The following is a 115,343-nucleotide window of genomic DNA, read 5'->3' on the forward strand; positions in this document are numbered from 1 at the left end:
ACTGCCATAACGACCTCGGCATGGCGGTCGCGAACTCGCTCGCCGGTATCGCCGGCGGCGCGCGGCAGATCGAATGCACCGTCAACGGCATCGGCGAGCGGGCCGGCAATGCGGCGCTGGAAGAAGTCGTGATGGCGATCAATGTGCGCAACGACAAGTTTCCGTGGTGGAACAAGATCGACACCACGCAGCTCACCCGCGCCTCGAAAGTGGTGTCGGCCGCGACCTCGTTCCCGGTGCAGTACAACAAGGCCATCGTCGGGCGAAACGCGTTCGCGCATGAAAGCGGCATCCATCAGGACGGCGTGCTGAAGGACGCCTCGACCTACGAGATCATGCGGCCCGAAATGGTCGGCGTGAAGCAGTCGTCGCTGGTGCTCGGCAAGCATTCCGGCCGCCACGCCTTCATCCACAGGCTGGAGGAGATGGGCTACAAGCTCGGTCCGAACCAGCTGGAAGATGCGTTCACGCGGATGAAGGCGCTCGCCGACCGCAAGAAGGACATCTACGACGAGGACATCGAGGCGCTGGTCGACGAGGAGATGGCTGCTTCCCACGATCGCATCAAGCTGACCTCGCTGACCGTGATCGCCGGCACCCATGGCCCGCAGCGCGCGACCATGAAGCTCGACGTCGACGGCCAGATCAAGATCGAGGAGGCCGAGGGCAACGGACCTGTCGATGCTGTCTTCAATTGCATCAAGCGGCTGGTGCCGCACGAGGCCAAGCTCGAGCTGTACCAGGTCCACGCGGTGACCGAGGGTACCGACGCGCAGGCGGAAGTCTCGGTGCGGCTGTCGCATGAGGGACGTGCGATGACGGCGCGCGCGGCGGATCCGGACACGCTGGTGGCGTCCGCAAAAGCCTATCTCGGCGCACTCAACAAGATCGTCATGAAGCGCCAGCGCGACACGGTGACGACGGCGGCGGCGAGCTGACGTTGACTTCGCCTCTCCCGCAAGCGGGAGAGGCGGCGTAGCGGCGTTCATGATGAATAGCTGCCCTGCTAACGGCCAATAGCGGCTTAACGCGCGAGCAGCTATTGATGCTCCCGGCGTAAGGATCGGCCGCCCGCGCGCCGGGTGGCCCAAATAACAACAGGGAGAGATTATGCGCACCTTCGCGATCGCGGCGTCCGTCGCGGTACTGGGACTTGGTCTGAACTTTGGCTTGACCATGCCGGCCTCGGCCCAGTCGCCTGTTATCATCAAGTTCAGCCACGTCGTCGCCACCGACACGCCGAAGGGCAAGGCATCCGAGAAGTTCAAGGAACTCGCCGAGAAGTACACCGGCGGCAAGGTCAAGATCGAGGTCTATCCGAACTCGACGCTCTACAAGGACAAGGAAGAGCTCGAGGCGCTCCAGCTCGGCAGCGTGCAGATGCTGGCGCCGTCCAACTCGAAATTCGGCCCGCTCGGCATCCGCGAATTCGAGGTGTTCGATCTGCCCTACATCCTTCCCGACCTGAAGACGTTGCGGAAAGTTACGGAAGGACCGCTCGGGATCCGGCTGCTCAAGCTGCTGGACTCCAAGGGCATCACCGGTCTCGCTTATTGGGACAACGGCTTCAAGCAGATGAGCGCCAACAAGAAGCTCATCACGCCGGCCGACTATCAGGGCGTAAAATTCCGCATCCAGTCCTCGCGCGTGCTCCAGGCCCAGTTCAAATCGCTCGGCTCGCTGCCGCAGGTGATGGCGTTCTCGGAAGTCTACCAGGCGCTGCAGACCGGCGTGGTCGACGGGCAGGAGAACACCTGGTCGAACATCTATACGCAGAAGATGCACGAGGTGCAGAAGTACATCACCGAGACCAATCACGGCTACATCGGCTACGTCGTGATCGTGAACAAGAAGTTCTGGGACGATCTGCCGGCCGACATCCGCGACCAGCTGTCGAAGGCGATGAAGGAAGCGACCGATTTCAACAACGCGCAGTCGCAGAAGGAAAACGACGACGCGCTCGCCGAGATCAAGAAGGGCGGCAAGAGCGAGATCATCAAGCTCACGGCCGAGCAGGACGAGGCGATGCGCAAGGCGATGGAGCCGGTCTACAAGGACGCCGCAAGCCGCGTCGGCCAGCCGCTGATCGACGAGTTCCAGAAGGAAGCCAAGGGCACGACTAACTAAGGGCACGACGAACTAAGAGCACGGCGAACGAACTCACGTCGCGCATGGAAAAATAATGCATGAACAAAGGGCTTCTGTGCCGGCACGGAAGCCCTTTGTGTTGCAAATCGTTTCAGTGTGCATCTGAACAGGCATTCACGGCAGTTACATCTCTGTAAGAACGGCTTCCTGTCCAAGTTGTAAGTTGCGTGTAAGCCGCTTGGCGCTCATCTTCACGCCATCCTTCCAGAGGAGGCACTTATGAGGAAGTTCACTATCGCCGCCATCGCCGTGCTCAGCATCGCCGGCTCGGGCGCGGTCTATGCCCAATATCATCGCCCGTGGATGGAGCACTTCCACCACATCCGCATGAACCCGGAAGATCGTGCCGCGTTCGTCGATGCGCGGATCGCCGCCGTCCATGCCGGGCTCAAGCTCAATGCCGACCAGGAGAAGCTGTGGCCGCCGGTCGAGGCCGCCGTGCGCGACTTCGCCAAGCTGCGCATCGACCGCGCCAATGCGCGGATGAATGCCGGCCCCGGCGACGCCGGCAAGAACGCGGACAAGCCGGAGGATCCGGTCGCCCGCCTGCGCGAGCGCGCCGACGACATGGGGGCCACTTCCGCGGCCCTGAAGAAGATCGCCGATGCCGCCGATCCGCTCTACAAGACCCTGGACGAGGGCCAGAAGCGGCGCCTTGCCGCGCTGACCCGCCACCGCGGCCCGTTCGGCGGCGGCGAGGACGGCCCGCCCCGGCACTTCATGGAACGCGGCATGGACCGCATGATGGAGCGCGGCATGGACCGCTTCCATGGCGAACGTTTCGACCGCGATGGCGGCCCGGACCGGGATCGCGAGGGCCGGCTCTGAGCGATCAGGGATTTTGCGGGAAATAGCCCCGAGATTAACCTTGGCGAAGCCGCTGGAATCCAGCGGCTTTTCGCTTTTTGGGGATGGTGGAAAAACCTTCATCGCATCGCTTGCCATCCCCGGATCGCTTTGCTAAACGACCGGCCTCGCAAGGCATTGACCGCCTTTCGGGCGCATAGCTCAGTTGGTAGAGCAGCTGACTCTTAATCAGCGGGTCCCAGGTTCGAGCCCTGGTGCGCCCACCATTCCAAGGTCCTGTTTTGCTTCTGTATCTTCACCCCATTCGATACAGCGAGCTGATCCGATGACAAATGTCGAATGCATATTTGTCGCAGAATAGGATACTAGGGCGGGCAAAACGGACAATCTGTCGTGCTCGTCGACACCGGGTACCGCTTGCTGCAGAGTCAGAACTGGATTGGTCGGGTTGGTGTGGCTAGTCCGCCTCCCGCTACAGTTGGCGCCCACCTTGGGCAAACATTTACAATCCTCCGCGATATCGCACGCTTAAAGATAGCGTGAGGCGAACGCTAGCTTGCATCGGTCCTCCGATTTTCGTCGGCTATCGGGCCGGTGAATTCTGGGGACTCCCTTCGGGGACGATCGTGCGGACGATACTCTGGTCAAGCGCCTCATAGTCGGAGTAGCCGATCGTCTGGTAAAGCTCCGCGCGCGTCTGCATCTGGTCGAGCATGCCATGCGTGCTGCGGTCACGCTTCAGAGCGGCGTAAAGCGTTTCCTGCGCGCGTGCGGCAACCCGCAGCGACGAAACCGGCCAGATCACCATCTTGTAGCCCATCGCCTCGAACTCGCCGGCGGTGAAGAACGGCGTTCGGCCGAACTCCGTCATATTGGCCAGCAATGGGACGCCGGGCATGCGCCGCGAAAATTCCTTGAACATCTCGGAGTTGATCAGCGCCTCGGGGAAAATGGCGTCGGCTCCGGCCTCGATATACAGCCGCGCGCGGGCGACGGCGCCTTCGATGCCTTCTTCCGCCGCAGCGTCCGTGCGCGCCACGATGTAGAGGTGGTGCCGGGCCTTGGCGGCCGCGGCAATCTTCGTGGCGAAATCGCGCGGATCCGCCAGTTTCTTGTCGTTCAGATGCCCACATTTTTTGGGGAGCAATTGATCTTCCAGCTGCACCGCGGCCGCGCCCGCATCTTCGAAGGCGCGCACCATGTGCATCACGTTGAGCACTTCGCCATAGCCGGTGTCGCCGTCCGCCAGGATCGGAAGATCGGCTGCGCGCTTGAGCTGACGGATGAAGAACGCGACTTCATCCACGGTGATGATCCCGAGATCCGGAATCCCCATCGACGCCGTCATCGCCGCGCCCGACAGATACAGCGCAGCGAAACCCGCCTGCCTGGCCTGGAGCGCCGCCATTCCATTGTGAGCGCCGGGCATTTCCAGAATGCCGGGACGAGCAAGAAGGTCACGAAACCGAAGGCCGGGGGCGCGTGTGTTGGTATCGCTTGCAGTCAGATAAGTCATCGTCAACGGCTCCGGGATCGTTACGCTCTGCGCTTTGCGAGCGCTTGAGTTTGGGCGGCTCTGTAAAAGACGTTTCCTTCGAACAGCCGCCTGCTGGTGCGGTAGACCGCGCCATGAATGGCCCGCGCCTTTGCAGGATCGTCAGCGTGTTCGACGGCTGCATCGACCACGGTCGTGCCGGAGGGGTGGGCGATGGTGATAGGGCCATCGCCGGCGCTGGCCATCCGGTTCGGCAGTGTGCCCGCGATGCGCACCGCGATGGCGAGACAGGTGGCACCGGTGATCGGGACCGCCCGGTGCGGCTGGCCGATCGAAATCATCCGGATACCCAAGCTCATGTCCGAAGGCTCGAGCTGCCTGCCCGACAACGTCGTCATCCGGCGCGGCGACACGATCATTGCGACCTTGGGCACACTTGGAATCTTCGCGGCCTCGGCGATATCAGGTGCAAGGCCCATTGCCACGGAGGCCGCGCAACGGATCGCCTCCATCCGTTCGAGAAAGACCGGATCGCTCTCGAGCGCCTCCGGCATCTCGCTGCCATCCTTGCCCAACGAGGCGGCTGCAACAAAGACGCAAGGGTTGGCGGCATCGATGAGCGAGGCCTCAATGGAGCCGAGGCCGGGGATATCGAAATGATCGCAAGGCAGTCCAGTCGGCAGCAGGCGTCCGGTTCGGGTGCCGCCGGGATCGATGAATTCAAGCCGAACGGGCGCTCCCTCGCCGCCGACGCCGTCGATCTTCATGTCGCCCTCGGTCTCGACCTCCCCGTCATTCATCGGGAAGCGGGCGATGATGATCTTGCCGGTATTGGTGTTGTGAATGCGCACGACGGCTTCGCCGTTCGCGGGCGCTATCACCAGCCCTTCGTTGACCGCGAACGGCCCCATCGCCGAAGACATGTTGCCGCAATTTGCGCTGTAATCGACCGCGGCGCTCTTCACCGAGATCTGCGCGAAGGTATAGTCGATGTCGGCATCCGGCCGGGTCGGCGCGCCGACGACGCAGACTTTGGAAAGCGACGACAGCCCGCCGCCCATTCCGTCCAGCTGGCGTCCATTGGGATCGGGCGAGCCCATCACGGACAGGAAGATCGGATCCCATTGTGCGGGATCCGCCGGCAGGTCCTGTCTGCTGAACACGACGGCTTTCGATGTGCCGCCGCGCATGAAAGTCGCCTTGAGTTTGCTCTGGGGCATTGCGCGAGCCTTTGCATACCGTTGTATACTTTGGATACCACTGTATACATTTAGATGGCGGGCTGCTACCCTTATTCTATTCGGTGGACGCTGATGGCCTCGTGCCAGACAGGCGGCGCGACGCCGAATATCTTGCGTCGTTGGCGTGCCGTCGTTGGCCTGCCTTCGTTAACGTGACTTTTTTAGCGTGACTTGCACGGTCAGACGGATCAGACGCAGATCAATGAGATCGGGATGACTTTATGAACGACGCGATGGTATTGCCGGACCGCACGAAGTTCGCATCCGCCGCCGACTATGCCTACGCTGCTCTGCGGCGTGAGATCATCGAAGGGCGCTTCGCTCCGGGGCGGCGCATGCGCGAAATCGAATTGGCGGAACACCTCGGCATCAGCCGGACGCCAACCCGTCAGGCGCTGACGCGGCTTGAGCTCGAGGGCCTGCTGGATCTTCGTCCGCGAACCGGGCTCGTCGTGTCCGTCCTCGACATGGATGCGGTCGACGAGCTCTACGAGATGCGCGCGGCGCTCGAAGGCACCGCGGCCGCGATGGCCGCAAAACATGCAAGTCCAAAAGATCTTGCCGCACTGGCGAGGCTTATTGCCGAAGGCGAAAAGCTCGAGCGCGAGCCTTTCAACCTTTATCGCCACAACAGGGAACTGCACGACGCGATTCAAGTCGCCGCTCACAATCGCTATCTCGAAAAGAGCTTGTCCGCTCTTCAGGATGCGATCGCTCTTCTGGGGCCGACAACATTGGCCGAGAAGGGCCGTTTCGCGGTGGCTCAGGCGGAGCATGCTGCGATCGTGCAGGCCATTTCGCAAAGAGAAGGCGAGAAGGCCGACCGCCTGGCGCGTACGCATGTCCTGAGCGCGCTCGAGACCCGTCGCGCAATCCTGGCGAAAGAGCGTGATCTGGAGTCGCGCCGCGAACGCGACGGCGCCTGATCCGAGGTGCGAGCGCACCGAATTTGCTGTTTGCAGATCTGCCTTGATCCTCGGTCCTGCACCCGGGATTTTCCCTAACCCCATCTTTTTAAGAAGCTTTCTGCCGCAGACGGCCTCGCGCGAGTTCGACTTGCATTCTTATGTATACATTGGTATCCATCAGAATACAGAAGCCCAGAAGACGCAGGCTCGGCGGGAAGGAACGGAAATGCACGAAGAGTTCGACGTGATCGTCGTTGGCGCGGGAAATGCGGCTTTGGCTGCGGCAGTCTCGGCGAAAGAAAACGGCGCGGATCGTGTCGTCGTTCTCGAAAAAGCTCCCCGCGAAATGCGCGGCGGAAACACGCACTGGAGCGGCGGCGTTCTGCGCTTCGCCTATGATGAGCCGCGCGAGATCGGCGCTCTGCTGCCCGGCGTCGAAGACGACTTCGAAAACTTCTACGACGGCATCTCGCCCTACACGCAGGAAGACTTTCACGGCGATCTGATGCGCGTCACCAACGGCCGTACGGACCCGATCCTGTCCCGCCTTCTGGTGTCGAGCTCGCAAGCGACCGTTCGCTGGATGAAGGACACCGGCGCCATCAAGATGGAGCCGGCGATCAGCCTTTCGGCCGTCAAGAAAGACAACGTCATGGTCTGGGCGCGCGGCCTCGTCGTCCGCGCCGCGCACGAAGGCGTCGGTCTTTCGCGCAGCTGGTTCGCGACCTGCGAGCGGATGGGAATCGAGGTGCGATACGGCAACGCCGTCTCGGAGCTGCTCGTCGATGACAACGGCCATGTTGTCGGCGTCAAGACCAAGGACGACGAAGGCGTTCGATCGCTCGGTGCGAAAGCCGTCGTGCTCGGCTGCGGCGGGTTTGAAGCAAACGTCCAGATGCGCACGCAGCACATCGGCCCGTTGGTCGGCGCCGCAAAGGTTCGCGGCACGCCTCACAACCAGGGCGACGGCCTGCGGATGGCCCTGGCCATCGGCGCCATGCCGTGGGGACAATGGAGCGGCTGCCATGCAACGCCGATTAGCGCGGATTGGGGCGATTTCGCGCCGCGCGAGATGACCGACCGAAGCAACCGCCTGTCCTACGTCTATTCGGTGATGATCAATCGCAAGGGCAAGCGCTTCGTCGATGAAGGCGAAGACGGTGCGCTGTTTACGTATGCCAAGTTCGGCCGCGCCATTCTCGCCGAGCCGGGCGCCAAGGCGTACCAGCTGTTCGACAGCAAGGTGATGCACCTGCTTGAGCCGCGCTATTCGACCAGCGATCCGATCAAGGCCAACTCCCTCGCCGATCTGATCGCGCAACTTGATATCGACGACAAGGAGCAGGCGCTCAAGACCGTCCAGCAGTTCAACGATCACGCGCGCTCAACGGACGAAGGCTTCGATCCGACGAAAAAGGATGGCCTTTCGACCAAGGGCCTCGATCTTGAAAAGACCAACTGGGCGCTTCGGCTCGACAAGCCTCCCTACTATGCCTACAGCGCGACAGGCGGCATCACCTTCACGTTCGGCGGCTTGAAAATCAACGAAAACGCCGAGGTGATCGGCACGGATTGGCGTCCGATCAAGGGATTGTACTGCTGCGGCGAGCTCGTTGGCGGCCTGTTCTACGACAACTATCCCGCGGGAACGGGTCTGGTCTCGGGCGCAACATTCGGCAGAATCGCGGGCCGAAACGCTGCGAGCCAGCAGAGCGTCGCGCCGGCCCAAGCGGTAGCAGCGCAATGAGTGTTGGCGTATCAGCCGAAGGCATCGCCGAGCAAATCGGGGCCTGCAATCCAAAGCAGCGGGATGCAAAGGCTGTCGGGCGAGCCAAGTCGGCGGTCATTCTGGCGTTCGGCCGGACGCTATCCGGCGCGCCGGCCGCGATCACGAGAGCCTTGCTGGGTATCCCTGGCATAGCGCCGGCCGCAGGCCCGTCGCTGGTCTTCGGGACCGAACGGCGTACGAGCGCGGTCGATGCGGCGTTGACCAACGCTGCGGCGGCAGCGGCCGGATCCGAAGTGTCTATCGATGCTGCGAATGCGGCCTTTATCGTTTCGCTGTTTGGGCTTTGCGAGGAGAGGCAGAAGACTGGGCAGGCGTTCCTCGACGCGCTGATGTTCGGCGCGGAGATGTCTGCGTCGCTGGCGCCGACAACATTGCCGCCGGCGGCCGGCCGGTTCGGCTCCGCCTTGCTTGGTAGCGTCGTGGCCGCGATGCGCGTGCTCGAATTGAGCCCGCCAAGGATCGCGGCCGCGCTTGTTATGGCGGGCATCGCAATCCCTGACCATGCGCCGGACGGTCAGAGCGGGCTGTCGTCGCTCACGATCGGTCTGAGCCTAAGAAACGGATTGCTGGCCGCATTCCTCGCAGAAGCGATGGACGAAGCATCTTGCGCCGCGATGTCCAGGAGCGAGCGCAGCACGATCTCATCTCATGCGGCTCCGTCCTCAACTCCGGCAATGACGGACAACGGCGCGTCAAAGGGAGCCGCTCTCGATCTTCTTGCGGTTCATTCGCCGCCAGGAGCTGATCTGTGGGAGCAATTCGAGCGGCAGGCGAGCGCTGTCTTGCCACGCGATCATATCGCTCCGCTGTTCGAGCGGCTCGAGACAATCGACAAAGTGACGGACCTCGCGACGGTTTCGCGTCTGTTGCAAGGACGCGGCACTCAAGCGGCCCCCAAGAAGGTTGTTTTCGCTCCGCGGGGAACGCACGAGCCGGAGGAGACGAACTGGGTTCCGTGATCTGCGAGCGACGACAAGCCTTCTGAAAACGAAAAAGAGCAAGGCAGACAAGAGTAACATCTGGGGAGAGATCGGAATGAAACGTCTTGAGTTGGTTGCTGTCCTGGCCGCGTCGGTCGCGTGTTCTGCGGCCCGGGCCGAAGACAGTGTTACGATCGGGGTGCACGCCAGCTTTTCCGGCGCCGGCGCGGCGTTTGCGCAAGGCATGCTCGCCGCCACCGACTTCGCTGCCGAAGATGCCAACAAAGATGGCGGCCTCGATGTTGCAGGCAAACGCTACAAGATCCTGATCAAGCAATATGACGACCGCTATCGCGCCCAGGATGCAGTCACGGCCATGGATCGCCTCATGATCCAGGATGGAATTCATTTTGTGGTCGGACCGATGGGCTCGGCAGCGGCGGTGGCGACAAAGGATCAGTCCACCTCCGGAAAAATCATCACCATGACGCTGGCCTTCACGCCGCGGGCGCTTGGCGCCGACGCGCCGTTTGCCTATCGGCCGGTCATCACCACCGGCGAATTTTCCGATCCGCAGGTGGCATGGCTGATGAAGAACACCCCGTCCAAGCAGGTCGTATCGCTGCTTCCCAACGACGAAACCGGACAGCAGATCGGCGTAGCGAACTTCAACTCATACACCAAGGCCGGAGCCAAGCTGCAGGTCGAGTATTTTGAACGCGAGCGTGTCGACTTCGTGCCAATTCTCACCCGTATCCTGATGAAGGCCGATGGACTTGAGCTTGGCGGCAACTCTCCGACCACCGCCGGGCTCATTCTAAAGCAGGCGCGCGAGTTGGGTTACCGCGGCCCGGTGTTCGTCACGGGCGGCGACGTCGCCGCCGAAATGCTCAAGGTCGCGGGCAAGGATGCGGCCGAAGGCACCTACGTCCATCTGCCCATCGATACGAGCCTGCCTGATACGGCGGCCTACGTTGCGCGCTTCAAGGCCAAGTATGGGCCGAACATGAACGGGTTCAGCCCGTTCTTCTACGCCGGTCTGCAGATGCTATTCACGGCGATGAAGAAGGCCGGGACCGTAGACGACACGACGAAGATTGCGACGACGCTCGATGGATTGTCCGACGTTCCCACGGCGATGGGCAAGGCGGGCTGGACCGGCGAGCAGAAGTACGGAATCAAGCACCAGATCGACCTTCCGTTTTACGTGGGTCAGTTCAAGGACGGCGTGGTCGTGAAAGTGGCGACTTGCGACGTCAACGCGTGCCGATAAGCGACCGCTGGAACCGGCGAGGCGCTCTGCGCCTCGTCAATGCGATTGGAGTTGTCGTCCCGTGAGTATGGAAACCATTCTGGTCCAGACGGTCGTGAACGGCCTCATGGTGGGTATGATCTATGTGCTGATGGCCATCGGCTTCACCATGGTGTTCGGCATCATGCGCATTGTGAATTTCGCGCATGGCGAGTTCTATATGATCGGCGCGTTTTTGTTCGCCATCCTCTACGGCAGTAACGAGCTGCCGTTCGTCGTCAGCCTGGTGCTCTCTGTCGCCGCCACGGCCTTGCTCGGCTTGTTGATGGAGCGGATCGTCTTCCGCCGGTTTCGCGGCAATGAGCTCAATGGCATGATCGCCTCCGTTGGCGTCGCTTTGATCTTGCAGAACAGTGCGCTTCTGCTCTGGGGATCGTCGTCACGCACCGTGCCGTCTGTCGTCTCCGGGGTTCTGTCCGTCGGCGGCATCGTCTTTCCATGGTCGCGGCTGGTCGTCATCATCGGCGCGATCATCGCCGTCGTGTCGCTCAATTTTCTGATCACCCACACCCGAATTGGTCGCGCCATGCGCGCTGTGGCGCAGGACGCCGAGATTGCTCAGGTCCAGGGCATCCGCGTCGACATCATATTTCCGGTTGCATTCGTCCTGGGCGTAAGCCTCGCGGCGTTTGCCGGCGTCCTCATGGCGCCGGTTCTGTCGGTCTCGCCGTTCATTGGTCTCGCGCCGACGCTGAAGGCCTTTGTGATCGTCGTCATCGGAGGGCTCGGTAGCGTTCCCGGCGCCGTGGCAGGCGGATTGCTCATTGGCTTGATCGAAAGCTTCGCCGGCACGTTTGTCAGCGCTTCGCTGTCTGAAATTCTTCAGTTCCTGGTGGTGATCGGCGTCGTGCTGCTGCGCCCGCAGGGCTTGTTGGGCCGAAAGGAGCGCGAGGCGTGACGTTCCGCACCACCGAATTCAGGCCGATGCAATATGCTGGAATTGCTGGAGCAGTTGCTCTTGCAGCGCTGCTGCCGTGGCTTGCGCCGAACCTGTTCTACATCCACCTGGCGACACTCGGTTGCATCAATCTCATGCTCGTACTGGGCCTCGCCATTATTGCCCGGGCCGGGCAGCTATCCATGGGCCACGGCGGCTTTGCGCTGGTCGGCGGGTACGTCTCGGCTCTGTTGTCAATGCGAGGGTGGTCTCCGCTGCTGAGTCTGTTTATCGCAGGGTTCGTCGCAGCTGCCATCGCTGCTGCGCTGGGCTGGATCATTCTGCGCTTGCGCGGTGTGTATTTCGTGCTGGTGGCTTTCGCGTTCAGCCAAATTGCGGTGCTGCTTGCACTCGACATGAGCTCCCTCACGGGCGGGGCAAATGGCCTCGTCGGTGTTCCCCCCATTTCGATTTTCGGGCACGCCCTTCTCGCCAAGCCGCAATTCTATCCCTTCGCGCTGGCTTGTGCGTTGGTAACGCTAGGTCTGACCTGGGTGCTCTACCGGTCGCCGCTGGGTACGATGATGGCAGCCACCGCCGAGAATCAGCGCCTGACCGAATCGAGCGGCATCGATACGCATCGGGTCCAGGTGATCGCGTTTACGATCGGATCGGGTATCGCCGGCTTCGCAGGTGCCTTGTCGACGCACTATCTCCGATTTATTTCGCCGGATTCGTATACGTTCTGGGAGTCCGTGTCCTACCTGACCATGCTCGTCGTTGGCGGACGGGACGGTGTGCTCGGACCGGTCGTCGGTGTCCTCGTCCTGACGCCCCTGCCGGAATTGCTTCGAGCCACGGAAGGGCTTCAACACATCATCTACGGGGCCATGCTGGTGCTCTGCCTGATGTTCGTGCCGAACGGCCTGGCGAGCCTGGTTCAGACCTGGCGTTCGCGCCAACGGGTTGTACGACCCAGCGCAGCGGTCGTGGCCGAGGAGGCGCCATGAGCATGCTCGAGGTCGATAGCTTGAAGCGTTCCTTCGGCGGGCTTGTCGCCGTTCGAGACGTTTCCTTCCGTGTCAACGAGGGCGACTTTCTCGGCCTCATCGGCCCGAACGGCGCAGGCAAGACCACGCTGTTCAACGTGATCTCGGGCGTCCTGAGACCGTCGGCGGGAATGGTTCGGTTTCTGGACCGGGATATCTCGGGGCAGCCGGCCAATCAAACCGTTCGCCAGGGGCTCTCGCGGACTTTCCAGGCCGCGACCATCTATCCGGACGCCACCGTCATCGAAAACGCGGCGCGCGGCACTTTGGCTGCAAGCCTGACCGGCTTGTGGGGAGGGTTCTTCTCGAACAAATGGCGGATCGCGGCGGAAGAGAAGGCGTTTCATCTGCTCGACCTGTTCGGGCTGACGCGCCGTGCGCACTTGAAGGCGCGCGAGCTTTCTTATGGTGAGCAGCGTCGCCTGGGCGTCGCAATAGCACTGGCCTGCGATCCGAAGCTCTTGATGCTGGATGAGCCGGTGGCCGGGCTCAATCCGGAGGAAGCGGCCGAGCTCGCCTCGGTGCTGCGGCGGGTGAAGTCGGAGCGCGGCGTGACTATGGTGATGGTTGAGCATCACATGCGGACTGTCATGGGGCTCTGCAATCGCGTCGTGGTGTTGGATCATGGCACGCTGATCGCGGAAGGAACGCCCACGGAAGTCGTCTCGAACCCGCTCGTGATCGAGGCGTATCTCGGCAAGGAAGCGGTCCATGCTTGAAGTTCGCGGGATTAGCGTCTCCTACGGTGCCCTCACGGCGATCCGCAATCTGAGCCTCTCCGTTGCCGATGGCGCTATCGTCTCCCTTATCGGTTCGAACGGCGCGGGCAAGACCACAACGATGAAAGCCATTATCGGCCTCAAGCCCGTCAGTTCCGGAGAGATCCATTTCGATGGCAAGCGCATCGATGGCGCATCGGCTCCTCAGCGCGTGGCGCGCGGTATCGCGCTTTCACCTGAAGGGCGGCGCGTTTTCCCGCAGATGAGCGTGCTCGATAATCTCCTGGTCGGCGGCTACGCGCAGCGCGACAAGGCTCACCAGAAAAAGACGCTGGATCAGATCTACGGATACTTTCCCCGCCTGGTGGAGCGAAGAAGCCAGATGGCTGGTTCGTTGTCGGGCGGCGAGCAGCAGATGGTTGCCATTGGCCGTGCTCTCATGGCCAAGCCACGCCTGTTGCTCCTGGATGAACCTTCGCTCGGACTGGCGCCGATCATCGTCGAAGAGATCGCGCGCATCATCGTTGAGATCAACCGGGATATCGGCATGTCGATCGTCCTGGTCGAGCAGAATGCAAAGCTTGCGCTGAACCTCTGCAACGAGGCTTTTGTGCTGGAAACCGGCGCGGTCGCGCTGAGCGGGAAGGGCAAAGACCTCTTGGCCAGCGACTACGTGCGGCGGGCTTATCTCGGTATCTGAATGTTTCTCTGTCTGGAAATTCCGGAGTTTTGACATGACTGGCTCTTCGACCTTCGGCTTCATCGGCTTGGGCGTCATGGGGGAACCCATGTGTCGGCACCTCGTGCAGAAGACGAAGCAGACGGTATTGATTCACGACATCAACGCCGAGCCCGTCGCGCGTCTGGCTCACGCCGGCGCCGTCGATGTCGGTTCGATTGCGGGGTTGGCCAAAGCCGATGTTGTCTTCATTTCCATGCCCAGCGGCGAGCATCTCAGGAAAATATGCGAGATGCCCGGAGGGCTTCTGGAGTTCGCACGCGCCGGCCAAACCATCGTCGATCTCTCGACGAGCCCGTTGAAATTGACGCGCGAACTGGCCGGCACGTTCGCCGCAAAGGGCGCCGACTATGCGGACGCCCCGGTTGCTCGCACCCGCGCGGCGGCCGAGGCGGGGACGCTCGCAATTTCCGTCGGCGCGACCGCAGACGTGTTTGCCCGTATCGAACCGCTATTGCGCTGCTTTGCTTCGGAAGTGACCCATTGCGGCGATGTCGGGTCCGGCCAGGTCGTGAAGATCCTCAACAACATGGTCGTGGTCGGGACTGTGACGGCGCTGTGCGAAGCCGCTGCGATCGCGAATTCGGCGGGCGTGTCGACCGAAACGCTGTTCGACGCCTTCTCCAAGGGCTCTGCCGACAGCTTTGCCCTGCGCAATCACGGCTACAAGGCCGTTGCCGCGCGGGAATTTCCCGAACGGGTGTTTTCGACCGACTACATGCACAAGGACGTCTCCTACGCGCTCGATATGGCGAAGGACGCAGGCATCGAGGCGAAGGAAGCCGCACTCGGCGCCAGTCTTCTGACCGAAGCCTCTCGAGCCGGCTTTGGTGCGAATTACTGGCCGGTCATCGTGAAGATCATCGAACGCGCTTCAAGGAAATCATGATCACGCGTGAGGGCGGCCGACCGCCACGTCTAAGGTTCAAGTGATAACGACTGATAATCAGGGGGAGGGTTCTGTGCGGGGGGTATTGCTGGCGATCACGTTGCTCGTTTCATGCTGGAACCAGGCAATGGCTGCGGAAAGCTATCCGTCACAGCGAATTACGGTGATCGCGCCGTTTGCACCGGGCAGCGGGACCGATGGCGTAGCGCGCATCGTGTTTCAGCGGCTGTCGGAGCTGCTGAAAACGACGATCATCATCGATAACCGCGTCGGGGCGAATGGAGCGCTGGGTGCGACCGCGGCCGCGCGATCGGCGCCCGACGGGTACACGTTGCTCGTCGGCGGAACGTCGACACACGCGGCCAACCCCAGCCTGCTGAAATCGATCCAATACGATCCCATCGCCGATTTCGTTCCCATTTCGCAATTCGGCTTGTTTCCCTACTTTCTGATCGTCGACCCCGGGCTGCCCGTCAAGAACGTGGCCGATCTCGTGGCGCTGGCGAGGAGCAAGCCGGGTACGTTGACATTCGGCTACGCCAACGCGCTTGGGCAATTGTCCGGCGAGGCGTTCAAGCGGCGGGCGGGCATCGATATTGCCGCCGTGCCCTATCGAAACAGTCCGCAGGTCGTGACCGACATCATCGCCCAGCGCGTCTCCATGACGTTCATGGATATGGCGCCCGCGGTCTCCCAGGTGGAGGCTGGCCTGGCACGCGCGCTTGCAACCACAAATCCGGACCGCAGTTCGCGCTTCCCTGAGATCCCGACCATGAAGGAGGGAGGTCTCGCGTTCATCAATATTTCCGCGTGGACAGGACTGTTCGCTCCCAGGGATACGCCACCCGAGGTCGTCGCAAAGCTCTCTGAAGGGATACGCGCGGTGCTGGGCGAGGCCGAGATCCGCAGCCGTCTCGCCGATATCGGCTTCGAGACGCAATGGGTTGGTCCGGTGGATTTCGCCAAGCACGTCAAGGGCGACATGGAGTTATGGGCCACGACAACGAGGGAAGCTGGCATCGAACGCCAGTGAACGACGAAATGTCCGAATATGAAATTTATGCGATCCGGTACGCCAGGAAGGATGACCGCCGTTCATCGGAAAACTTCATCGAGAACGATGCGGCGGATGTCCAGATGCCGATGGACTTCTTCGTCTGGGCGCTGGTCGGCCGAGATCGTACGGTGATCGTCGATACCGGCTTCGATGAGGAGGCCGGAAAGGCGCGCAACTATGAGGTCACGCGACCGGTCGCCGAAGGCCTGAGGCAGATCGATATCGATCCCGACAGCGTCAAGGACGTCATCTTGACCCACATGCACTGGGACCATGCCGGTAACCACGACCTGTTCCCGCAGGCCCGGTACCACGTGCAGGAGCGTGAAATGCATTTCTGTACCGGCCGATGCATGTGCGATGCCCAGCAGAAGAGGGCTTATAATGCGGAGGACGTCAGCCATATTGTCAGGCGGAATTTTGAGGGGAGGGTCGCTCTTCACGATCCAAATTCCGATTTCGCCGACGGAATTTCCTTGCATTGGTTGGGCGGCCATACCGCAGGGCTGCAAGTCGTAAGGGTCAGGACACGACGCGGCTACGTGGTGCTGGCTTCGGACGCATCGCATTATTACGCCAACATTCTGCGGCGCCGCCCATTTCCGGTGCTGTTCGATGTGGACCAGATGCTGAATGGCTTCGCGGTCATTCAGAAACTGGCCGATAGCCCATCGCACATCATTCCGGGGCACGACCGCCAGGTTCTGTCGCTGTTTCCTGCCGCTCGAGATGGGCTCGATGGCATCGCGCGGCTCGACGCCGATCCCTGCGGAAAGCCGGTCTGAGTCCTGACCGCCCCACAATGACGGACGCTGAGAGCGGATATGCCGGCTTCAGCAGAACAATCAGGAATCGTCCGACGTGAAGGCAAGCGCCGAACGCGCAGCCGGGCCGTTGGAACAACGGTTCGCCAATTGCGGAGATAAAGATCATGCCGAAGAAGTATGGACTTGCCATTGCCAACGAAACGGTCAGTGCACCGAACCAGGAATGGTTTGCCGCCATAAACCCCTATAGCCGCGAGGAATGGGCGTTGGTGCCGCAGGCGACTCCGGCGCAGGTGGCCGATGCGATAGCTGTTGCCAGAAAGGCCTACGACTCCGTCTGGAGCAAAACGACCGGGCTCGCGCGCGCAACGCTGCTGAACAGGCTGGCTGATTTGCTCGATGCTCAGGCCGAACGCATGGCCATCATGGAGAGCACCGACAACGGAAAAATCATCCGGGAGACCCACGGACAGATGCATTTTGCCGCGCGCGCCTATCGGTTCTTCGCGGGCTGCGCCGACAAGATATTCGGTGATACGATTCCGCTGGATCAGCGCGACGTGTTCGACTTCACGCGCCGGGAGCCGATCGGCGTGGCGGCTCTCATCACCGCCTGGAATTCGCCGATGGGCTTGCTTGCCAACAAGCTCGCTCCGGCGCTTGCGGCGGGCAATTGCGTCGTCATCAAGCCTTCCGAGCATGCATCCGTGACGACGCTGGAATTCGCCGAGCTGATCCGGGAGGCGGGGTTTCCTGCGGGTGTCGTCAATGTCGTGACCGGCGACTACAGGACGGGGCAGGCGCTGCTTACGAGCGGCCGAATTGATCGTGTCAGCTTCACGGGGAGCCCGAATGTCGGGCGCCAGATTGCAGCGGAAGCCGGGCGTTCTCTCGTTCCGGTGACCTTGGAGCTGGGCGGCAAGTCTCCCAACATCATCTTCGAAGACGCGGATCTCGACAAGGCGACTGTCGGAGCTCTTGCCGGCATTTTCGGCGCAACCGGGCAAACGTGCATCGCAGGCTCGCGGCTCCTTGTTCAGCGTTCAATTCATGATGAAATCGCAAAGCGGCTCGTCGCCCGGGCCGAGAAGATCAGGCTGGGCAATCCACTGGAGAAGACGACCGAAATGGGAACGGTGGCGAACGCGCCGCAGTTCGATCGTATCCTCAAATGCATCGGTGATGCCCAAAGGGAGGGGGCGGTTCTCGCTTGCGGCGGAAAGCCTGCGGCAGGCGATGGTTTGGGGAACGGCCTTTTCATCGAGCCAACCATCTTCACCGGCGTTGAGAACAAGATGGCGATTGCCCAGGACGAGGTGTTTGGGCCTGTGTTGTCGATTATTCCCTTCGATACGGAGGAGCAGGCGATCAGCATCGCCAACGACACGAAGTATGGCCTGGCTTCCGGAATCTGGACGACAAACTTGTCGCGGGCATTGCGTGTTTCGCGGGCCGTTCACGCGGGAACGGTTTGGGTCAACACCTATCGCGCCTCCAGCGCGATGGCGCCGTTCGGCGGCTTCAAGGAGTCGGGATTTGGCAAGGAACGCGGGGTGGCGGCATTGGATGAATTCTTGCAGACCAAAAACGTCATGATCGATTTTTCGAACGAAGAGCGTGATCCGTTTGCCCTTAAATTGTAAGAGACGACGGAGTGGCGCCAATCCGCCGCTCCCTGCGCCTCGAAGATCGCCGCGGCCAAATGGCTGGCGTTCAAGGCCGGCGGCGAGAGTGCCACGCATACTGACGTCGTCACCGCGCTTGCCTATGCTCAGACGATGGTCGACCCCATCGTCTACGATCCGCACCAGTTTCTTGGTGCCATGGGGCTGACGCTATTTTTGCGGCCTCTCTTTAGACGTTAGCCGATTTGGCTGGATATGATCGTGCGACGAATGCCCGGTAGTGGCCGGGTAAGGCCGGAGGTGCGATTGGTAGGTCATTGACTATATTTAAGCGGCAGCTGACTCTTAATCAGCGGGTCCCAGGTTCGAGCCCTGGTGCGCCTGCCATATAAGTCAAACGCTTGGTGGTTTGAGCAAACGGCAGAACCAGTGCCGTTTACACCACCATTTACGGTTCTGTTCTCGCTTCGAGCTTCAGCGCCGCGGCTTCTGCGAGCTGGATGTCGTTCGCATCGAGAATAGCCTCCACGTCCTTCAACGAGTGACCTGTGACGGCTGCGGAACGCTGGCGCCCGCAATGGCTATTCCATCATGATCGACGGCAGTCTGGCGTTCGAGGCACCGATGCATTCGCAGTTTGGTGCCACCACGCCTCTTGCGGCCTTCAAAAGACTTCGACTCCGGAATCCTTGATGAGCTTGCCCCAGCGGCCGTAGTCGGCCTTGATGATGTCCAGGAAACCCTCTGGCGTAGAGGTGGTAACAAGCAGTCCCTGAGCCTCCAGGCGAGCTCGAACATCGGGTTGGGCTCCGATGCGGACGATCTCGGCATTCAAGCGCTCGATGATGTCAGCCGGAGTACCTGCGGGCGCGACCAGGCCGAACCAGGAATCGACGACGAAGTCCGACACGCCGGCTTCGGCAGCGGTTGGGACGTCGGGAAGCTGCGGCGACCGTTCGCGGCTGGTGACGAGGAGGCCTTTGACCTTGCCGTCGCGGATCTGCGGCGCGAGCACCGTGAGTGTATCGAACGACAGATTGACGACGTTGCCCAAGAGGGCGTTCACCGCCGGCGCACTGCCCTTGAACGGCACGTGCAGCAGCTTCGTTCCGGTCTGGCTTTGGAACAGCTCGCCGCTCAAATGGCAGAGCGTTCCGGGACCGCAGGACGAATAGGTCAGCTTGCCGGGATCCTTGTTCGCTGCGGCGACGAGCTCCTTGGCGGTCGAGACCGGCGTGTCCGGGCTGGCTGCCAGCACGTAGGGCACCGTCGCCAGGTTCGAAACCGGCGCGAAGCTGGTGAAGGGATTGTACCTGATCTCCTTGTTGATGTGCGGCAGGATGGTGAGCTGGCCGGCGGGAGCCAGGGACAACGTATAGCCATCGGGATCCGCGCCGGCGACGGCTTCGGCGGCAATTGCTGTGCCTGCGCCGGCCTTGTTCTCGATCACGACGGGCTGCTTGAGCGTTTCGCTCAGCTTGTCGGCGTAAACGCGGGCGACGGTATCCGCGGCCCCGCCAGGAGGAAACGGCACGACCAGCTTGATGGTGCGGTTCGGCCAAGCACCGGCGATCGCGCCGCTCGAGCTGATCAGCATCGAAGCGGTCACAATGGATGCGGCGAGGAAGCGAAGAGATCGGACGAAGCGCACAGCAGGAATCCTCAGTGATATCGGGCAAATCGGCCGGATGTCCCTTTCGCCGGAACGTCACTGGCAACGATTCGCCACGGAAAGCACCCCATAAATGCTATTCGGCCGAACTCGGGGCAATGGAACCGCGTTGCGAATGCGCGTCGGTCGCTGGAGGATTGCTTCTGTCCGATACGTGATCGCGAGAAAAAACATCCAAGGGAGCCCTGACGAGCTCCCGGCCCACATCGGGCGACGGGGCAAGTCACCACCATGCCGCATCTTTAAACGAGCCTGTGAAGCCGCCACTGAAGCTATTCGAGTCGAGATCGTGCCGGGCTTTGTGTAAGAAGGCGGTACCAGTCTGTTGTGGAGAGGACCGATTCCCCAAATCATATTCGGCCTGATTTATCTGCTGATCCTGACCCGCTTCTTATGGCCGATAGATTTGTCGCTCTGGGTCAAGATCGTGGCGGCAGTGCTTGCATTGGCCGCATTGCAGTTTCACCGGTGGAGCGAGCTCTCGTCGGGCTCGGTGTTTTCTCCCGAGTTTCCACGTCCGGTGGTCGCCCTCTTCAACTGGGCGTTCGGCGCGATCGTCCTGCTGGCGTTGTTGCTACTGGCGCTCGATGTGGGGCTTCTGCTCGCAATCCCCTTCAATGGTGGCGTCGTGAGCGCGCCCGACCAAGTCCGCTACGGACTGGCTGCGTTAGCCGCCGTCGCGGCCGCGATCGGCGTCCATCAGGCCATGCGAATTCCGCCGCTGAAAGACCTCGAAATCGGCATCCACGGGCTTCCGCCGCAATTTGACGGCTACACCATTTTGCAACTGACCGATCTTCACATCAGCCGGTTGTTTCCCGCTTCCTGGGCGCGCGTTGTCGTCGAGCGATCGAACAAGCTCGGTGCTGACCTGATCGCGATCACGGGCGATCTGATCGACGGCACGCTCGATGCGCGACGCACTGACATCGAGCCGTTACGGGATTTGAAGGCGACCGATGGCGTCTACGTGATCTCGGGCAATCACGAATACATCTTTGGCTACGACGGGTGGATGGCCCACTTCGCAGCGCTCGGTCTGTTATCGCTCGAAAACAGGCATGTTGTCATCGAGCGGGAGAGTGGCAAGCTGGTCCTCGCGGGCATCACCGACCGGGCCTCGCGCCGCGGGGGGCGTCCCGTGCGCGACCTTGACGCGATCCTGCAAGGCATTCCCAACGACGCCCCTGTCATCCTGCTCGACCACCAGCCGAGCGACGCGCGGCATGCCGCCAAACTCGGCGTAGCTCTGCAACTGTCGGGGCATACGCACGGAGGGCTGATTTGGGGCATCGATCGATTGGCCGCACCCGCAAACGCCGGCTTCGTCTCGGGTCGCTACAATGTCGACGGGATGACGCTCTACGTGAACAATGGCACTGCGCTGTGGCCAGGATTTGCGATACGGCTGGGGCGTCCATCCGAGTTGACGCGGATCACGTTACGTCAGGCGGGAGCCGGCTGACCGCGTGAAAACCAGCGATGGCCGCGCCGGTGCTCAGGAGAATATCGAAAGCGCGATCAGGGGATGTGACCAGACGTGATTGAACAGGAATATGATACGATCATCATCGGCGGCGGGTCTGCCGGAGCGACGCTGGCGGCACGCCTGAGCGAAGAGCCCGCGCATCGTGTGCTGCTGCTCGAGGCCGGGCAAGATCTCCGCACCGCGACCACACCGGAACACATCCGCATTCCGAATCCGATGCGCGCCATCGGTGATGACGATTTCCGCTGGCCAAAACTGTTGGCGCGACGCACCGAGCGGCAGCAGCCGCTGCTGCTCTGGCGTGGCCGCGCCATGGGCGGCAGCTCGACCATCAATGGCCAGATCGCGATCCGCGCCGTTCCCGACGACATCGACCGCTGGGCGGCTGCGGGCTGCGCCGGCTGGTCATGGGACGAACTGCTGCCCTATTTCCGTAAGCTGGAAACGGACAAGAATTTCCCCGACGCACCCTATCATGGTGATCGCGGTCCGATCCCGGTGTATCGCGCTCCGATCCCGGACTGGGGAAATGTCGACCGGGCGCTGCGCGCGTCGGCGCTCGGCCTCGGTTATGGCTGGTGTGAGGATCACAACGCGCCTGGTGGCACCGGCGTCTCGCCCTATGCCATCAACAGCGAGTCTGGCTTACGGATCTCCACCAATGACGGCTATCTGGAGCCGGCGCGCGGTCGCGCCAACCTCGACATCGTCGGTCATGCTCTGGCCGATACCATCACCTTCGAAGGTAACCGACTGCACGCCAGCGGCGTCCGGGTCCGCGTCAACGGCCAATCCTTCACGCCCCGCGCGACGCGTGAGGTGATCCTCTGCGCCGGCGCCATCCATTCGCCGGCCATCCTGCAGCGCTCCGGCATTGGGCCCGCCGCCCTGTTGGAGAATCTCGGCATCCCCATCCGCGCGGACTTGCCGGTGGGCGAGAATTTGCTGGACCATCCGATCGTCAACGCGCTGCTGCATTTGCGCGAAGGCAGCCAGGTCAGCACCCTGATGCACCGGCACACCAATTGCTGCCTGCGCTACTCGTCCGGCCTCGCAGATTCCGGCGACAACGACATGATCATGATCGCGGGAAATCTCGCCCGCTCACAGCAATCGATGGCTGAAGTCTCGCTGGGACGCATCGCCGTGTCTGTCTATCAGGCCTTCAGCCAGGGCCACGTCCGCATCGTGACTGTTGACCCCGAGGTCGATCCTGAAGTCGAGGAGCGCATGCTGTCCGACCCTCGCGATCTCTTGCGCATGCGCGACGGCGTCCGCCGGCTGCGTGATATCTGTCTGCAGCCTGCGGTGACCGATATCGCTGACCGCGTCGACTATGGCGCCAGCGGACGCTCCATGGACGAGCCGTTCAGCGACGCAGAGCTGGATGACTGGCTGTTTGCCGAGTGTAGCGACGCGCAGCACGCCAGCGGCACCTGCCGGATGGGCGCGCCGGATGATGCGCGCTCGGTCGTCGATCGCGAATGCCGGGTGATCGGATGCACGGGGTTGCGCGTGATCGATGCCTCGATCATGCCGGAGGTCCCGCGCGCCAACACCCATCTGACGACGGTCGCGATCGCGGAGCGCATGGCGGACCGGTTGAAGGGTGCAAGGTAACAGGCGGTGCGCAGCCGCACGCCAACTTGGAAGTCGATCTGAAAGCGCATATGACCGCGAAATGCACGTTGGACGCTTCCGGGAAGATTGCGTCGGCGCCCGCCTCGACGTAGAGCTTTGCGCGGGCGACCGCACCGTCGAGGCCTTCGCTTGCGGCAGTGTAGGTCCCCTCGTCAGCCAACGCGAAAGCCAGTTGGCCGATCCATAGCTTCCGCGAAGCCTCTCTCAACAACCCCAGACGTCGAGGACCGTCCATCGCGGACGGAGCGTTTTCAGTTGTGGCGGGAGGGCGCCGGGCCGCGGCTTCTAAAGGGGGCAAGTGGCGTAGTTCACTGGCCAGAAAATGCATTATTCTCCAGGGCTGCATCGCTTGACCAGCAAGGGCTGGTCAAAACTCTCCAATATTCAACCCTCTGCCACCGGGAACGTGGAAAATTTCCACCTCGAAGCGTTGACGGGCGTCAAATAGAATGCATTATGCATTCATGCTAATCACCGAAGCCCAGGGCAAGGCGCTGCTGCGCGCCGCGGCCGTCACCACACCTTCAAGCCACGAACTGCGATCGCTGGACGAGGTCCGCGGTTGCCGGGTCGATTTCCCGGTTGCGGTCAAGGCGCAAGTCGCAGCCGGAGGGCGAGGCAAGGCCGGCGGGATCCGGAAGGCGAATTCTTCGTCGGAGCTGGCAAGCGCATTCGATGCGATCATGGCGATGCGCTTCGCAGGCGAGGCGCCGTCCTCCGTGCTGGTCGAGAGCTGGCTCGACATCGAGCGCGAGCTTTATCTCGCCGTGGCGATCGACAGCCGGGTCGGCGGCTTCAACGTGCTCTATTCGCCACGCGGCGGGGTCAACATCGAGGATGGGCCGCCGCCGCTGAGCTATCCGGTCGGGCTCGTCCGCAATTTTCGTGCTCACGCTTTTCGCGCTCTGCTCGAGCCGGTCGAGAGCGACACCAAGGTGCGCGAGCGCGTCATCTCCATTGCGCGCCGCTTGCTCGAGATCGCGCAGGCCAACGAATGCACCACGGTTGAGATCAATCCGCTGGTCGTAGCCAAAGGTGGCTCGCTCATCGCCGCGGACGCCAAGATCGTCCTGGACGAGGCCGCAGCCTTCCGCAAGGCCGCTACCGCGTCCGCCATTGCGGCGTCGCGCGACAAGGCGGAGCGCGACATCCGGTCGTGCGAAGAGGCCAATCTGATGCTGGTCTGGCTCGATGGCGAGATCGGGCTGATCTCCGGCGGTGCCGGCATGACGATGGCCGCGATGGATGCGATCGACGGCGCCGGCGCGCAGCCGGCCTGTTTTCTCGACGTCAGCGGAAATCCGACGCCCGCGGGGTTCGGACTTGCCTTCGACCTGCTCGATCGCGCGCCCAACGTGAAGGGCATTCTGGTCAGCATGTTCGGCGGCGGGCTGCACACCGACCGTGTGGCCAAAACACTGGTTGAGCTTTTGGCAAAGCGAACCTCCTCGAAGCCGGTGACACTGCGCCTGAACGGTACGCGCAGCGATCTTGCAACGACCATCCTCCGCGAGGCCGGCCGCCAGAACCATGCGACGCTGGAGGCGGCCGTCCTCGACATCGTCAGATGCGTTGCGGGAGCGCGGTCATGAGCATTCTTCTCGATGCCGATGCGCGCGTGCTGATCGTCGGCATCACCGGAAAATTCGGAACGTTCTCCGTCAAAGACCTCCAGCAGAGCCACACCAGGGTTGTTGCCGGCGTGGCACCGGGGCGCGGCGGCCAGACCATCGAAGGCGTTCCGGTGTTCTCCAGCGTCGCGGCAGCGATGAAGGAAACCCACGCCAATGCCGCGCTGGTCTATGTGCCGGCTGTCGTCGCGCTCGATGCGGTGCTGGAGACGATCGAAGCCGGCTGTCCGCTGATCGCCTATCCCGGCGACGGTCTGCCGGTGCTGGACGCGATGGAAATGCGCGCGGCGGCGCTCGATCACGGGGCGCATCTGGTCGGACCGAACTCGCCCGGCCTTATCTCGCCCGGCAAGGCCAAGCTCGGCTTCATGCCGTCCTTCTGCTACGCGCCCGGGCCGATCGGCGTGATCTCCCGCAGCGGCTCGCTGTCCTATGAGGCTTGCTTTCGCCTGTCATCGGCTGGTCTCGGTCAGACCAGCGTCATCGGCATCGGCGGTGATCCCGTGCGCGGCGTCAACGCGGCAGAGGCGATCGGGCTGTTCCACGATGATCCGGAGACGCGCGCCATCGTCTATCTCGGTGAGATCGGCGGCTCGGAAGAATATGCGCTCGCCGAATACGCGAAACGACCGGATGCGAAACCGTCGGCGGCCCTTCTGGTCGGCCGCACCGCCCCGGCCGGCAAGAAGATGGGACATGCCGCCGCGATGATCGGTTCCTATGCCGAGAGCTGGGTCGCCAAGGTCGAGGCACTCGATCGCGCCGGCGTCGTCATCGCGCGCGATCTCGACGGTCTTGCCTCCGCCGGAGCGTCGGCGCTGGCCCGCGCGATGAAACCTGCCGTTTAGAAAAGCTCAACTCAAACAGGGATTGGAGACGAAGATGTCGGACGTCATGGAAAGAGAAAAAGAGGTTGGCCACGCCCCGGCGGAAGGAAAAATCACTGACGAGGCGATCGCGCAGGCGCGCGGCATGATCGGGCTTCAGCTTCGCCCGGAGGGGCCGTACCTCCAGGACGCCACCGAAGACACGATCCGCAATTTCTGCAACGGCATCGGTGACCTCAATCCGCTCTATCGCGATGCCGAGCACGGGCGCCAGAGCCGTCACGGTAGCAACGTCGCCCATCCGATGTTCCCGATGGCGTTTGGCTGGATCGGCCGCACCCGCTGGGGTCTTCCGGGCGTGCACGGCTTCTACGCCGGCAATGACTGGGAGCTGTTCCGCCACATCCGTCCCGGCGACCGCATCACCGCGATCGAGCGCGTCGTCGGCATCGAGGAGAAGGAAAGCAAGTTCTCCGGCCGTCTCGTGTTGCAATATGTCGAGGCCACCTATTCCAACCAGCGCGGCGAGATGGTCGCCCGCGCACTTGGCACCTGCACGCGCCACGAGCGCAAGGCCGCGCGCGACGCCGGCAAGTACAGGGACGTCAAGCCTTACGAATACACGGCTGACGAATTTGCCGCGCTCGACGAAGCCATCCTGAAGGAGGACGAGCAGATCCGCGGCGGAACGATGCGCTACTTCGAGGACGTCAATGAGGGCGACGAGCTGCCGCCGATCGTGCGCGGCCCGCTCTCGCTGATGGATACGATGGGCTTCCTGGTCGGTTGCGGCCGCGGTCACACCCACGGCATCGTGCTGAAATCTGCGGTCAAGCATCCCGGCCATTTCTTTCGCAACCCGGAAGCCGGCGGCGGCATCGAATATACCGGCATCGGGCATCACCGTGAGTCCGTGGCCAAGGAGGTCGGCGTGCCCGGCACCTATGATTACGGCCCGCAGCGCTCGTCCTGGCTCGCCAGCCTCGTCAGCAACTGGATGGGTGATGCCGCTTTCCTGAAGCGCGTGCGGACCGAGATGCGGCGCTTCAACACCATGGGCGATTCCACCTGGTGCAAGGGCAAGATCAGCAAGAAGTACGTCAAGGACGGCTTTGCTCTCGTCGATCTCGAGATCTGGGGCGAGAACCAGCGCGGCGAACTGACCACGCCGGGCCTCGCAACCGTGATGCTGCCGTCGCGCGACGTGAAGAACCGTGTGTTCTTCGACGGAGCGGGGCTCGAGCTCGAACTGTCGACGATCCGCTGAAGCCCGCCGGGCCAAGCTCGACAACAACCGAAGCGTGGTTGACATCACGCTTCGGGCCCAACCAAGAATAACAAGAGGAAGCGTTGCCATGATGGACGGGGCCGTTGCGCCGCTGCTTGCGGGAGTGATCGTCGTCGAAATCTCGCGCGGCGTTGCGGCGAGCCATGCCGGCCGGCTTCTCTCCACCCTCGGCGCCGAGACGGTTCTCGTGGAGCCGCCCGAAGGCAATCCTCTCCGCCGTGAGCCGCCGTTTCTTCCGCCGGCCAACGAGGCCAGCGCGCTGTTCGCGTTTCTGGCGGCGGGCAAGAAGAGCATCACAAGCGATCTCAACACGCCGGCCGGGCGGGCAGGGTTGTCCGCGCTACTGTCGACCGCCGATGTCCTTGTCCATGATCTTCGCCCCGACGAGCGTGCGCGCCTGGACCTCGAGGAGCAGACCCTCAGGACCCGCTATCCGAAGCTGATCGACGTGTCGGTGTTGCCGTTCGGCGCGGTCGGGCCGAAGGCGGACTGGCAGGCCGAAGAGATCAACCTGATCCACGCCTCAGGTGAGGGATTCCTGCTTCCCAACGGCCTTGCCGCTGAACTCTTTCCCGAACGCCCGCCGCTGAAGGTCTACGGTCATTTCGCCGAGTATCAGGGCGGCGTGGTCGCCGCACTCGGTGCGCTGTCGGCGCTGGTCGGCCGTGACCAGGACGGCGCGGAAGCCGTCGATGTCTCTGTGCAGGATGCGACACTCGCGGTTGGCGCATTTGCGCTTCAGCGTTTCGGCGACGGCTCACTGGAGCACCGCAGCACGCGCTCCTTCAAATATGGCGGCGTGCTCGAATGTGCCGATGGCTATGTCGAGCTGCTCACGCTCGAGGAGCGGCAGTGGCGCGGCCTGATCGAATTGATGGGGCGGCCCGACTGGATGCTCGACCCCGCGCTTTCGGACTCGCTGGAGCGCAGCCGCCGTGGCGCCGAGATCAACCGGGTCGTTCGTGCCTGGGCGCGCGAGCTGCGGACCGCCGATATCGTCGCGCGGGCGCAAGCGCTTGGCGTGCCCATGGCGAAATATGCCAGCCCGGCCGAGGTCCTGTCGGGTCCGCATGAGCGCGCGCGTGACTTGTTTCAGCCCGTCGAGATTCCAGGCGCCGGTCGTCTGCCGGTGCTGTCGGCACCCTTTCATGTCGACGGTGCGGCGTTGCCCTTGAGCGCTGGGCCGCCCCGGCTCGGCGAACATCAGCACCTGCTCACGGCCAGGCGCCATCGCGAACGGCCGGCTGCTGTCGCGGAGGTTTCATGAAGCCGCTTTCCGGAGTCCGCATCGCCGATTTCACGCTGCACGCCGCTGGGCCGTTCTGCACCCACATCCTGTCGCAGCTTGGCGCGGAGTGCATCAAGATCGAGAGTGCGGCCAGGCCGGACATCTTCCGCAAACCGCACCCGGTCTATGGCCGGATGGGGCCTGCGAGCTTCGACCAGGTTGCGTCCAACAAGCTTTCCGTGCGCATCAATCTGAAGGATGCCAAGGGCATCGCGCTTGCCAAAAAGCTGGTCGCAGCGAGCGATCTCGTTTGCGAGAGTTTTCGGCCCGGCGTGATGCAGCGGCTTGGCCTCGGCTATGCGGCGCTGGCCGCGCTGAAGCCGTCCGTCGTGATGGTGTCGGTGTCGTCGTCGGGCCAGAGCGGGCCGGACTCGCATTTCGCTGGCTACGCGCCGCTGTTCGGCGCCTGGGGCGCGCTCGGCTATCTCACCGGCTACGCGGACGGGCCGCCGGTCGAGATGCGGCACGTGATGGATCACAGCGTCGGCATGAACGCGGCGATGGCCGCGGTGGCAGCCGTCTATCGGCTGCGCCGAACCGGGCAAGGCGGTCATGTCGATGTCAGCGCGCGCGAGGTGGCCTGCTCGCTGGTCGGGGAGGCGCTGCTGTTCGCCGCCGCGGGAGGAAACCCGGCGCGGATCGGCAACGACCATCTGCGTATGGCGCCCCACGGTGTGTTTCGGACCCGCGAGGAGGATCGCTGGCTGACCATCGCGGTTCGTACCGACGACGAGTGGCGGAGCCTCGTCAAGTTGATCGATGCGCCGCCTCTCTTGTCCGATCCGCGGTTTCAGACCGCCGCGAGCCGGCACACGCATCGCCAGGTGCTGCATGGCGAGATCGAGCATTGGACGATGACGCGCGAAGCGGGCGAGGCCGAGCGGCGGCTCCAGGCCGCCGGCATTGCCGCGCATGTCTCCTGCAACATGGAGGACATCGCCCATGACCGGCACCTGCGCGAGCGCGGGACCGTCGTTGATGTCGAGGATACGACCGGGCGCCAGCGCGCTGCGCTGAAGGCTCCGATCCGGTTCTCGAAGTCGGACGTCGGCATGACGCGCGGCACGCCGCGCCTTGGCGAAGACGAAGACTATGTATTCGGCGAACTGCTCGGCCTCAGTCGCGAGGACCGCCAGAGCCTGATGGATCAGCAGGTCATTTATTGATCGCTTGAAGTGGAGTTGCCGTGATGAGCGAGAGTGCAGCACTGATTGATGAGGACTGGCAGGCCTGGGTCGGGCGCAAGGAGACGATCCGTGAGCGGATCGCGCCGGATCGTGTCGCCGCGCTGGCCGCCACGCTCGGAGTGCAAGGGCAGCACGCGACAGGAGCCGCGCTGCCGCCCGGGTGGCACTGGATCTTCTTCAACCGCTTCATGCCGCGGCTGGAGCTGGGAACGGACGGACATCCGAAGCGCGGCGGATTCCTACCGCCAGTGTCGCTGCCGCGCCGCATGTGGGCCGGCGGGCGGCTCACCTACCACAGGCCGCTGACGATCGGCGGAGAGGGCGTGCGTGAGAGCACCATCTTGAAGGTCGAGGCCAAGTCTGGACGGGCCGGAAAGCTGGTGTTTGTCACCGTCAGCCATAGCATTGTCTGCGATGGCACAGCATGCATCACCGAAGAGCAGGACATCGTCTATCGCGAGGCCGCAGCGCCTGGATCGCCTGCGCCTGCGGCCACTTCCGCTCCGCAGGACGGCGCATGGTCCGAAGTGTTTCAGCCCGACACCGTGCTCCTGTTCCGCTATTCGTCGCTGACCTCGAACGGCCATCGCATCCACTACGACCAGGCCTACGCGCAATCGGAGGAGAATTATCCCGATCTCGTTGTGCATGGACCTCTGACAGCAACATTGTTGCAAGGCTTTGCGGAGAGGCGGGCCGGCAAGCCGCTCAAGTCGTTCGAGTTCAGGGGCGTCTCGCCGCTGTTCGTGACATCTCCGTTCAAGCTCGAAGGGAAGGGGGATGGGCGCATGCTCGACCTCTGGGCCAGCGGGCAAAGCGGCGCGCTCGCGATGCGCGCCGCCGCAGAAGTCTGAGGCCATCGGGACGGGAACAAGAACAAGAAAAGTACAGGGGAGGCGAAGGCGATGAGATCGGCACACCTGTCTGTTGTCCCTGCGCAAGATGGCGAAGTGCCGTGCGCTTCTGCGGTGGAATTGCGTGGGGTCGGCAAGACCTTTAATTCGCGCAGCGGCCAGGTCGAAGTGCTGAGTGGATTGAATTTTTCGCTTCAGAGTGGCGAGTTTCTCGCCATCGTCGGCCCCAGCGGCTCGGGCAAGTCGACGGTGCTGAACCTGCTTGCCGGCCTCGATCGGCCGACCGCAGGCTCGGTGTTGTGTCAGGGCGAGCCGGTCGCGGCGGTCAATACCGGGATCGGCTATCTCACGCAGCATGACAGCCTGCTGCCGTGGCGGACGGTGGAGCAGAACGTTGCGGTGCCGCTCGAGCTGCGCAATATCGATCGCGCCGAGATCTCCGCGCGCGTCCGCGATCTCATCGGGCAGGTCGGCCTCGATGGCTTCGAGCGCCACTATCCGAGCCAGCTATCCGGCGGTATGCGCAAGCGCGCGATGCTGGCCCGCACGCTGATCTACGACCCGCCGGTGCTGCTGATGGACGAGCCGTTCGGGCCGCTCGATGCCCAGCTCAAGCTGGTGCTCCAGGCCGAGCTCCTGAAGCTGTGGTCGGCGCGGCGCAAGACCGTGGTGTTCGTGACCCACGACATCGTCGAAGCGATCACGCTCGCCGACCGCGTGCTGGTGTTCTCGCCGCGTCCCTGCCGGATCAGGATCGATGAGCCCATCACCATTCCGCGGCCGCGCCAGGTGCACGAAGTGCGCTTCCATCCCGCGTTCGAGGAGCATTATCGGCGGCTCTGGGCGGCCCTCGAAGCACCGGCAAGGCGGTCGTCATGAGCACACAGGTGTTGTCCGAAACGCAAGCCGAACCGCTGATCGGACTCTCCAGTCGCGTGTGGCTCTATCGCACGATCTTCGTGGTTGCGATGCTGGGCGCCTGGCAGGCCGCATCCGGCACGCTGCTCGATCCGTTTTGGGTCAGCAGCCCAGCGGCCGTGTTCAAAACACTGGTGGCGTGGATTGCCGACGGTCAGCTCGCCTATCATTTGCTCATTACTTTCAAGGAAACTCTTGCCGGCTTCGTGCTCGGTGCGACCGCCGGCGTTCTGCTTGCGCTGCTGGTCGGCGCGAACGACACCCTGCACCGCACCGTAGATCCCTTCGTCACGGCGATCTACGGCGTACCCAAGGTCGCACTCGCGCCGCTGTTCATCATGTGGTTCGGCATCGGGCTTGCGCCCAAGATCGTGCTCGCCGCGATCAGCGTCTTCTTCCTGGTGTTCTTCTCGACCTTGCGCGGTGTGCGCGAGGTGGACCTGAAGATGGTCGATGCCCTGCGGACCATGGGTGCGGGCAAGCTCGCGGTCCAGCGCATCGTGGTCTTCCCGTCTGCGCTGCCATGGCTGTTCACGGGATTGAAGCTCGGTCTGCCCTATGGCTTCGTCGGCGCGGTCGCGGCCGAGATGATGGCCTCCAACGCCGGAATTGGCTATCTCACGCAGAATTCGGCGGGGCAACTCGACACTGCCGGCGTGTTTGCCGCGCTGTTCGCGCTGATGGTCGTCACCACCCTCCTGAACGAAGCGCTCGGACGATTGGAAGGCTGGATCTTCCGCTGGCGGTGAGCGGATTTTGCCGAAACAAGAATAAAGGGAGGATATCATGATCACGCGTCGGACATTGTTGAGCGGTCTGGCCGCGGGGGCGTTGGCGGGTTCGGTCACGCCTGGCTGGTCGCAAGCGGCGGGAAGGCCGGTCACGATCGCGATCGGCGGCTACACATTCGCCTATCTGCCGCTGCTGGTGGCAACTGCGGCAGGCTTCATGAAGGAGGCAGGCCTCGATGTCTCCCTGATCGACACCGGCAGCGGCACCAACAGCATGGCGGCGATCCTCGGCGGCAGCGTCGACGTTGCCGGTCTTGTGATGAGCGACGTGATCCTCGCAGTCGCCAAGGGCCAGAAGATCAACGCTTTTGCTCCGCTGATGTCGCAATATGCGAGCGACGCCGTGATCAGCAAGAAGACGGCCGACAAGATCGGCCTTGCCGCGGACATGCCGCTGAAGGAGCGCATGGCCCGCATGAAGGGATTGACGCTCGCGATCTCCGGCCGTGGCAGCGGCACCGACAAGATCTGGCGCTATCTGCTTTCGCTCGGCGGGCTCGATCCGGAGAAGGACGTGAGCCTCACGGTGGTCAAGCTCGACAAGATGTACCTGGCGCTACGCTCCGGCCAGATCGATGGTTTCAACACGACTGCGCCCGCAAACAACCAGGCGGTCGAGGAGGGGCTTGCGGTCTGGGCCGCGCGCCCCTCACACGGCGAAGTGCCGGGGATCGAGAACTTCCTCTATACCGTGCTGTGCGGCCGGCCGGATTTCCTCGACAAGAACCCGGAAGTCGCCGCTTCGCTTGTTCGCGGCATGACAAAGGCATCGGAGCTGATCCGCAACGATCCCGGTGCGGCCGGGCAAATTCTGCAAGAACGGTACTTCCTTCAGACGGCTCTCGAGCTGGTCAAGCATACCGTGTCGGATCAGCGCATGACTGTTGCGGTGCCTCCGAGGCTGTCCGAGCAGCAGTTCGCCCACAATATGGAGTTCGAGCTGAAGTTCAGCGATGCCGTGCGCGGCGTCACCTACCAACAGGCGATCAATCCGCGCTGGCTGGGGGCGTAGGCTAAATCGCCGCGGCATGCACGGTGCGCCCTCTCCCCTTGTGGGAGAGGGTGGCTCGCCGCGGAGCGGCGAGACGGGTGAGGGGTCTCTATCCGCGCGTGACCTTCTTAATTGTGCACGCGGATTGAGACCCCTCATCCGGCGCTTCGCGCCACCTTCTCCCACAAGGGGAGAAGGAAGAAGAGCGCTCAAGCGAAACTCACATCCGCGCTGTTCTTGATCGCGGCAAAGCGGCCGAGGCAACGCAGTGCGCTGTCGTGCTCGTCGGTGGTGCCGCCGGCGCAGCAATCTTCCAGCACCGTGCAGGCATAGTCGCGGTCGTGGGCCTCGCGGGCGCCCGTGTGCACCACGCCGTTGGTCGAGACACCGGACAGGAACAGATCGGTCACGCCATGGGCGCGCAGGATCGGCTCCAGCGACGTGCCGTAGAACGGACTGACCCGGTGCTTGATGATGTCGAATTCACCCGCCGCCGGCGCGAGATCGGGATGCACTTCCGTGCCCCAGGTGCCGAGCTTGAACATGCCGGCGCCCTTGGCGCGGGAGAAGATCGGCGAGTTGGGCGGGCATTCGCGGTAGTCGGGCGAAAATCCGACGCGGACATAGCCGATCAGCACGCCGGCCGCGCGCGCCTTTGCGATCACTGCCCGGGTGCGGCCAAGCACGTCGCGCTCTTTCATCAGCGGCACGTAGCTCTTGGCGCCGCCGCCGTTCTCGTGAACGAGGTCGTTCAGCATGTCCATGACGAGCAGCATCGGCTTCATAGCGTCTCCTTCTCAGAGCTCTTCGACTTGACGGGACCTTCCGACCTTGCGGGCATGCTGTTGCGCAACTCGGTCCAGCCCGTCTCGATATGCTGTCGCATCGTCAGTGTCGCGCTGGCGACGTCGCCCTCGATCACATTCTTCAGGAGCTCGTTGTGCTCCCTGGCCGCTCGGACCGCTCGGCCGCCGATGCGGTTGATGACGTCGAACGGATATTGCGCCCACAGCACCTGCACGAAGTGCAGGGTCTTCGGCAGGCGCGCGAAATCGTACATGCGCCGATGGAAACGGTAGTTGATGCCGCGTGCGGCGGTGCTGTCATCGGCAAGCGCCGCAGCCTCGAACTGCCGCGCCAGCTCGCGCAGCTCCACGATCTCTTCGGCGGTAATGTTGCGCACGGCGCTTTCCACCAATTGGGTCTCGAGCGTGATGCGCAGCTTCAGAATCTCGGTGGACGCTTCGACGTCGAATGGTGCGACCGTGGCGCCGCGATAGGAGTCGCTCGACAGATAGCCCTCGGCCGCGAGCAGCTTCAGGGCTTCGCGGACCGGCGTGATGCTGATCTTCAGCTCCTGCGCGATCTCCGTCTGCTTCAGCCGGACGCCGCGCGGCAGCCGCCCCGAGATGATACCCTCGCGGAGATAATCTGCGACCTGCTCCTCTTTCGTCCGATATTCCATCGAATGCCCGCCGCCCGTGATCGATTTGCCCGCGACTACCATAGACGCGCCCCATCGCGGAGGGTAGAAGTACAAACGATAATGCATAATGCATAATCGAGGTTGACGATCGATGTCCAGCTCTTTATCCCGCTCTTTCCTGTTTGTCCCTGCCAGCCGGCCCGAGCGTTTTGACAAGGCGGCTGCGTCCGGCGCCCATCAGGTCATCCTCGATCTCGAGGACGCGGTGGCTCCCGCCGACAAGGAAACCGCGCGCGGCTTCATCGCGCAATGGATGGGACGGGCGGACGCGATCGTGCGTGTCAACGGCGCGGACAGTCCGTTCTTCATCGCTGATATGGAGATGATCCGCCGCGCTGGCGTGACCAAGCTGATGTTGCCGAAGGCCGAGCCGGGCGCTCTCAATCGTCTTGTGGGTTTGCTGGAGGGTCAATGCGACATCATCGCGCTGATCGAAACTGTCAGGGGATATGCCGAGCTGCGCAGCATCGGCAAAAGCGGCCTGGTTTCGCAGCTTGCCTTCGGCAATCTTGATTTCGGTATCGATGCCGGGGTGACGGAGACGGCGCAGGAGCTCGATCCGGTCCGGCTGCAAATCGTTTTGGAGTCGCGGCTCGCCGGACTGGCGCCGCCGATCGACGGGGTGACGACGTCGTGGACGGATCCCGCGGCCTTCGGCGCGGCGGTCGGCCGCACAAAGGCGCTCGGCTTCGGCGCCAAGCTCTGCATCCACCCGGCCCAGGTCAAGCTGGTCAACGAGGCCTTCCTTCCAACAGCCGATGAGCTCGATTGGGCACGCCGGGTGATCCAGGCCGCCAAAGACGGGCAGGGTGCCGCAGTGGCGCTGGACGGCAAGATGATCGATGCTCCGGTCATCCGTCGCGCCGAGCTGATCCTGGCTGGAGCGTCGGGAAGCGCGACATAATGCATAATGCATTTTATGTTGACCAGCCGAACTCCTCTCGCTAAAGATCCTCGGACAAGAAAAACAGATCTCGGGGAGGGCCTATGAAGAGGCGTGACTTTCTCAAGCTATCTGGCGCTGCCGCGCTTGCGTCGGCCTATCCCGGCACTTCGCTCCTCGCCGACGAGATCGGCGTCGATGCCGCCGCCAAGACCATCACCATCGGCGGGTTCACCCCAATCACGGGACCTGTCCCGTTCTACGCGATCCTCACCCACGCAGCCGACGCCTACTTCAAGAGCGTCAATGAAGCCGGCGGCATCAAGGGTTGGAAAATCAACTATGTGACGCTCGACGACGGCTACGATCCCGCCCGCAGCGTCGCCGCGGTCCGGCGCCTCGTCGAGGACAACCACATCTTCGCGCTGGTGGCCGCGGTGGGAACGGCGACCAACGTTGCCGTCATTCCCTATGCGAAGGAAGTCGGTCTTGCGATGATCGGGCCGATCGGCGGCGCCAGTGCCTTCTTTGCCGAGCCCAACATCTTTCCGCTCTTGCCTGACTACGGCTGGTCCGCGGCGTCGAATGCCGAGTTCGCCGTCAACGATCTGAAGCTCAAGAAGATCGCGCTGTTATGGGAGAACGACGAGCTTGGCCGCTCCGCCAAACGCGGCTTCGACCTTTTCATGGAGGCGAACAAGCTCACGCCGGCGGAGTCGGTCCCGTTCGAGGTGAAGACCACGGATTTCACGCCGCACATCCGCCGCGTGGCAAATGCAGAGGCCGACGCTGCGATCCTGTTCGGCTCCAATGCCAACCTCGCGGCGGCGCTGAAGGCGGCCGACCGCCAGGGCGTCAAGCTCACCTGGTTCGCGCCGTTCTTCACCGCCGATCCCGCGACCTACAAGCTGACCGGCGATCTGCTCAACGGCGTCTACTTCTCCTCGTGGCTGCTTCCGGTCGACAGTGCAGAGCCGGAGATCAAGGCCTATCGCGCGGCCGTGACGAAATACTATCCGAACGATCCGGTCGGCGTGTTCGGCCTCAACGGCTGGAGCAATGCTGCGCTGTTCGGCAGCATCTTCGGTGCGCTGGTCGACAGCGGCAAGCCGATCACGCGCGCCAATCTGATCGAGGCGGGCAACAGCTTGAACAATGCCTCGGTCGGCGGTGCGCGCCAGGTGACCTTCACCGGATCCGACCATCGCGGCACACGTCAGGAAGCAATCCTGCAAGCGCAGGGCTCCTTCGCCATGGTGCGCGACTTCAAGCCCTATCCGGCGGTGGCTTTCGACGCCAAGCCCGCCTGAACCGATCTCGTCAGCGGGTGATCGCAAGACATGATCACCCGCTGATCGCGTTAACTGCCAAGAAGCCTGCAAAGAAGAACAAGGAAAGTACGACATGGCTGGAGCGCCCTTGAGCGGCCCCTCGCGTCTCGACGGACAAACTGCCCTCATCACGGGAGCTGCCGGCGGCATCGGTCGTGCCGTGGTTGCGGCCTTCTGCGAAGCCGGTGCCGATGTCATCGCCACCGATATCGTCGCTGATGGCGGCAAGTTTCCCGCAAAAGCGAGCTATCGCCGCTGCGACGTGACGGATCGGGCGGCCGTCGAGAAGCTGATCGACGAGGAGCTGAAGGCACGCAGCAAGATCGACATCCTCGTGCTCTGTGCCGGCACGATCGCCAACACGCCATTGCCGCAGTCGACCGACGAGGAGTGGGAGAAGATACTTGCCGTCAACCTGATGGGCACGGTCAATCCCGTTCGCAAGCTCTATCCGGTCATGGCCGAGCGCGGCTTCGGCAAGATCGTGGCGCTCGGCTCGATCGCTGCCAAGATCGGCGGCGTCGCGTCGGGGCCCGCCTATGTCGCGGCGAAATCCGCCGTGCACGGCCTGATGAAATGGGTCGCCAAGAATGGTGCCGGCAAGGGCGTCTATGCCAACATCATCGCGCCCGGTCCGGTCGAGACGCCGATGTGGGCAACCGTCACCGATCGCGCGGCGCCGTCTGCGAACGGCAACGTGCCGCTGGGCCGGTTCGGCCAGCCCGAGGATATCGCGCAAAGCATTCTCTTCCTCTGCTCGCCGGCGTCGAACTGGATCACCGGAACGGTGCTCGACGTCAACGGCGGCATGTTGATGGATTGATGTCATGAGCGCACTCGAAACCATCGGCTTCATCGGCCTCGGCGTCATGGGCGGTCCGATGTGCCGGAACGTCGCGAAGAAGCATGCCGGCCGCGTGCTGATGCTGGACCGCGACACCGCGGCCGTTGCGGCGCTGTCCGAGACCAAGGCGGAAGCAGCAAGCTCGCTCGAGGCACTCGCTGCCGCCGCCGACGTGATCTTCCTGTCATTGCCCGGCGGTCCCCAGGTGGAAGCGGTCTCGACCGGGATCGCGAAGGCGGCGCGGCCGGGAACGACGATCGTCGATCTCAGCACCACCCCGGTCGCGCTCGCGCGCAGCGTGTCCGACCGGCTGAAAGCCAGTGGCCATTTATTCGCGGATGCGCCGGTAGCACGCACGCGGGAGGCCGCGCAGCGCGGCGAGCTCAGCATCATGGTCGGCGCCGAAGCCGCCGTGTTCGCGCGGATCAAGCCGCTGCTCGACTACATGGGGTCCGACGTCACCCATTGCGGCGAGGTCGGCTGCGGCCAGGTCGTCAAGCTGATCAACAACGCGCTGGTGTTCGAGAACACGCTGGCGCTTGCCGAGATGATGGTCGTGGGCGAGCGCGCCGGCGTGAAGCCCGAGACGCTGCTCGGCGCCGTGTCGAAAGGCTCCGGCGACAGCTTCGTGCTGCGCAATCACGGCACCAAGGCGATGCTGCCGCGCAATTTTCCGGAAAAGGCCTTTCCGCCGGAATATGTGCTGAAGGATCTCGACTATGTGCTTCAGCTCGCGGCCGATACCGGCATCCGTCCCGGTGTCGCCGAGCTCGCGCGCCGCTATTACGACGCCGCATGCCGTCAGGGTCTCTCGGGCCGCTATTTCCCCGGCGTGATCGAGTTCATCGAGAAGGGCGGCGTGCCCGGCGAAGGGCAGGAGTGAGCGTGCCGGGATTTTTCAGGGATATCCTGCCGCTGCTGTGGTCCGGCATCATCTCCGGCTGTCTCTATGGCGTCGGCGCCCTCGGCCTCGTCATGGTATTCAAGAGTTCGCGCGTGGTGAATTTCTCGCACGGCAATCTCGCCTGTCTCGGAGCCTTCGTGGTCTACGGCTTCTCCAGCGGCAGCCTGCTCAGCTTGTCCTGGGGCAGTGCGGTGGCGCTGGCGCTCGGCATTGCGTGTGCGGTCGCCGTCATGAGCTATGTCCTGATCGCGCCGATCGTGTTCAGGTCCGATCTCGCCTCCACCATCGCAACCCTCGGCATCGGGCTGATCTTGCAAGGCGCCGTGCAGCTCGTGTTCGGCGCCGACATCGTCAACCTCGACCTGCCTGTGCCGCGCTTTAACTTCAGCCTGGGCGCAATCCGCGTCTCTTCCTACGATCTCACCGTCCTCGCCGTGACGCTCGCGATCGTCGGCGGCCTGTTCGCCATCATCGAGCGCACCAAGCTCGGCGTCGCGTTTCGCGCGGTCTCGACCAATCCGTTCGCCTGTGAGGTCTGCGGGCTGAACCTGCGTTCGGTGCACCTGTTTTCCTGGCTCGCCGGCGCCGTCCTTGGCCTTGTCGCCGCACTGCTGATCGTGCCGACGACGTTCCTCAGCTCCACCACCGTTCCGTCCTTCATGCTGCAGGCATTCACGGCGGCCGTGGTCGGCGGCTTCTCGAGCCTGCCGGGCGCTGCCGTCGGTGGCATCCTGGTCGGCATCATCATGAACTTTTTCTCCTTCTATGTCTCGCCGGAGTTCATGAACACCTTTCTGCTCGGTGTGATCCTGCTGACGTTGAATTTCTTTCCCAACGGGCTTCTGGAAAGGGCGATCGGTGGCCGTGTCTGATCTTGCGCAGGCTTCTACGGCCAGATCGTCCGCTGGCGGTGGTCGTGTCGAAATTGCGCGCTTCACCGTGCTTGCGTTGGTTGCAGTCCTGTCGCTGCTGCCGCTCCTTGCCGGCGGCTTCCTGCTCTACAGCCTGTCGCTATGCTTTGCGAATGCGCTGGCCGTTCTATCCGTCAGCATGCTCGTGCGTTACGGCGGCGAGGTGTCGATCGGTCACAGCTTCTTCGTCGCGCTCGGCGCCTATGCGGTCGCGATCGTCGAGCACCGGCTTGGTCTCTCGATCGTCGTGAGCCTGCCGCTTGCTGTCCTGCTCGGTGCCGGCGCCGGCTTCGTCTTTGCATTCCCCTCGCGGCGCCTGTCTGGAATCTATCTTGCGGTCGCGACAATGGCGCTCGCGCTGGCGCTACCGGAAATCCTGATCGGCTTCGAGAAATTGACCGGTGGGTTCGAAGGGCTCTATATCGCGCAGGACTTGATCCCCGGCGTTGCCAAGTCATTGCAACACTATTACGTCGCGCTCCTTGTGCTCGTGCTCGTTTGCCTCGCGCTGGCGCATTTCCGCAAATCGGCGCAAGGCCTGGCGCTGCTGATGGCGCAGGCGCAACCTCGCGCGGCCGAAGCCATGGGGATCACGCGGAGCTGGGCGCGTATCTCGATCTTCACCCTGAGCGCCGCACTCGCCTCGCTTGCCGGCGCGCTGACGGGTTTTGCGTCCTCGACCGTCTCGCCCAATAGCTTCACCTTTTTCAGCGGCGTCTTCCTGCTGGTCGGCTCTGTCGTCAGCCTCAATCGTTTGTCCCTGCCGGCCGCGCTGGTCGGCGGCGCCTTCATCACGTTGGTGCCGACTTATCTCGCCCAGGCCGGCGACTGGGTTCCGATCCTTTACGGTGTCGCGCTCGTCGTGGTGACGCTGGGGGCGAATGCAGGCGATCTGCGCCGCTTTCTGCCGCGCGGGAGCGGGCGATGATGGAAGCCTCTGCCGGCAACGGGCTCGTCGTCGAAGGAATCTCGCTCGGTTTCGGTGGGCTACAGGTGCTGAGCGACGTCTCGATGTCGTTGCGGCCCGGGGTGATTACCGGTCTGATCGGACCGAACGGTGCAGGCAAGACCAGCCTGTTCAACTGCCTGACCGGGCTCTACCACGGCCAGCGCGGCCGCAGCAGCTTTGCCGGCACCGCACTCAACGGTCTCGGTCCCGCCCAGCGGGCCGCGTGCGGTATCACGCGCAGTTTCCAGAACCTGGCGATGTGCCCGGATCTGTCGCTGCTGGAAAACGTCCTTGTCGGCCTCACCTTGAAGCGGCGGTCCGGATGGTTCAGCGCCTTCGTGCCGACGCCCGCGCAGCGGGTGGAGCAGCAGGAGGCGGAGCGTCGCGCCATCGCGGCCCTGAACGAACTCGGCATCGGCGCCTTCGCTCACGACAAGCCGTCCGACCTGCCCCCGGGAACGTTGCGCCTCGCCGAAATCGCGCGCGCCATCGCGTGCGATCCCCGGGCGATCCTGCTCGACGAGCCGGCCGCGGGGCTGAATGCGGTCGAGACGCGCGACTTGATGCGTGCATTGAGACGCCTGATGCGGCCCGATCTCGTACTTCTCGTCGTCGAGCACGACATGGACCTGATCATGGAGCTGTGCGAGCAGATCTACGTGCTGAACTTCGGAAAAATGATCGCGAGCGGCACGCCGGCCGAAATCCGCGCGCAGCCGGACGTGATCCGCGTCTATCTCGGAGACGACGCCGATGACTGAGCTGCTCTCCGCGCGCGGCCTCTCGGTCCGCTACGGTGCGGCACGCGCCGTCGAAAACGTCGATCTCTCCGTGCCGGAGAAGGGCGTGGTGGCGCTGCTCGGTGCCAACGGCGCGGGCAAGTCGTCGGTGCTCAAGGCCATTGCGGGCCTGGTGCCGGCCGAAGGCGAAATGCGCTTCGCCGGCGAGGACATCGGCGCGCTGGCGGCGCGCCATCGTGTCCGGCGTGGCATCGTCTATGTCCCCGAAGGCCGCCAGATCGTCGGCTCGCTCACGGTTGCCGAAAATCTCCTGCTCGGGGGCTTCTTCCTCGATGCGCGCACGCAGCGCCAGCGGCGCGATCTCATGCTGGAGCTGTTTCCGGAAATCGCGAACCGCCTGAAATCACCGGCCTGGATGCTGAGCGGCGGCGAGCAGCAGATGCTCGCAATCGGGCGCGGGTTGATGAGTGCGCCGCGGCTCCTGCTTCTGGACGAGCCGTCGCTCGGACTGGCACCGCTTTTGATCCGGCGCGTGTTCGAGCGTCTTGTCACGATCAAGCAGGACACCGGCCTTGCCATCATGCTGGTCGAGCAGAATTTCCGCATGACGATGAAGGTGGCCGACGAGCTGTATTTCGTTCGCAACGGTACAATCGTCGGCCATCATAGCGCCGCGGATCTTGTGACCCCGGCAAACCGCGCCGCGGTCGTGGAAGCCTATCTCGGCGCGGGGCAGCCCGCGCCAGCGTGATGGAGTGACGGGATGCGCCTCGAAGCCAGAGAGATCACCAATGGACTGGCCTTTCCCGAAGGGCCGATCGCGCTCGCCGATGGCAGCGTCATCGTCGTCGAGATCGAGGGCGGCCGGCTGACGCGGGTGCTGCCATCGGGGCGGAAAGAGGTGATCGCCCATCTCGGCGGCGGTCCGAACGGCGCGGCGATCGGACCGGACGGCAAATGCTATGTCTGCAACAATGGCGGCTTCTCCTGGCACCGGGACAGCAGCAACTTTGCCCGCCCGACCGGCCGTGCCGGGGATTACACCAGCGGGCGTATCGAGCAGGTTGACCTCGACACCGGTGCCGTCAAAACGCTCTACGATAGTTGCGGCGGCGTCCATCTGAAGGGACCGAACGACATCGTGTTCGACACCAAAGGCGGCTTCTGGTTCACGGATCTCGGCAAGACCTATGGCCGGCTGATGGACCGCGGCGCTGTCTATTATGCGCGCACCGACGGCTCGATGATCCGCGAAGCCATCTATCCGATCATGACGCCGAACGGCATCGGGCTGTCGCCTGACGGACGTACCCTCTACGTCTCCGAGACCGAGACCAGCCGGATCTGGAGCTATCCGATCACCGGCGAGGGTGAGGTTGCCAAGCAGCCCTGGCCCTCGCCGAATGGCGGCAGGCTGCTGCATGGCCTGCCCGGCTACCAGCGCTTCGATTCGCTGGCGGTCGAGGCGGGCGGCAACATCTGCGTCGCCACATTGGTGCGCGGCGGGATCAGCGTGTTCTCGCCGCACGGCGATCTCGTGGAATTCCATGAAGCCGATGAGGTCTATTGCACCAACATCTGCTTCGGCGGCGCTGACATGTGCACCGCCTTCATCACGCTATCGGGCACCGGGCGACTGATCGCAGTGGAGTGGCCGAGGCCGGGTCTTGCCCTCAACGACCCCCGCACCGCCCGCTTGTAGCTCGACCCCACTGACAAACCTCCCACCCCCGTGTACCGTGACAGTGGATTCATCGCGGGCGAGGGGAATCGGCAGTTCGTGGCAGCCGGGAGCGGAACAGAGAAGGCGGCGCCGATCATCGGCTCCAAGGAGCGGCGCCGCAAGGAATCGGACCGGCGCATGCTGCGGGCGGCGGTGGCGCTGATCGGCCGACACGGCACGTCCGGCGCCAGCCTTGCCGATATCGGCATCGAGGCCGGCTACAGCCGCGGCCTCCCGGTGCAGCGCTTCGGCACCAAGCTCAATTTGCTGGAGAGCGTGATCGACACGATCCAGGACCGTTTCATGCGCCAGGTCGAGCGGCGGATCGGCGACCGCACCGGCTGCGAGGCGCTCGCCGAACGGATCCGGATCCAGATGGAGGCGGTGCGCGACATGCCGGACTCGGCGATCGCGCTCTACCATCTGATCGTGGACTCCACCGGCACCGTGCCGGAGCTGAAGCCGCGCATCGCCAAGCTGCATGCGCTCTATCGCGATAATCTGCGTGCCTATCTGTTGCAGGCGCGCAAGATGGGTGAGCTGCGCAAGGACGTCGATATCGAGCAGAATGTGCGCGCGATCTCCGGCGCGATCAGCGGCATCTGCATCCAGGCGCTGGTGTCAGGCGACACGCGGAAACTCGGCGAGGATGCCGAATTCGTCGCGGATCTCTTCATCGACCGGATGATGGAGCCCGCGACAGCCAAGGCAAAGGCGAGAGGCGGCGTCAAGGCCAGGTCCACGCCGCGGCGAGCCGTGCGCTAGCTCCCTCCGGCCGCAGCAGGCGGCCGTTGCATCAACTGTTTAGGGGTGGTGGAGGGCTCCTGCGACGCGGGGCCGCAAAGCCGTGCGCATGGAGGGGCAGGTTCGATTTCAATTACTTGCTAGTCAGCAAGCAACTAACATGATAGCTAACCCGCCAACAACCGAAACAGATGTTGTGCGGAGGGAAGGGTGGCGATCAGGACAGGCATCATCGTGGCCGGAGCGCTGTTGGCGTTCGGCCTTCAGGCGTCGGCTGCTGAGAAGAACTACGGTCCGGGTGTCACCGACACCGAGATCAAGATCGGCAACACCGCCGCCTATAGCGGGCCGGCCTCCGGTTTCGGCCTCATCGCCAAGACAGGCGAAGCCTATTTCCGCAAGATCAATGAGGAGGGCGGCATCAACGGCCGGAAGATCGTGTTCCTGTCGTATGACGATGCCTATTCGCCGCCGAAGACGGTCGAGCAGACGCGCAAGCTGGTCGAGAGCGACGAAGTGCTGTTCATGTTCAACGCGGTCGGCACGCCGACCAACTCTGCTGTGCAGAAATATTTGAACGCGAAGAAGGTGCCGCAGCTCTTCGTCTCCAGCGCGGCAGCGAAGTGGAACGACCCCAAGAACTTCCCCTGGAGCATGGGCTTTGCACCGTCGCTCGAAACCGAGGGGAAGGCTTACGCCAAATATGTCCTGAAGGAAAAGCCGGGCGCGAAGATCGCGATCTTCTACCAGAACGACGATTTCGGGAAAGACTACCTCAAGGGCATCAAGGCCGGCCTCGGCGACAAGGCCGCAGCGATGATCGTCGCCGAGGAATCCTTCGATGTTACCGAGCCGACCATCGATTCCCACATCGTCAAGCTGAAGGCGGTCGGCGCGGACGTTGTCTTCAACATGGCGACGCCGAAATTCGCAGCGCAGGCGATCAAGAAGATCAACGAGCTGAACTGGAAGCCGCTTCAGCTCCTCAGCTTCGCCTCGGCCTCGATCGGCAGCGTGATCAAGCCGGTCGGATTCGAGAACGCGCAAGGAATCGTCTCGGCAACCTATTTCAAGGACCCCAACGATGCCAGGTGGAAGGACGACGCGGATTTCAAGGCGTTGAACGCCTTCCTCGACAAATACATGCCCGAGGCCAACCACGCCGATACGCTGATCATCAACGGCTACAACCCGGCACTGTTGCTGGTGCAGGTGTTGAAGCAGTGCGGTGACGATCTGACGCGTGAGAACGTCATGAAACAGGCTGCCAGCCTCGGGGATGTCGAGGTCGGCACGCTGCTCCCCGGCATCAAGGTCTCGACGTCATCGACCGACTACGCGCCGATCAAGCAATGGCAATTGATGCGCTTCGAGGGGAGCAACTGGCAGCTGTTCGGCGATCTCGTCGGTCGTGATTGACTTGGCTCGCAACGATAAGGAACAAGCCATGTTCTCTCTGGCAGGGAAGGTCGCGGTGGTCACCGGCGGCGGACGCGGCATCGGCAAGGGCATCAGCCTTGCCCTGGCGCAGGCAGGCGCGACCGTGATCTGCACGGGACGTACTGCTGCGCCGTTGGAGGCAACTGTGGCGACGATCCGGGAGCAGGGCGGGCGCGCCCTGGTCCTTGGCAACGACATCGCGCAGCCGGGCGCAGCCCAGGCCATCGTCGACCGGGCGCTGTCGGAATTCGGCCGGCTCGACGTCTGGGTCAACAATGCAGGCAGCGCCGCGCGCGAGGACGTTGGTCCGTTGATTGAGCTCGACGAAGGTCAGTGGGACCGGGTTGTCGACCTGAACCTGAAGTGGACGTTCTTCGCCGCGCAGGCGGCCGCGCGCGCGATGAATGCCGGTGGCGCCATCATCAACATCACGTCGCGCTCGGGCTCGCAGCCCAACCCGATGACCGGACAATACGGGGCCGCCAAAGCCGGCGTCGACAATCTCACCGGGACCATGTCGGTCGAATGGGGCCATCTCGGCATCCGTGTCAATGCGATCGCGCCGGGGCTGGTGCTGACCGAGGACAATGCGGAGTTCATGTCCGGACCGCGGGCACAGAAGCAGATCGACGTCGTGCCGCTCGGCCGGCTCGGCACGCCCGACGATATCGGCCCGCTCTGCGTCTATCTTGCCTCGGATGAGGCCGCCTGGATTTCCGGCGTCGTCATCCAGGCCAACGGCGCAAGCCGGATTCCGTTCGGCTATCTCGCTTATCTGCACAAGGTCGCGAAAGCGAAGCAGGAGGCCTCGCCGTGATCGGACCGAACGCCTGAGAGGGAATCATGAATTTCGAATGGACCACGCGCGAACAGGCCTTTCGCGACGAGATCAGATCCTTTCTGGCGCGCGAGCTGCCGCCGGACTGGGAGACGATCGCGCGTCACGGGCCCGGCTCGAAGCAGCAGACCGAGTTTTCGCGGATCTTCTGCGCCAAGCTTGCGGAAGCCGGCCTGCTGGTGCCGCACTGGCCGAAGGAGCAGGGGGGCCGTGGCAGCTCGGTATGGGAGCATTTCATTCTCGGTGAAGAGATGTGGGCGGTCGGCGAGCCGCGCGGGCCGCAATATATGAACGTCAACTGGATCGGCCCGACCATCCTGCGTTTCGGCACGGACGAGCAGAAGGCACGCTACATTCCGGAGATCGCGGCCGGCAACGCGGTGTGGTGCCAGGGCTTTTCCGAACCCTCGGCCGGCTCCGATCTCGCTTCGCTCAGGACGCGCGCCGACCGCGACGGCGATGATTTCATCATCAGCGGCTCCAAGGTCTGGACCTCCTATGCCGGACTCGCCCAGCATTGCTTCCTGCTTGCGCGCACGAGCGGCAACCGCAAGGAGGGTATCTGCATTTTCCTGATCTCGATGCAGACGCCGGGCATCAATGTGCGGCCGATCCCGGCGCTCGTCGGCAATGGCGACCTGCACGAGGTGTTCTTCCAGGACGTCCGCGTTCCCGCATCCCACATGCTGGGCGAGGAGGGCAAGGCCTGGTCGCTGATCACCTACGCGCTCGCCAATGAGCGCATCGGCCTGCCGCGCTATCAGCTGTCGACCCGCGTGCTCGGCGAGGTGGTCGGGCAGCTGAAGGCGAACGGCTCCTGGAGCGACGATGTCATCAAGTTCAGGGCCGGACAGGCTCTCGCGGCGTGCGAGGCGGCGCGCATGCTGGTCTATCGCGTCGTCGATCAGCGCTCGCGCGGACTGCCGCCGAATGCGGAATCCTCGCTCGCGCGCGTCGCCATTGTTGAGGCCGACCACGCGGTCGCGAATTTCGCGCTCGACTTTCTCCCCGAGGCGTTTTCGAGCCACGTCCTGCCGCTGCTCAAGCCGCATCATGAGCGCGCCATCGCGGCCGGCATCGCGTCGGGTGCGGCCGAGATCCAGCTCGGCATCGTCGCCTCCGATTATCTGAACCTGCCGAGGAGCTAGGCTCATGTTTCTCGATATCAGCGACGACCAGGATGCGTTGCTCACGACTGTATCGGCCGTTCTCGCACGCGCCAGGAGCCGCCTGGTGCTCGGAGGCGGCAAGGCGTCCTTCGATCTCGAGCTCGATGGTGATCTTGAAAAGGGCGGCGTGCTCGACGCGGCATCCTATCCGGAATTCGGCGTATCGACGGCGGCTCTCGTCGTGCACGAAGTCTGCCGCAGCGCGTCGATCGCGGAAGTCGCAGCATCGGCCGTGATCCGTCCGCTGATCTGTCCCGAGGCTCCGCGGCCGCTCGCAGTGCTGACTGGAGATCCGACCCAGGCGATCCGCTTTCTGCCGGTTGCGCGTGCCGTGCTCGTCCTGTCCGAGGCGGGTGCGTCGTGGTTTCCAGTCACGGCGGATGATGTCGAGATGGTCGAGGCTTATTTTGCCTATCCCGTCGGCCGCCTGCGTGATCCCGACCGTTGCCTCTCGCGTGCGCTCACCGTCACCGATCCCGGGTTGGCGCGCCGTCTCGCCCAGCTCGCGGTGGCGGCCGAGATCACCGGCGTGCTCCAGGGCGGTCTCGATAGCGTCACCGCGCATGTCACCGACCGGCGCCAGTTTGGCCGGCCGCTCGGCACGTTCCAGTCGGTGCAACACCGGCTCGCCGCCTGCGCTTCGAAGATCGCTGCGGCCAAATGGCTCGCATTCAAGGCCGGTGGTGCCGGCGCGACGCACACGGATGTCGTGACCGCGCTCGCGAGTGCGCAGACCATCGTCGACGCGATTGTCTATGACCTGCACCAGTTCCTCGGCGCCATGGGGCTGACGCTCGAGCACCCGCTCTACCGCTGGACCTATCGCGCCAAGCTGCTCAAATCGGAATTCGGCGGAGCGTCGCGCAGCCATCGGGAACTGGCCGAGCTGACCTGGCCGTGAGCTGGCCGCGACCTGAGACGCGAGGCGCCTTGGTCATGGTCAGTGAAACCTCACGCCTACAGCTCCCGGCGACACGTCATCTGTCCAGCGAAGGAAATCTCATCGCGCTTTAGCGTCGGGGCCGTTCGGCCCATCGCATGGGCTGTCCGCCGTTTGCCGCGCTCTCCTGAGCAAGGATTGCGATGCGCGTGGCGCGCAGGGCCTCTGTTGCCGGAATTTGCAAGCTCTCGCCACGGACGAGATGATCAAAGGCGAAGCCGGCAGGCGAGGCGCCCGCGGGCAGATCGACTTCGCGCCGGGGTTTTGTCGCCGTCTCGACCAGCAGGCGATTTTCCGCGAAGAGAACGTCAGCACGTCCCTTTGTCCCGGAGATCCGCATGGCATAGTCGCCATGCCGTGGCGATGCTTCGGGCTGGATCCAGTCGACCTCAATCGCGCATTGCGGGCCGTCGTCGCAGGCGAGGATGGCACGCCCCAGTGCGGGGAAGTCCGTCGTGCCGGCAGCCGGGATCGGCGAGACCCAGCCGCTGACGGTGCCGCTGGTGTACCCCGTGAGCCAAAGCGCGAGATCGATGTCGTGGACTGTCAGGTCAGCGAGAATGCCGCCATAGGTCGACGGCTCGAACATCCACGCCGGACGGCGGCTTGGGACAAGCTTGTGCGGCCCGGTTGCGGTGATGGATACGATGTCTCCAAGCTCGCCACTGTCGATGATCGAACGGAGCGCGAGCGTAACAGGATAAAACCGCTTCTCGAGCAGAAGCGTCAGCAGATCGCGCCCGGCGAGCGCCTCCTCGATGAGCGCGAGCTGGTCCATGGTCACGGCCATGGGCTTGTCGGCGATCGCGAAGATGCCGCGGCGTAAGAGTTCGGCGATGATCGGAGCGCGAAGGCCGAATTCGGTGAAGACCGCAGCTGCTTGAATCTGATGCGCATCCAGAAGCGCGCTCATGTCGGCATAGCCGGGCGCCATCGTGCGTCGTTCGAGCTCAGCGCGTCGCGCCGCGTCACGATCGGCAACCGCCACGACCCTGACGTCGGTTCGGCCAGCAATCTCTGAAAGCACATATTCGACATGCGGGTGGGCTGCGCCAATGATGGCGATGTCGATGATCTGCGAGCTATCGGCCGGCATGAATGACCTCCGGCGCGACCTCGCTGGGGCTGATGGCCCGACCTTCCGCGGCCGAGCGATAGATGGCGTCAACCAGTCTGGCGGCTTCGAACCCATCCCTGAACGGGCTTGCAGGTGGCCGTCGCTCCCGGACGGCTCCAACAAAATCGCGCCATTGCGCGATATGTCCTTCGATCCCGATGGCCTTGGGATCGCTGGCCGCACTTCCTATGCTGGCTGCGCTCGGCGGCTCCGCAACGCCGGGAAAGTCCCAGCGCACGATGCTGTCGTTGGCAAGTTCGCAACTGCCGCTATCCGTGAACAGCCGCAGCATGGCCGGGCGTCCCGGAGGCAGCGCGGTGCTCGTCACGATCACACCGAGCGTGCCGGACGCGAAGGAGAGCAGCGCCGCCGTCGTGTCCTCGACGGCGTGCGCGTGTCCGAGTGTCGCCGTCTTGCCTTGAACACTCGCCACAGCCCCGAACAGCCAAAGCATCAGGTCGAGATTGTGAACGCCCTGATTGAACAACGAGCCTCCGCCGTGCTTCGTTTCGCTGCGCCACGGCTTCTCCGCATAGTATGCGTCGGAGCGATACCAATGAATCGCCGCTTCGATCAGGCGCGGCTGCCCGAGACGGCCGGTGTCGAGCAGGGTCTTGATCGCCTGGTGCTGCGGTTCGAGACGACGCTGCGAAACCACGCCGCATGTCAGCTGCGAGCGCTCGGCGGCGCGGACCAGGGATGCGGCCTCAGCCGGATCGACGCAGAGCGGCTTCTCGACCAGCACGTGGCGTCCTGCTTCGATCGCAGCAAGCGTTACGTCATGGTGGGCGCCGCTCGGGGTGCAGACCACGACCGCGTCGATGCCGCCATTGGCCAGCATCGCATCCGTGGTTGCGAATGTCGGAATCGGTTCGCCGTTCGTGCACGCTGCGATCTGTTCGGGCGTGCCGCCGGAAATCGCGGACAAGACGGTCTCGTCGAGTGCGCGGATTGCCCGCGCATGCGTCTCACCGATTGCCCCCGGACCGATCAACCCGATGCGAAGCCGGTTCATGTCTCAGTCCTCAGGGGTTGCACGGGTAAGGCCGGCCCGCGACATAAACCGTTTCGGGCGTGAGAGCCCCATCCTCGCCGAGACGGAAGCGCAGGAGATCGGCCGGTGCTCCGACCGCCAGCGCGGGGAGGTCGAACAACTTGCGCGGATTGATCGTTGCGAGCCTCAGCGCTTCGGCCAGGGTCAATCCGGCCATGCGTCTCGCCGTGGCTATTCCGAAGGTGAGGCTGACGGCTGCGCCCGCCAGAAAGGAGGTGCCGACGACTTCCAGCCGGCCGTTCGCTTTCAGCTCGACCTTGCCGCCGATCGGCGCGTCATAGATTCCAGGCGCGCAGCCTGCGAGCGCGGCGGCGTCCGATACCAGGATCGATCGCTCCAGCCCTTTTGCACGCAGCATGGCCTTGAAGGTCTCGGGGGGAAGGTGATGGCCATCGGCGATGAAGCTCGCCCACAGCCTGTCCTCGGCCAGTTGTGTCCAGATCGGGTTGGGATGCCGCGGCAGCGTGGCCGCGATGCCGTTGCCGAGGTGCGTCGACAGCGTTGCTCCGGCCGCAACGGCTGCGGCGATCTGATCCGGTGTCGCGCTGGTATGGCCGAGGGCAACACGAACGCCGCGCGCATGAAGGCCGCGCACATAGGTCTCCGTTTGCGGCCAATGCGGCGACAATGTCACGAGGCCGACGAGATTTCCGCAGGCCGCCTGCCATGCGTCGAACTCATCGAGGCTCGGCGGCCTGACATGCTCGGCCGGATGCGCGCCGCGCGGGCCGTCCTCCGGCGCGATATGCGGTCCTTCGACATGGACGAACGGCATCGCGTGCCTGACGAGCGGATCGCTATCGCGCGCCTGCGCAATGGCCCGCAACGCATCGATGATCGGATCGCGCGATGCGGTGATGAGCGTCGGGGCAAAACGCGATACGCCGCTGTTGTGGACGGCCGTGACGAGATCGCGGACCGTCTGGGGATCAGGCCGGGCATTGAGATCGTAGCCGCCAAAGCCGTTCAGTTGCAGATCGAACAGGCCGAGTGACAGCCAAAGTCCGTCATCATCACCGCCCGGAACGATGTCTGAAATCCGGCCATCCTGAATGACAATGGTGCGAGGCAGTCCGGTCTCGGGATCGCGGCCTGAGACGCGTGTCGCCGGATCCATCATGCGCGTGCCGGTTTTTGCGATGCGAGCCGCGGCGGCGTGGAATCCTGGTCGAGATACAGCGTGCATCGCGGATGCGTGCGGAGCGCGCTCGCGGGGCAGGCCGTCCCGATCGGACCGTACAGGGATTGCTCGACGGCGGCGCGTTTGGACGCGCCGGGCACGACGCAAAAAAGCTGGCCGGCGTCCAGCAGCCGGGGAATCGTCAGCGTGATCGCGTGGGTCGGGACGTCCGCAAGCGTCGGGAAGCACCCATCGTCAACCTGCTGTTGTCGGCAGACCTCGTCGAGTTCGACGACCTTGACCTGCTTCGTGTCGTGCAGGTCGGCGACCGGCGGGTCGTTGAAGGCGAGGTGACCGTTGACGCCGATTCCGAGGCAGACGATGTCGATCGGGGCCTGGGCGAGAAGGGCTGCATAGCGCGCCGCCTCCCGGTCCGGATCCGGCTCCTGTCCGATGACGTGAACGGCGCCGAAAGCGATGCGCGAGAACAAGTGACGCGTCAGCCAGGCGCCGAAACGCTGTGGCGCATCCGCGGCAAGTCCGAGATATTCGTCCATGTGGAAGGCTGTGACGCGCCGCCAGTCGATATCGCGCTCGCGTGCAAGGGCGTCCAGCAGCTCCGCCTGGCTCGGTGCCGCGGCGAAGATCATGCGCACCGTGCCCTGTCGCGCCAGGCGGTCGCGGAGCGCAACGCCGACGTCCGTGGCAGCCGCCCGGCCCATCGCATCTCGCGATTCAAATGTCGCGATTCCAGGAGGTACCGAAGCGGTCATGCTCATCCGTGGTTCTGCCGGGCCTGCCCGTCACCCCGGCGAAGAGAATGTAATGCAACCGGTTGCATGTCAAGCTTGCGCCCCGGAGCCGACCGGCGCATGTGTAGTCGAATGCGATGCAGAGGAGGCGGCCTGCGGTGAAGCGCGATTCCGATAGCGGCGGGAAGCAACGTCCATCGGTTGTGCCGACGATCAGTCAGGTGGCAAAGGCCTCCGGGGTTTCGCGCGCGACCGTATCGCGCGCCTTCTCGCGGCCTGAAATGCTGACCAAGGAGACCGTCCGGCGTGTCAAGGAGGTCGCCGACAAGCTCGGCTATGTGCCGAACCAGGTCGCCCGCGCATTGTCGACCGGGCGCCATGGCAATGTCGCGCTCATTGTCTCCGATGTCGCGAACCCATTCTTTCCGCCGCTGATCAGAGCCGCTCAACTGCGTGCCGACCAGGCGGGCTTGTGCGTCTTCCTCGGCAATTCGGACGAGGATCCTGCGCGCGAGGAATTGCTGGTGGGCCGCTTCATCGGCCAGGTGGAGGGACTTGTCCTGGCTTCGTCCCGTCTCGACGAAGAGCACATAAGGCGCCATGCGACGCGCCGGCCGTTGGTGCTCATCAATCGCGATATCGAAGGTATTACACGGGTCTTGATCGATACTGCGCCTGGTGTGGCAGCTGCCATCGCGCATCTTGCCGAGCTGGGGCACCGGCACATCGCCTATGTCAGCGGCCCGACGACGTCGTGGTCCAACCAGCAGCGGCGCAACGCGGTCCGGCGCGAGGCGGAGAAGCGCGGGCTCACGGTGATCGCCGTTCCGGCGCGCCCGCCATCCTACGACACCGGTCGGTTGGCGGCCACCCAGATTGTCGCCAGCGGCGTCACAGCGGCGATTGCGTTCGACGACCTTGTCGCTCAAGGCCTGATGGCTGGGCTCGCTGCGCTCGATGTCGAGGTGCCGAAATCGTTCAGCGTCGTCGGCTGTGACGATGTCCTCGGTGAAACCACCTACCCACCGCTCACCACCGTGTCCGCGCGCTGCGCCGATGCGGGCGACGTTGCGGTCGGCCTCCTGCTCAGCCAGATGAATGGCGGCGTGTCGGGCGAGATCCGCCACAAGCTGAACTCCCATCTCGTCATTCGCGCGAGCACCGGCCCGGCCCCGGTGAAGCGGAGAAGCCGCTGACGATTTAGTCAATGGCCTCGGAAAGCGGCATTGGATCGCAATTGACACGCAACCGGTTGCATGCGAGCTTTTTCGCAGAATTTGTCCCATTCCGGATGCGAGAGTGACCCCTCATGGTGAAACCCGTCGGCAGGTTCGGCTACGTCACGCGTCCCGAGGACAGCACTCGCCCGGCCAAGTCAGGTCGTCGGTCATGGCGGTCCGCAGCGCTGTCGCTGGCGCTGGCCGTCGCGGTGCCGGCGTTTGCTTCGCCTGCGTCGGCGGAGAAGCTGACCGTCTGGAGTGGGTGGCCTGACCTGGCGCCGTTTTACAAGCGCGTCGGCGACCAGTTGAAAAGCAAATATCCGGATCTCGACATCAGCGTCGAAGCCATTGCGCTCCGCGAGCACGAGAAGCGGCTGGCCCTGTCGCTTCCGTCAGGCGCTGCCGGAGACGTCATCGAGATGGAGGTCGAGGCGGCGCGGTATCTCGAGGCCGGCCTCATTCCGGAGCCGCCTGCGTCGATCGTCGCTTTCGTCAAAGCCAATTACGACATGACGCGTGTGAAGACCGCCATGTACGACGGCAAGATCTTCGGTGTGCCGTTGTTCCAGGGGCAGGGCGCGCTGTTCTACAACACCGAATTGCTCGCCAAGGCCGGCCTCGACGGCGCTCCCAAGACCATGGCTGACTACACGGCCTACGCTCAGAAGTTGGCACAGCGCGATGCGTCCGGCGTGCTGACGGTCAGCGGATGGAGCTTGCGCCTCAGCGGCGGCGGCTCGGGCATCGCGGAGAAGTACTGGACCATCCTCTATAATTACGGCGGGTCGCTGTTGGAGGAGAAGGGCGGAAAATGGCGTGCCGCCTATGCGAGCGAAGCCGGCCGCAACGCATTCAAGCAGTATCTCGACAACGTCGTGGTCTACCGGACGGTGACGCCCGAGATGAAGGCCGATGCGGAAGCCTTCGAGCTCGGCCAGACCGCGATGTTCATTCGGGAATCCTGGGTGATTGGTGACATCGCCAAGAAGGCGCCCAACCTCAAATACGCCACGGCGCCATTGCCCAAGGGGACGCTGATGGTCCCGGTTGATCTCTACGTGCCGAACAAGGGACCGAAGAGCCAGATCGCCTGGGATTTCGTTCAAAAGGCAAATGAGCCGGAAAATCTGCTCTGGCTGCTCGAGAACACGGCCTGGGTCCCCAACCGCAAGGGCCTCGACTACTCCGCGGTGCTCAAGAAAATCCCGCAGCTCGACGCCTTCGTCAACGTTCCCTCAGGCCACGTCTTCTTCACGGTGCCTGCGATCAGCCCGGCGAGCGAAATCCTCACCAGGCTTGCGGCGCGACTGGAGAAGGCATTCATCGACAAGTCGCTGGCAGGCAACGACGCCGCGATCGATGCTTTCCTGAAGTCTGCGGCCGAGGAAAGCGACAAGATTCTCGCCCGCGAAGACCTGCTGGCCAAACCCTAGACCGTCACAAACAGCGACCCACTCAATCCAGGCGCCGCCGCAGACCGGCGTTTGCCGGAGGATCCATGCGCACCACGCCGAAATGGCTGTTCCCGGTTCTGGCGCTGCTTCCGATCCTCGGGCTCTATGGCTGTATCCGCGTCTATCCGATCGTCGAGACGCTGCGGCTCAGCCTGTTCCAGTGGAATATCATCTCGCGGCGCAAGCCGTTCGTCGGCTTCGCCAACTTCATCGAGCTGGCGAGCGACCCGCTGTTTCTCGAAGCGATATTCAACACCACCATCATCGCCTTTGGCGTCGTGGCGATCACCATTCCCGTCGCGCTTGCGCTCGCCGCCCTGATCAACAGCCGACAGGGGCTGCGGCGCAGCGGCGTCTACGAAGCCTCGGTTTTCCTGCCGCACGTCGTCTCGCTGGTCCCCGCGGCGATGGCCTGGAAATGGATTTTCGACGCCCGGCTCGGACCGCTCAACGCCTTGATCGGATGGGTCGGGATCCCGGCCCAATCGTGGCTGTTCGACCCCGTGCTGTCGCTGGTGTGCCTGATCGTTCTCTGCTCCTGGCAGGCGATCGGCTATGCCGTCCTGATCTTCCTTGTCGGACTGAAGAACGTTCCGGATGCGCTCTACGAGGCCGCGCGCCTCGACGGCGCATCGTCGCTTCAGGCCTTCCGCTACATCGCGTTGCCGCTGTTGAAGCCCGTCATGCTCTACGTGTCGGTCATCACGCTGATCTCGTCCTACAACATCTATGCGCAGGCCTTCGTGCTGGCATCGGACGTGCAGGGTGCGCCGGGACATCTCGTCCGCGTCCTCGTCCTCGACATGCTCGAAAACAGCTTTCGCAATTACCGTGTCGGCTATGCGGCCGCTGAAGCCGTCGTGCTGCTCGTCATCGTCCTCGTTCTGACCGGCGCGCAGTTCAGGTTGTTCCGTGATCGGAGCCGGGCATGAGCGAGCACGAGCATCCGTCCGTCGTCGGTCAGAGCCGTGTCGTCGGCCTCGTGATCGACGCCGTTTTGTGCGCCGTCAGCCTGATGATGCTTCTGCCGCTGGTGTTCCTGATCAGCAATGCGTTCAAGACGCCGCCGGAACTGCTGGCGTGGCCGCCGACGGTGATCCCGCACCAGCCGACGCTGGACAACATCGTCAGCGTCTTGCGCGAAACACCGCTGTTTCGCTGGATCGGCAACTCGCTCATCTTCGCGACGCTCTCGACCGCGAGCATCGTCTCGACGTCGGCGATCGCAGGCTATGTGCTCGGCAAGTTCGATCTGCCGGGGATCCCGGTCATCTTCGGCATCATCATCGCGACGGCGGTGGTTCCCTTCGAAGTCTACATGATCCCGCTCTACCTCAACGTACAGTCTGCCGGGCTGTTGAACACCTGGCCCGGGCTTCTGGTCGGCTATCTCGTCATGAGCTTCGGCATCTTCCTGATCAGGCAATACGTGATGACCTCGATCCCCGACGAGCTCCTGGAGGCTGCGCGGGTGGATGGCGCGGGGGAAGGCTGGATCTTCCTGCGGATCGTGCTGCCGCTGATGCGCGGCCCATTGGGCGCGCTGGCCGTGCTCGCGTTTTTTCAGGCCTGGACCGCATTCGCGTGGCCACTCGTCGTCATGACCAACAAGGACACCTATACGCTCGAGGTTGGGCTCGCATTGTTTCAGACCGGTTTCACCGTGGATACCGGTCGTCTCAGCGCGGCCGCAGCGCTTGCGCTGGTTCCGAGCGCGCTGTTCTTCTCGCTGATGCGTCGAAATTTCGTGCGTGGCGTGGCCGCAAGCGGTCTGAAGGAGTGATGTCCGCCGCGCGGTAGGATTCAATCGAACGCCTCAAAACTCTTCTTTCCCGGCGATGATCGCGCCCGTCTCGGCCGCGCGCGCGAGCGCGGCAAATTCGGCGGCACCGATGGGGTGAAACCGCAGCAGATCGCCGGCGCGGAACAGGAAAGGCTCGTGCGTACGACGCGGATCGTAGGAGCGCACCGGCGTGCGCCCCAGCATGTGCCAGCCGCTTGGCGCGGCGAGCGGCGGCGCAACCGCTGCCTGCTGGCCTCCGACCGAAACACTGCATGGCGGCGTCACGAGCCTCGGCTCCGGGCGCCGGTCGACATGAAGTGCGGGGTCGAGCCCGCCGAGATAGGCAAATCCCGGTATGAAGCCGATCATGTAGACACGGTATTCGGCTGCGCTGTGCCGCGCCACGATCTCGTCCGTCGTCGTGTCGAGGCGTTGCGCGAGCCAGTCGAGGTCCATCCCGTTGTCGCCGCCATAGGCGACCGGAACGGTCCAGCGGCGGCGGACCTGCCCTTCCGGGGGACGTGGCGGCCACAGCGCCATGATCTCGGCTTCGATGTCGCGCCGTGATAGGAGGGTCGGATCAAAGCAGACCAGCAACGTGCGATAGGTCGGTACGATCTCCACGATGCCGGGCAGCGCACGCCTTGTCAGCGCATGGTCGAGATCGACGACGCGTGCGTTGACGTCGGCGTCGATGCCGTTTCCGACTTCGACCGTCAACGCAGCGTCGCCGGATTGGCGGAAGCGCGGCATCGCGTAGAGTGTATCGTTCACCATGCTCATTCATGCCGTCGCGAAGCTGTCAGACCCATGCATGCTCTTCGAAAAGCATCACTGTCCCATGCACGCGGCACGCCGAATTTGTCGTGACGCGCACCGCGCGTCATGCGTATATCGAACCAGCGCGACAAGCGAGGACGATGATGACTCTGATCGATATGAACTGCGATATGGGCGAAGGTTTCGGCGTCTATACGCTCGGCGACGATGCCGAGATGCTGCGCACCGTCACCTCCGCCAACATCGCTTGCGGCTTTCACGCCGGCGATCCGCTCGTCATGCATCGCACCTTGAGCGAGGCGAAGGCCAATGGCGTGCAGGCCGGCGCGCATCCCGGGTTCCTCGATCTCTGGGGCTTTGGCCGCAGGCCGATTCAGGGCGAGCGCCCTGCCGACATCGAGAAGATCGTGCTCTATCAGATCGGCGCGCTGATGGCGCTTGCATCCGACGCCGGCCACGTTGTCCGCCACGTCAAGACTCACGGCGCGCTCGGCAACATCGCCGCGGAGGATCGCGATCTCGCCGAAGCCGTGGCGCGCGCGATCCACACCATCGACCGTAATTTGATCTTCGTGGTGATGCCCGGCCAGGAGACCGAGCGGGCCGGCGAGAAATTCGGCCTGCCGCTGGTACGCGAGATCTATGCCGATCGCGCCTATGCCGACAATGGCAATCTGGTGTCGCGCCGCCTCGCCGGGTCCGTCATTCATGATGCCGAACTCGCGTCCGAGCGGGTCATTCGCATGATCGAGGACCGCGCGATCACGTGCCTGTCGGGAACGCAATTGCCGACCCGCATCGACAGTGTCTGCGTGCACGGCGATACGCCGGGTGCGGTTGCGATGGCGCAGCGCCTGAAGGCGCGCCTTGCGGCGGCAGGCGTCACGCTGGCGCCGATGGCGAAGGTTATCGGAGCCTGATCGCTTGCCGGCCGCTCGCTTACGGGAGAAGCCCGTCTCGCGATCAAGCTAGACGTGGATCGCGTGGCCGAGGGCCTTGAATGCGGCTTCCTGAATGGCCTCGCCGAGCGTCGGATGCGCGTGGATCGTGCCGGCGATGTCCTGCAAGACCGCACCCATCTCGATCGCGAGGCCGAACGCGGCAGACAGCTCCGAGATTCCCTGTCCAACCGCCTGGATGCCGATCACCTGCTGATTGTCGGCTCTCGCCACGATGCGCACGAAGCCAGCCTCGCCATGGCGCGTCATCGCGCGGCCATTGGCTGCAAAGGGAAACTGTCCAACCTTGACGTGGATGCTGGCCTCGCGCGCCTCGTCCGGTGACAGGCCGGCAGCGACGATCTCGGGATCGGTGAAGCAGATCGCGGGAATACAGCGCTTGTCCCACGCGCGTGGCAGGCCGGCGGCGATTTCCGCCACCATCTCGCCCTGTGCCATGGCGCGATGGGCCAGCATCGGCTCGCCCGTGACGTCGCCGATCGCATGGATGCCGCGCATCGAGGTTTCGCAATGCTGGCCGATGCGGATGAAGCGGCCGTCCATGTCGAGCACGAGTTGCTCCAGCCCCAATGCGGCGGTCACCGGCGTGCGCCCGACCGTGACGAGAATCTTGTCGGCCGTCAGGCTGCGTTCCTTGCCATCGGCGGTCTCGACGCGCAATCCGCCGCCCTGAGCGGTCACGCCGAGCGCCCGGGCACCGGTCATGACCTCGACGCCGAGCGCGCTCAGGCGTCTGGCGATCGGAGCCGTCAACTCGGCATCGTAGAGCGGCAGGATGCTGTCCTTTGCTTCGACCACGGACACCTTGCTCCCCAGCTTGGCGAAGGCGGTCCCGAGCTCAAGCCCGATATAACCGCCACCGACGACAACGAGGGATTTGGGCACCTCTGCGAGCGACAGCGCACCGGTCGAGGAGATGACCCTGCCGCCGAACGGCAGGGACGGCAACTCGATGGGAGCCGAGCCGGTCGCGATCACCACCGTCTCGGCCTTGATCGTCTTCGGACCGGTCTCGGTTTCGACGACGATCGTCTTGCCGTCGCGGAAGCGTCCATGGCCCTGGACAATCTTGACCTTTGCCTTGCGCAACAGCGCGGCAACGCCATTGTTCAGCCGATGAACGATACCGTCCTTCCAGGCGATTGCCTGTTTGAAGTCCAGCGCGGGCTCAGCCACCGTCAGGCCGAACGGCGTCTTGCCATCCGCGGCCTCGGTCAGCTTCTCGAATTCCTCGGCAACATGAATCATCGCCTTCGAGGGAATGCAGCCGACGTTCAGGCAGCTGCCTCCGAGCTTGCCGCGTTCGACGAGAACGGTGTCGAGGCCGAGCTGGCCGGCACGGATCGCGCACACATAGCCGCCGGGGCCGCCACCGATGACGACGAGCTGACAGGTAATTTCGGTCATGGCTTGTCCTGCCTCAGGGATCGACGAAGATCGTCGCCGGGTTCTCCAGCAGCTCCTTGAGCCTCTGCACGAAGATTGCGGCGTCCCATCCGTCGATGACGCGGTGATCGAAGCTGGAGGAGAGGTTCATCATCTTGCATGGCACGAACTGCGCGCCGTCCCAGAGCGGACGTACCGCGATCTTGTTGACGCCGACGATGGCGACCTCGGGATGGTTGATCACCGGCGTGGTGGCAAGGCCGCCGAGCGCGCCGAGCGAGGTGATGGTGATGGTCGAACCGGTCAATTCCTCGCGCGTCGCGGTGCCCTCGCGGGCGCGCTGGGCGAGACGGTTCAGCTCAAGGCTGCAATCGCGAAGGTCGCGCGCCTCCGCATGCTTCACCACGGGCACGACGAGGCCCGACGGGGTCTGGGTCGCGATGCCGATATGGATGCCGGCATGCTGATGGATGATGCCGGCCTCGTCGTCATAGAGCGCGTTGAGCGCAGGCTGCTCGACAAGCGCCTTGACCATGGCGCGCATCAGGAAAGGCAGCAGCGTCAGCTTGGGATGCTCCGGCGTGGGCTTCCTGTTCAGCGACGCGCGAAAATCCTCCAGCGGCGAGACGTTGACCTCCTCGATGATGGTGATGTGCGGGATGCGGGACTTCGACAGCGCCATCTTCTCGGCAATGCGGCGGCGCAAGCCCACCACCTTCACATCGGTCACGGCGGTCTTTTGGCTCATGCCGCGACCATGGAGCGGTGCCGGCCCGCGCGACAGGAAAGCGTCGATGTCCTCGTGGGTGATGCGTCCGGCGGGGCCGGTGCCGTGGACCTGGCGCAGATCGATGCCGGCTTCGCGCGCCTTGAGGCGAATGGCGGGCGAGGCCAGCGGCTTCTCGCCCGGCGCGCGGCGGACCGCAGACGTTGTTGCCGGCCGGGCTTCGATGGCCGTTGGGCGGATGCGGGCAGGGGGCGTTGCTTCGGCATCCGTGGTCTCGGCTTTCGTCATAGCCGATGGCGCTGCGACGTCCTCCGTCGGTGTCTCGTCTCTGGGCGCCGCTGCGTCGTCGCCGGCGACCTTGAGCTTCACGAGCGTCGAGCCGATCGCCACGGCGTCGCCGATTTTGGCGCCGATCCAGCTGACCTCGCCCGCGAACGGCGTGGGAATCTCGACCGAGGCCTTGTCGGTCATCACGGTGGCAAGCAAATCGTCCTCGCGAACGAGATCGCCCTCCTTGACATGCCATTCGACCAGCTCGGCTTCGGCAATGCCTTCGCCGATGTCCGGAAGCTTGACGCTGCGCTCGCCCATCAGCGTGTCTCCAGGATGTCGCGCAGCGCCTGCCCGAGCCTGGCGGGGCCGGGGAAATAGTCCCATTCCTGCGCATGCGGATAGGGCGTGTCCCAGCCGGTGACGCGCATCACCGGCGCTTCGAGATGATAGAAGCAGTGCTCCTGCACCAGCGCAGTCAGCTCCGCGCCGAAGCCGGAGGTCAAGGTTGCTTCGTGCACCACGATGCAACGGCCGGTCCTGGCGACGGACGCGACGATTGTATCGAGATCGAGCGGAAGCAGGGTGCGCAGGTCGATCACCTCGGCGTCGACACCGCTCTCCGCGACGGCTGCGAGGGCGACGTGAACCATGGTGCCATAGGTGAGGACGGTGACGCCCTCGCCGGCGCGCCGCGTCACCGCCTTGCCGAGCGGCGTGGTGTAGTATCCCTCCGGCACTTCGGCGAGTTCATGCTTGGCCCACGGCGTGACCGGGCGATCGTGATGACCGTCGAACGGGCCGTTGTAGAGCCGCTTCGGCTCCAGAAAGATGACGGGGTCCGGATCCTCGATGGCCGCGATCAGCAGGCCCTTCGCGTCATGAGGATTGGACGGCACCACGGTCTTCAGTCCCGCGACATGCGTGAACAGCGCCTCGGGGCTCTGGCTGTGCGTCTGTCCGCCGAAAATGCCGCCCCCGGTCGGCATGCGGATGACGAGGGGACAGGTGAAGTCGCCGGCCGAGCGATAACGCAGGCGAGCGGCCTCCGAGACGATCTGGTCGTAAGCCGGATACATGTAGTCGGCGAACTGAAGCTCGACGCAAGGGCGCAGTCCATAAGCGGCCATGCCGACCGCGGTGCCGACGATGCCGCACTCGCTGATCGGCGCATCGAAGCAGCGCGAGACGCCGTATTTCTGTTGCAGGCCCTGCGTGCAGCGGAACACGCCGCCGAAAAAGCCGACGTCCTCGCCATAGACCACGACGTCGTCGTTGCGAGCCATCGAGACGTCGAGCGCCGAGCGGATTGCCTCGATCATCGTCATGCGCGGCACGGCTCAAACTCCGATCTGCTGGCGCTGGCGCCGCAGATGCGGCGGCAGCTCGGCATAGACGTCCTCGAAGATGTCGCGGGCCGACGGCTTGCTGCCCGAGTGCAGCGTGCCAAAACTCTCGGCCTCCTTCTGCGCGGCGATGACTTCGGAGAGGATCTCGGCCTCGGCCTGCTTGTGGCGTTCTTCCGACCAGGCCCCGGCTGCGATGAGATGCTGCTTGAGCCGGATCACGGGATCGCCCAGCGGCCATTCCTCGGATTCGTGCTTCGGCCGGTAGGCGGACGGATCATCCGAGGTGGAATGCGCGCCGGCGCGGTAGGTGACGTATTCGATCAGCGTCGGCCCGAGGTTGAGCCGGGCCCGCTCGATGGCCCATTTCGCAACCGCATAGGTCGCAAGATAATCGTTGCCGTCGACCCTGAGCGCGGGGATGCCGAAGCCGAGGCCGCGCGCGGCGAAGGTGCCGGAGCCGCCACGCGCGATGCCCTGGAAGGTCGAGATCGCCCATTGATTGTTGACGACGTTGAGGACGACGGGCGCCTTGTAGGTCGAGGCGAAGACCAGGGCGGCATGGAAATCGGACTCGGCGGTCGAGCCGTCCCCGATCCAGGCGGCCGCGATGCGGCTGTCGCCCTTGATCGCCGAGGCCATCGCCCAGCCGACAGCCTGCACGAACTGGGTGGCGAGATTGCCGGAGATCGAGAAGAAGCCGTGCTTCCGCGACGAATAGAACACCGGCAACTGGCGTCCCTTCATCGGGTCGTTCGCGTTGGAATAGATCTGGCACATCATGTCGACGAGCGGATAGTCATGCGCGATCAGGAGGCCGGCCTGACGGTAGGTCGGGAAGTTCATGTCGTCGGGACCGAGCGCGATGCGGAAGGCGCAACTCACGGCTTCCTCGCCGGTGTGCTGCATGTAGAAGGACGTCTTGCCCTGGCGTTGCGCCATCTGCATGCGCGCGTCGAAAGTGCGCAGCGTCACCATGTGGCGGAGGCCCGCGACCAACTCGTCCCTGGAGAGGTCCGGCACCCATGGCCCGATCGGCTGCCCCTCGTGATCGAGCACGCGTATGATCGAGTAGGCGAGATCACGAATCTCCTCGGGCGCCACATCGACCGGCGGCCGCCGCACCGAGCCTGCCTTCGGAATCGAGACGCCGGAGAAATCCGGCTTTCCCCCGGGCCGGCTTGCGGGCTCCGGAACGTGAAAGCGAAGTGGCGTGAGGCTGGTCATGGAAGCATCCGCTCCTTTGCAGGTCCTGGAGGGACAACGCCCGGCCGATCGAAGTCCTCTGAGACCTCTGCGATGTGAAGGTCCGTGATCACCGGATGGCGTGACAGCCGTTCCGTGAGGTCGGCGCAATCCGCCGACGGCTGGACTTCAAGCACCATCCGTATCGTTCGGTTCCCATCGGATCGCGTCGTCATTGCGACCTGGTCGAGGCCGAAGCCGAAACGCGCGGCGTCGAGGACAAGCCGGACGATCCCGTCAAAGGGATCGGACGTGGTGGCCATCACGCTGACGCGCCGGCGCTGTTGAGGTTGCATGTCACGTTCTCTCGCGACACAATGATAATCTCCTGGGGCGAGGAAACTTCCCAAAATTAAGGCAAATTGGTCTGTTTTGCGGAATGTTTTCCCGTCAAACAGTAAAAATACAGAAGGATTGACCGATGCCCTCCAAGCGCAGCTCCGTCGGGGAGCTTGATCAACTGGATCGCCGAATTCTCTCGGCGCTTTGCGAGGACGGCCGCCTGACGACGAGTGCGCTGGCGGAGCAGGTCGGGCTGTCAAGCTCGCCGTGCTGGACCAGGGTGAAGCGCCTGGAGGAAAACGGCGCGATCGAGAAATATGTCGCGGTGCTCAATCACGCCAATCTCGGCTACAACAACATCGCCTTCGTCGAGATCACGCTGGACAAGCATGACGACAAGGTGCTCGATCGCTTCGGCGCCGCGCTGTCGCGAATTCCGGAGGTGATGGAAGCCTATCTGGTGACCGGCGATTACGACTATCTCATCAAGGTCGTCGTGCGGGACACCGATCACTATGAGCGCTTCCTGCGACAGGCGTTGTACAAGATACCGGGCATCCGCCAGTCGCGAACGACATTCGGCCTGCGGACGCTCAAGCGCCAGATCTCGATCGATCCTTCCAAGGCCGGTCCGCCGTGATCTCTCGCGTGGCCCGGGTGAGCGCAGCGATACCCGTGCCCCCCGATTGTCGGCTTCAGGCCTGGCGCGGTCGCGCAGCGATGGCGGTCATCTCGAGTTTGACGCCTGGCCCGAGATCAGCCACGCCGATTGCGGCGCGCGCCGGCAGGTGAGCTTCTGCAAAATGCGCCTTCCAGGCCGCATTGAACGCCGCCTTCTCCTTGAGGTCAGTCATGTAGATCGTCACTTGCAGGACGTTGGCCAAATCGGATTCGAGGGTCTTCAGCAGCTGCGCCAATTGCCTGAGGACGTCGTTTGCCTGGCCCGACATATCCAGGCTCGTGTCCTCGGGAACGATTCCACCGATGTAAAGCACGCCATCATGTTCGACCACTTCGTGGAGCAGACCTTCGTAGGGCAAAACGCGCTTGATCATGATGGGACCGATGTTGCTGTGGGGACGGGCGGCATATCGCACATTTCACTATCAGTGTCCTTGGCAGAGATTGCACACGAAGTCTCGCCGAAGGATGGACCGCGCTGTCGCGAATGCAGGTCGGTAAGATATTGAAAATAAAAGTATAAGTAGCTCGAAGAATCGCCCACGATCGTTTCCTCGAACGTTCACCAAGCTGTCCTTGCACAACGGACCGGCATTTCCGCCGGCCCTGATCCCGACGACATCGGGGAGCGGATCGGTATACTGGCACCCGAATTGACACGGGAGCGGCCGGGTCGACCCGGGCCACGACAAGGATCAGACGATGGACGATACGATTGGTTTCCCCGACCCCGGTCTCGACCTCTCGGACGGCTTCAAGCCCCACACCTCGCATTGGGGTGTGTTTTCCGCGCGTCAAGGCAAAGCCGGGTTAGAGGTGAGGGCCTATGCGGGCGATCCCAATCCGAACGGCATCATCGACAATTTCCCCGGCGCGCTCCGTCACCAAGCGCGTATCACTCAGCCGGCGATCCGCCGCGGCTGGCTCGAGCGCGGGCCCGGCCCGGACAATCGCCGCGGCCGCGACGAGTTCGTCTCGGTCAGCTGGGAGAAAGCGCTCGATCTTCTCGGCGACGAGCTCGGCCGCGTCCGCGACACAAGCGGTCCCGGCGCCGTGTTCGGCGGCTCCTATGGCTGGTCGAGCGCGGGCCGCCTTCACCATGCCCAGAGCCAAGTGCATCGCTTCCTCAACATCGCCTTGGGCGGCTATGTGCGTTCGGTGAACAGCTACTCTTCGGGCGCGTCTTCGGTGCTGCTGCCGCAGATTCTCTGCGGTTACGAGGACATCACCAAGCGCAACGTCACCTGGGAGCAGATCGCCGATAACACCGACATCGTGCTCGCGTTCGGCGGCATGGCGCTGAAGAACTCGATGGTGGCCGGTGGCTCGATCAGCAAGCATGTCGAGCGCGACGCCATGGCGGCGGCGCACCGGCGCGGCTGCGAGTTCATTCTCGTCAGCCCGCTACGTGAAGACCTGCCCGTCGAGGCCGGCGCCGAATGGATGACCTGCGTGCCCAGCACCGACACCGCGCTGATGCTCGGCATTGTTCATACGCTGGTCAGTGAGAACCTGCATGATCAAGCCTTCCTCGATCGCTACACCGAGGGCTGGCCGGTCTTCCTGCGCTATCTCACCGGCGAGAGTGATGGGCAGGCGAAGAGTGCCGAATGGGCCGCCGCGATCTCAGGTGTCGGTGCGAACACCATCCGCACGCTCGCCCGTCGTCTCGCTGGAAAGCGCGCGCTGATCACCGTCTCGCATTCGCTCCAGCGCGCCGAGCATGGCGAGCAGCCGGTGTGGATGGGCATGGTGCTCGCGGCCGCACTCGGCCAGATCGGCCTTCCCGGCGGCGGCTACGGCTATTCGCTGGGTGCGATCGGCTATTACGGCCGTCGCGTCAACGACGTGCCGGGGCCGACGTTGGGGCAAGGCCGCAACGGCGTGCGCGATTTCATTCCGGTCGCGCGCATTGCCGACATGCTGCTCAACCCCGGCAGCACCTATCGCTACAATGGCGAGACGCGCACCTATCCGGACATCCGCCTGGTCTACTGGGCCGGCGGCAATCCCTTCCATCACCACCAGGACATCAACCGCCTGCGCAAGGCCTTTGCGAAAGTCGACACGTTCGTCGTGCATGATCTCGGCTGGACTGCCACAGCGCGGCATGCCGACATCGTGCTGCCCGCGACGATGACGCTGGAGCGCGAGGACATCGGCTATTCCAGCAACGATCCTCTGATGGTCGCGATGCACCGGATCGCCGAGCCGTTTGGCCTTGCGCGCGACGATTACGAGATCTTTGCCGATCTCGCCGACCGCCTCGGCGCCCGCGAACCGTTTACGGAAGGCCGCACGTCGCGGGAGTGGCTGGAACATCTCTACGAGCCGACCCGCGCATCACTCGAAGCGCGTGGCCTGGAGGCCCCGAGCTTCGACGAGTTCTGGAAGCGCGGCAGCCTGGTCGTGCCGCAGCAGCCCGATGACGGCGGCCGGCTGCGCAGTTTTCGCGAGGATCCGGTCGCGCATCCGCTGCCGACACCGAGCGGACGCATCGAGATCTTTTCGCAGAAGATCGCGGGCCATGGCGATGCGGATTGCCCGGGACATCCGGTCTGGCTGGAGAAGACCGACATGCCGAAGCCCGGTGCGCCTTGCTTCCTCGTCGCCAACCAGCCGGTGACGCGCCTGCACAGCCAGCTCGATTTCGGCGGACATTCGCTTGCCGCAAAGCATCGCGGCCGCGAGGTCGCGCGCATGAACCCGGTTGATGCTGATGCGCGCGGCATCAAGGACGGCGACATCATCCGTCTGTTCAACGACCGCGGCGCTTGTCTTGCCGCAGTCCACGTCACCGGCGACATCGCAGCCGGCGTCGTGCAGCTGCCGACAGGCGCCTGGTACGACCCGATGGACCCCGAGGATGACGCCCCGCTCTGCGTGCACGGCAATCCGAACGTGCTCACCCGCGACATCGGTACCTCGTCCTTCGCGCAGGGTTGCACCGGGCAGCTGACGGTGGTCGAGGTAGAGAAATTCACCGGCAATCTGCCGCCGATCCGGGCGTTCGATCCGGTGTAGCAAGCAACGGTTGTAGCCGGATGAAAAAAGGGGCCGCCTGTGGGTGCAGGACGGCCCCGAGTGGCTCGTAGGCCCGGGAGGACAAGGGCGCGAGCCGTCGCAAGTGGCTGGGTACTTGCGTTAAAGGCAGGCTAGGCGGCTGCGCTGGCGATCCAGTCACCGCCCGCCGCAGGCCGGCTCCGCGACAATGCTTCGACCTCACCGCGCTCGCCCTTGCTGGCGAAGCGCCAGCGTGCCGGCGATTGACCGCTCATGCGCTTGAACACGGTCGAAAAATGCGCCTGCGTGCTGAAGCCGACGGCAAGCGCGATCTCGGCCAGCGGCCGCCCGCTCGTCGCAAGCAGCGTCTTGGCGTGTTCGATCCGGTGATTGAGCAGATATTCGCGAGGGCGATAGCCGGTCGCGGCTCGGAACTGCGCCGCGAAGTGCATGCGCGACAGGCCCGCGACATTGGCGAGTTCGGACAGGCTAATGCAGCGGTCGAAATGATCGGCGATGTGCTGCTCGACGCGCCGCAGCCGCCATTTCGGCAAGGCATTGACCTTGGCGCGCGGCGGCTCCAGCCGGGTGAGATGCGCGGCGAGGGTCTGGCCGATGCAGCGCGTAAACCGGTGGTCCGCGGCGTCGCCACGCGCGATCAGCGCCCGGGCAAGCTGCGCCGCGAGCGGATCGCGCAGCAGGACGATGTCGTTCAGTCCATCGGTCCCTGAAAATTGCGCCGGAAAATGATCTGTGGAGATATGGAAGTGCAGGAAGGCGCAGGGCGCCTGGAACTGCACTCCGAGCTGTCGCGACGGCGCACTGACATACATCGATCCCGCGGGCATCGTGCCGTCGAACACGATCTGGCGATCCCGGGTCAGTTTCGCGCGCGTCTGCTTCAGGGCGATGCCGACGAAATAGCAATTCTCGGGCGTTGTCGCCTCGTGCGACGAGGCGCCTCGCGGATCTTCCCATCGCGAGACAATGATGTCCGCGGCGACCGCCTCCGGGCCGTGATCGATCCGGCGCCATTGGCTCTCCCGGGTGATCGCCTGCGTGGCATGAGGCAGTTCCTGATCGCGTGAGCCGGCCGGATAATCAATCCAGGCATGCGCCGCCTGCAAATCGGTCAACATCTCTCGTCCTCTCCTGGCTTTGCCGCCGTTTGCAACAACCGGCAAACGCACAAACCCACTGCTTCCCATGTTCAGAGGATAGGCGTGAGCTGGCCAGGAAGCCCGTTAGCGATGATTAGGATCTGTTAGTTTTTGTGGGGCGCCTCATGTGTGGCAGCCCGTCGCAGGGAGGCCTGATTTTACGCAATTTTTCAAGCATTTGCGTGATCGGCCAAGCCTGCGGATGGCGTGCTGCAACAGGTGTTGAGCGATGCGCGGGTGTGAGATCGCGCGGTGCCTTTCACTGGACCTCGTCTCGGTGCCGGGTATATTCGCGCCGCGTTTCGGTGAGGCAGTCGTCATGATGAGTCATAAGTGACCGAACTCTCGGCAGGACATGGCCCCCGCAGCAGCGGCGCCGGAACGCTCCCGGATATCGATGCCGTCTCGTTCGGGCCGTTTTCGCTTCGCTCGCGACTGCTGGAAAAGGACGGCGTTCCGGTCAAGCTCGGCAGTCGCGCGATGGATATTCTGCGCCTGCTCGTCAGCCGCGCCGGCGAAGTGGTGCCGAAAGGCGAAATTCTCGCCTACGCGTGGTCCGGGCTTTCGGTCGAGGAGATCAGCCTGCGGGTCCATGTCGTGGAGCTGCGCAGGGTGCTCGGCGATGGCAAGGACGGTGCCCGCTACATCACCAACATTCCGGGCCGGGGCTATTGCTTCGTCGCGTCCGTGCGGCGTGGCGATCGCGCAGAGGCGCCCTCGCTCGGATCGCGCGTGTCCGAAACGACAGTGCCATCACCGGTTTTGCCGCGCCGGCTGGACCGGATGGTGGGGCGCGACGAGATCGTCGCCGAGCTGGCGCCGCGCTTGCGCCGCGATCGTTTCATCACGCTGCGAGGGCCAGGCGGCATCGGCAAGACCACGATTGCGACCGCGCTCGCGCACGAGATGTGCGATACGTTCGAGGGCAACGTCCATTTCCTCGAATTCGGTCCGCTGAAGGACGCCGCCCTGGTTGCGAGCACGGTCGCTGCCACGTTGGGCCTCGTCGTGCATCACGACGATCCCTCGGGCAGCATCATCAACTTCCTGCGCGGACGGCGGCTGCTTCTCATTCTCGACAGCTGCGAGCACGTGATCGACGAGGTCGCGCGCCTCGCGGAGAACATTTACCGCGAGGCGCCTGGCGTAGCCATCCTCGCGACCAGCCGTGAATCGCTGCTGGTGGAGGGCGAGCAGATTTTCGAGCTCGTTCCGCTGCCGGGCCCGCCGCAGGACACCTGTCTCGGCGCCCGCGAGGTGCTGACCTATCCCGCCGCACGTCTATTCGTGGATCGCGCCGTCGCGGCGGGACATCGGGACGTCATCACGGACGACGATGCGGAAATCCTCGCCCGGATCTGCGGCAAACTCGACGGCATCGCGCTCGCGATCGAGCTTGCCGCCGCGCGCGTCGGTCTCTACGGACTGCGCGAGATGGCGACGTTGCTCGACAGCCGGCTCCAGCTCGAGTGGCGCGGGCGGCGAACGGCCCCGTTGCGACAACAGACGCTCGGCGCCACCCTCGACTGGAGTTATGGCCTGATCGGCGAAGACGAGCGGATCGTGTTTCAGCGGCTCGCCGTCTTCGCAGGTCACTTCACGTTAAAGGGCGCGATAGCCGTTGCGACTGAAGAGGCGACGCCGGAGGATTGCGTCGTCCACGCGCTGGAGCAGCTCGTGGCCAAGTCGCTGGTGTCGACGCAGCCGGACGGCGCATCGCGGCGTTACCGCCTGTTGGATGCCACGCGCGCCTATGCCATGCAGAAGCTGACCGATGGCGGCCAGGCGGATGCGATCGCGCGCCGTCACGCGCTCCATCTTCAAGCCGCGCTCGAAGCCGGCATGGCGGAGCTCGGCGGCAGCGACCAGACCTCACGTGCGCAGGAGCGCGCAGGCCTGCTCGCCGATGCCCGCGCCGCGCTGGTATGGAGCTACGCCAGGGATGACGGCGCCGATTTGCGCGTGCCGCTCGCCGGCAGCTGCGCAAGGCTGTTTGTCGAGCTCAATCTGCTGAACGAGGCGCGCATCTGGTCGGATCGCGCGCTCGCAACGCTCGTCGACGCAGACAGGGGCGGCAGATGGGAGCTCGAGCTCCAGTCGACGCTCGGCCACGCCTTCATGTTCACCGAGCGCAACAGCGAACAGGCCGAAGCGGCGTTGAGGCGCGGGCTGGAGGTCGCGGAAGCGCTGTCCGACCACGCCAACACGTTCAGGCTGCTGTCGCGGCTGAACATGTTCTATCGCCGCACCGGCGGCTACCGTCATCTGGTGCCGACCGCACGTCACGCCGAGCGGGTTGCCCGCCTGATCGGCGATACCGCGGGTATCGCCGGCAGCAAGGCGCTGCTCGGCGTGTCCTATCATCTCGCCGGCGACCAGGCAGAGGCGCAAGCCCATCTTGACGAGGGCATACGCGACGCCGCCGCGCTGCGCGGAACGCAACCCGGACATTTCGCCTATTCCCGCACGCCGCAGATTCCGCTCGCGCGCGTGCTTTGGCTGCGAGGCTTTCCCGACAGTGCGCTCGACTATGTCCGCCCGCTTGTCGGCGCCTCGGCGCCGCGCGACGCGGTCATGCATTGTATCGCGCTATGCTGGTCCGCCTCGGTGTTCGGCTGGGTCGGGGATTGGTCGGCCGTCGAGACCATGGCCGGCCGTCTGGCCGCGCATGCGAGCATGCATGGACTCGTTCCCTACGAGGCCGTCGCGACCGGCTTTCGGGCGCAGACCATGATCGCCCGCGGCGAGGCGACTGATGGCATCGACCTGTTGGGTAGCGCGCTTCCGCGTCTGCACGCGGATCGCTACGAGCTCTATGCATCGGCGTTCGCCGCGGATCTGTCGCGTGGGCTGGCCGCGTTGGGACGATTGACGGACGGCGTTCAGGTTCTGCGCGAAACCATTGACCGCGTCGAGCAGGCCGGCGGAGGCTTCGACATGCCCGAGCTGCTTCGTTTGCGGGGAGAGCTCGAGGCGCAGGGCGGCAATCTCGAAGCTGCCGAAGCAAGTCTCGCCGCGTCGGCCGCGCTGGCCGAACAACAGGGCGCGTTGTCCTGGCGGCTGCGGACCGAGATGTCGCTGGCCCGGCTTCGGGATCGGTTGGGCGCGCAAGATCCGTTTGAACGCCTCGCCGAAACCTATGCCCGCTTCTCCGAGGGATTCGAGACCGCCGATCTCACGGAGGCACGGCTGATGCTGGACCAGCCGGCCACCTGAAAGTCTCGACGCTGGCTGCTCGGCCCTCGTGCCTATTCAACCGCGCAAGAAAATTGACTCCAGCCTACGCGGCCGACTTCGCCTTTTTTGCCAGGGCAGCCAGCAGCGTCTGCGCAGCCGGGCCCGACGAGCTCGGATTCTGCCCAGTGATGAGCTGGCCGGAGCTGACGACGTGCACGCCCCAGTTCGCCGTCTTCGAGAACACGGCGCCGAGCTTCAGCATCTCGTCCTCGACAAGGAAGGGAACGACCTTGGTCAGGCCCACATCCTCTTCCTCGCCGTTGGTGAAGCCGGTCACTTCCTTGCCCTCCACCAGCGGCTGACCGTCGGGCGTCTTGACGTGGCGCAGCGCACCGGTCGAATGACACACGACGGCGATGGTCTTGCCGGCGGCGAGGAAGGACTCGATCAGCTTGACCGAGTTGTTGTCTTCGGCGAGGTCCCACATCGGGCCGTGACCGCCGGGATAGAAAACGGTGTCGAAGTCTTCCTGCCTGACGCTGTCGAGGCGCACGGTGTTGTCGAGCTGGGCTTCGGCGGCCGCGTCCGCCTCGAAACGCAGCGTGAGGTCGGTGCGGAACTCAGGCTCGTTGCTCTTGGGATCCAGCGGAGGGCGGCCGCCCTTGGGCGAGGCGAGGGTGATCTCGGCGCCGGAATCCTTGAAGACGAAATAGGGGGCTGCAAGCTCTTCGAGCCAGAAGCCGGTCTTGCGTCCGGTGTTGCCGAGCTGGTCGTGCGAGGTGATGACCATCAATATTTTCATGACTGCCTCCTTGAGTGCGTTTGCTGCGATGACGCACTCCATCGTGATGGAGGTGCGCCGGCCTGGGTCTCGTTCGAGCATCGTTCGTTGCCCGCAAACCCAATCTGCGCTCAACGCGGCCTGTTAGCTCGTTATGTCGTGTTAGGCGTTGAGAGGGAGAGTTATCGCCGCCCGCAAACCGCGTCGTCGCTACTCGAAGACCGCGTCAAAAATCTCGACGTCCATCAGCACCGGCTTGGCGATCACGGTTCCGTCAGGCTGTAGCGTCTGCACACGCCGTAGCGTCGGCACCACGATGCCGCCGAAACTGTCATGAGCCCAGGAGTAATGTGTGACCTTCATCCCGAAGAGATCGTGATCCGTCCGCCGTTGCAGCGCGTTTTCGTCGAAATAGAAGATCTGCTCGGGCGCGAGCGTGATCAGGTGTGCGGGGAATTGCGCCCGTAGCCGCCGCCAGGTCTCGGTGCCTTCGCGCCACGGCGCGAGTTCCTCGACCACGACGTCGGGATGCGCAAGCAGGAATGGGATCGTCAGATAATTCCAGATCGCGACGCCGCAGAAGAAAACGAGATGCAGTTCGTCCGCAAGCGGGGGGGGACTGGCTTCGGGAAACGCGAGGCCCGGATTGCGCCAGGTCCGCAGCACCGCGCCATCCAGGCTTTCGATCGTAATCGCGTCCGGTTGAAAGGAGCCCGAATGTTCTCCCCCGGTGATGCCGGTGAAGCGGACGGATTGCGTGCGGGTCGAGCCTTCCGCGGTCACATCCTTGAATTCTCTGGCATGCCCGGCGCTGGAGAACAGCGTTCCGCCGACGGACAAGTGGAGCGTGAACCGGTTCAAGCTATTCCAGCGGGCCAAACCGCCGCTGGCATCGATTACGTCGTCAAGAAGAGCCATGTCCCGCCATATCTGCCGTGAAGTGCAACCACCATGGCGGGGCGGATGCGGCTTGGCGTGTTAGAAGTTGTTAGGAGTTGCGAGCGGGTGGGATGGCGGTATCCCGTTGAAGATGCTGTCAATTCAGCGCGGCCAGGAGCTCCCTTGCGGTTACGAGATCGCGGCTCTGGAGTCCCTCCTGGTAGCGCGCGACGAGCGGGGCGAGCAGGTCGTGCGCTTCGCGCGCTTTTCCGGTCTGGCGCCAGAGCTGGCCGAGGCTGATCGCCCCTCGTAGCTCCCAGCCGAGCGCGCATTGCCGCCGCGACAGATCGAGCGATTTCTGCAAGCAATGCTCGGCCTCCGCGGCATTGCCCGATCGTGCCAGGATGTCGCCCCTGACCCTGAGCATCTCCGGCATGTCGAAGGATTCGCCGTGATCGGGGATCTCGGCGATGGCCTCGTTGATCGTCCGCAGGGCCTCATCGAGCTGGTCCTGCGCCGCGAGACCCTCGGCGAGTGCGGTGGCAAACACCGTCGTCATGATCCGGTGCCGCGTGGCGTACAACGTGGCCTGGCTGCGGCGAAGATGCTCGATCCCGCCGTCGACGTCGCCGCGACGCAGCAGCAGCTTGCCCTTCTGGCCGATGCCGACCGCATGATAGGGGCCGAGGAAGTGTCGCGCCGAATGATCGATCAGCCGCTCGATCAGGATTTCGGCATTGGCCCAGTCACCGACCCAGAGGAACACGTAGATGGTCCAGATCAGGGCGATGCCGAGGGTGAGCGGCTGTTCGAGCAGCTCCGCCTCGCCCACCGTGTATCTGGCGGCTTCAACGGCGCGATCGGGCCGGCCCGTGAGCCAGAGGCCGCGCGCGAGCGCCACCAGCGCGACGATCCGGTCGTCATAGCCGAGATGCCCGATGTTCAGCCGCCGCGAGCCGGGATTTTCCACCATCGCGCTTTGGCAGAACCGCACGGCCTTGTCCTGGTTGCCGATGAGATGATGCGCGACGCCCAGCATCCATTCCACGTTCAGTGCGGCGGCGGGATCGTTCAGCTTGCGCGCAACACTCTCGCCTTGCTCGCCGGTGCTGAGTGCGCCGTGAAAATCGCCGACCCTGGTCAGGTAGATGTGCAAGCCGCGCAGCAGCCAGAGCTGCCAGTGCAAATCCTCAAGCTCCCGCGCAAGCTGGAGACTGCGCGTGAACGCCGACCGCACCGCCTCGGTATTACCTTGCGTGAACATCACGGAGACGCCGAGCGCGGCCTGAAGACTCATCTCCTGGCGGCTGTCCAATGTGTTCGCGTCGGAAGCGGTCAGCGCCTGCTGCGTCCAGCGAAAACACTCCGTCAGCAAGGTCAGCTCGAGGAAGAACTGGGCGGCTGACGCCGCCAGATCCACGCCGATCGTCCGGTCGCCGCCGTCCGAGAAGCTCCAGGTCAGCGCGGCCCGCACATTGGGAAGGTGGTCGGCATAGGGAAGAAAGCCGCCTGCGCTCCGCATCCCCGAGGATTTGAGTGCGATGTCGCGGAGGAAATCGCGGAAATATTGGGCGTGTGCACGCGCGACGCGGGTCGCTTCCCCGTTCTCGACGAGCTTGTCGCCGACAAAGGCGCGGGTGGTGTCGAGCAGGCGATAGCGCAGCCGCCGCTGCGCGGGCGAGGTCGCGATCAGGGATTTCGAGAGCAGGTTCGAGATCGCCTCGACCGCCTCGGACTCGCCGATGCCCTGGCAGGCTGCGACGGCAAGCGCGGCCTCCAGCGTGAACGGCCCGACGAACACCGACAATCCGCGCAAAGTCGCACTTTCGGCGGCCGGCAGCAAATCGTAGCTCCAGGCGAGCGCGGCGCTTAAGGTCTGGTGCCGCGGGATCGCGGTGCGCCGTCCTCGCCACAGCAGCGAGAAGCGGCTGTCGAGCAGCGAGGCAGTCCCGGCAATGCCATAGGCATTCACGCGTCCGGCGGCGAGTTCGATCGCGAGCGCGATGCCGTCCAGCCGCCGGCAGATCTCGGCGACGAGCGGCGCGTCCTCCTCGCTGAGCTCGAATTCGCTCAAGCTCTCGGCAATGCGTTCGACGAAGAGCTGGCTTGCGGGATAGGCAAGGATCTCGGCCATACTGAGCCCGTCGCGCTCCGGCGGGCAATCCAGCGGAAACAGCCGGTGGACGCGTTCACCTTCGGTGCGAAAGGATTCGCGGCTGGTGGCGAGGATATGCAGCTCGGTTGCCTCGTGGACGATGCGTTCGGCCAGCGGCGCGAGTTCGTCGATGACGTGCTCGCAACTGTCGAACACCAGCAGCATCCGCCGGTTGCGCAGGAACGTCAGCAAGCCCGGCATCGGGTCGTCGGAATTCACGGTCAGGCCGAGCGCGGCCGCAATCGTTCCGGGAACGAGCCGGGCATCCGTCAGCGCGCCGAAATCGACGAAGCAGACCTGGCCGCCGAAGGCCTCGACCTCGCGGTGGGCGACGGCGAGTGCGACCGAGGTCTTGCCGATCCCGCCGGGGCCGACGATGGTGACGAAGCGATGCAGGCCGAGCTCGGCGGAAATCTTCTCGACGTCATCATCCCGCCCGATCATCCTTGCAAGCGGCGATGGCAGCGCATGGGGCGAAGCGGCAGGCAGGCTGGCCCGGCTTTCCGACGGTGCAGGGCGGAGCAGCGGGGCGGCGAAACAATAGCCGCGCCCGGGGACGTTGACGACGTAGCGCGAGGCTTCGCCGGCATCGCCTAAGGCCTTGCGCAGCGTCGTGATGTGGAAGCGCAGACTGCCTTCGTCGACGGTCACGTCCGCCCAGACCCGCTTGATCAGCTCCCGCTTGTCCACGACCTCGCCTGCGCGCTCGGCGAGAAAAATCAGGATGTCGAGCGCGCGACCGCCGAGGTGAAGCGGGGTGCCGTCCTTCTCCAGCAGCCGCGACTTTGCAACCAGCCGGAATGGCCCGAAGGAAATCGCCGAATCCTGGCCGCTAGTGTCCGCCACGGGTCAATGGGTTCCAGTGAAAAGGGCTGATGCCTGTACTCTGATCTACCAGACCGAGACGACGAGTAAACTGGTCGAAAGTGGCAAAATGGCGTGGCGATTGTCGAACGTGCGGGGAATATCCGTCGCAAATTTTGCTTAAACACGAGCGGTTTACGGCGTGATCGGCACGATTTGTCAGCGTGCCTGACGGTCGCGGTGCCGGTGTCGGCTGCGAAAGTGTGATGCCGCCGATCATAACAGAATCTTGCAACGTCTAACGAGCAAAACGCGCGCGACGCATCCACTATGCTTCCGAGTTAGGTCCTATTCCAACGGGGAGGCTATCATGTCCGCTATTGGCTCGATGCCGGACGGCAATGCCGTTCGATCTCAATTCGTCGCCAGTCTTGACGATCAGTCGCGTGATTGGGAGCTCGTGCTGAGGGAGTCCCACCATCGCATGAAGAATACGCTGACACTTCTGGGTGCGTCAGTCCGTCGCGATTTCACGCGAGCAGGCACCAAGGACGTCTCGCTGGCTGTGGACCGGTTCGAGCGGCGCCTCGTCGCCTTTGGCCGGCTCTATCAGCTCCTGTCCGACAACGACGAGCTATCGATGGTCTCCGTCGAGGCTTTCTTCGAAAATCTGTGCGCGGCGATCTCCGAAGCGGTGCTGGAGCCGGCAGGGATCCGCTGCGAGGCCGCGATCGGGAGCGGCACGCTGCCGGCGTCGCAATGCCACCGCCTCGCGCTGATGCTGACGGAGCTGGTCACGAACGCGGCAAAGCACGCCTTCCCGAACAAGAACGGTGCGCTGATCCGCATCGACGTTGCGAACCGCGATGGCGCCTGGGTCTGCACAGTGGCCGACAACGGGATCGGCGCGACGGCGCCGCTCCAGGGCACCGGCAGCCGTATCCTCGAAGGGCTCGCACGCGGCATCCAGGCACGGCTGCATGGCGAGGCGGGGCAGGGCGGCACGCGGGTGACCATCGTGATGCCGTCCGCCGCTTGAAATGGTTTCAACTCAAATCCGGGAGTCCGACATGACCACACTCGAAATCGACCGTGACGCCCGGGCCAAGCCCTCGACATCACGCAGCGTAGATATGAAGCTCGAGATCGTCGTGATACCCGTGTCCGATGTCGACCGCGCCAAGGCGTTTTATGCGCGACTCGGCTGGCGGCTGGATGCCGACTTTGCCTCCGGCGACGCGTGGCGCGTGATCCAGTTCACGCCGCCGGGCTCGGCCTGTTCGGTGATCTTCGGCAACAACGTCACAGCGGCAGCGCCCGGTTCGGTGCGCGGGTTGTACCTGATTGTCTCCGATCTGGAGGCCGCACGACAAGATCTGCGCGACCGCGGCGTCGAGGTCAGCGAGCCGTTTCACGGCGCCGGCGATGTTCACGCCGGACCCGACGAGCCATATCTGTTCGGCAGCGTGCGCGTCAGTGGTGCTGACCCCAAGCGCGGCAGCTACAGCTCATTCGCCTCGTTCAGCGATCCCGACGGCAATGGCTGGCTGTTCCAGGAGATCACGGCGCGATTGCCCGGACGCATCGCGGGCGACGGCACGACATTCGCTTCAACGGCCGATCTCGCCGCGGCGGTGCGCCGCGCGGCGGCAGCGCATGGCGAGCACGAGAAGCGGACCGGAGGACATGACGAGAATTGGGCCGACTGGTACGCCGACTACATCGTGCGTGAGCAGGCCGGTCAGCCGCTGCCGTCCTGAAGTCGCGGCATTCCCCGCTCACGGCGCGCGATGACATGGTCGTCGCGCGCCGTTCTGCTTTGTGTCGCGCGCGTCGTAAAGCAGCACTCGGCCGCTGCGATCACCCAGACTCGCAAGGGCTAACGCCCCCTAACAACCCATAACGAGCAAATCGAAAGCGCCTGCGCCAATCTCCTTGCACGACGAACCGACGTCTCGATTTCGAACCCGGTGAGCACCGCCGACCAGAGCAAGGGAGATCAACAATGACCACGCAAGCACGCACCGACATTCTCAACCCCGACCGCCGTCAATTGCTGAGCCAGGCCGCCATGACCGCGGTTGCCGCCAGCGTCGCGAGCCTGCTGCCGCTGCGTCCGGCAAAGGCGGCTGCGAGCGGCGCGATCCGCCCGTTCCATGTCAACGTGCCCGAGGAGGATCTGCTCGACCTGCGTCGGCGCCTAGCAGTGACGCGCTGGCCGGATCGCGAGATCGTCGCCGACCAATCGCAGGGCGTGCAGCTTACGACGGTCCAGCAACTCGTGCGCTACTGGCAGAACGACTACGACTGGCGCAAGATGGAGGCGCGGCTGAATAGCTTACCGCAATTCGTCACCGAGATCGACGGCGTCGACATCCACTTCATCCACGTGCGCTCCCGCCACGAGAATGCACTGCCGATGATCGTCACGCATGGCTGGCCCGGCTCGATCATCGAGCAGATGAAGATCGTCGGACCGCTCACCGATCCGACCACGCACGGCGCCAAGGCGGCTGACGCGTTCGATCTCGTGATTCCCTCGCTCCCCGGCCACGGCTTTTCCGGCAAGCCGACATCGCTCGGCTGGGATCCGCAGCGCATCGCGCGGGCCTGGATCGTGCTGATGCAGCGGCTCGGCTACAACCGCTACGTCGCGCAAGGCGGCGACTGGGGCAATGCTGTCACGGAACAGATGGCGGTGATCGCACCGCCGGAATTGCTCGGCATTCACACCAATATGCCCGCAACCGTCCCCGATGATATCGCCAAGGCACTTCAGCCCGGCGGAATACGTCCCGCGAACCTCTCGGCCGACGAGCGCACTGCTTACGACCAGCTCGACGACTTCTACAAGCACGGTCTCGGCTATGCGATCGAGATGTCGAACCGGCCGCAGACGCTCTATGGCCTCGTGGACTCACCGGCCGGCCTTGCGTCGTGGATGCTCGATCACGATGCGCGCAGCGCGGCAATGATCGCGCGGGTGTTCGACGGCAAGACGGAAGGGCTGTCGCGCGACGACGTGATCGACAACATCACGCTCTATTGGCTCACCAACACGGCGGTCTCGTCGGCGCGGCTCTACTGGGAGAACAAGCTGGTGTTCTTCGAGCCCAAGCACATCAAGATCCCGGTCGCCGTCAGCGTCTTCCCGGACGAAATCTACGCTGCGCCGCGCAGTTGGACCGAAAAGGCCTATCCCAGGCTGATGCATTACAACCGCCTCGACAAGGGCGGACACTTCGCGGCCTGGGAACAGCCCGCGCTGTTCTCCGCGGAAATGCGCACCGCATTTCGCCCGCTGCGCCAGTCGATCTGAGATCCACACATATCAGGAGTGAAACCATGAACCGCCCCGAACGCACCTTCACCACCGAAGATATCCACCTGGAGCGCCGCCTGCCGTCATACTGGCGCGTCACCTTCGACATGCCGCCGGTCAACATTTTTGGCCCGAAGCATCTCCCGCAGCTCAACGAAATCATTACGAAGATCGAAACCGATCCGGATGTGAAGGTGGTCGTGTTCGACAGCGCCGTCGAAGGATTCTTCATCACGCATTACGATTTCCTCGCGCCGCTGGAGGACTCGCTCAACGTTCCGCCCGGACCGACCGGTCTCCAGGCGTTGCCCGACATGCTGGTGCGCCTCAGCCGCGCGCCGGTTGTGTCCATCGCCTCGATCCGTGGTCGCGCCACCGGCGTCGGCAGCGAGGTCGCGCTCGCCAGCGACATGCGCTTTGCCAGCCGCGAGAAGGCGATCCTGTCGCAATGGGAAGTAGGCGCGGGCCTCGTGCCCGGTGGCGGGCCGATGGCGCGCCTTCCCCGCCTGATGGGTCGCGGCCGCGCGCTCGAAGTGCTGCTCGGCGCCGATGACATCCACGGCGATCTTGCCGAGCGTTACGGCTATGTGAACCGTTCGCTGCCGGATGCCGAGCTCGACGGTTTCGTCGAGGCGCTCGCGATGCGCATCGCCTCGTTCGACAAGGAGGCGATCGCCGAGACCAAGCGCCTCGTCGATGTCGCAAGCCTGCCGCCGGATGACGAGATCAAGCCAGAGTGGGACGCGTTCCTGGCCGCGCTCGGCCGTCCCGCCGCCCAGACCCGGATCAAGGCGCTGATGGCGCGCGGCTTCCACCGCGCCGGCGACGTCGAGAACCGGCTCGGCTTCCACGTCGGGCAGATCGGCAGCTAGCGGAACCGTTGCGGCGTTCGACCGGTTGGAACGGCGACAGGCGGTCACGCCGATGTCGCCTTCCACCGGTACGGAGCGCCGGTGTTGAAAACAAGCAAGGAGAACCAGGATGATCCGCAAGGCAACAGCAGTCTGGAAGGGCACGGGCCGCGACGGCACTGGCCATATTTCGAGCGAATCCGGCGTGCTCGCCGAGACGCCCTATTCGTTCAAGACCCGCTTCGAGAACGAGAAGGGCACCAATCCCGAGGAGTTGATCGCGGCGGCCCATGCCGGGTGCTTTACCATGGCGCTGGCCTTCGGCCTTCAGATGGCAGGTTTCACGCCGGATGAGCTTTCGACGGAAGCCGCCGTCACCCTCGAGCCCGAAGGCAAGGGTTTCAAGATCAGCAAGTCGGCGCTGACCTTGCGCGCCAAAGTGCCGAATCTCGACGACGCTGGTTTCGCCAAGATTGCCGGCGAGGCGGAGAAGAACTGTCCGGTGTCGAAGGTGCTCAACGCCGCGATCACGCTCGACGCCAAGCTGACTTGATCAAACGCAGGGAGCGGTACCATGCCTCGCCAGCATCAGCCGGATGAAGACAGGTTCCGGGCGATTTTGCCCGAGGACGTCGCATGGCAGCCGTTCCCCGCTTTCCCGCCGGGCGCGCGGCTCGCCGTAATGGTCGGTCATCCCAGTGAGCCCGGACCTTATGTGGTCCGGGTCAAGGTGCCCGGCGGCACCAGGTTGATGCCGCACAAGCATCCGGAGGACCGCATCTACACGGTGATGTCGGGTGTGTTCTATATCGGGCTCGGCGAGAGTTTTGATGGCGACGAGGTGAGGGCCTATCCACCGGGCAGCGTCATCGTGCTGCCCGGCGAGACCTGGCATTTTCACTGGGCGAAATCAGGCGAATACGTCACACAGGTTTCCGCGATCGGGCCTCTTGGCCTAGAATATCACGACGATCATGATGACCCGCGCCTCAATGCAGCTGCGCCGCAGGGCGGCGGGCATCTCGACTGATCACATGGAGCACATCACATGACGACGGAACGCGCAGTGCTAGCCGGAGGCTGCTTCTGGGGCATGGAGGATCTGATCCGCAAGCAGCCAGGCGTGATCTCCACCCGCGTCGGTTACACCGGCGGTGCGGTGAAGAACGCAACCTACCGCAACCATGAGGGCCACGCCGAGGCCATCGAGATCGTCTTCAATCCTGACAAGACGAGCTTCCGGACCATGCTGGAGTTCTTCTTCCAGATCCACGATCCGACCACGCTCAATCGGCAGGGCAATGACCGGGGCACCAGCTATCGCTCCGCGATTTTCTATACCAACGATGAGCAGAAGAGGGTCGCCGAAGACACCATCGCCGACGTCGAGGCATCGGGCCTGTGGCCCGGCAAGGTGGTGACCGAGGTCGCGCCCGCAGCTGAGTTCTGGGAGGCCGAGCCGGAGCATCAGGATTATCTCGAACGCTATCCGGACGGCTACACCTGCCACTTCATCCGGCCCGACTGGAAGCTGCCGCGGCGCGCAAGCGCTGTGGGAGGCTAAAGCATGATCCGGAAAAGTGCGAAGCGGTTTTCCGAAAAGATCATGCGCAAGCAACAACCTAAAGCGCGATGACGATTCATCCCAATCTCATCGCGCTTTAGACCCGCGCTGCGCGGTGGCGGGGAGAGCCATGATCAAAGCCCGCGAGATCATCGATCTCACCGTCATCCGCAGATCACTTTCACCGCTTTCCGGGCAATCGCGCTTAGGTCGGTACGAGAAGTGCCGGCGCGAGCCCGGATCGCGATGGTATGCATCGTGGCCGAGGCGAGGATCGCGAGTGTCGCGGGATCGGCATCGGGCTTCAGCTCGCCCTTGTCTTGTGCGCGGCGGAAGCGCGCCTCGAAATCGGCGTCAATCGCCCGAAGTCCCGTTGCAACGCTTTTCCGGATCGCCGCATCTTCCGCGACCTCGGTCACTGCGGTCCCGACCACAAAGCAGCCGCGCACATGTCCCTTGCCGGAGAAATAGATCGACAACGCCGCCTCATAGGCCAGCACCAAGGCTTCGTCCAGGGGGTGCTCTCCCGCAAGGGCCTCGCGCGTTGCGGCAAGGCTCATCTCCCAATAGCGCGCGAGCGCTTCGAGATAGAGCGCGTGCTTGTTGCCGAACACCGCGTAGAGGCTCGGTGGGCTCATGCCGGTCGCGGCGGCGACCTTGTCCAGGGATGTGCCGGAATAGCCGGTCCGCCAGAACGTCTCCGTGGCCCGCTTGAGGGCCGTCTCTGCGTCGTAGGCGGGAGGCCGTCCGCGGCGCGCCGAACCCGTCTCGCTCTTCTTCCGTGCCATATCGCCATGATCCCGGTTGCCATGTTCCACACATATATTTGTATGGATCGTTATAAAAATCAATGGGCGGCACCTTGATCGCCGCGTCGGAGTGCAATATTTGTAACGAACGTTAGTAAATGAGATAGGGACGAGGACGATGGGTTTGAACCTTGCGCCAATCGCCGGCTGGCTGAGCGATCGCAGGAGCCTCCGCGGGAGCGAGGCTGCTGCGCCGCTGCTCGGAGCGGATCTTGCGAGGCGGCTGCGCCGACCCCTGATGCTCTTGGTGCCGGCCGCGGCTGCCGTGGTCGGCGCCTTCATGTATCTGGCGCAGGAACAATACGTCGCGACCGACGACGCATTCGTGCGTGCCGCGAAAGTGACCATCAACGCGCGGGTGTCGGGCCAGGCGGTCGAGATTGCCGTGCGCGACAACGAGCGCGTTCGGCAGGGCCAGGTGCTGTTTCGAATCGACCCGGAGCCCTACCAGATCGCCGTCGATCAGGCCGAGGCGCGGCTCGGGAGCGCGCGGCTCCAGATCGACTCCCTCAAGGCGACCTACCGCCAGCAGCAGGCGGAACTGCAATCGGCGAAGGACTCGGCCTCGTTCGACGAGCGCGAGTTCGACCGCAAGAAGATGCTGGTCGCCTCCGACTTCACGCCGCGCGCAGTCTATGAGCGGGCCGAGACGGATATGAAGGTCGCCCGCCATCGCGCGGCGTCGATCGAGCAGCAGATCGCCAACACGGTCGTCGCGCTTAACGGCGATCCCGATATCGATGCCGATCGCCATCCGACGGTCCGCGCGGCCAGGGCGCAGCTCGACCGTGCACGGCTCGATCTCTCCTATGCCACGGTGAGGGCGCCCGACGACGGTATCGTGACCAAGGTCGACGATTTGCAGATCGGCGGCTTCGTCAATGCGGGGACGGCCACGTTCTCGTTGATGTCGAGCCGGGACGTCTGGATCGAGGCGAATTTTCGCGAGACCGGCCTGACCAATATGCAGCCGGGCCAGCAGGCGACGATCGACGTCGACGCCTATCCGGATCGCAAGTTCAAGGCGCATATCGTCAGCATGAGTCCCGGCACCGGGTCGGATTTTTCGCTGCTGCCGCCGGAGAATGCGACCGGGAACTGGGTCAAGGTCGTGCAGCGGCTGCCGGTGCGCCTCGAACTCGACGATCGCGATCCGACCCGGCCGCTATTCTCCGGCATCAGTGTGACCGCGCGCGTCGACACCGGCCATCGCCGCAGCTGGCTGCATCTGCTCCAACCCGCGCTCGCGACGGAGGGAAAATGAGTACGCCCCTCCCATCGACCGCTGCGGCCGGCGGTCACCACGCGATCTCCGCGGCGGCGCTACTGGCGACCTATATGCAAGCGGTCAACATCTCCGTGCCGAACGCAGCCCTGCCGCACATCCAGGCGACGCTCTCGATGGCCAATGACGAGGTCGGCTGGGTGTTCTCCTCCTATATCGCGGCAAGCGCCGTGACCATGTCGATTACGCAGTGGCTCGCGGGACGCTATGGCCGGAAGGCGGTCTATCAAACGGCCCTCGCCATCTTCGCGCTCGGTCTCGTGCTCGACACGCTGGCGACGAATTCGGTCCAGTTCGTGCTGGCCAGGATTCTCCAGGGCGCGGCGAGCGGACCGCTCGCGCCGCTCTCGCTGGCGATCCTGCTCGAGGTGACACCGACGCCGCGGCATGCGCGCATGAGTCTGGCGTGGACCTTCTGCTCCCTGCTCGGCATCAGTACCGGCCCCGCCATCGGCGGCTGGCTCAGCGAATATTACGGCTGGCCGTCGATCTTCCATGTCAGCCTGCCGATGACGGCATTCGTCTTCCTGACGATGGCCCCGCTGCTCAGCGAGAAACGGGCGGAGCGAAGCAAGTCCTTCGACTTCTTCGGCCTGACGACCTTTTCCGTCGGCATGATCGGGCTGCAGATGCTGCTTGATCGCGGCGAGCGTCTCGAATGGTTCGCTTCGACGGAGATCTGGGTCGAAGCGACCGCCTCGGTGCTGGGTTTCTATCTGTTCATCGTGCATGTTCTGACGAAGAAAGAGCATTTTCTTCGCACGGCGCTGTTCAGCGATCGCAATCTCGTCCTCTCGACCGTCATCTCCTTCGCGCTCGGATTCGTCCTGCTGCCGACCCTGGCGTTGACGTCGCCGATGCTGGAGGAGTTGCTCAACTACCCCGTCGACACCACCGGCTACATGACCATTCCGCGCGGCGTGGCGCTGGTGGGAGCGCTGGTGCTGACGAGCCTTGTTCCGGGGCAGGTCGACTACCGGCCGTTCCTGATGGGGGGAATGGCACTGGTGGTCTATGCCAACTGGCTAATGCTCGGCTACTCGCCCGCGATGGATTGGCGGCCGGTGGTCGAGGCCGGTTTCCTCCAGGGCGCAGGCATCGGCATGTTGTTGCCGGCGCTCGCCAGGGCCGCGTTCGGCACGCTCGATCCAAAGCTTCGCCCGGAAGGCAGCGCGCTGATCAACCTGTCGCGCCTTTATGGCAGCACCATCGGCATCGCGGTGGTCCAGCTCTTCTTCTACGCCAACACCCAGGCTGTGCACGTCGCGCTCGCCAAGCATCTCACACCTTTCCGGGTCGCAACCAACGCTGCCGGTTTAATTGGAAAACCAGGCCTTGCCGCCCTCAACGGCATGGTCACGCGACAAGCGGCCACGGTCGCGGTCATCGATCAGTTCGAGATCCTGATGTTCGCCATGCTCGTCGTGATCCCGCTCGTTTTCTTTCTCCGTAAGCCGCGTCCCGCCGGCTAGCGCCGGGAAGTCGCAACATGAGACTGCATCCGCAACCTCGATCGTTTCGTCCGCAGCGTCGGCGACCGATCAACAAGGGAATATCAGCATGACCAACTCCGATTCACTTCGCTACACGAGGATTCCCACGCATGGGTCCGGAGCGATTCCCGCGGTGGGATTTGGCACGCTCATTCCCGACCCGCTCGTGACCAGGCAGGCCACCAGCGCCGCCTTGGAGGCCGGATTTCGACATTTCGATTGTGCCGAGCGCTATCGCAACGAGGCGGCTGTTGGCGAAGCGATGCAGGATGCGTTCAGGGCGGGCAAGCTTCAGCGCCAGGACCTGTTCGTGACGACGAAGCTATGGAACACCAATCATCGGCCGGAGCGGGTCAAGCCCGCGTTCGACGCGAGCCGGCGGCGGCTGCAACTCGACGACATCGACTGCTACATCATCCATACGCCCTTTGCCTTTCAGTCCGGCGACGATCAGGACCCGCGGGACGCGAACGGCCGGGTCATCTACGATACAGGCGTGACGTTGGTGGAGACATGGCGCGCGCTGGAGCGCCTGGTTGACGAGGGGCACTGCAAGTCCATCGGCCTGTCGGACATCACGCTGGAGAAGCTGCGCGAGATCGTTGCCGTCGCGCGGATCAGACCTGCCATGGTGCAGGTCGAAGCGCATCCGTATCTCCCCGAATGGGAATTGCTTGAGTTCTGCCGCGAGCACGGCATCGTGCTCCAGGCATTCGCGGCGCTCGGACATGCGATGGAGCCGCGCGTGCTGGAAGACCCTGTGATCACGGCGATCGCGCGGCGCGTGCACAAGACGCCGGCTCAGGTCGCCCTGGCATGGGCCGTGCAGCGCGGCACGGCGTTCCTGACGACCTCGACAAATCCCGGGCGAATCCAGGAGAATTTCGACATCTCGGCCCTGCCCGAAGACGCGATGCGGCAGATGCGGGACGAAATCTCGACGAATGTCAGGTTCAATACGGTGGTGGAGACCGGTGTGCCCGGATTCATTCCGCGGGCCAAATGAATCGGCGCCGGAAGACGTGTCAGCTCCGCAGCTGCGCGATCAAACCGCGCGCGCTACGGATATCGGCGATGTCGGCGCCTTCCGTGAATGACCCCAAGACATCCCTTAAAACGGACAGAGCCTCGGCGGTCTGGCCGGCCGATATCATGAGCCGCGCGAGGCTGACTGCGGAGCGCAATTCCCAAAAGCGCGCGCCCTGCTGGGCGGCCATGACCATGGCCTCGCGAAAGTGCGCCTCGGCGCCCTCGGAATTTCGCGCGCTCCTTAGCATCAATTCTCCCTTGATGCGGATCAGCTCCGGCAGATACCACAGCTCCTGCCGGTCGTTGCAGCGGGTCAGGGCGTCCTCGATCACGTCGAGGCCTCGGTCGACCTGGTCGGCCTCTCCGGAACATGCGGCAAGCTCGCCAAGCAGCGGAAGGAAGCGCGGGAGGAAGCGTGCGTCGCCGGCGCGATTGAGCTCTTCGCGCAGCAACGGCAGGCCGGCCGCGACGTCACCACGCCTCGCAATGACCGCCGCGTTGAAGGCGCGTGCCCACAGGCCCCAGACCCGGATGGCATGGCGCTCGGTGTGTTCGAGCAGCTCGGTGCCGTGGCGCTCGGCAGCGTCGAAATCGCCGGACCAGAATGCGATCGGAGAGGCGGCCTGTCCCAGCACGCTACAGAAGGTCAGCGCGTGGCCGTTGGCGCGGCCTTCCTCGATGTTTCTGGCCGCGAGCGCCTGGGCCTGGTCGGTGAGGCCTTGCAGCCACAGGATGCGGGCCCGGAAATATTGCGTGGATATTCTCAGGTCGAGCGGGAAGATTTTTGGCTTCTCCGCCAGCACATGCAGCGAAGCGTTCACCCGGTCGATGCGCAGCCGCGCATCGTTCTGGTCCCCAAGATAGTGCAGCGCGACGGCCATCAGCCGGTCGCCCAGCATGGGATCGGTCCTGTCGGGCGAGTTCGCCGCGGCGTTCGCAAAACGATCGGCCAGCGCGCGTGCCTTGCCGAACTGCCCGTTGTTGAACTGGTCGATGCACAGGCCCCACAGCGCGCGCAGGCGGAAATCCTTGTCGTCGAGCCTGTCGGCGAGCTCAAGCGTGGTCTCGAGGATCGGGCGCGCCTCGCGCGCGCGGCCCTCGCCATACATCAGCGACCAGCCGAGCGCCGACAGCAGCTGCATGCGGATGCGGTCGTCGCCGGTGTCTCCGAGCGCCGCGAGGGCCGTTCGGGCGCGCTCGCGGCATTCGGCGAACAGCGAAAGGCGCACCCACAGCGTGACCGCGGCCGCCGTCAGCGCAATTCCCAGCGCAGCGTCCCCGTCCGGCGCGAAGGCCCAGTCCAGCGCCGTGCGCACATTGTCCAGCTCCGCGCCGTAGATGCCGAGCCATTCCGGCAGCGGTGTCGATGTATCGGCCTCGGCGCGCGCGAAGAAGTCGCGGAAATGCTCGGCGTGGCGCCGCGCGACCTGCCTGGTTTCACCGAGCTCGTTGAGCTTGCCATGCGCGTAGGTGCGCGTGGTGTCGAGCAGGCGGTAGCGCAGCGTCCGCGAGCCCGACGGTGAGATCAGCGATTTGGTCACCAGGCTGTCGATCGCCTCGAGGGTGTCCGAGACGCTCAGGCCGTCGCCGGCCGCAACCGTGGCAGCGGCCTCCGGCGCGAAGGGACCGGCGAAGACCGACAATCGCCGCAAGGTGGCGCTCTCGGCCGGGGGCAGGAGATCGTAGCTCCAGTCGAGCGCAGCGGCGAGCGTCTGATGCCGCGGCACGGCGGTGCGCCGTCCGCGCCATTGCAGCGAGAAGCGGCTGTCGAGCAGGGAGGCCGTGCCCGCGATGCCATAGGCATTGACGCGGCCCGCCGCGAGCTCGATTGCGAGCGCGATGCCGTCGAGCCGCCGGCAGATGCTTGCGACCAGCGGGGCCTCTTCCGCGCTGAGCTGGAACGCACCCGAGCTTTGCGCGATACGCTCCACGAAGAGTTGGGCCGCGGGATAGCCGAGGACTTCTTCGACGCTCAAATCCTCGCGCTCCGGCGGACAATCCAGCGGGAACAGCCGGAAGATGCGCTCGCCTTCGCTCCGGAACGACTCGCGGCTGGTCGCGAGAACGCGGAGCTGCGGCGCGTCGCGAACGATGCGCTCGACGAGGGGAGCGAGCGCGTCCAGCACATGCTCGCAACTGTCGAAGATCAGCAAGGCGGGGCCGGTCTTCAGAAATGTCAGCAGGGCCGGCGTCGGATCCTCCGCGCTGATGGTCAGCCCGAGCGCGGAGGCGATGGTCGTTGCGATATGGCTGGAATCCCGGAGCGGACCGAAGTCGACAAAGAACACGCGCCCGCCGAAATCAGCCGAGCGGCGATGCCCGACGGTGACGGCGACCGCGGTCTTGCCGATGCCGCCCGGACCGACCACGGTCATGAAGCGATAGAGCGACAGTCCGTTCGAGATCTTCTCGATGACCTCCTCGCGTCCGACCATCTTCGCAAGCTGAATGGGCAGGGAGCGAAGGGACGCGATGTCGACGGTAACAGGCGCAGGCTGCGCGACCGGCGGGGCCACGTGGGCGAGCGAGGCGACGAAGCAATAGCCGCGGCCGGGGACGTTGACGACATAGCGGGCCGACTTGCCGGTATCGCCGAGCACCTTGCGCAACGCTGCGACGTGGAAGCGCAGGCTGCCCTCGTCGACATTGACGTCGGCCCAGATGCGCTTGACCAGCTCTCGCTTGTCGACGACTTCGCCGGGGCGTTCGGCCAGGAAGATGAGAATGTCGAGCGCCCGGCCGCCGACATGAAGCGGCGCGCCGTCCTTCTCCAGGAGCCGCGACTTTGGAAACAGCCGAAATGGCCCAAATGAAATGGCCGAGTCTTCGTTAGTATGAGCTGGCACGCGCCATTGCCCCCGCGACGGGAGTCTAAAGGTATTTCTTTCTGGTCTATCAGAACGAAGCGTACAGTAAACTGGCCGAAAGGCGTGGGCAGGTCTGGCAGCCCTGCGTGAGCAGCTTGGGTCGCGCGATCCTCAAATAGTACTTTAAAGGGAATGACTTAGGTCGCTTTGTCGTGGCGAAGATGCCTGGCTCTCAGCCGGATGGAGCATTGACGGCGGTCGAGAATTGCTGCGATGGGACGGTCGGGAGCCGGTCCCGCCTCGACAATGACTACCGCTTCCGGAATTGAGATATGCCCTCCTACTCGCGGCGACAGGTCGTCCATGCGTTATCAGGCGCAGCGGCGCTGACCGCCCTTCCGCGCCGCGGACAAGCCGCAGATTACCCGTCGCGTCCCATTCGCCTGGTGCTTCCGTATGGAGCCGGCGGAGCAGGCGACCAGATCGGGCGTCCCTGGGTGGACAAGATGTCGTCGCTGCTCGGACCGACCTTCGTCGAATATATCGGCGGTGCGGGCGGCGCGATCGGAGCTGCCACGGTCGCGCGCGAGGAGCCCGACGGCTACTCGCTGCTGCTCGGCAACGGCAGCACGCAGGTCATCATTCCCCTGACCTCGAAAAATCCCGGTTATTCCGTCGGCGATTTCCGCGCCATCTATCGCCTGATCAGCACTGCGTTGGTTTTCGCGGTCCATCCGTCGGTGCCGGCCACGGATCTGCGTGAGCTGATCGCCTACGCGAAAGCCAATCCGGGAAAGCTGTCTTACGGGACGCCCGGCATCGGCACCGGAAATCATCTGGTCGGCGAATCCTTCAAGCAGCAGGCCGGCGCGCTGGACATGGTCCACGTGCCGTATCGGGGCATTTCGCAGGCGACCAATGACCTCGCCGGTGGGCAGATCTCGCTCGTCATCGGCGTCATGTCCGACCAGTTGAAGCAACTGAGCGAGGCCGGCAAAGTCAGGCTGCTGGCGGTTACCAGCGAGAAGCGGCTGAGCGGTGCACCGGAGATTCCGACAGCCGTCGAATCCGGCATGCCGAATCTCCGCTATGAGGGGTGGTTCGGCATCTTCGCGCCCAGACGCACCGACGAGGCCATCATCGACCGGATCGCACAGGCGACGCGTGTCGCGATGGCCGATCCGGCGCTTCAGGCAAGCTACCGTGCGCAGGGCATCGAGCCGGACAGCGATTCGAGTCCCGACAAATTCCAGCGCATCATCGACGCGACGACGGCCAGCCTGGCACCCGTGATCAAATCGATCGGGTTGAGCAATCTGTAAGGCTGATCAGGCGGTCTTGCGCGTGACGACGCGCGCCGACAGCGTGACCAGCCCCATCAGCGCTGCCAGCAGCCAGAACGCCATCGGCAATCCACCAAGACGTGCGACGAAGCCGACCCCGGCGGGACCGATCAGGATGCCGGCATAGCCCGCGGTCGTGATCGCCGCGACGGCGAGCCCCGTAGGCATCACGGTTTGCCTGGCTGCGCGGCGGAACAGCACCGGCACGAGGTTCGACGCACCGAGGCCGATGAGCAGGAAGCCGGTGATGGCGGCTGCCGCCACCGGAGCCGTCAGCAGGACCACAAAACCTGCGATCGCAATGATGCTTCCCCAGACCAAGGTCGTGCGATCCCCGATGCGTGCAACGACGGCGTCGCCGCCGAGCCGGCCGATCGTCATCGCGATCGAGAACACGATATAGCCGATCCCGCCCTGCGCCTTAGAGACGAGGCCCGCGCCGATGACGAGCAGCGCACCCCAGTCGAGCATGGCGCCTTCGACAAGGAAGGTGATCGCGCCGAGCAGCGCGAGCAGCAGCACGGAGCCGTGCGGAAGCACGAACAGCGGTCCGTCCTGCACCTGCACCGAGCGAAGCAGGCGCGATGCGGTCAGCAGCATCGCGATCAGCATGAGCACGGAGCAGATCAGCGTGCAGGCGAGCGCGCCGAGCTGCAGCGCGAGCAGCGCGGTCATCAAGGCCGATCCGGCGAAGCCGCCTATGCTGAACAGCGCGTGGAAGCCCGACATCAGCGGGCGCCCTGCATCGCGCTCCACCTCGACTGCGTGAATGTTCATGGCGACGTCGATGGAGCCGAGCGCGGCGCCGAAGGCGAACAGCGCGACAGCCAGCGTTGCCGAACTGTTCGCGACCGCCAGAAGCGGCAAGACCAATGCCAGACCGAGCCCGCCCGCGATGATGATCGGCCTGCTGCCATAGCGCGCACTCATGATTCCGGTCAGCAGCATCGCGACGACCGAGCCGATGCCGAGGCTGAGCAGCAGCAGCCCGAGGACGCCGTCGTCGACGCCGAGCCGCGCCTTCGCGAACGGCACCAGCGGCGCCCAGCACGCGATGCCGAAGCCCGCGACGAGAAAGGCAAGCCGCGTCGCAAGGCGCGTTGCCGGCCGGTCGGCAGAAAGCATGGGAACTCCGGGGGAAGCAGTGGCGGGGTGATTCACTAGCTCGAGGAATACCGCGCCTTTATGTCCGAGGCATGCTCGAATTGCCGCAGGCAGGGGTGAAAGCGGAAGCGCCATCCGGGGCCGCTCGCCCGGCGTCTGGCACCTTCCCGGATGACGCTTCCGATCCATCCGGGCCCCGGGATCTTGCTGTGTCGCGGTTCTGTCAATCCGCTCGCCCAAAAATATTCCACTTTACCGAAATTCGGTTTTGTCGTATGTATTGCGCATCCCGGCTCATCCTTGAGGGGCGATCGTACGTCGTCACGATATGCGAGCCGGGTTGCGGTGGACGCGGCAGCGTCGTGCGCGAGAGGCCAAGGGCAGGGCGGGTAGTCCCTGTGAGCCCGTGGCCACGTGCGGACGAGCGGCGCTGAAGTCCGGCGAAGCCTCTTGGCGAAGCCGGATGAGCTGCGTACGGCAAAACCGTGTGGTCCTGGCCGTCGTTGCTACGGTCAAGCCCTTTGCGGAGATGTGCGCGAGCCCAACCGGGTGGACGGCATCGTCAATTCGCGGGGCGAGGGAGGCCAGAAGGAAAGTTCGGCTCCCGGGAGAGCACGGCATAAGCCGTCCAACCACTGCGCAGGGAAGGCTGTGTGTTGGGCTTCACCTGTATGCTGCTGTGCGGTTCTCTCGCGTGTGCTTTTCGCGCAGCGGACCGCGGGTGCCAGCCGGCACCCGGCCTTCCCTGCGCCCTCTTGGCTAAGAGAGGGTGGAGCGACCAAGCAAAGCTCGGGCGAAACGCGCCGCGAGAAGGCGAAGGTGTGTCTGCAAGTTGAGGTGTGCATTGGAGAATGGCGCTGTCACCTCGTATTCCGTCATTGCGAGCGCAGCGAAGCAATCCAGACTGCCACTGCGGAGGGATTCTGGATTGCTTCGCTGCGCTCGCAATGACGAGGAGGAAGCAACGAGCGACAATCTACCACCGTCATCCCCAAGCAACGGCTTCGCCGTTGCGCAGGGATGACGGATTTGGCGGCCCTACCACCGATAGCTCAACGTGCCGATCACCTGGCGCCGTTCGCCGGCATAGCAATAGCCGGACTGGCAGGTCGCATACTGCTTGTCGAACAGATTGGTGGCGTTCACGCGCATGTAGGCGCCTCGTAAACTCCGGTCGAGCTTGCCGAGATCGTAGTCGATCACGGCGTCGAACAACGTCGTTGCTGCGTTCTCGAACGTATTCTGGTCGTCGCCGAAGTTGGCGCCGATATAGCGCATGCCGAGCCCCAGCCCTAACCCTTCCACGAGCGTGCCGGATTGGAACGTGTATTTGCCGAAAGCTGCGAACGAGTCCCTCGGAATGCCGGAGTACTCATTTCCGGTCGTATCGGTATTGCCGCGCGTGATCACGACGTTGAGGTGGGTATAGGCCGCGGTAAGATCGAAGCCCGGCTTGAGCGCCAGCTTGGCCTCGAGCTCGAGGCCCTTGGATTCGACCTGTCCGGTCGCCGCCTGGAACGCGATGTCGTCGGGATTGGTGCGCAGGACATTGTCCTGCTTGATGTCGAAGACAGCGGCCGTGAGCAGCAGCGGAACATTCGGCATCTGATATTTGATGCCGGCCTCGGTTTGCTCGCCGGTGGTCGGTTTGAACGTCGCACCCGTCACGTCCACGCCGGTTTGCGGGCTGAACGAGGTGGCGTAGCTGACATAGGGCGCAACGCCGCTGTCGAAGAGATAGCTCAAGCCCGCACGACCAGTGAAGGCCGAGGGCTTTTGGGTGACCGGCGTTCCGTCCAGCGTCGTCGTCGTGCTCTGGGAGACCCAGTTCTGACGGCCATTGAGCGTGAGAATGAATCCTCCGAACTTGGCCTGCTCCTGTGCGTAGATCCCGACCTCGTCGGTCGACTGCCTGGTGAAGATCGAAAACGCCGGCGAGGCGATCGCCTGCGCGCCGTAGTTCTTGGTCAGGAGATTGAGATCGGGCGCCGGTCCGTAGCCGATCTTGTCGTCATAGTAGGAGTGACTGTAGTCGACGCCGAACAGCACGGTGTTCCTGACCGAGCCGAGTGTGAACTTGGCTTCGGCCTGGTTGTCGAGGGTGGCGGTCTTGAGATTGTCCACGATGCGCCAGGCGGAGCGCGACGCCGTCTGGGTCGCGTCGTCGATCGAATCGATCTGCGTGTATTTCGCGTCCGTGCTGACCTGATAGTACCGGAAATTCTGCCGCACGGTCCAGGTGTCGTTGAAACTGTGCTCGAACGCATAGCCGATGCGGAACTGCTTCTGGTCCATGGCGCTGAAGGCCGGATCGTTCGAGTAGATGTTGGTCAGTTTCCCGTCGGCTGTGCGCGTGTTTCCGATGCTCGCGGCGGTGCGGCTGGTCTGATATTCCGAGAGGATCGTGAACGTCGTATCGAGGTTCGGCTTCCAGGTCAGGGCAGGCGCAATATAGGCCCGGTCGTCGTCATTGCCGGGAAACCAGGTCTTGGCGTCGCGCAGCAATCCCGTCAGCCGGTAGTACAATTGATCACTGCCCGGAACCGGTCCGCCGACGTCAAAGCTGCCCTGGTAGCGATCATAATTGCCGGCCTGCAATTGCGCCTCGCCGAACGGCGTCTGCGTCGGCCGCTTCGTCGTGACATCGACGATGCCGCCGGGAGAGCCGAGGCCGTAAAGACCGGAGGCCGGCCCCCGGAGAATCGATACGCTATCGAGTCCATAAGGTTCGATCTTGGGAATGACGAAGTTGCCGCCGCCCTGACGCAGGCCGTCGCGATAGATGCCCGTATAGGTCACATCGAAGCCGCGGATGGAAAAGGCGTCGAAGCGTGGATCGTAACCGAACGCCGTCGTCGTGACGCCGGGGGTGTAGTTGACGGCGTCCTTGAGCGTCTGGACGTTGCGATCCTCGAGCTCCTTCTTGGTCACGACGGAGATGGATTGCGGCGTCTCGATCAGCGGCGTGTTGGTCTTGGTCCCGGCGGAGCTGCTGGTCGCGACATAACCAATTGTCGCGCCAGTCGCGCCTCGAGCCGCCTGGGCAGCGCGATTCTGGTCCGCTGCCACATTCGCGCGCCGGTTCGTCGAGGCCGCGCGCGAAGATCGTGTGCGCTGATTGGAAGCGGCGGCGGTGCTGCGAATCTTCGGTGCATTCGGCGCTTCGACGGTGACAGGTGGCAGGCTGCTGCTCTGAGCCTGCGCTCGGGACGACAAGACGTCAACAGATACGAATACGACCGAACCAAACATCGTGGCGTTGATCGCAGCAGCGGTTCCAAGCCAACGATATTTCCTCTCCGACAATGCAACGCCCACCGATGATGATCCCCAATTTCGCCGAACCGACTCACGCCAACGCGCGCAGCCGCGTGCTGACACGCGTTGAATGATGCGGACTTCTATTGGTGAAGCAGTCGGAATTCCACACGCGCAGAATAGAATTGCTTGAACGTGCGATGAGCAATCTTGGAATGATTCAAGATGCGTTTGGAAAATTCAAGATCGCGTGCGGCAGATGCGCGCACGCGGATATCATTGCGCTGCGCGCGCGATCGCAGCCTTCCTGTCAGCCGAGCGTTGGCGAACGCCGTAGGACGTTGCTGGTCGTCCTGCTCGTCGAAGCGGCCGGCAGGGCCGCCGCAAGCCGTCACCAGGAGATCGGTATTCTCTGCGCAAATCCGCCGAGGTCCGAGTCGGGGCTCAGGGGCTGGCGATCCAACGGCCTGTTGTTGTTCCCGCGCGCAAAAGAGGCGCCGGGCGGCAGGGCGTAGTCGCTGAACTTGCGTTCACCGGGGAGCACCTCGGTCCCGCCATCGAGCCAGGATCGCTTGCTGACATAGATGCGCGTGCGCGGACCGGACTGGTAGGACCGGTTGGGGCCGCGTGCGCCGTAGTCATAGACGGCGTTTTGCGTCGTCCGCGATGGATCGCGTTTGCCGATGCTTGCGGCGTGAACGGTAAGGGTCGAGGCGAAGAGGGCGAGCAGCACAGTTCTGGTCATGACGAGCGCGTTCATCGAAAATACCCCATGCGAATTCCTGATGTCGTGGCGTCTCGCACCGGCTTAAGCGTCTGTAAAGAATCCGGGCGTTGCGCAATGTTGCTGAAAATTTGTGGCGCCGGTCGCGAGCGCGGCTTCGCTCGACGCCGATGCCGGGGCGTGATTGCCGGGGCGATCACGCCCGCGCCCCGCGCTGCGATCAGCCGTCCGAATGAAATTCAACGCGCAGAAACATGCGGTAACTTCAAAGCCACACCGCGGCCACAGCTCTCTCGTTTTAGAGCAAGCTGGGTACTTTCGAGGTGTGGAATGTCGTTGTTGCGGGCCTGGCTGGTTGTGGCGGTGCTGAGTGGCGTGTCGATTGCGAGTTCGTTTCCCTTTGCCCTGCTGCCGCAGCCGGCAGCGGCGCAAGCTGTGGAGACGATCGTCGTCGAGGGTAATCGCCGCGTCGAGGCCGAGACGGTCCGCTCCTATTTCAAGCCCGGTCCCGGCGGACATCTCGACCAGCCAGCGATCGACGATGGCCTCAAGGCGCTGATCGAGACCGGTCTGTTCCAGGACGTGAAGATCAACCGGGCCGGCGGGCGCATCGTGGTGTCGGTGGTCGAAAACGCCGTGATCGGCCGCATTGCCTTCGAAGGCAACAAGAAGATCAAGGACGAGCAACTCACATCGGAAATCCAGTCCAAGGCGCGCGGGACCTTCTCGCGGGCGCTGGTGCAGTCCGACACGCTGCGCATCGCGGAGATCTACCGGCGCTCGGGCCGCTACGACGTGCGCGTAACCCCTGAAGTCATCGAGCAACCGAACAATCGCGTTGATCTCATCTTCACGGTCGAAGAGGGCGCCAAGACCGCGGTCAAGTCAGTCGAGTTCATCGGCAACAGCGCCTATTCGGCCGCGCGCCTGCGCGACGTGATCAAGACGCATGAGAGCAATTTGCTCAGTTTCCTCGCCAACAACGACATCTATGACCCTGACCGTGTCGAGGCCGATCGCGACCTGATCCGCCGCTTCTATCTCAAGAACGGGTTCGCCGACGTCCAGGTCGTCGCCGCCCTCACCGAATATGATCCGGACAAGAAGGGCTTCCTCGTCACCTTCAAGATCGAGGAAGGCCAGCAGTATCGAGTCGGCTCGGTCGACTTCCGCTCCAGCATTGCCAATTTCGACGCGAGCTCGATGCGCTCCTATTCACGTGTCGGGGTCGGTTCGCTCTACAACGTGGAAGCGGTCGAGAAGTCGACCGAGGAGATGCAGATCGAGGCCTCGCGCCGCGGCTACGCCTTCGCCATGGTGCGGCCGGGCGGGGATCGCAATTTCGAGGCGCACACCGTCTCCGTGGTGTTCAACGTCGACGAAGGCCCGCGCACCTATGTCGAGCGCATCACTCTGCGCGGCAACACCCGCACGCGCGACTACGTGATCCGGCGCGAATTCGACCTCTCCGAGGGGGACGCCTACAACCGCGCGCTGGTCGACCGCGCCGAGCGCCGGTTGAAGAACCTCGACTATTTCAAGAGCGTCAAGATCGTCACGGAGCCGGGCTCGTCCAGCGACCGCGTCATTCTGATCGTCGACATGGAAGAGAAATCGACCGGCGACTTCTCGATCTCGGGCGGCTATTCCACCAGCGACGGTGCGCTTGCGGAAGTCTCGGTCTCCGAGCGTAACCTGCTCGGCAGGGGGCTTTATGCCAAGGCGTCCGTCAGCTACGGCCAGTATTCGCGCGGCATATCCCTGTCTTTCGTCGAGCCCTATCTGCTCGACTATAGGCTGGCGCTCGGGTTCGACACCTATTGGAAGCAACAGAAATCGAACAGCTATACGAGCTACGGCGTGACGACGCTGGGCTTCTCGCCGCGCCTCGGCTTTGCGTTACGCGAAGACACCTCGCTCCAGCTGCGATATTCGCTATATCAGCAGAGCATCACGCTCGCGAGCGCCTACAACAATTGCAACAACAACGCGGCGAACACGTCGCTCGCGTTCAATCCGACGCCGGCCTACGTCAAGAACGTTCTGGGTGGCGTGGACCCGACCAATTCCACGGATTCGGGCGTCTATGGCTATGGCTGCTACGGCGACGGCGAGTCGAGCCTGCCGGTCCGCAAGGAACTGGCGAACGGGGCGAGCTGGACCTCGGCGATCGGCTACACGCTGAACTACAACACGCTCGACAACAACAAGAACCCCACCGGCGGTTTGCTGGTCGACTTCAAGCAGGATTTTGCCGGCGTCGGCGGCAGCGTCACCTATTTGAAGACCGCGCTGGACACCAAATACTACACGCCGCTGGTGTCCGACATCGTCAACGTGATCCACCTCCAGGGCGGCATCCTCAACAAGATCGGCAACAACGATCTGCGCATGCTTGATCATTTCCAGATGGGGCCGAACCTCGTGCGTGGCTTCGCCTCCAACGGCATCGGCCCGCGTGACATTACCTATTACAATTACGGTTCCAACGGCGATGCGCTCGGCGGCACGAAATATTGGGGCGCCTCCATGGAGCTTCAGATGCCGTTCTGGTTCCTGCCGAAGGAAGTCGGCCTCAAGGGCGCGGTCTATGCCGATGCCGGCTCGCTCTGGGGTTATCAGGGGCCGACGTCGTGGACGGCCACGGGCGAGGTCAACACCAAGGCCTGTCCGACCTGCGGGCTGCAATATGACGACGGCAATGTGGTGCGCTCGTCGGTCGGCGTCGGCCTGATCTGGGCCTCCCCGTTCGGGCCGCTGCGCTTCGACTACGCCATGCCGATCACGAAGGGCAAATATGACATCGTGCAGGAATTCAGGTTCGGAGGTGGCACCTCGTTCTAGGAAGTGGCGTAGCCACGGGACGTGGCGGCATTCGTCGTGCATTTGTGAAAATCTGTGATGAGCTTGCCGTGCGCGAGCGTGGACAGCCATTGGCGAATATCCGATAATGCGCTTTGCGAATTGCAGGGCCTGTGGCCGGCACTTGAGCTTCCACAGAAGGACTAACCGCGATGACACAGGCAGGCGCCTACGGGCAGAGGCTTGGCCAGTTCCTGCGTTTAAAGGATACGCCGCCCGCCCTGGTCGCGCGCTCGCTGCGCAGCGCCGAGCTCGCGGTCACCGAGACCCAGAACGACAATCCTGTGCCCGGCCTGTCCGGTTCGCTGGCCGCAGAGGATGCGTTTCTCGTCAGCCTGAAACTGCACGATTACCCGGATTGCGAAGTCTGGGAGCGGGGCAAATCCATCATGAAGGCGGACGTTCGCGCCGGCACCACTTATCTCTATGACCTCAAGCGCGATCCGCGCTACGTGATCGACAAGCCGTTCCACTCGCTGTTCTTCTATATTCCGCGCTCGGCGCTCGACGGGATCGCCGAACAGAGCAATGCGCCGCGGATCGACGAGCTCGACTGTCAGGTCGGCGTCGGCCATGACGATGGAATCATCCGCCACATTGGCGCCTCGCTCCAGGAAGGCCTGCGCAAGCCGGACGAGGCCAACCAGCTCTTCATTGACCACATGATGCTCGGGCTCACCGCCCATGTCGCGCAGGCCTATGGCGGGCTTCAGCGCACGTCCGCGCCCGCGCGCGGCGGTCTTGCGCCCTGGCAGGCGAAGCGCGCCTGCGAGAGGCTGGAGTCGGACCTTGGCGGCAAGCTCTCGTTGCAGAAGGTCGCAGCCGAGCTCGATCTCTCGGTCAGCCATTTCTCGCGGGCGTTCCGGATCTCGATCGGCCTGCCGCCGCACCAATGGCTGCTGCATCAGCGCGTGAAGGCTGCCAAGCAGTTGATGAGCGTCCGCGACCTGCCGCTGACGGAGATCGCGATGTCGGCCGGCTTCGCCAACCAGAGTCATTTCACGCGGGTGTTCTCCTCGGTCGTCGGCATCAGCCCGGCCGCATGGCGTCGCGACGCGCTCGGCCCGTCCTGCGGCGAGGCGTAAGGCTGCGTCCTCAGCGGCGCTTGGCGAGTGAGATGGTGTAGGCGGCGCGCCGCGCCGCAAAGATCTCGTCTGGTGGGTGACCAATGCCATCGGCGAGATTGGCCGGATTGAAAATCGAGGCGTCACAGGCCGGATCGGGCTCGAAGCCGGTGATCACGATGGTGCCGAGGCGCACCTCGTCGCGCCTGTCCTCATCCGGCCAGCGCATGGTGACGTCCATGGTGGGATCGCCGGGGCGGTCGAGCAGCGCCATCACGTTGAAGCGGACAGTGCCCGCAGCAATCCGCTTGCCCAGATCGTCGTGAAGGAAGTCGGCGGGCTTCGTTCGCGCGTCGTCCTCGCTCAGCGTGATCTCGCCGCCGGCCGGGACAAGCTTGAACTTGATGAAGCGCGTCTCGCCTTGCTCGTTCGTTGCCGGAAAGGCATGCACGCCCCAATAGGTCGTGCCGGCAAAGCTTCCGGGCAGCGCACGCGCGGCGACGTAGTTCGCCTGATTGGGCGTCTCGGGATTGGCCGCCGAGAAGGCCTTGACCTTCGCCATGTCAGGCTTGCCATCCGGTCCCGGGATGCGGGCCTCGAGGAAGGCCAGCATCTGGTCGAGCGTTCGCGCAAAATGCACGGGCGCGCTCTCCACGAGGATGTCGGAGCGATGATCCCCATCGCCGAGCTTGAAGCTGAAGCCGCGCAACACCAGATTGTTGGTGTCGGCGACCTCAGGATTGCCGCCGCCGACCGAGAAGCGTGCCAGCACGCGCGATGGCTTGGTGAAGCTCTGCGATCGCGTGATGTCGCCCGCCCGGTCCGACGGGGCGTAGGTGCCGCGAACGCACCAGCCCTTGGCGAAGCTCGCGCGGACCTTCGGTGGATTGCCGGCGACGGCCTTCAGAGCATCGACGATGGAGGCAGGCGTTGCGGTACCGTTCGGGCTCTCGGACATGGCAGGAACTGATCTCTCGCGTGTGCGCGCGAGATTCTAGCCGCGCCGCCGACCCGCGGTCTTTCCCAAAGCGAGCAGGTATTGCCCAATCCTGCTCAAGACATATGCCTCGCACGGGCCGACGCTCGCAATCGCCTCACCCATCAGGGAATGTCGGGCTGCGTCTCTGTCAGCGGTATCCAGCCGTCCTCGCCACGCTGGAACAGCGGGCAGCCGTAGACCGCGCGAACCGGAAGCGGCGCCGTCGCAGCCTGCCAGCGATTGGTCTGCTTCATCGCAACGACCATGCCGGCAATGTCGGCGCCGATCGTCCGCAACAGGCGCACCGCGGCGATCGCGGTTGCGCCGGTCGAGATGGCATCATCGACAATCACCACTCGGCGGCCTTCGATCAGGGGCAGCAGATTCGGATCCAGCCGCAGCTTCTTCCCGGCCTCAGGGCTGGTGATGGACCATACAGGCTCGGACAACGCGTCGTCGTACCAGAATTTGCGCGAATAGCCGAGCGGGACATAGCGCGGCTGTCCGAGCCGTTCGGCAACCAGCGATGCGAAGGCAAGACCAAGGGTCGGCAGACCGACGATGATCTCGGCATCGAATGCGCGTGCCTGCGTCGCCATATGGTCCGCGAGCGCCGCGACCACGAGGTGTGAGGCCTGGTTGGCGATCAGCGATGCGACAGCGCGATCGCCGTCGGGCAATTGGCGCAGCGGCAGGACGAGGATCCGGCCGCAAGGCAGGGTGGCGGGATAGCCGAAGCGATAGGGCGGCGTCGGCGAAAAGCGCACGGGGATGTCCGGCGTCAGCTCCTGCCAATAGCCGGTGGTCGCCTCGGTATAAGTCTCGCGCGCGCTCATGACGCTGGCATCAGCCGCCGAGGATTCGCCGGCAGGCATCGACGAAGACCTGCGCGCCGGTGACGATATCGGCGTCGGCGGTATTCTCGGTCCAGTGATGGCTGATGCCGCCGATCGACGGCACGAACAGCATGCCTGCGGGCATGATTGCCGCGAGCATCTGCGCGTCGTGGCCGGCGCCGCTCGGCATGCGGATGGATCGTCCGCCGGCGGCGGCCTTGCTCGCAGCTTCGATCGCATCCTGAAAGCCGGCGTTCATCATGGCGGGCGCGCCAGTGCGGAGCTTCTCCACGGAGGCGGTGCAGGGGCCCTTCGCAGTAACCTCCTTCGCCATCGTGCGCAGCAGCTCCTCCAGCCGGACGACGACGGCCGGGTTGTCGTCACGGATCTGGAACAGCATTTCGGCACCGCCCGGAATGATGCTGGGCGCGCCCGGATCGAGCGTGATGCGGCCGGTGGTCCAGACCGTGCGTGGTCCGCATGCCGCCGGGAAACGCTCGTCGATCGCGACGCAGAAGTTCGCCAGTGCGAGGCCGGCGTCCTTACGCGCAGCCATACGGGTCGTGCCGGCGTGATTCTGCTCGCCGACGAAATTGATCTGGTATTGCCAGATGCCGACGATGGAGGTCACGACGCCGATCGCGAGCTTGTCGCTTTCGAGCGTGTCGCCCTGCTCGATATGTGCCTCCAGATATCCGATGTGGCGTCCGGGTTCGGCGGCGACGCGCGGGCGGCCGGCGAGCCCCATGTCAGCCAGCGCATCGCGCATGGTGCGGCCGCTGGTGCGGTCGCGGGCAGCGTCAATGTCGGCTTCGGTCACCTGCCCGACATAGGATCGCGAGCCCAGGAAATGGCCAAAATGTCCTTCCTCGTCGCACCATGCGGCGACTTCGACGACGCCTTTGAGCGAAGGATCGGCATTGAGCACGCGCGCGGCTTCGAGCGCATAGATGACGCCGAGCGGGCCATCGAGCCAGCCGGCATAATTCTGGCTCTCAAGATGTGAACCCGCCAGCAGCTTCGGCCCAGACCTTGTGCTGGTTCCAAAGACATTGCCGATGCCGTCGATGGCAGCCGCAAGGCCCGCCTCGGGCAGCTTCTGCACCAGCCAGTCCAGCGACTGCCTGTGCGGCTCGGAGAAGGTCGGCTTGTGCACGCCGGTCTTGTACGCACCGATGGCGCGGAGCGCCTTGAGATCGGCAAGAACCCACTCACCGTTTGCGCGCGGAAAAGTGTCAGGCATGTTCGGCAACCTTCAGCGCCTCGGTACGGATCTCCTCGACCAGCCGTTCTTTCAGCTGGACGAATTCGGGCGTCGTCTTGATCTTGTAAGAGCGCGGATGCGGCAGGTCTATGGCAATCTCGGCCTTGATCCGGCCGGGGCGCGCGCTCATGACGATGACGCGGCTGCCGAGGAAGATCGCTTCCTCGATGTCGTGGGTCACGAACAGCACCGTCTTCTGGTCGCGCTCCCAGATGCCGAGCAGCATCTCCTGCATCAGGGCGCGGGTCTGGTTGTCGAGCGCGCCGAAGGGCTCGTCGAGCAGCAAGATTTTTGGGTCGTTGGCGAGCGCACGCGCGATCGCCGTGCGCTGCTGCATGCCGCCGGAGAGCTGCTTTGGCCAGTGGTTCTCGAATCCGGACAATCCGACCCGGCGGATGAAGGCGTCCGCGATCTTGTTGCGCTCCGCCTCGGACACGCCGCGCTCGCGCAGGCCGAAGGCGATGTTCTCGCGCACGGTCAACCAGGGAAACAGCGTGTAAGACTGAAACACCATGCCGCGATCGGCGCCGGGGCCGGTGACCTCGCGGCCGTCGAGCGTGACGCGGCCGGTGGTCGGGCGATCGAGGCCCGCGACGATGCGGAGCAGCGTGGACTTGCCGCAGCCGGACGGGCCAAGGATGGTGACGAAGTCGTTGTTGCCGATGGTGAGATCGGTCGGTTCCAGTGCCCGGGTCGGCGCATTGCCGTGGCGCGCAGGAAAGGTGCGCGAGACCTGTTCAATCTTCAGCGTGGTCACGCGAGCCTCCACGGAAACAGCCAGGCGTTGAACGCCTTGAACATGAAGTCCGAGAGCAGGCCGATCAATCCGATCACGATGATGCCGAAGATGATCTGGCCGGTGTTGAGCAGCGCCTGGCTGTCGGTGATCATGTGGCCGATGCCGGAGGACGAGCCGATCAACTCGGCGACGATGACGTAGGTCCAGGCCCAGCCGAGCACCAGCCGCAGGATTTCCGCGATCTCGGGCGCGGAGGAGGGCAGCAATACGCGGCGGATGACGCCGCGGTCGCTGGCGCCCAGCGTATAAGCCGCCTCGACCAGATCACGTCGCGTCGTGCCGACGGTCACGGCAATCATCAGGATGATCTGGAACACCGAGCCGATGAAGATGACGAGCAGTTTCTGCAATTCGCCGATGCCGGCCCACAGGATCAACAGAGGGATGAATGCTGAGGCGGGCAAATAGCGCGCAAAGGATACGAACGGTTCGAGGAAGGCCTCGATCGGCTTGTAGGCGCCCATCAGCACGCCGAGTGGTACCGCGATGATCGCGGCCAGTGCAAATCCGCCGACGACGCGCCAGATCGTCATGCCGATGTCGTACGCAAAGCCCTGCTTTGCCAGCAGGTCATAACCTTCCAGCACCATGGTCAACGGGTTGGCGAGGAACACTTTCGACACATGGCCGCCGAAGGTCGCCCACGACCAGAGGGCAACGAACACCAAGAAGAACGCGAGGCCGTAAGCCACGCGCTGCTTCGATGTCACGGGATCCAGGGGACGCATCAACGGTCTATCCGGGCAGTGAACAGATTTGCCGGCCCCGCCGCGAGACGGGGCCGGCGGCTCTAAAAGGGGTTACTTGATGAAGCTCGAATCGTAGAGGTCCTCGACCTTCGGCGCGGCCTTGATGATGCCGATCTCGAGCAGGAGCTCGGCGGCTTCCTTGTTGAACGTCAGGAAATCGCCGGCGAAGAATTTCTGGTTCGCGGCCTTGTCCTGCCAGCGCAGATACTTCGCAGAATTGCCGAACGCCTCGCCGGTCTGCTTCACGTCCGCGCCCATGATCTCATAGGCCTTGGCCTGGTCCTTGGCGATCATCTCGAGCGACTCGAAATAGCTGTTGGCGAGCGCCTGTGCGGCCTTCGGGTTCTCGGCGAGGAATTTCGGCGTGCAGCCGAACGTGTCCATCACGATCGGATAGTCCAGCGTGGTCGCGATGATCTTGCCCTTGTCGGGCGCGGCGCGCACGGTCGACAGATACGGCTCGTAGGTCATCGCGGCGTCGTTCTGGCCGGAGACGAAGGCCTGTGCGGCGGCCGCCGGCTCGAGGTTCACGATGGTCACGTCCTTCGTGGTGAGCCCGTTCTTCTTGAGCATCCAGGCCAGCGCGAAATAGGGCGACGTGCCGGGGGCGGACGCGGCAACCGTCTTGCCCTTCAGGTCCTTGATCGCGGCGAGATCGTTGCGGACAGCCATGCCGTCGGCGCCGTAGCTCTTGTCGAGCTGGAAGATCTGCTTGGTGGCGACGCCGTTGGCGTTCCACGAGATCCAGGTTTCGACGGTCGTCGCCGCGCACTGGACGTCGCCGGAGGCGATCGCGAGATGGCGATCCTTCTGCGGAATCTTCTTGATGGTAACGTCGAGACCGTTCTTCTTGAAGATGCCGGCCTCCTTCGCCAGCGTCAGCGGCGCGAAGCCGGTCCACCCCGAAATGCCGACGCCGACCTTGACGTCGTCGGCGAGCGCGGGAGTGGACATCGCGAGAGCAATGATTGTCGCAAAAACTTTCGATTTACGCATGATTGTCGTCCTCTTGCCGATCGATGGATTGACGTCCTGTTGATCCCTGTTGGTCCGTGCGGACCATTGCCCGAAGCGTTGCACGAATTGTGCCGACATTGCTCTCTCAGCCTCCCTTGAATCGGGCGACAAGGCGGTGAGAGTCACCGGGATAAAGCAGACGCACCGCGGTGATCGTGCGTGCGCTGCGCCAGGTATAGCGGTCGATCACGAGGCAGGGCGCGCCGACGGCGATGTCGAGCACTTCCGCCGTGCGATTATCCGCGACGATGGCGCTGATCGTATGCTCGGCTTCCGTCCATGGGACATGATGAAGCAGCCACGAGCCGGGCGGATCGCGCGAGAAATCGGCCGTCGCCGCATCCGGCACGGATGACAGATCGATCAGTCGGTCCTCGACCGCGAAGGGCACGTCGTCGGCACTGTGACGGCAGGCGATCGCGACCACCTTGCCGGCTTTCTTCACGCCAAGACGCTCGCGGTCGGCAGCGGTCGCCGTGCGTAGCTTGCGATGGATCAGCTCGTAGCCGTAAGCGCGGCCGAGCGCGGTGATCTCGGCGCGGATGTCGGCGATCTTGAGTACGGCCGACTGGTGTTGCGGTCTGCGCACGAAGGAACCGGCGCGGCGCCGCCGCTCGATCAAATCGGCCTGTGCGAGTTCCGACAGCGCCTTGTTCACGGTCATGCGCGAGCAGCCGTAGCGCGCGACCAGCTCGTGCTCGAACGGGATGCGATGCCCCGGCGGCCACTCGCCGGTCAGGATGCGTTTTTCAATGTCGGCGCGGATTCGCTTGTAGAGCGTCGGCTGGTCGGCCGCATCGGTGGCAAGGCTCATGCGACGAGCCTCCGTACCGATGCGTTGAAGCGTTCGCGCGCGGACTGGCGCAGCTTGTGTCGTCCGCCTTCGACCACCTTGTCGCCACCGGCCCAGACGCAGTCGATCACGCCGCTGCCGGCCGCAAAGATCCAACCGTCGATGAGTGCGTCGTGCCTGCGTCCTGCCAGGGACGGATGCGCGGCGTCGAGCGTGACGATGTCGGCGCGCGCGCCGGGGGCGAGGCCGACCGTCGTTTGCGCCATCGCCCGCGCGCCGCCCGCAAGGGCATCGTCGAACAGCGTGCGTCCGGTCGAGCGGCCTGCGCCGCCGGACAGCACATTGCGCGCGCGATGCTTGATCCGCTGGCCGTATTCAAGTTGACGCAACTCGTCTGCGACGCCGACCAGCACGTTGGAATCGGTGCCGACACCGAACAAGCCGCCTGCGTTTAGAAATTCGCGTGCGGGAAAGATGCCGTCGCCGAGGCTCGCTTCGGTAATGGGGCAGAGGCCTGCGACAGCACCTGTCTTCGCCAATGCGCCAATTTCCTCATCCGTCGTGTGGGTCGCGTGGATGATGCACCAGCGCCGGTCGATGGGCGCATGTTCCAGCAGCCATTGCACCGGACGCCGGCCCGACCAGGCCAGGCAATCCTCGACCTCTTTCACCTGCTCGGCCGCATGGATATGCACCGGCCCGCCATCTGCGAGCGGAATGATGGCCGCGAGCTCGTCTGGCGTCACCGCGCGCAGACTGTGCGGCGCGATGCCGATATTGGCACCCGACAAGTGTGCAATCGCCCGGCGCGACGCACTTATCAGTTCAGCGAATTGATCGACCGAGCAGATGAAGCGGCGTTGGCCGGCATGTGGTGCCGCGCCTCCAAATGAGCCATGCGCATAGAAACTCGGCAGCAGTGTCAGCGCGATGCCGGAGGCCTCGGCAGCTTGCGCAATGCGCGCGGCCATTTCGGCGATGTCGGCGTAGGGTGAACCGTCGCGATCATGGTGAAGGTAGTGGAATTCGCCGACGCGGGTAAAACCCTGCTCCAGCATCTCGACATAAAGCAGCGTCGCGACGGCGGCGACGTCGTCCGGCGTCATGGCGAGGGCGAAGCGATACATCGTCTCGCGCCAGGTCCAGAAGGTGTCGGTGCTGCCGCCACGCATCTCGGCCAGCCCTGCCATGCCGCGTTGGAAGGCGTGGCTGTGCAGGCTTGCAAGTCCCGGAAGCGCGATACAGTGGCGCTCGTCGCCGGCGGCCGGCGCCACGCCCGGCGTCACCTCCGCGATCGCGCCGGCGGTGACGACCACCTGCACGTCATTGGCCCAGCCCGAGGGCAGGAGCGCGGAAGCGAAATGCAGTCGTGTCATGTTTCCATGCCGGCTGGACAGAACCGGCCCACGATTATATGTCTAGACATATAAGTCAAGCATCCCACGGCGAAGGGAGACCTTCATGGCAGAGCGCTTCGACCGGATCTGGCACAATGCCCACCTCGCGACGATGCGGGCCGACCGTCCCGATCTCGGCGAGATCGAGCGCGGCCTGATCGCTGCGCGTGGCGGCCACATCGTCTATGCGGGTGCGGAGGCGGATTTTCCTGTTGATGCGGACGCGATCAAGCGGATCGATTGCGAGGGACGCTGGATCACGCCGGGCCTCGTCGACTGTCACACTCATCTCGTCTATGGCGGTAACCGCGCGCACGAATTCGAGCTGCGCCTGAAGGGCGCGAGCTACGAAGAAATCGCGCGTGCCGGCGGCGGCATCGTCTCAACGGTGGCCGCGACGCGCAAGGCGAGCGAGGCCGAGCTCACGGCACACGCGCTGCCGCGGCTCGATGCGCTGATCGGCGAGGGCGCGACCACGGTCGAGATCAAGTCCGGCTATGGCCTCGATACCGAGACCGAGATGCGGCAGCTTGCGGCCGCGCGCAGCCTCGGCCGTCAGCGGCCGGTTGCGATCCGCACGTCCTTCCTGGGCGCGCATGCGCTGCCCGCCGAGGCGCAGGGCGACAAGGATCGCTACATCGATCTCGTCTGCCGGGAGATGCTGCCCGCGGTGGCAAGGGCGGGTCTTGCTGATGCCGCGGATGCTTTCATGGAGGGCATCGCATTCTCGGCCGAGCAGACGGCGCTTGTGTTCGAGACGGCGAAGGGGCTCGGGCTGCCGGTCAAGCTTCATGCCGACCAGCTGTCGAATCTCGGCGGCGCTGCGCTCGCCGCAAAATTCTCCGCGCTGTCAGCCGATCATTTGGAGCATACCGACGAAGCCGGCGCCGCCGCGATGGCCAAGGCCGGAACGGTCGCCGTGCTGCTGCCCGGCGCCTTCTACTTCATTCGCGAGACGCAGAAGCCGCCGGTCGAGGCGTTCCGCAAGCACGGCGTTCCCATGGCGCTTGCGACCGACTGCAATCCCGGCAGCTCGCCGCTGACCTCGCTCCTGCTCGCAATGAACATGGGCGCGACGTTGTTCCGGATGACTGTGGCCGAATGCCTCGCCGGCGTTACCCGTGAAGGCGCGCGCGCGCTTGGTGTGCTCGATGAGACCGGCACGCTGGAGGCCGGAAAATGGTGCGATCTCGCGATCTGGGACATCGGGCGTCCCGCCGAGCTCGTCTACCGCATCGGCTTCAATCCGCTGTATCGGCGGGTGTGGAGGGGACAATGACGGAGCAGGGCGCAGCGATCGTCGTCAAACCGGGAACGGTCGACCTCGATGATCTCGCACGCGTGCTCGAAGGTGCTTCTGTCGTTCTCGATCCGTCGTTCTGGCCGCGCGTCGAAGCGGCCGCGGAGATCGTTGCAAAGGCGGCGCGAGCCGATATCCCCGTCTACGGCATCAACACCGGCTTTGGAAAGCTCGCGTCAAAACGCATTCCGCCCGATCAGACCACGCTGCTCCAGCGCAACCTCATCGTCTCGCATTGCTGCGGCGTTGGTCCGGCAACGCCGGAGCCGATCGTCCGCCTGATGATAGCGCTGAAGATCATCTCGCTCGGGCGTGGGGCCTCCGGCGTGCGGCGCGATGTGATCGAGAATCTGCAAGGGATGCTGGCGCGGAACGTTTATCCGCTGGTGCCGCAGCAGGGTTCGGTCGGCGCCTCCGGCGATCTCGCACCGCTCGCGCATATGACGGCGGTGATGATCGGCGAAGGGCAAGCGATTGTCGACGGCAAAACCGTATCCGGCGCTGAGGCGCTATCGGCCGCAGGCCTTGCGCCGCTGACGCTGGGCCCCAAGGAGGGGCTCGCGCTGATCAACGGCACGCAGTTCTCGACCGCCTATGCCATCTCCGGCGTGCTGCGCGCCTTTGGCCTCGCGCGCGCTGCGCTCGTGACCGGCGCGCTGTCGGTCGACGCGGCGATGGCGTCGACGGCGCCGTTCCGTCCCGAAATCCAGGCGCTGCGCGGCCACGCCGGGCAGATCGCGGCGGCCGCAACGCTGACCGCGCTGCTCGACGGCAGCGACATCCGTCTGTCGCATCTTGAAGGCGATGAGCGCGTGCAGGATCCTTATTGTTTGCGTTGTCAGCCGCAGGTCGCAGGCGCGGCGCTGGATCTGATCATTCAGGCCGCGCGCACGCTGATCGTCGAAGCCAATGCGGTCACTGACAATCCGCTGGTGCTGGTCGAAACCGGCGAGATCGTCTCCGGCGGCAATTTTCACGCGGAACCGGTGGCCTTTGCCGCCGACGCCATCGCGCTGGCCTTGTCGGAGATCGGCGCGATCAGCGAGCGGCGGATCGCGACGCTGGTCGATCCTGCGCTCAATTTCGGTCTGCCGCCGTTCCTCACGCCCGACCCCGGCATCAATTCCGGCTTCATGATCGCCGAGGTGACGGCGGCCGCGCTCTATGCCGAGAACAAGCAGCGCGCGGCCGCCTGCTCGATCGACTCGACGCCGACCAGCGCCAACCAGGAAGACCATGTCTCGATGGCCGCGCATGCTGCGCGACGGCTGTCCGACATGGCCGACAATCTCGCCTCGATCCTCGGCATCGAGCTATTGGTTGCAGCGCAGGGCATCACGTTGCGCGCGCCGCACGCGACGAGCGCGGCGCTCGTTGCGGTCATCGCTCTACTTCGCGAGCAAGTACCAGCGCTCGGCGCCGACCGCTACATGGCCGGCGATCTCGCCAAGGCCGCCGCGCTCGTCGAGGCCGCCGCATTGCCGGCTGCGGCGATCGCTGCACTTCCATCCGATCCGTTTCCAAAACTTGACTGAACAAGACTTGACTAAGGGGTGTTCCGCATGAACCGCCGACTGGACAACGACCGTACCATCCGCGCCCCCCGCGGCAGCGAGATCAGCGCCAAGAGCTGGCTGACGGAAGCGCCGCTCCGCATGCTGATGAACAATCTCGATCCTGATGTCGCGGAGCGCCCGAGCGAACTCGTGGTCTATGGCGGCATCGGCCGCGCCGCGCGCGACTGGGAGAGCTTTGACCGGATCACCGCGGCGTTGCGCAAGCTCGAAGCTGACGAGACCTTGCTGGTCCAGTCCGGCAAGCCGGTCGGCGTGTTCCGCACCCATGCCGATGCCCCGCGTGTGCTGATCGCCAACTCCAACATCGTGCCGCATTGGGCCACGCTCGATCATTTCAACGAGCTCGATCGCCTGGGCCTGATGATGTACGGCCAGATGACCGCGGGCTCGTGGATTTATATCGGCAGTCAGGGCATCGTGCAGGGCACTTACGAAACCTTCGTTGAAATCGGCCGTCGCCATTATGGCGGCAGCCTTGCGGGTAAATGGATTCTCACCGCCGGTCTCGGTGGCATGGGCGGCGCGCAGCCGCTGGCCGCGACCATGGCCGGTGCTTCGATGCTCGCGGTCGAATGCCAGCCGAGCCGCATCGAGATGCGGCTGCGTACCGGTTATCTCGACCGGCAGGCCGCAACGCTCGATGAAGCGCTGGCCATCATGGAAGAGGCCGCGAAGACTAAGGAGGCGGTTTCGGTCGGCCTGCTCGGCAATGCCGCCGATATTTTTCCGGAACTGGTGCGCCGCGGCGTCAAGCCCGACATCGTCACCGACCAGACCAGCGCGCATGATCCGATCAACGGCTATTTGCCGAAGGGCTGGACGCTCTCCGAGTGGGAGACGAAGCGCGCCGCCGATCCGAAGGCGGTCGAGCGCGCATCGAAGATTTCGATGGTCGAGCACGTCCAGGCGATGCTGGATTTTCATGCGCAGGGCATCCCCACGCTCGATTACGGCAACAACATCCGCCAGATGGCGCAGGACATGGGCCTGAAGAACGCGTTCGATTTCCCGGGCTTCGTTCCCGCCTATATCCGCCCGCTCTTCTGCCGTGGCGTTGGGCCGTTCCGCTGGGCTGCGCTGTCGGGCGATCCCGAAGATATTTTCAAGACCGACGCCAAGGTGAAGGAGCTGATGCCTGACGACAAGCATCTGCACAATTGGCTCGACATGGCCAGGGAGCGCATCAAGTTCCAGGGCCTGCCGGCGCGGATCTGCTGGGTTGGCCTCGGCGATCGTGATCGCCTCGGTCTTGCCTTCAACGAGATGGTCGCGCGCGGCGAATTGAAGGCGCCGATCGTGATTGGGCGCGATCATCTCGACAGCGGCTCTGTGGCAAGCCCCAACCGCGAGACCGAGGCGATGAAGGACGGGTCGGACGCCGTGTCCGACTGGCCCTTGCTCAACGCGCTGCTCAACTGCGCCAGCGGCGCGACCTGGGTCTCGTTGCATCATGGCGGCGGCGTCGGCATCGGCTATTCGCAGCATGCCGGCATGGTGATCGTGGCCGACGGCACGCCGGAGGCGGCGAAGCGGATCGCGCGCGTGCTGTGGAATGATCCCGCCAGCGGCGTCATGCGCCACGCTGATGCGGGCTATGAGACCGCGATCGACTGCGCGCGTGACAAGGGGCTCGATCTGCCGAGCCTGCCGAAGTAGCTAGCCGCTCACTACGAGCTTCGGCATTGTCGTCTTCGCGCCGTCCATGAACGTCTGGACGGCGTCGCGGACGATCGCGTCGAGATCGGGCGGGATCGGCGTCTCGTAGATGAATTTGCGGATCGCGAGATAAAAGATGCGACCGTGCAGGCCCCAGAGCAGCTCGGTCTCGCGCTCGCTCAGCGGATGGGCCTTCGCATCGGGCAGCTTCAAATCGTGGCGCAGCTCGGCTGCCGCGGGCTCGATGATTTCGCGCCTGACGATGTCGAGATAGCGGCCGGTGATACCGAACGACTTCATGCCAGAGAACACGAAAATCCGCACCCAATTGTACTCGAACACGCGTTCGACATAATCGAGATAGAAACGCGTCAGCCGCGCCTCCAGCGGCAGCGAGCGGTCGCGGATCATCGGGCCCCAATCAGGCGACCAGCGGCTGAGATAGACCTCCTGGTAGACGCGCTCGATCAGCGCTTCCTTGCTGGGGAAGTGGCGATAGATCGCCGAATGCGTGATGCCCATCCGCTTGGCGAGTTCGCGGGTCTGGCCCTCGAAGCCGCGCTCGGCAAAGAAGCGGATCGCCTCGTCGACGATCGCGCGCTCGCGATCGGCCGCGCGCATGTTGCGGCGCTTTGGCGCGGACTTGCTGCCTGTCCCGGTCCGTCGAACCGGTCGCTTCGCCGTTTTCTGCGTCTTCTTCGCCATTTTGCCGTGAATCGCGATCCCTTTTGCCTTCTTAGCCCAAAGGAGCATTTGTGACCAAATGGTCATTTCTTGTTGACCGTCCCCAGGCGGCATGTCAGGGTTTTGAGACCAGATGGTTACAAATCTGGCGTCCAGGCTGATGAGCCGATGGATATTGAGGAAACGGCGGTGAAGGCGAGGGCTTTCAGCTATTTTCGTGCGGCGACGATCGACCAGGCGCTGGATGCCCATGCGCGCGCTGGCGATGACGCGCGCTTCATTGCCGGGGGCCAGAGCCTCGTGCCGGCGTTGTCGCTGCGGCTGCAGGCACCACGGCTGCTGATCGACATCACCCATATTGACGAGATGCGCGGCGTCAGGCGCGAAGGCGGTTATTTGCGCATCGGTGCGTTGACGCGCCATTGCGAGATGCTGAGCGAGCCGCTGGTCGCCGAGTTCGCGCCGCTGCTGCATGCTGCGGCCCCCTTCGTTGCCCATCCCGCGATCCGCAACCGCGGCACGTTCGGCGGCAGCGTCGCGCTGGCCGATCCGGCTTCCGAATTTCCGGCCATGACGCTGGCGCTCGACGCCGAGATCGAGATCGTGGGCCCCACAGGCCGCCGACGCGTCAAGGCCGACGACTTCTTCCTCGATTTGTTCGAGACCGCCTTGCAGCCGGGTGAGTTGATTACCGCGATCTACGTCCCCCTGTTCAAGGCCGACCAGCGCTTTGCGTTCGACGAGCTGGCGCGACGGCGCGGGGATTACGCGATGGTTGGGTGCGGGATCATGGCGACCTGTGCGGGCGATCGCATCAACGACATCCGCATCTCCTTCTTCTCCGTGGGGAATACGCCGACGCGAGTGAAGGGCGCTGAGGCAACCCTGATCGGCTCGAGCCTGGATGCGGAACGTATCGCCGCTGCGCAAGCCGCGCTCGAAGGCGATCTCGCGCCGCCCGACAGCGACGAGGTGCCGCCGGCGATGCGGCTGCATCTTGCCCGCGTGCTGCTCGGACGCCTGCTCGGACGTCTCGGTGAGAGCGCATGAGCGGTTTTGACGAAATCGTTCTGGATGACGCGGACGAGACCGTGCGGGTCCGCTTTGTCGTCAATGGCCGCAAGGTCGCTTGCGAGGTTGCACCGCGGGAGACGCTGGTCGATTGCCTGCGCAACGCGCTTGAGTTGACCGGCACGCACGCCGGCTGTGAGATGGGTGCCTGTGGCGCCTGTCTGGTGCAGCTCGACGGCCGCGTAGTTCATTCCTGCCTGATGTTCGCGGTACAGGCCGATGGTGCCAAGATCAACACGATCGAGGGCCTCACCGAGAGTGGCGTGATCGCCGATCTCCAGGCCGAATTCCATCGCCGCAACGCGCTGCAATGCGGCTTCTGCACGCCCGGTATGTTGGTCAACGCGCACGAGCTGCTCTCGCGGGTGGCGCAGCCGAGCCGTGGCGAGATCCGCGACGCGCTGTCGGGCAATTACTGCCGCTGCACCGGCTATGAGGCGATCGTCGATGCCATCGACGCCGTTGCCAAGGCGCGCAGCGAAAGCGGAGGCACGACATGAGCGCGCCGCTGACCTCGCTCGACCGCCCGAACTCCTATATCGGCCGCTCCGTGCCTCGCCCGAACGCCAAGCGGCTGTTGGCCGGGCGGGGACGCTATGTCAGCGATCTCCGGTTGCCGCGCATGCTCTATGCCGCGTTCCTGCGCAGCCCACATGCGCATGCCAAAATCGTCTCGATCAATACCGATGAGGCGCGTAAGCTCGAAGGCGTGCACCTCGTCGCGATCGGTGCTGACCTCGCCAAGATCTGCACGCCCTGGACCGGCACGCTCGATCACTTCAAGGGCATGATTTCTGCGCCGCAATTGCCGTTGCCGCTGGATCGCGTGGTCTGGGCCGGGCAGGCGGTGGTCGCCGTCGTTGCCGAGAGCCGCGCGATCGCGGAAGACGCGCTGGAGCTGATCGAGGTCGACTACGAGGACCTTCCTCTCGTTGTCGATATCGACAGTGCGCGCGCCGCTGGCGGGCCGGTGATCAACCCCGGCAGCACCAACAACATTTGCTTCCGCGCCCAGCTCGACAATGGCGCCGTTGACGACGCCTTTGCGCATGCCGCCCACGTGGTGGAAGAAGAATTCTCCTTCGGTCGCCACACCGCGGTGACGCTGGAGCCGCGCGCCATTGTCGCGGACTATGATCCCGCCGCCGGCGCGCTCACTGTGCATCATGCTACGCAGACGCCGTACCAGTTCCAGGACCTTTATTCCCGCCATTACGGCATTGCCGAGGCGCACGTCCGTGTGGTCGCGACGGACATCGGTGGCTCCTTCGGGATGAAGCTGCATGTCTATCACGAGGATATGGCGGTGGTCGGTCTCTCGATCCTGCTCGGGCGTCCCGTCAAATACGTCGCCGACCGCATCGAGTCCTTTGTCTCCGACATCCACGCCCGCGACCATCGCGTCCGCGCGCGCATGGCGCTGGACGCCAAGGGCGAGATTTTGGCGATGGATGTCCGCGACCTGACCGCGATCGGAGCGTTCTCGACCTATCCGCGCACCAGCGTGGTCGAAGGCAATCAGGTGATCCGCCTGATGGGCGCGCCCTATCGCTTCAAGAACTACCGCGCCACGCTGGAGGTGATCTTTCAGAACAAGGTGCAGACCAGCCAGTATCGCGCTGTGGGGCATCCCATCGCCTGCGCGGTCACCGAGCGGCTGGTCGACATGGCCGCGGCCAAGGTCGGCCTCGATCCCTTCTCCATCCGCGCGCAGAACGTCATCGCCGACGATGCCTATCCGCAGACCTCG

Annotated in this window: 101 protein-coding genes, 1 tRNA gene and 1 pseudogene (2 of these 103 running past the window's edge); 68 read left to right on the plus strand and 35 right to left on the minus strand. The window is 64.1% G+C overall.

The window, feature by feature from the left end; all coding sequences use genetic code 11:
- From BMW89_RS02140 to BMW89_RS02155, 4 genes are all read left to right on the plus strand, one after another.
- Positions 1-938: the 3' portion of a 2-isopropylmalate synthase gene (locus tag BMW89_RS02140; protein ID WP_092022214.1), read on the plus strand. The gene continues 625 nt to the left of window position 1, outside the view; the window shows 938 of its 1,563 coding nt (coding positions 626-1,563); its start codon lies off the left edge, out of view; its stop codon occupies positions 936-938.
- A gap of 172 nt (positions 939-1,110) precedes the next feature.
- Positions 1,111-2,127, plus strand: coding sequence for a TRAP transporter substrate-binding protein (locus BMW89_RS02145; protein WP_092022216.1), 1,017 nt, complete (start codon positions 1,111-1,113; stop codon positions 2,125-2,127).
- 240 nt (positions 2,128-2,367) lie between these two features.
- Positions 2,368-2,976 carry a Spy/CpxP family protein refolding chaperone gene (locus BMW89_RS02150; protein WP_092022218.1) on the plus strand — a complete coding sequence of 203 codons (609 nt, stop codon included), beginning with the start codon at positions 2,368-2,370 and terminating at the stop codon, positions 2,974-2,976.
- 169 nt (positions 2,977-3,145) lie between these two features.
- A tRNA-Lys gene (locus BMW89_RS02155) sits at positions 3,146-3,221 on the plus strand.
- 317 nt (positions 3,222-3,538) lie between these two features.
- Here BMW89_RS02155 and prpB read toward each other — a convergent pair.
- Together prpB and BMW89_RS02165 are read right to left on the minus strand one after the other, a co-directional pair.
- Positions 3,539-4,471, minus strand: a complete 933-nt coding sequence (gene prpB, locus BMW89_RS02160) for a methylisocitrate lyase (RefSeq protein WP_092022220.1) — start codon at positions 4,469-4,471, stop codon at positions 3,539-3,541.
- Positions 4,472-4,491: 20 nt separating this feature from the next.
- Entirely contained in the window at positions 4,492-5,670 is a 1,179-nt protein-coding gene (locus BMW89_RS02165) for a 2-methylaconitate cis-trans isomerase PrpF family protein (protein ID WP_092022222.1), read from the minus strand.
- A 242-nt stretch (positions 5,671-5,912) separates the two neighbouring features.
- Between BMW89_RS02165 and BMW89_RS02170 the strand changes: the two genes are divergently transcribed.
- The 12 genes from BMW89_RS02170 to BMW89_RS02225 all read left to right on the plus strand — a co-directional run bounded on the left by BMW89_RS02170 (position 5,913) and on the right by BMW89_RS02225 (position 18,360).
- On the plus strand, positions 5,913-6,617 hold the full coding sequence (locus tag BMW89_RS02170) for a GntR family transcriptional regulator (protein WP_092022224.1): 705 nt from the start codon (positions 5,913-5,915) through the stop codon (positions 6,615-6,617).
- Between the two features lie 208 nt (positions 6,618-6,825).
- Positions 6,826-8,346 (plus strand): FAD-dependent tricarballylate dehydrogenase TcuA, encoded by a 1,521-nt coding sequence (tcuA, locus tag BMW89_RS02175; RefSeq protein ID WP_092022226.1) that lies wholly within the window; start codon positions 6,826-6,828, stop codon positions 8,344-8,346.
- A complete protein-coding gene (locus tag BMW89_RS02180) occupies positions 8,343-9,347 on the plus strand; it encodes an MmgE/PrpD family protein (protein WP_092022228.1) in 1,005 nt (334 codons plus the stop codon). Before tcuA ends, BMW89_RS02180 begins: the two co-directional genes overlap by 4 nt.
- Positions 9,348-9,423: 76 nt before the next feature.
- Positions 9,424-10,581 (plus strand): ABC transporter substrate-binding protein, encoded by a 1,158-nt coding sequence (locus BMW89_RS02185; protein ID WP_092022230.1) that lies wholly within the window; start codon positions 9,424-9,426, stop codon positions 10,579-10,581.
- A gap of 67 nt (positions 10,582-10,648) precedes the next feature.
- On the plus strand, positions 10,649-11,518 hold the full coding sequence (locus BMW89_RS02190) for a branched-chain amino acid ABC transporter permease (protein WP_177195833.1): 870 nt from the start codon (positions 10,649-10,651) through the stop codon (positions 11,516-11,518).
- Positions 11,515-12,507: a branched-chain amino acid ABC transporter permease gene (locus tag BMW89_RS02195; protein ID WP_143062688.1), complete on the plus strand. Its 993-nt coding sequence runs from the start codon at positions 11,515-11,517 to the stop codon at positions 12,505-12,507. Before BMW89_RS02190 ends, BMW89_RS02195 begins: the two co-directional genes overlap by 4 nt.
- Positions 12,504-13,265, plus strand: coding sequence for an ABC transporter ATP-binding protein (locus tag BMW89_RS02200; protein WP_092022236.1), 762 nt, complete (start codon positions 12,504-12,506; stop codon positions 13,263-13,265). The genes BMW89_RS02195 and BMW89_RS02200 overlap by 4 nt, the downstream gene beginning before the upstream one ends.
- Positions 13,258-13,965, plus strand: a complete 708-nt coding sequence (locus tag BMW89_RS02205; RefSeq protein ID WP_092022238.1) for an ABC transporter ATP-binding protein — start codon at positions 13,258-13,260, stop codon at positions 13,963-13,965. The genes BMW89_RS02200 and BMW89_RS02205 overlap by 8 nt, the downstream gene beginning before the upstream one ends.
- A gap of 34 nt (positions 13,966-13,999) precedes the next feature.
- Positions 14,000-14,893 carry an NAD(P)-dependent oxidoreductase gene (locus BMW89_RS02210; RefSeq protein ID WP_092022240.1) on the plus strand — a complete coding sequence of 298 codons (894 nt, stop codon included), beginning with the start codon at positions 14,000-14,002 and terminating at the stop codon, positions 14,891-14,893.
- An 85-nt stretch (positions 14,894-14,978) separates the two neighbouring features.
- Positions 14,979-15,926 carry a Bug family tripartite tricarboxylate transporter substrate binding protein gene (locus BMW89_RS02215; protein ID WP_143062689.1) on the plus strand — a complete coding sequence of 316 codons (948 nt, stop codon included), beginning with the start codon at positions 14,979-14,981 and terminating at the stop codon, positions 15,924-15,926.
- Positions 15,923-16,735, plus strand: coding sequence for an N-acyl homoserine lactonase family protein (locus tag BMW89_RS02220; RefSeq protein ID WP_244547485.1), 813 nt, complete (start codon positions 15,923-15,925; stop codon positions 16,733-16,735). The genes BMW89_RS02215 and BMW89_RS02220 overlap by 4 nt, the downstream gene beginning before the upstream one ends.
- Before the next feature lie 146 nt (positions 16,736-16,881).
- On the plus strand, positions 16,882-18,360 hold the full coding sequence (locus tag BMW89_RS02225) for an aldehyde dehydrogenase (protein ID WP_092022243.1): 1,479 nt from the start codon (positions 16,882-16,884) through the stop codon (positions 18,358-18,360).
- Positions 18,361-19,006: 646 nt separating this feature from the next.
- On the opposite strand, the gene BMW89_RS02230 is transcribed toward BMW89_RS02225, so the two are convergent.
- Positions 19,007-19,939 carry a Bug family tripartite tricarboxylate transporter substrate binding protein gene (locus BMW89_RS02230; RefSeq protein ID WP_244547486.1) on the minus strand — a complete coding sequence of 311 codons (933 nt, stop codon included), beginning with the start codon at positions 19,937-19,939 and terminating at the stop codon, positions 19,007-19,009.
- Positions 19,940-20,354: 415 nt separating this feature from the next.
- Between BMW89_RS02230 and BMW89_RS02235 the strand changes: the two genes are divergently transcribed.
- Positions 20,355-21,479, plus strand: a complete 1,125-nt coding sequence (locus BMW89_RS02235; RefSeq protein WP_092023323.1) for a metallophosphoesterase — start codon at positions 20,355-20,357, stop codon at positions 21,477-21,479.
- 75 nt (positions 21,480-21,554) lie between these two features.
- Positions 21,555-23,123: a GMC family oxidoreductase gene (locus tag BMW89_RS02240; protein WP_092022247.1), complete on the plus strand. Its 1,569-nt coding sequence runs from the start codon at positions 21,555-21,557 to the stop codon at positions 23,121-23,123.
- Between the two features lie 73 nt (positions 23,124-23,196).
- Here the strand turns inward: BMW89_RS02240 and BMW89_RS38670 are convergent.
- Positions 23,197-23,289, minus strand: a pseudogene (locus tag BMW89_RS38670) (methylisocitrate lyase); the annotation flags it as partial.
- A 319-nt stretch (positions 23,290-23,608) separates the two neighbouring features.
- Between BMW89_RS38670 and BMW89_RS02250 the strand changes: the two are divergent.
- The 9 genes from BMW89_RS02250 (at position 23,609) to BMW89_RS02290 (ending at position 32,940) form a co-directional block, all read left to right on the plus strand.
- A complete protein-coding gene (locus tag BMW89_RS02250; protein WP_177195782.1) occupies positions 23,609-24,736 on the plus strand; it encodes an ATP-grasp domain-containing protein in 1,128 nt (375 codons plus the stop codon).
- Positions 24,733-25,623 (plus strand): succinate--CoA ligase subunit alpha, encoded by an 891-nt coding sequence (locus tag BMW89_RS02255; protein WP_092022269.1) that lies wholly within the window; start codon positions 24,733-24,735, stop codon positions 25,621-25,623. The genes BMW89_RS02250 and BMW89_RS02255 overlap by 4 nt, the downstream gene beginning before the upstream one ends.
- A gap of 34 nt (positions 25,624-25,657) precedes the next feature.
- On the plus strand, positions 25,658-26,869 hold the full coding sequence (locus tag BMW89_RS02260; RefSeq protein ID WP_092023325.1) for an FAS1-like dehydratase domain-containing protein: 1,212 nt from the start codon (positions 25,658-25,660) through the stop codon (positions 26,867-26,869).
- Between the two features lie 88 nt (positions 26,870-26,957).
- Positions 26,958-28,157 carry a CaiB/BaiF CoA transferase family protein gene (locus BMW89_RS02265; RefSeq protein ID WP_092022271.1) on the plus strand — a complete coding sequence of 400 codons (1,200 nt, stop codon included), beginning with the start codon at positions 26,958-26,960 and terminating at the stop codon, positions 28,155-28,157.
- Positions 28,154-29,344, plus strand: coding sequence for a CaiB/BaiF CoA transferase family protein (locus BMW89_RS02270; protein WP_092022273.1), 1,191 nt, complete (start codon positions 28,154-28,156; stop codon positions 29,342-29,344). The genes BMW89_RS02265 and BMW89_RS02270 overlap by 4 nt, the downstream gene beginning before the upstream one ends.
- 23 nt (positions 29,345-29,367) lie before the next feature.
- Positions 29,368-30,219, plus strand: a complete 852-nt coding sequence (locus BMW89_RS02275) for an HTD2 family dehydratase (RefSeq protein WP_092022275.1) — start codon at positions 29,368-29,370, stop codon at positions 30,217-30,219.
- 51 nt (positions 30,220-30,270) lie between these two features.
- Positions 30,271-31,098, plus strand: coding sequence for an ABC transporter ATP-binding protein (locus BMW89_RS02280; protein ID WP_092022277.1), 828 nt, complete (start codon positions 30,271-30,273; stop codon positions 31,096-31,098).
- Positions 31,095-31,886: an ABC transporter permease gene (locus tag BMW89_RS02285; protein ID WP_092022279.1), complete on the plus strand. Its 792-nt coding sequence runs from the start codon at positions 31,095-31,097 to the stop codon at positions 31,884-31,886. Before BMW89_RS02280 ends, BMW89_RS02285 begins: the two co-directional genes overlap by 4 nt.
- 37 nt (positions 31,887-31,923) lie before the next feature.
- Positions 31,924-32,940, plus strand: coding sequence for an ABC transporter substrate-binding protein (locus BMW89_RS02290; RefSeq protein WP_092022281.1), 1,017 nt, complete (start codon positions 31,924-31,926; stop codon positions 32,938-32,940).
- Between the two features lie 188 nt (positions 32,941-33,128).
- Here the strand turns inward: BMW89_RS02290 and BMW89_RS02295 are convergent, their stop codons facing one another.
- Both BMW89_RS02295 and BMW89_RS02300 read right to left on the minus strand, forming a co-directional pair.
- Positions 33,129-33,704: a cysteine hydrolase family protein gene (locus tag BMW89_RS02295; RefSeq protein ID WP_092022283.1), complete on the minus strand. Its 576-nt coding sequence runs from the start codon at positions 33,702-33,704 to the stop codon at positions 33,129-33,131.
- Positions 33,701-34,426 (minus strand): GntR family transcriptional regulator, encoded by a 726-nt coding sequence (locus BMW89_RS02300; protein ID WP_244547487.1) that lies wholly within the window; start codon positions 34,424-34,426, stop codon positions 33,701-33,703. Before BMW89_RS02300 ends, BMW89_RS02295 begins: the two co-directional genes overlap by 4 nt.
- Positions 34,427-34,496: 70 nt before the next feature.
- Between BMW89_RS02300 and BMW89_RS02305 the strand changes: the two genes are divergently transcribed.
- The 14 genes from BMW89_RS02305 (at position 34,497) to BMW89_RS02370 (ending at position 47,782) form a co-directional block, all read left to right on the plus strand.
- Positions 34,497-35,309 carry an HpcH/HpaI aldolase/citrate lyase family protein gene (locus BMW89_RS02305; protein ID WP_092022285.1) on the plus strand — a complete coding sequence of 271 codons (813 nt, stop codon included), beginning with the start codon at positions 34,497-34,499 and terminating at the stop codon, positions 35,307-35,309.
- Positions 35,310-35,392: 83 nt separating this feature from the next.
- Positions 35,393-36,598, plus strand: a complete 1,206-nt coding sequence (locus BMW89_RS02310) for an ABC transporter substrate-binding protein (RefSeq protein ID WP_092022287.1) — start codon at positions 35,393-35,395, stop codon at positions 36,596-36,598.
- A gap of 94 nt (positions 36,599-36,692) precedes the next feature.
- A complete protein-coding gene (locus BMW89_RS02315) occupies positions 36,693-37,442 on the plus strand; it encodes an SDR family NAD(P)-dependent oxidoreductase (RefSeq protein WP_092022289.1) in 750 nt (249 codons plus the stop codon).
- Between the two features lie 4 nt (positions 37,443-37,446).
- On the plus strand, positions 37,447-38,346 hold the full coding sequence (locus tag BMW89_RS02320) for an NAD(P)-dependent oxidoreductase (RefSeq protein ID WP_092022291.1): 900 nt from the start codon (positions 37,447-37,449) through the stop codon (positions 38,344-38,346).
- A 2-nt stretch (positions 38,347-38,348) separates the two neighbouring features.
- On the plus strand, positions 38,349-39,239 hold the full coding sequence (locus BMW89_RS02325) for a branched-chain amino acid ABC transporter permease (RefSeq protein ID WP_244547488.1): 891 nt from the start codon (positions 38,349-38,351) through the stop codon (positions 39,237-39,239).
- The gene (locus BMW89_RS02330; protein ID WP_244547489.1) at positions 39,232-40,206 is read left to right on the plus strand and encodes a branched-chain amino acid ABC transporter permease; all 975 of its coding nucleotides are present in this window, start codon (positions 39,232-39,234) and stop codon (positions 40,204-40,206) included. The genes BMW89_RS02325 and BMW89_RS02330 overlap by 8 nt, the downstream gene beginning before the upstream one ends.
- A 65-nt stretch (positions 40,207-40,271) precedes the next feature.
- Positions 40,272-40,988, plus strand: coding sequence for an ABC transporter ATP-binding protein (locus BMW89_RS02335; protein ID WP_244547490.1), 717 nt, complete (start codon positions 40,272-40,274; stop codon positions 40,986-40,988).
- On the plus strand, positions 40,981-41,718 hold the full coding sequence (locus tag BMW89_RS02340) for an ABC transporter ATP-binding protein (protein WP_092022299.1): 738 nt from the start codon (positions 40,981-40,983) through the stop codon (positions 41,716-41,718). The genes BMW89_RS02335 and BMW89_RS02340 overlap by 8 nt, the downstream gene beginning before the upstream one ends.
- Before the next feature lie 12 nt (positions 41,719-41,730).
- Positions 41,731-42,669, plus strand: coding sequence for an SMP-30/gluconolactonase/LRE family protein (locus BMW89_RS02345; RefSeq protein WP_092022301.1), 939 nt, complete (start codon positions 41,731-41,733; stop codon positions 42,667-42,669).
- A gap of 78 nt (positions 42,670-42,747) precedes the next feature.
- Positions 42,748-43,455 carry a TetR/AcrR family transcriptional regulator gene (locus BMW89_RS02350; protein WP_244547491.1) on the plus strand — a complete coding sequence of 236 codons (708 nt, stop codon included), beginning with the start codon at positions 42,748-42,750 and terminating at the stop codon, positions 43,453-43,455.
- A 189-nt stretch (positions 43,456-43,644) separates the two neighbouring features.
- Positions 43,645-44,853: an ABC transporter substrate-binding protein gene (locus BMW89_RS02355; protein WP_092022305.1), complete on the plus strand. Its 1,209-nt coding sequence runs from the start codon at positions 43,645-43,647 to the stop codon at positions 44,851-44,853.
- Between the two features lie 28 nt (positions 44,854-44,881).
- Positions 44,882-45,691: an SDR family NAD(P)-dependent oxidoreductase gene (locus tag BMW89_RS02360; protein ID WP_092023329.1), complete on the plus strand. Its 810-nt coding sequence runs from the start codon at positions 44,882-44,884 to the stop codon at positions 45,689-45,691.
- Positions 45,692-45,717: 26 nt separating this feature from the next.
- Positions 45,718-46,860, plus strand: a complete 1,143-nt coding sequence (locus tag BMW89_RS02365) for an acyl-CoA dehydrogenase family protein (protein ID WP_092022307.1) — start codon at positions 45,718-45,720, stop codon at positions 46,858-46,860.
- Positions 46,861-46,864: 4 nt separating this feature from the next.
- Entirely contained in the window at positions 46,865-47,782 is a 918-nt protein-coding gene (locus BMW89_RS02370) for an acyl-CoA dehydrogenase family protein (protein WP_092022309.1), read from the plus strand.
- A gap of 109 nt (positions 47,783-47,891) precedes the next feature.
- Here the strand turns inward: BMW89_RS02370 and BMW89_RS02375 are convergent, their stop codons facing one another.
- Genes BMW89_RS02375 through BMW89_RS02390 form a run of 4 tightly spaced genes read right to left on the minus strand, consistent with a single transcriptional unit; the run spans position 47,892 to position 51,834 of the window.
- Positions 47,892-48,917, minus strand: a complete 1,026-nt coding sequence (locus BMW89_RS02375; RefSeq protein WP_092022311.1) for a Gfo/Idh/MocA family protein — start codon at positions 48,915-48,917, stop codon at positions 47,892-47,894.
- Complete coding sequence (locus BMW89_RS02380; RefSeq protein WP_092022313.1) at positions 48,904-49,953, minus strand: Gfo/Idh/MocA family protein; 1,050 nt, start codon at positions 49,951-49,953, stop codon at positions 48,904-48,906. Before BMW89_RS02380 ends, BMW89_RS02375 begins: the two co-directional genes overlap by 14 nt.
- Before the next feature lie 10 nt (positions 49,954-49,963).
- On the minus strand, positions 49,964-51,112 hold the full coding sequence (locus BMW89_RS02385; RefSeq protein ID WP_092022315.1) for an N-acetylglucosamine-6-phosphate deacetylase: 1,149 nt from the start codon (positions 51,110-51,112) through the stop codon (positions 49,964-49,966).
- Complete coding sequence (locus tag BMW89_RS02390; protein WP_092022317.1) at positions 51,109-51,834, minus strand: glucosamine-6-phosphate deaminase; 726 nt, start codon at positions 51,832-51,834, stop codon at positions 51,109-51,111. The genes BMW89_RS02385 and BMW89_RS02390 overlap by 4 nt, the downstream gene beginning before the upstream one ends.
- Positions 51,835-52,022: 188 nt before the next feature.
- Between BMW89_RS02390 and BMW89_RS02395 the strand changes: the two genes are divergently transcribed.
- The 4 genes from BMW89_RS02395 (at position 52,023) to BMW89_RS02410 (ending at position 56,321) form a co-directional block, all read left to right on the plus strand.
- Positions 52,023-53,060: a LacI family DNA-binding transcriptional regulator gene (locus tag BMW89_RS02395; protein WP_092022319.1), complete on the plus strand. Its 1,038-nt coding sequence runs from the start codon at positions 52,023-52,025 to the stop codon at positions 53,058-53,060.
- Between the two features lie 113 nt (positions 53,061-53,173).
- Positions 53,174-54,517 (plus strand): extracellular solute-binding protein, encoded by a 1,344-nt coding sequence (locus BMW89_RS02400; RefSeq protein ID WP_092022321.1) that lies wholly within the window; start codon positions 53,174-53,176, stop codon positions 54,515-54,517.
- A gap of 65 nt (positions 54,518-54,582) precedes the next feature.
- Positions 54,583-55,470: a carbohydrate ABC transporter permease gene (locus BMW89_RS02405; RefSeq protein ID WP_092022322.1), complete on the plus strand. Its 888-nt coding sequence runs from the start codon at positions 54,583-54,585 to the stop codon at positions 55,468-55,470.
- On the plus strand, positions 55,467-56,321 hold the full coding sequence (locus tag BMW89_RS02410) for a carbohydrate ABC transporter permease (protein WP_092022324.1): 855 nt from the start codon (positions 55,467-55,469) through the stop codon (positions 56,319-56,321). The genes BMW89_RS02405 and BMW89_RS02410 overlap by 4 nt, the downstream gene beginning before the upstream one ends.
- A 33-nt stretch (positions 56,322-56,354) precedes the next feature.
- Here the strand turns inward: BMW89_RS02410 and pxpB are convergent, their stop codons facing one another.
- Positions 56,355-57,104 carry a 5-oxoprolinase subunit PxpB gene (pxpB, locus tag BMW89_RS02415; protein WP_092022326.1) on the minus strand — a complete coding sequence of 250 codons (750 nt, stop codon included), beginning with the start codon at positions 57,102-57,104 and terminating at the stop codon, positions 56,355-56,357.
- A 140-nt stretch (positions 57,105-57,244) separates the two neighbouring features.
- Between pxpB and BMW89_RS02420 the strand changes: the two genes are divergently transcribed.
- Entirely contained in the window at positions 57,245-58,021 is a 777-nt protein-coding gene (locus BMW89_RS02420; protein WP_092023331.1) for a LamB/YcsF family protein, read from the plus strand.
- A gap of 48 nt (positions 58,022-58,069) precedes the next feature.
- Here BMW89_RS02420 and lpdA read toward each other — a convergent pair whose 3' ends face one another.
- From lpdA to BMW89_RS02445, 5 genes are read right to left on the minus strand one after another with little or no spacing between them, the layout of a single operon-like run.
- A complete protein-coding gene (lpdA, locus tag BMW89_RS02425; protein ID WP_092022328.1) occupies positions 58,070-59,467 on the minus strand; it encodes a dihydrolipoyl dehydrogenase in 1,398 nt (465 codons plus the stop codon).
- A gap of 13 nt (positions 59,468-59,480) precedes the next feature.
- Positions 59,481-60,764 (minus strand): dihydrolipoamide acetyltransferase family protein, encoded by a 1,284-nt coding sequence (locus BMW89_RS02430; RefSeq protein ID WP_092022330.1) that lies wholly within the window; start codon positions 60,762-60,764, stop codon positions 59,481-59,483.
- Positions 60,764-61,780 carry an alpha-ketoacid dehydrogenase subunit beta gene (locus BMW89_RS02435; protein WP_092022331.1) on the minus strand — a complete coding sequence of 339 codons (1,017 nt, stop codon included), beginning with the start codon at positions 61,778-61,780 and terminating at the stop codon, positions 60,764-60,766. Before BMW89_RS02435 ends, BMW89_RS02430 begins: the two co-directional genes overlap by 1 nt.
- Before the next feature lie 3 nt (positions 61,781-61,783).
- Entirely contained in the window at positions 61,784-63,016 is a 1,233-nt protein-coding gene (locus tag BMW89_RS02440; RefSeq protein ID WP_092022333.1) for a 3-methyl-2-oxobutanoate dehydrogenase (2-methylpropanoyl-transferring) subunit alpha, read from the minus strand.
- The gene (locus BMW89_RS02445) at positions 63,013-63,297 is read right to left on the minus strand and encodes a hypothetical protein (RefSeq protein WP_244547492.1); all 285 of its coding nucleotides are present in this window, start codon (positions 63,295-63,297) and stop codon (positions 63,013-63,015) included. The genes BMW89_RS02440 and BMW89_RS02445 overlap by 4 nt, the downstream gene beginning before the upstream one ends.
- A 158-nt stretch (positions 63,298-63,455) precedes the next feature.
- Between BMW89_RS02445 and BMW89_RS02450 the strand changes: the two genes are divergently transcribed.
- On the plus strand, positions 63,456-63,956 hold the full coding sequence (locus tag BMW89_RS02450; RefSeq protein ID WP_092022337.1) for an Lrp/AsnC family transcriptional regulator: 501 nt from the start codon (positions 63,456-63,458) through the stop codon (positions 63,954-63,956).
- A gap of 55 nt (positions 63,957-64,011) precedes the next feature.
- Here the strand turns inward: BMW89_RS02450 and BMW89_RS02455 are convergent, their stop codons facing one another.
- Positions 64,012-64,371: a RidA family protein gene (locus BMW89_RS02455; protein WP_092023333.1), complete on the minus strand. Its 360-nt coding sequence runs from the start codon at positions 64,369-64,371 to the stop codon at positions 64,012-64,014.
- Positions 64,372-64,699: 328 nt separating this feature from the next.
- Between BMW89_RS02455 and BMW89_RS02460 the strand changes: the two genes are divergently transcribed.
- Positions 64,700-67,021: a molybdopterin guanine dinucleotide-containing S/N-oxide reductase gene (locus BMW89_RS02460; protein ID WP_092022339.1), complete on the plus strand. Its 2,322-nt coding sequence runs from the start codon at positions 64,700-64,702 to the stop codon at positions 67,019-67,021.
- 131 nt (positions 67,022-67,152) lie between these two features.
- On the opposite strand, the gene BMW89_RS02465 is transcribed toward BMW89_RS02460, so the two are convergent.
- Positions 67,153-68,139: a helix-turn-helix domain-containing protein gene (locus BMW89_RS02465; RefSeq protein WP_092022342.1), complete on the minus strand. Its 987-nt coding sequence runs from the start codon at positions 68,137-68,139 to the stop codon at positions 67,153-67,155.
- Between the two features lie 354 nt (positions 68,140-68,493).
- On the opposite strand from BMW89_RS02465, the gene BMW89_RS02470 reads away from it, so the two are divergent.
- A complete protein-coding gene (locus BMW89_RS02470) occupies positions 68,494-71,376 on the plus strand; it encodes an ATP-binding protein (RefSeq protein ID WP_092022344.1) in 2,883 nt (960 codons plus the stop codon).
- A 64-nt stretch (positions 71,377-71,440) separates the two neighbouring features.
- Here BMW89_RS02470 and BMW89_RS02475 read toward each other — a convergent pair whose 3' ends face one another.
- The 3 genes from BMW89_RS02475 to BMW89_RS02485 form a co-directional block, all read right to left on the minus strand.
- Positions 71,441-72,139: a type 1 glutamine amidotransferase domain-containing protein gene (locus BMW89_RS02475; protein WP_092023335.1), complete on the minus strand. Its 699-nt coding sequence runs from the start codon at positions 72,137-72,139 to the stop codon at positions 71,441-71,443.
- A gap of 189 nt (positions 72,140-72,328) precedes the next feature.
- Positions 72,329-73,036, minus strand: coding sequence for a hypothetical protein (locus tag BMW89_RS02480; RefSeq protein ID WP_092022346.1), 708 nt, complete (start codon positions 73,034-73,036; stop codon positions 72,329-72,331).
- Between the two features lie 118 nt (positions 73,037-73,154).
- On the minus strand, positions 73,155-75,998 hold the full coding sequence (locus tag BMW89_RS02485) for an ATP-binding protein (protein ID WP_092022348.1): 2,844 nt from the start codon (positions 75,996-75,998) through the stop codon (positions 73,155-73,157).
- A gap of 328 nt (positions 75,999-76,326) precedes the next feature.
- Between BMW89_RS02485 and BMW89_RS02490 the strand changes: the two genes are divergently transcribed.
- The 7 genes from BMW89_RS02490 (at position 76,327) to msrA (ending at position 81,693) form a co-directional block, all read left to right on the plus strand.
- Positions 76,327-76,995, plus strand: a complete 669-nt coding sequence (locus BMW89_RS02490) for a sensor histidine kinase (protein ID WP_092022350.1) — start codon at positions 76,327-76,329, stop codon at positions 76,993-76,995.
- Between the two features lie 31 nt (positions 76,996-77,026).
- On the plus strand, positions 77,027-77,716 hold the full coding sequence (locus BMW89_RS02495; RefSeq protein WP_092022352.1) for a VOC family protein: 690 nt from the start codon (positions 77,027-77,029) through the stop codon (positions 77,714-77,716).
- A gap of 245 nt (positions 77,717-77,961) precedes the next feature.
- The gene (locus tag BMW89_RS02500) at positions 77,962-79,275 is read left to right on the plus strand and encodes an epoxide hydrolase family protein (protein ID WP_092022354.1); all 1,314 of its coding nucleotides are present in this window, start codon (positions 77,962-77,964) and stop codon (positions 79,273-79,275) included.
- 26 nt (positions 79,276-79,301) lie between these two features.
- Complete coding sequence (locus BMW89_RS02505) at positions 79,302-80,150, plus strand: enoyl-CoA hydratase/isomerase family protein (RefSeq protein WP_092022356.1); 849 nt, start codon at positions 79,302-79,304, stop codon at positions 80,148-80,150.
- Positions 80,151-80,259: 109 nt separating this feature from the next.
- Positions 80,260-80,682 carry an OsmC family protein gene (locus tag BMW89_RS02510; RefSeq protein WP_092022358.1) on the plus strand — a complete coding sequence of 141 codons (423 nt, stop codon included), beginning with the start codon at positions 80,260-80,262 and terminating at the stop codon, positions 80,680-80,682.
- 21 nt (positions 80,683-80,703) lie between these two features.
- Positions 80,704-81,159, plus strand: coding sequence for a cupin domain-containing protein (locus BMW89_RS02515; protein WP_092022360.1), 456 nt, complete (start codon positions 80,704-80,706; stop codon positions 81,157-81,159).
- Positions 81,160-81,177: 18 nt separating this feature from the next.
- Positions 81,178-81,693 (plus strand): peptide-methionine (S)-S-oxide reductase MsrA, encoded by a 516-nt coding sequence (gene msrA, locus BMW89_RS02520; protein ID WP_092022362.1) that lies wholly within the window; start codon positions 81,178-81,180, stop codon positions 81,691-81,693.
- Between the two features lie 164 nt (positions 81,694-81,857).
- Here the strand turns inward: msrA and BMW89_RS02525 are convergent, their stop codons facing one another.
- Complete coding sequence (locus tag BMW89_RS02525; RefSeq protein WP_177195783.1) at positions 81,858-82,481, minus strand: TetR/AcrR family transcriptional regulator; 624 nt, start codon at positions 82,479-82,481, stop codon at positions 81,858-81,860.
- Between the two features lie 139 nt (positions 82,482-82,620).
- On the opposite strand from BMW89_RS02525, the gene BMW89_RS02530 reads away from it, so the two are divergent.
- The 3 genes from BMW89_RS02530 (at position 82,621) to BMW89_RS02540 (ending at position 86,286) form a co-directional block, all read left to right on the plus strand.
- Positions 82,621-83,766, plus strand: coding sequence for an HlyD family secretion protein (locus tag BMW89_RS02530; protein WP_092022366.1), 1,146 nt, complete (start codon positions 82,621-82,623; stop codon positions 83,764-83,766).
- Positions 83,763-85,259, plus strand: coding sequence for an MDR family MFS transporter (locus BMW89_RS02535; RefSeq protein WP_092022368.1), 1,497 nt, complete (start codon positions 83,763-83,765; stop codon positions 85,257-85,259). The genes BMW89_RS02530 and BMW89_RS02535 overlap by 4 nt, the downstream gene beginning before the upstream one ends.
- Positions 85,260-85,347: 88 nt before the next feature.
- A complete protein-coding gene (locus tag BMW89_RS02540) occupies positions 85,348-86,286 on the plus strand; it encodes an aldo/keto reductase (protein ID WP_092022370.1) in 939 nt (312 codons plus the stop codon).
- 19 nt (positions 86,287-86,305) lie between these two features.
- On the opposite strand, the gene BMW89_RS02545 is transcribed toward BMW89_RS02540, so the two are convergent.
- Positions 86,306-89,155, minus strand: coding sequence for an ATP-binding protein (locus BMW89_RS02545; RefSeq protein WP_092022372.1), 2,850 nt, complete (start codon positions 89,153-89,155; stop codon positions 86,306-86,308).
- A 293-nt stretch (positions 89,156-89,448) separates the two neighbouring features.
- Here BMW89_RS02545 and BMW89_RS02550 point away from each other — a divergent pair, with 293 nt between their 5' ends.
- Positions 89,449-90,438 carry a Bug family tripartite tricarboxylate transporter substrate binding protein gene (locus BMW89_RS02550; RefSeq protein ID WP_092022374.1) on the plus strand — a complete coding sequence of 330 codons (990 nt, stop codon included), beginning with the start codon at positions 89,449-89,451 and terminating at the stop codon, positions 90,436-90,438.
- 6 nt (positions 90,439-90,444) lie between these two features.
- Here BMW89_RS02550 and BMW89_RS02555 read toward each other — a convergent pair whose 3' ends face one another.
- The 3 genes from BMW89_RS02555 to BMW89_RS02580 form a co-directional block, all read right to left on the minus strand.
- Positions 90,445-91,584 carry an MFS transporter gene (locus tag BMW89_RS02555; protein ID WP_092022377.1) on the minus strand — a complete coding sequence of 380 codons (1,140 nt, stop codon included), beginning with the start codon at positions 91,582-91,584 and terminating at the stop codon, positions 90,445-90,447.
- Between the two features lie 1,017 nt (positions 91,585-92,601).
- On the minus strand, positions 92,602-94,632 hold the full coding sequence (locus BMW89_RS02570) for a TonB-dependent siderophore receptor (RefSeq protein ID WP_244547493.1): 2,031 nt from the start codon (positions 94,630-94,632) through the stop codon (positions 92,602-92,604).
- A gap of 580 nt (positions 94,633-95,212) precedes the next feature.
- Positions 95,213-95,581 carry a hypothetical protein gene (locus BMW89_RS02580; protein WP_092022381.1) on the minus strand — a complete coding sequence of 123 codons (369 nt, stop codon included), beginning with the start codon at positions 95,579-95,581 and terminating at the stop codon, positions 95,213-95,215.
- Positions 95,582-95,875: 294 nt separating this feature from the next.
- Here BMW89_RS02580 and bamA point away from each other — a divergent pair, with 294 nt between their 5' ends.
- Positions 95,876-98,389, plus strand: a complete 2,514-nt coding sequence (gene bamA / locus BMW89_RS02585; RefSeq protein ID WP_092022383.1) for an outer membrane protein assembly factor BamA — start codon at positions 95,876-95,878, stop codon at positions 98,387-98,389.
- A 170-nt stretch (positions 98,390-98,559) separates the two neighbouring features.
- Positions 98,560-99,492: a helix-turn-helix domain-containing protein gene (locus tag BMW89_RS02590; protein ID WP_092022385.1), complete on the plus strand. Its 933-nt coding sequence runs from the start codon at positions 98,560-98,562 to the stop codon at positions 99,490-99,492.
- Between the two features lie 10 nt (positions 99,493-99,502).
- Here the strand turns inward: BMW89_RS02590 and BMW89_RS02595 are convergent, their stop codons facing one another.
- The 8 genes from BMW89_RS02595 to BMW89_RS02630 all read right to left on the minus strand — a co-directional run bounded on the left by BMW89_RS02595 (position 99,503) and on the right by BMW89_RS02630 (position 107,284).
- Positions 99,503-100,429: a catalase family peroxidase gene (locus BMW89_RS02595; protein WP_092022387.1), complete on the minus strand. Its 927-nt coding sequence runs from the start codon at positions 100,427-100,429 to the stop codon at positions 99,503-99,505.
- 143 nt (positions 100,430-100,572) lie between these two features.
- Positions 100,573-101,325 (minus strand): phosphoribosyltransferase, encoded by a 753-nt coding sequence (locus BMW89_RS02600; RefSeq protein WP_244547494.1) that lies wholly within the window; start codon positions 101,323-101,325, stop codon positions 100,573-100,575.
- Positions 101,297-102,529: a Zn-dependent hydrolase gene (locus tag BMW89_RS02605; RefSeq protein ID WP_092022389.1), complete on the minus strand. Its 1,233-nt coding sequence runs from the start codon at positions 102,527-102,529 to the stop codon at positions 101,297-101,299. Before BMW89_RS02605 ends, BMW89_RS02600 begins: the two co-directional genes overlap by 29 nt.
- Positions 102,522-103,307, minus strand: a complete 786-nt coding sequence (locus BMW89_RS02610; RefSeq protein ID WP_177195784.1) for an ABC transporter ATP-binding protein — start codon at positions 103,305-103,307, stop codon at positions 102,522-102,524. Before BMW89_RS02610 ends, BMW89_RS02605 begins: the two co-directional genes overlap by 8 nt.
- Complete coding sequence (locus tag BMW89_RS02615; RefSeq protein WP_092022393.1) at positions 103,304-104,077, minus strand: ABC transporter permease; 774 nt, start codon at positions 104,075-104,077, stop codon at positions 103,304-103,306. The genes BMW89_RS02610 and BMW89_RS02615 overlap by 4 nt, the downstream gene beginning before the upstream one ends.
- A 72-nt stretch (positions 104,078-104,149) precedes the next feature.
- Positions 104,150-105,094 (minus strand): ABC transporter substrate-binding protein, encoded by a 945-nt coding sequence (locus tag BMW89_RS02620; RefSeq protein WP_092023342.1) that lies wholly within the window; start codon positions 105,092-105,094, stop codon positions 104,150-104,152.
- Between the two features lie 106 nt (positions 105,095-105,200).
- Positions 105,201-105,929 carry a histidine utilization transcriptional repressor HutC gene (gene hutC / locus BMW89_RS02625; RefSeq protein WP_092022395.1) on the minus strand — a complete coding sequence of 243 codons (729 nt, stop codon included), beginning with the start codon at positions 105,927-105,929 and terminating at the stop codon, positions 105,201-105,203.
- Positions 105,926-107,284: a formimidoylglutamate deiminase gene (locus BMW89_RS02630; protein ID WP_092022397.1), complete on the minus strand. Its 1,359-nt coding sequence runs from the start codon at positions 107,282-107,284 to the stop codon at positions 105,926-105,928. Before BMW89_RS02630 ends, hutC begins: the two co-directional genes overlap by 4 nt.
- A gap of 85 nt (positions 107,285-107,369) precedes the next feature.
- Between BMW89_RS02630 and hutI the strand changes: the two genes are divergently transcribed.
- The 3 genes from hutI to hutU are packed head-to-tail and all read left to right on the plus strand — an operon-like array spanning position 107,370 to position 111,838.
- The gene (hutI, locus tag BMW89_RS02635) at positions 107,370-108,584 is read left to right on the plus strand and encodes an imidazolonepropionase (RefSeq protein WP_092022399.1); all 1,215 of its coding nucleotides are present in this window, start codon (positions 107,370-107,372) and stop codon (positions 108,582-108,584) included.
- Complete coding sequence (gene hutH, locus BMW89_RS02640; RefSeq protein WP_092022401.1) at positions 108,581-110,140, plus strand: histidine ammonia-lyase; 1,560 nt, start codon at positions 108,581-108,583, stop codon at positions 110,138-110,140. Before hutI ends, hutH begins: the two co-directional genes overlap by 4 nt.
- 27 nt (positions 110,141-110,167) lie before the next feature.
- Positions 110,168-111,838 (plus strand): urocanate hydratase, encoded by a 1,671-nt coding sequence (hutU, locus tag BMW89_RS02645; protein WP_092022403.1) that lies wholly within the window; start codon positions 110,168-110,170, stop codon positions 111,836-111,838.
- Here hutU and BMW89_RS02650 read toward each other — a convergent pair whose 3' ends face one another.
- Positions 111,839-112,459, minus strand: coding sequence for a TetR/AcrR family transcriptional regulator (locus tag BMW89_RS02650; protein WP_177195834.1), 621 nt, complete (start codon positions 112,457-112,459; stop codon positions 111,839-111,841).
- Between the two features lie 252 nt (positions 112,460-112,711).
- Here BMW89_RS02650 and BMW89_RS02655 point away from each other — a divergent pair, with 252 nt between their 5' ends.
- The 3 genes in view from BMW89_RS02655 to BMW89_RS02665 are tightly spaced (each overlapping or abutting the next) and all read left to right on the plus strand, a layout consistent with a single transcriptional unit that may run on beyond the window.
- Entirely contained in the window at positions 112,712-113,572 is an 861-nt protein-coding gene (locus BMW89_RS02655) for an FAD binding domain-containing protein (RefSeq protein WP_092023344.1), read from the plus strand.
- Positions 113,569-114,093, plus strand: a complete 525-nt coding sequence (locus BMW89_RS02660) for a (2Fe-2S)-binding protein (RefSeq protein ID WP_092022407.1) — start codon at positions 113,569-113,571, stop codon at positions 114,091-114,093. Before BMW89_RS02655 ends, BMW89_RS02660 begins: the two co-directional genes overlap by 4 nt.
- Positions 114,090-115,343 carry the 5' portion of a xanthine dehydrogenase family protein molybdopterin-binding subunit gene (locus BMW89_RS02665; protein WP_092022409.1) on the plus strand. It continues 1,122 nt past the right edge of the window, so the window shows 1,254 of its 2,376 coding nt (coding positions 1-1,254); it begins with the start codon at positions 114,090-114,092; its stop codon lies beyond the right edge, outside the window. The genes BMW89_RS02660 and BMW89_RS02665 overlap by 4 nt, the downstream gene beginning before the upstream one ends.

Origin of the sequence: Bradyrhizobium sp. OK095, from assembly GCF_900109945.1 — a bacterium.
Taxonomy (GTDB): domain Bacteria; phylum Pseudomonadota; class Alphaproteobacteria; order Rhizobiales; family Xanthobacteraceae; genus Bradyrhizobium.

Coding starts and splice junctions, on each gene's coding strand:
- BMW89_RS02620 (WP_092023342.1), bottom strand. CDS start 105,094: ATGCGTAAATCGAAAGTTTTTGCGACAATCATTGCTCTCGCGATGTCC.
- BMW89_RS02375 (WP_092022311.1), bottom strand. CDS start 48,917: ATGCCGGCCGATAGCTCGCAGATCATCGACATCGCCATCATTGGCGCA.
- BMW89_RS02555 (WP_092022377.1), bottom strand. CDS start 91,584: ATGCTTTCTGCCGACCGGCCGGCAACGCGCCTTGCGACGCGGCTTGCC.
- BMW89_RS02490 (WP_092022350.1), top strand. CDS start 76,327: ATGTCCGCTATTGGCTCGATGCCGGACGGCAATGCCGTTCGATCTCAA.
- BMW89_RS02595 (WP_092022387.1), bottom strand. CDS start 100,429: ATGTCCGAGAGCCCGAACGGTACCGCAACGCCTGCCTCCATCGTCGAT.
- BMW89_RS02650 (WP_177195834.1), bottom strand. CDS start 112,459: ATGCGCGCGGCCGATCGCGAGCGCGCGATCGTCGACGAGGCGATCCGC.
- msrA (WP_092022362.1), top strand. CDS start 81,178: ATGACGACGGAACGCGCAGTGCTAGCCGGAGGCTGCTTCTGGGGCATG.
- BMW89_RS02455 (WP_092023333.1), bottom strand. CDS start 64,371: ATGATCAAGCGCGTTTTGCCCTACGAAGGTCTGCTCCACGAAGTGGTC.
- BMW89_RS02360 (WP_092023329.1), top strand. CDS start 44,882: ATGTTCTCTCTGGCAGGGAAGGTCGCGGTGGTCACCGGCGGCGGACGC.
- BMW89_RS02255 (WP_092022269.1), top strand. CDS start 24,733: ATGAGCATTCTTCTCGATGCCGATGCGCGCGTGCTGATCGTCGGCATC.
- BMW89_RS02660 (WP_092022407.1), top strand. CDS start 113,569: ATGAGCGGTTTTGACGAAATCGTTCTGGATGACGCGGACGAGACCGTG.
- BMW89_RS02505 (WP_092022356.1), top strand. CDS start 79,302: ATGAACCGCCCCGAACGCACCTTCACCACCGAAGATATCCACCTGGAG.
- BMW89_RS02275 (WP_092022275.1), top strand. CDS start 29,368: ATGAGCGAGAGTGCAGCACTGATTGATGAGGACTGGCAGGCCTGGGTC.
- BMW89_RS02300 (WP_244547487.1), bottom strand. CDS start 34,426: ATGGTAGTCGCGGGCAAATCGATCACGGGCGGCGGGCATTCGATGGAA.
- BMW89_RS02365 (WP_092022307.1), top strand. CDS start 45,718: ATGAATTTCGAATGGACCACGCGCGAACAGGCCTTTCGCGACGAGATC.
- BMW89_RS02475 (WP_092023335.1), bottom strand. CDS start 72,139: ATGAAAATATTGATGGTCATCACCTCGCACGACCAGCTCGGCAACACC.
- hutI (WP_092022399.1), top strand. CDS start 107,370: ATGGCAGAGCGCTTCGACCGGATCTGGCACAATGCCCACCTCGCGACG.
- BMW89_RS02525 (WP_177195783.1), bottom strand. CDS start 82,481: ATGGCACGGAAGAAGAGCGAGACGGGTTCGGCGCGCCGCGGACGGCCT.
- BMW89_RS02210 (WP_092022240.1), top strand. CDS start 14,000: ATGACTGGCTCTTCGACCTTCGGCTTCATCGGCTTGGGCGTCATGGGG.
- BMW89_RS02305 (WP_092022285.1), top strand. CDS start 34,497: ATGTCCAGCTCTTTATCCCGCTCTTTCCTGTTTGTCCCTGCCAGCCGG.
- BMW89_RS02605 (WP_092022389.1), bottom strand. CDS start 102,529: ATGCCTGACACTTTTCCGCGCGCAAACGGTGAGTGGGTTCTTGCCGAT.
- BMW89_RS02205 (WP_092022238.1), top strand. CDS start 13,258: ATGCTTGAAGTTCGCGGGATTAGCGTCTCCTACGGTGCCCTCACGGCG.
- BMW89_RS02410 (WP_092022324.1), top strand. CDS start 55,467: ATGAGCGAGCACGAGCATCCGTCCGTCGTCGGTCAGAGCCGTGTCGTC.
- BMW89_RS02250 (WP_177195782.1), top strand. CDS start 23,609: ATGCTAATCACCGAAGCCCAGGGCAAGGCGCTGCTGCGCGCCGCGGCC.
- pxpB (WP_092022326.1), bottom strand. CDS start 57,104: ATGAGCATGGTGAACGATACACTCTACGCGATGCCGCGCTTCCGCCAA.
- hutC (WP_092022395.1), bottom strand. CDS start 105,929: ATGAGCCTTGCCACCGATGCGGCCGACCAGCCGACGCTCTACAAGCGA.
- hutH (WP_092022401.1), top strand. CDS start 108,581: ATGACGGAGCAGGGCGCAGCGATCGTCGTCAAACCGGGAACGGTCGAC.
- BMW89_RS02400 (WP_092022321.1), top strand. CDS start 53,174: ATGGTGAAACCCGTCGGCAGGTTCGGCTACGTCACGCGTCCCGAGGAC.
- BMW89_RS02615 (WP_092022393.1), bottom strand. CDS start 104,077: ATGCGTCCCCTGGATCCCGTGACATCGAAGCAGCGCGTGGCTTACGGC.
- prpB (WP_092022220.1), bottom strand. CDS start 4,471: ATGACTTATCTGACTGCAAGCGATACCAACACACGCGCCCCCGGCCTT.
- BMW89_RS02405 (WP_092022322.1), top strand. CDS start 54,583: ATGCGCACCACGCCGAAATGGCTGTTCCCGGTTCTGGCGCTGCTTCCG.
- BMW89_RS02340 (WP_092022299.1), top strand. CDS start 40,981: ATGACTGAGCTGCTCTCCGCGCGCGGCCTCTCGGTCCGCTACGGTGCG.
- BMW89_RS02530 (WP_092022366.1), top strand. CDS start 82,621: ATGGGTTTGAACCTTGCGCCAATCGCCGGCTGGCTGAGCGATCGCAGG.
- BMW89_RS02145 (WP_092022216.1), top strand. CDS start 1,111: ATGCGCACCTTCGCGATCGCGGCGTCCGTCGCGGTACTGGGACTTGGT.
- BMW89_RS02165 (WP_092022222.1), bottom strand. CDS start 5,670: ATGCCCCAGAGCAAACTCAAGGCGACTTTCATGCGCGGCGGCACATCG.
- BMW89_RS02345 (WP_092022301.1), top strand. CDS start 41,731: ATGCGCCTCGAAGCCAGAGAGATCACCAATGGACTGGCCTTTCCCGAA.
- BMW89_RS02190 (WP_177195833.1), top strand. CDS start 10,649: ATGGAAACCATTCTGGTCCAGACGGTCGTGAACGGCCTCATGGTGGGT.
- BMW89_RS02290 (WP_092022281.1), top strand. CDS start 31,924: ATGATCACGCGTCGGACATTGTTGAGCGGTCTGGCCGCGGGGGCGTTG.
- BMW89_RS02270 (WP_092022273.1), top strand. CDS start 28,154: ATGAAGCCGCTTTCCGGAGTCCGCATCGCCGATTTCACGCTGCACGCC.
- BMW89_RS02600 (WP_244547494.1), bottom strand. CDS start 101,325: ATGCCTGCCGGCGAATCCTCGGCGGCTGATGCCAGCGTCATGAGCGCG.
- BMW89_RS02510 (WP_092022358.1), top strand. CDS start 80,260: ATGATCCGCAAGGCAACAGCAGTCTGGAAGGGCACGGGCCGCGACGGC.
- BMW89_RS02230 (WP_244547486.1), bottom strand. CDS start 19,939: ATGCTGATCAGCTCGAGCGGCGCGATCGCCGGTGCTTGGCCGAACCGC.
- BMW89_RS02285 (WP_092022279.1), top strand. CDS start 31,095: ATGAGCACACAGGTGTTGTCCGAAACGCAAGCCGAACCGCTGATCGGA.
- BMW89_RS02280 (WP_092022277.1), top strand. CDS start 30,271: ATGAGATCGGCACACCTGTCTGTTGTCCCTGCGCAAGATGGCGAAGTG.
- BMW89_RS02310 (WP_092022287.1), top strand. CDS start 35,393: ATGAAGAGGCGTGACTTTCTCAAGCTATCTGGCGCTGCCGCGCTTGCG.
- hutU (WP_092022403.1), top strand. CDS start 110,168: ATGAACCGCCGACTGGACAACGACCGTACCATCCGCGCCCCCCGCGGC.
- BMW89_RS02225 (WP_092022243.1), top strand. CDS start 16,882: ATGCCGAAGAAGTATGGACTTGCCATTGCCAACGAAACGGTCAGTGCA.
- BMW89_RS02180 (WP_092022228.1), top strand. CDS start 8,343: ATGAGTGTTGGCGTATCAGCCGAAGGCATCGCCGAGCAAATCGGGGCC.
- BMW89_RS02590 (WP_092022385.1), top strand. CDS start 98,560: ATGACACAGGCAGGCGCCTACGGGCAGAGGCTTGGCCAGTTCCTGCGT.
- BMW89_RS02535 (WP_092022368.1), top strand. CDS start 83,763: ATGAGTACGCCCCTCCCATCGACCGCTGCGGCCGGCGGTCACCACGCG.
- BMW89_RS02380 (WP_092022313.1), bottom strand. CDS start 49,953: ATGAACCGGCTTCGCATCGGGTTGATCGGTCCGGGGGCAATCGGTGAG.
- BMW89_RS02630 (WP_092022397.1), bottom strand. CDS start 107,284: ATGACACGACTGCATTTCGCTTCCGCGCTCCTGCCCTCGGGCTGGGCC.
- BMW89_RS02550 (WP_092022374.1), top strand. CDS start 89,449: ATGCCCTCCTACTCGCGGCGACAGGTCGTCCATGCGTTATCAGGCGCA.
- lpdA (WP_092022328.1), bottom strand. CDS start 59,467: ATGACCGAAATTACCTGTCAGCTCGTCGTCATCGGTGGCGGCCCCGGC.
- BMW89_RS02170 (WP_092022224.1), top strand. CDS start 5,913: ATGAACGACGCGATGGTATTGCCGGACCGCACGAAGTTCGCATCCGCC.
- BMW89_RS02370 (WP_092022309.1), top strand. CDS start 46,865: ATGTTTCTCGATATCAGCGACGACCAGGATGCGTTGCTCACGACTGTA.
- BMW89_RS02515 (WP_092022360.1), top strand. CDS start 80,704: ATGCCTCGCCAGCATCAGCCGGATGAAGACAGGTTCCGGGCGATTTTG.
- BMW89_RS02580 (WP_092022381.1), bottom strand. CDS start 95,581: ATGAACGCGCTCGTCATGACCAGAACTGTGCTGCTCGCCCTCTTCGCC.
- BMW89_RS02295 (WP_092022283.1), bottom strand. CDS start 33,704: ATGAAGCCGATGCTGCTCGTCATGGACATGCTGAACGACCTCGTTCAC.
- BMW89_RS02185 (WP_092022230.1), top strand. CDS start 9,424: ATGAAACGTCTTGAGTTGGTTGCTGTCCTGGCCGCGTCGGTCGCGTGT.
- BMW89_RS02465 (WP_092022342.1), bottom strand. CDS start 68,139: ATGTTGACCGATTTGCAGGCGGCGCATGCCTGGATTGATTATCCGGCC.
- BMW89_RS02265 (WP_092022271.1), top strand. CDS start 26,958: ATGATGGACGGGGCCGTTGCGCCGCTGCTTGCGGGAGTGATCGTCGTC.
- BMW89_RS02150 (WP_092022218.1), top strand. CDS start 2,368: ATGAGGAAGTTCACTATCGCCGCCATCGCCGTGCTCAGCATCGCCGGC.
- BMW89_RS02445 (WP_244547492.1), bottom strand. CDS start 63,297: ATGGCCACCACGTCCGATCCCTTTGACGGGATCGTCCGGCTTGTCCTC.
- BMW89_RS02200 (WP_092022236.1), top strand. CDS start 12,504: ATGAGCATGCTCGAGGTCGATAGCTTGAAGCGTTCCTTCGGCGGGCTT.
- tcuA (WP_092022226.1), top strand. CDS start 6,826: ATGCACGAAGAGTTCGACGTGATCGTCGTTGGCGCGGGAAATGCGGCT.
- BMW89_RS02390 (WP_092022317.1), bottom strand. CDS start 51,834: ATGGGCCGGGCGGCTGCCACGGACGTCGGCGTTGCGCTCCGCGACCGC.
- BMW89_RS02460 (WP_092022339.1), top strand. CDS start 64,700: ATGGACGATACGATTGGTTTCCCCGACCCCGGTCTCGACCTCTCGGAC.
- BMW89_RS02440 (WP_092022333.1), bottom strand. CDS start 63,016: ATGACCAGCCTCACGCCACTTCGCTTTCACGTTCCGGAGCCCGCAAGC.
- BMW89_RS02385 (WP_092022315.1), bottom strand. CDS start 51,112: ATGATGGATCCGGCGACACGCGTCTCAGGCCGCGATCCCGAGACCGGA.
- BMW89_RS02495 (WP_092022352.1), top strand. CDS start 77,027: ATGACCACACTCGAAATCGACCGTGACGCCCGGGCCAAGCCCTCGACA.
- BMW89_RS02430 (WP_092022330.1), bottom strand. CDS start 60,764: ATGGGCGAGCGCAGCGTCAAGCTTCCGGACATCGGCGAAGGCATTGCC.
- BMW89_RS02260 (WP_092023325.1), top strand. CDS start 25,658: ATGTCGGACGTCATGGAAAGAGAAAAAGAGGTTGGCCACGCCCCGGCG.
- BMW89_RS02480 (WP_092022346.1), bottom strand. CDS start 73,036: ATGGCTCTTCTTGACGACGTAATCGATGCCAGCGGCGGTTTGGCCCGC.
- BMW89_RS02500 (WP_092022354.1), top strand. CDS start 77,962: ATGACCACGCAAGCACGCACCGACATTCTCAACCCCGACCGCCGTCAA.
- BMW89_RS02315 (WP_092022289.1), top strand. CDS start 36,693: ATGGCTGGAGCGCCCTTGAGCGGCCCCTCGCGTCTCGACGGACAAACT.
- BMW89_RS02540 (WP_092022370.1), top strand. CDS start 85,348: ATGACCAACTCCGATTCACTTCGCTACACGAGGATTCCCACGCATGGG.
- BMW89_RS02420 (WP_092023331.1), top strand. CDS start 57,245: ATGACTCTGATCGATATGAACTGCGATATGGGCGAAGGTTTCGGCGTC.
- BMW89_RS02320 (WP_092022291.1), top strand. CDS start 37,447: ATGAGCGCACTCGAAACCATCGGCTTCATCGGCCTCGGCGTCATGGGC.
- bamA (WP_092022383.1), top strand. CDS start 95,876: ATGTCGTTGTTGCGGGCCTGGCTGGTTGTGGCGGTGCTGAGTGGCGTG.
- BMW89_RS02450 (WP_092022337.1), top strand. CDS start 63,456: ATGCCCTCCAAGCGCAGCTCCGTCGGGGAGCTTGATCAACTGGATCGC.